This is a genomic window from Cellulomonas sp. SLBN-39 (assembly GCF_006715865.1).
Lineage (GTDB): Bacteria > Actinomycetota > Actinomycetes > Actinomycetales > Cellulomonadaceae > Cellulomonas.
Genome location: NZ_VFOA01000001.1, coordinates 2,974,054 through 3,089,396 on the forward strand (window position 1 = coordinate 2,974,054; position 115,343 = coordinate 3,089,396).

A 115,343-nucleotide genomic window follows, 5' to 3' on the forward strand; every position below is an offset into this window, starting at 1 on the left:
ACGACTACGTCACCAAGCCCTTCCGGCTCGCCGAGCTCCTGGCCCGCGTCCGGGCGCTGCTGCGGCGCACGGTCGGCGAGCCCGCCGACGAGGACGAGCTGCACGCGCAGAACGTGCGCGTCGACGTCGCCGCGCACCGCGCGTTCCAGGGTGACCGCGAGCTGCACCTGACCGCCAAGGAGTTCGAGCTGCTGCGCGTGCTCGTCGCCGCGGCCGGCACCGTCGTCTCGCGCGACACGCTCATGCGCGAGGTGTGGGGCTCGGACCCGACCGGCTCGACGAAGACCCTGGACATGCACGTGTCGTGGCTGCGCCGCAAGCTCGGCGACGACGCCAACGCCCCGCGCTACGTCACGACCGTGCGCGGCATGGGGTTCCGGTTCGAGACCGGTGCGAGCGGCGCCGACCGGACCTGACCGGTGCGTCGTCGCGTCCTGCAGGCGACGATCGCGGCGGTCACCGTCGCGGTCGTCCTCCTCGGCTTCCCCCTGGCCTTCCTCGGTGCGCAGCTCGTGCGCGAGAACGAGGTCGGCGGGCTGCAGACCCGTGCGGACAACCTCTCGCGCTCGGTCGACTTCCGCCTCGACCAGGGCATCGACCTGACCGACCGGATGCTCGAGACGAGCATCGGTGGCGAGGACGACATCCAGGCCCTCGTCATCGTCACGACCGCCGAGGGCGAGATCTTCCGCGCCGGGCCGACCATCGAGGGGCGCACGGTCTCGGTGGAGCGGCTGTCGTCCTCGACGGGGGCGACCGTCATGCTCTACGCGTCGTGGTGGGACGTCTTCTGGGTCTCCGCCCAGGTGATCCTCCTCGTCGTCGTCGCCGCCGTGGTCGCGTTCGCCGCCGGCATCGCCATGGCGATCTGGCAGGCCAACCGGCTCGCCGCGCCCCTGGTCTACCTCGCCGCGTCCGCGGAGCAGCTCGGCTCCGGGCAGGTGCGCCCGCAGCTCGAGCCGTCGGGGGTCGAGGAGATCGACCTCGTCGCCGCCGAGCTCGCGCGGTCCGCCGACCGGATGGCGGGCCGGCTCGCGGCCGAGCGGCAGTTCGCCTCCGACGCCTCCCACCAGCTCCGGACGCCCCTGACGGCGCTGACCATGCGACTGGAGGAGATCATGCTCGCGTCCGGGGAGCCCGAGGTCCGGGAGGAGGCGCGCATCTCCCTGGAGCAGGTCGAGCGGCTCGTGCTCGTCGTCGACGACCTGCTGACCCGGTCCCGGCGTGCGCAGGGCGGCACCACCGAGGCCCTCCGGCTGCTCGAGGTGGTCCGCCAGCAGGAGGAGGAGTGGGGGCCGACCTTCCAGGCCGCGGGCCGCCGTCTCGTCGTCGAGGTCGACGGCGCGACGCAGGTGCTCGCGACCCCCGGTGCGCTCGCCCAGGTGCTGGCCACGCTCATCGAGAACTCCCTCAAGCACGGTGACGGCACCACGACGGTCCGGGCCCGCAGCGGCGGGCCGTCGGGCGCCGTGGTCGTCGAGGTCGGCGACGAGGGCGCGGGCGTCCCGGACGACCTCGCGCCCCGGATCTTCGAGCGCGAGGTGACGTCCGGCGCGGGCACCGGCCTCGGTCTCGCGCTCGCCCGCGACCTGGCGAACGCCGACGGCGGTCGCCTCGAGCTCGCGCAGCGGCGGCCGGCGGTGTTCGCGCTCTTCCTGTCCGGTGTGCCCGCGTCGCTGCGACCGGACGTGGTGCTGCCGCGCGGTGCCGTGGTCTCGGTGCGCCGGGACCGGCGGCGCTGACGCGGACGCACCGGGACATTTCGCCCGCGGGGCGGCCATGGAGCGACCGGGCCGGACCGTAGGGTGTGGGGACTCGTCGACAGGAGGGACCACGTGCAGCGACTGCACCCGGCCTTGCAGCACTACGCGTGGGGCTCGCCGACCGCCATCCCGCAGATCCTGTGCGCCGCGCCCGACGGGCGGCCGGTCGCGGAGGCGTGGTTCGGCGCCCACCCGTCCGCGCCCTCGGGCCTGGGGGATGACGGGACGCCCCTGGACGTCGCGCTCGCCGCCGACCCCGACGGTGCCCTCGGCCCCGACGTCGTCTCGCGGTTCGGCGCGCAGCTGCCCTTCCTGCTCAAGCTCATCGCCGCGGCCCAGCCGCTGTCGCTGCAGGTCCACCCCAGCGTCGACCTCGCCCACGAGGGCTACGCCGCCGAGGACGCCCGCGGCGTCGCGCTCGACGACCCGGCCCGCAGCTACCGCGACCGCAACCACAAGCCCGAGCTGGTGTACGCCCTGACCCGGTTCGAGGCGCTCGTGGGCTTCCGGGCCCCGCGCCGGGCGGCGGAGATCCTCGCCGGCCTCGACCACCCCGTGGCCAGGCGCCTGCACAAGACCATCCTCGAGGACCCGACGTCCGAGGGCATGCGGGCCGCGTTCACGGAGCTGGTCTCGCGCGAGACGCGCCCGACGCCCGAGGAGGTCGCGGACCTCGCGGCGCTGTTCCGCCGCCGCCGGTTCGAGGGGTCGCCCTCGCCGCGCACCGACCACGCGGTCGAGCTGCTGGCCGCCGCCCACCCCGGGGACCCGGGCGCCATCACCGCCGTCCTGCTCAACCCCGTCACGCTCCAGCCGGGGGAGGCGTTCTTCGTCCCCGCGGGGGCCGTGCACGCGTACCTGTCGGGGCTGGCCGTCGAGCTCATGGCCAACTCCGACAACGTGCTGCGCGCCGGGCTGACCGTCAAGCACGTCGACGTGCCCGAGCTGCTGCGCGCGGTGGACTGCGTCGCCGCGCCGCCGATCCGGATCGCCCCCGAGCACGCCTTCGACGCGACCGACGTCTTCTACGCCCCGGTCGACGACTTCGAGCTGTCGGTGACCCGCGCCGAGGACGCCCGGCCGGCGCGCGTGCCCGGCGGCGGTCCCCGCGTCGTGCTGTGCCTCGACGGGGACGTGCGCCTGCAGACCGCGACGGGTGACGAGATCGCGCTCCTCGGCGGGCAGGCGGCCTTCGTGACGGCGGACGACGGCGCGCTGCACGTGCAGGGCAGCGGGCGCGTCGTCCAGGCGGCCGTGCCCTGACCCGACCGCCGGCCCGGTGCGTCGCGGGCCCGTCGTCCCGGCGGACCGTCGCCGGGACGCGCGCGCGGCTCGGCTACGCTCGACGCCCGTGACCGTTCCCCGTGTCGCCGTCGTCGGCGGCGGACAGCTCGCCCGCATGATGGCCGGACCCGCGACCGCGCTGGGCGTGCACCTGCGGGTGCTCGTCGAGGCCGCCGGGTCGTCGGCCGCCCAGGCCGTCGCCGACGCCCCCGTCGGGGCCGCGGCCGACACCGACGCGGTCGGTGCGCTCGTCGAGGGTGCCGACGTGCTCACGTTCGAGCACGAGCACGTGCCCGGACCCGTCCTCGACGGCGTCCTCGCCGCCGGGGTGCCCGTGCGCCCGGCCCCGCACGCCCTGCTGCACGCGCAGGACAAGATCGTCATGCGCACGCGGCTGACCGCGCTCGGCGTGCCGTGCCCGCGGTGGGCCCCCGTCGCCGACGCCGCCGCGCTCGCCGCGTTCCTCGCGGACGTCGGCGGGCGGGCGGTCGTGAAGACCGCCCGCGGCGGGTACGACGGCAAGGGCGTGCGCGTCGTCTCCGACCCCGCCGACGTGGCCGACTGGCTGGCGGCCGCGCAGGCCGGCACCGGACCCGCGCTGCTGGCGGAGGAGCTCGTCCCGTTCCGCCGGGAGCTGGCCGCGCTCGTCGCCCGGCGCCCGTCCGGCGAGGTCGCGCTGTGGCCCGTCGTGGAGTCCGTGCAGACCGACGGGGTGTGCGACGAGGTCGTCGCCCCCGCCCCCGACCTGCACGAGGGCACCGCCCGGCAGGCGCTCGACGTCGCCCGCCGCGTCGTCGAGGGGCTCGACGTCACCGGCGTCCTCGCCGTCGAGCTCTTCGAGGTCGACGACCCCGACGGCGGCGCCCCGCGCGTGCTCGTCAACGAGCTCGCGATGCGCCCCCACAACTCCGGGCACTGGACCATCGACGGGTCGGTGACCAGCCAGTTCGAGCAGCACCTGCGCGCCGTGCTCGACCTGCCCCTCGGCGCGACCGCCGCGCGGGCCCCGTGGACGGTCATGGCGAACGTGCTCGGCAGCACGCTCGACGCCCCGACCGACGCACTGGCCGACGTCCTGGCCACCGACCCCGCCGCCAAGGTGCACCTGTACGGCAAGGACGTGCGGCCGGGCCGCAAGCTCGGCCACGTGACCGTCGCCGGCGACGACCTGGCCGACGTGCGCGCCCGCGCGCGGGCGGCCGCAGCCCTGCTGCGCGGCGAGCACCGCGCGGCCCACGCACCCACGGAGGACGCATGAGCACCCCGCCCACCCCCGCGCCGCTCGTCGGCATCGTCATGGGCTCGGACTCCGACTGGCCCGTCATGGAGGCCGCCGCGCAGGCGCTCGCCGAGTTCGACGTGCCGGTCGAGGTCGACGTCGTCTCCGCGCACCGGCAGCCCGACAAGATGGTCGCCTACGGCCGCACGGCCGCCGAGCGGGGCCTGCGCGTCGTCGTCGCCGGGGCCGGCGGCGCCGCCCACCTGCCGGGCATGCTCGCCGCCGTCACGCCCCTGCCCGTCGTCGGGGTGCCCGTCCCGCTCGCCCACCTCGACGGCATGGACTCCCTGCTCTCGATCGTGCAGATGCCCGCCGGCGTCCCCGTCGCGACCGTGTCCGTGGGCGGGGCCCGCAACGCCGGGCTCCTGGCCGTGCGGATCCTCGCGGCCGGCACGGACGCCGAGGCCGAGCGCCTGCGCACCGCGATGCTCGCGTTCCAGGACGACCTGCGCGCGCAGGCGGACGCGAAGGGCGCGCGCCTGCGGGCCCGTGCCTCGGGCCGCCCCACGACCGGGTTCGGCGCCTGACCGGCCGCCGGGACGACCCCGCGGCGGGCGTCCTGGACGACCTGCGGGTCGGCCGCCCAGGGCCTAGCCTCGGCACGGTGACCGCTGCACCGCCCGCCCCGCACGGGACGCCGACGACGTCGGGACCCGCCGACGCCGCCCGCCCGCGTGCTCCTCGGCTGGTGTCGCTCGACGCGCTGCGGCTCGTCGCCGCGGTGGCCGTCGTCGTCTACCACTTCACGGGGCGGACGGCCTCGTCGTGGGGTCCCGAGCAGACCGAGCTGCTGCGCGGCGCCGGCGCGTGGACGTCCTACGGCTCCCTGGGGCCGGAGCTGTTCTTCGTGATCTCCGGGTTCGTCATCCTCATGACCGCGTGGGACCGCACGACGGTGTCGGTCGTGGCGTCACGCATCGGCCGGCTGTACCCCTCGTACTGGGTGGCCGTGCTCCTCACGGGGGCGCTGCTGCTGTGGATCTGGCCCGCCGGCAAGGACGTCACGGCCGGGCAGGTCGCCGTGAACCTCACGATGCTCCAGTCGGCGTTCGGCGTGCCCCACGTCGACGGCGTGTACTGGACGCTGTGGACCGAGCTGCGGTTCTACCTGCTCATCGGCGTGCTCGTGCTGGTCGGCGTGACCCGGCGCCGGGTGCTGGCGTTCGCGCTCCTGTGGCCGCCCGCCGCGCTGCTCGCGGAGAAGCTCGGCTCGGCCGAGCTCGCCGAGCTGCTGATCTCGCACTACGCCCCGCTCTTCGCGGCCGGGATGGCGCTGTACCTGGTGTACCGCGACGGTCACGCGCTGGTCCCGTGGCTCGTCGTCGGCGCCAACACCGCCCTGGCGGCCTACCTCATCGCCCCGTCGCGCACGGCCGTGCTCTCCCGCGTCACCGAGTACGTGCCGTCGGCCGCAGGCCTGGCCGTGGGGGTCGCCGCCTGCGTCGCCCTGGTGGCACTGGTGGCCCTGACGCCGCTCGCCCGGATCGACCGGCCCTGGCTCGCCACCGCGGGCGCCCTGACCTACCCGCTGTACCTCGTGCACCAGTACTGGGGCCTGTACGTCATCGACCTGCTGGTCGACCGCGACGCCCCCGCGTGGGCGGCCCTCGCCGCCGCGATGCTCGTCTCGCTGCTGCTCGCCTGGGCCGTGCAGCGGTTGGTCGAGGCGCCCTGGGCGCCGCGCCTGCGCCGCGGGAGCGAGCGCTGCCTGACGTCGCTGCGCGACCGGTTGCTCTTCCGGCTCAACCACGGCCCCCGCGCCCTCGAGACGGCCGAGCAGCTGAACATCGTGGACGCCGACCGGCCGGCGGGCCCACGGGCACCGGTCGCGCACGGGTCGCACCCGTCCGGGTCGCGGCAGGGCGACCAGCCCGGCGGCGGTGGCCGCACGTCGTGACCGTACCGGCGGAGGAAGCCGTCGCGGACGGCAGCGGCGGCAGCCGTCAGGACCCGGGGATGCCGCCGACCTCACCCGCGGGGAGGGCGCCGTCACGGATGTCCGCGAAGAACGCGGGCGTCAGGTCCGGGTCCAGCAGGACCGTGGAGCCGATGCCGCCCGGCCGGTAGTCCATGCTCGAGATCGGCGGGGTGCCGGTGATCCCGTCCGCGCCGTTGGCGGCCTTGAACGCCAGCGCGAGCCGGCCGAGGTCGACGATGCTCGCGTCCTCGTCCGTCGTGAGGGCTGCGGTGCCCGCGTCCACGAGGGACACCTGCTGGCCCGGGCGCACCGCCAGCGCGCCGGGGGAGACCTTGCCCATGACGGCGCCGATGAGCTGGCGCTGACGTAGGGCACGGCCGACGTCGCCCTGCGGGTCGGACTTGCGCATGCGGGCGAACGCCAGGGCCTGGGTGCCGTCGACGTCGTGGCAGCCGGCCGTCCAGACCATGCCCGAGTCGGGGTCGTCCACGTCCGCGTCGTAGCAGAGGTTCACGCCGTCGACGGCGTCGACGATCTGCGAGACACCGCCCATGCCGATCTCGGCGTAGTGGTCGACGGTCAGGCCGGTGAGTCCCTCGACGGTCTGCACGAGCAGAGGCGCGCCGCCCCACGCGTACGCCGCGTTGAGCTTGGCCGGTCCGTTGCCCGGGACCTCGACATAGGTGTCACGGGGCAGCGAGATCAGCGCCGTCGGGCCGGACGCGGGCACGTGCAGCACGAGGATCGTGTCGGTGCGCTGGCCCGTGGTGCCGTCCTCGGCGACGCCGCCGTCGCCCCGGGCGTCGGAGCCGGCGAGCAGGTACGTGGTCCCGTCGGTGCCGCTCGCGCCAGACAGGGCGTCGGTGCGCTGGATCTTGCCGTTCGCCCAGACGAGCAGCCCCACCGGCCAGGCGAGGAGCGCGACGAGCAGCAGCACGACGACCGTGCGCGCCAGGCGTCGGCGACGGCGCGGGTCGCGGACGGTCGCCGCGCCGCCCGCCGGCGGTGGCCCGGCCGGGGGACCGGGGCGTGCGGGCGCGGGACGGCCCTGCGGACGCACCGGTGCCCCGGTGGCGCGGCCCGTGGCCCGGCCGGTCGCCGACCGTGCCGGGGGCTGGAGCCCGGCGGGTGGGCCGACGCGGGTGGCAGGGCCGGGGTCGGTGCCCGCGGCGGGCTGAGCGCTGCGGGCGCGCGGGTTCGGCGCGGGCGGCGGGACGGTCCCCGGGCGGCGCTCCCCGGTGGGGATCGGCCGCGCCGCGGGCCGTGCCGGGGCTCCCGTCGTGCGGCGCGGGGCCGGTGGGCGGGACGGGGAGACGGGAGCGCCGTCGCCCACCGTGCGGGCGTCCGACGCATCCGGGCGCCGCCTGCCGCTCTCGGGGCGGAACGCCGGCGGCTGGTCGTCGGACGGGCGTGCGGGGGGCATCGGTCAGCCTCGGGTCGTGGTCGGGATCAGCACGAGGTGCTGATGTCGGCTGCCGAGAACGCGTCCTTGCCCGGCGTCTTGGTGGCCGACGGGGACGGGGCGGCCGGCGTCTCCACGTCCGTGCCGGTCCCGGCGCCGGGGTCGGGCTGGGCACCCGCGTCACCGCCGGGTGCCGACGTCTGCGTGGGCGCGGGCTCCGGCTGCGCGACGATCGGCACGTCGGCGGCCATGTTCGCCCAGATCGCGTCCGCCTCGCTCGTCCAGATGACGCGGTTCTTGTTCTCCGACCACGCGGCGAACGGGATGGTCATGAACGTCATGTTCTCGGTGCGCACCCCGCGCAGGCTGTAGGCGATCCCCGCCATCGTGTCGAGCGAGGCAAGATCGGGGGACAGCGTGAGCGTCGACGTCGCGGCCTGGGCGAAGGTCATCAGCTGGCCCAGGTCGGTGAGCATGTTCTTGGAGAGCACCGACTGCATGATCGAGGCGATGAGCTGCTGCTGCCGGCCGAGGCGGTTGGTGTCCGACCCGTCGCCGAGGCCGGTGCCCGTGCGCGCCCGGGCGTACTGCAGCGCGGTGTACCCGTCGAGGGTCTGGGTGCCCGCCGAGAGCGTCAGGTTGTCGGCCTTCTCGGAGTAGATGTCCTGCGGGATGCACATCTGCACGCCGCCGAGGGCGTCGATCATCTGCACGAAGCCGGAGAAGTCCACGACCACGAACTCGTCGATGCTCACCCCGGTGTTGTTCTGGACCGTCTGGATCGTGCAGGCCGCCGCGTACTCGATGCTGCCACCGAGGTCGGCCCCGTACGCGAAGGCGGCGTTGAACTGACCGAACTCGGCACCGGTGGTCGCGCCGTCCGGGGAGACGATGCACGCCGGGATGTCGACCATCGAGTCCCGGGGGATCGACACCATCTCGACGCGGGTGCGGTCCGCCGAGATGTGCATGACGATCGTCGTGTCCGAGCGCATGCCCGCCACGTCGCCACCGAGAGCGGCGTTCTCGCCGTCGCGCTGGTCGGAGCCCATCACGAGGATGTTGAGGTCGTTGCCGGCGTTCGGGTCGTCCGGGTCGTTGCTCTCCTCCTCGCCGATCGGGGTCACCAGACCGGAGACGTCGACCGTCGTCACACCGGAGTAGAGCTTGACCCACACCGCAGCCGCGGAGGTGGCGCCGAACGCCAGGACTGCGACGACCGTGAGCGCGAGTCCGCGCAGCACGGTGCGCGAGCGCAGGGTGCGGGCGTGGCGGGGGCCGTCCGGGCGCGCGGGAGCGGCATGGCGATCGGGCACGACGACGATCGTAGAGAACGTCCGACCGTCCTGGGCGTCACCGACGCGCGGACGTGGTAACGGACTTGTGCAGATCAGACAGCGCCGGGGACGGCGACCTGCTCAGACCGCCGCAGACCGGACCAGCCGGGGGGCGAGCACGTTGTCGACCGCCGTCAGCGCCGACCCGATCGCCATGTGCATGTCGAGGTACTGGTACGTGCCGAGCCGTCCGCCGAACAGCACGCCCCGCTCCTCGCGGGCCAGGGCGCGGTAGGCCAGCAGCCGCTCCCGGTCGCTCGTGCCGTTGACCGGGTAGTACGGCTCGTCGTCCCGGCCCGCCCAGCGCGAGCGCTCCCGGACGACCACCGTCGCGTCGTCGGGGTAGAGGCGCTCGGGGTGGAAGTGGCGGAACTCGAGCACCCGGGTCCACGGCACGTCGAGGTCGACGTGGTTGACGACCGACGTCCCCTGGTGGTCGCCCACGGGGAGCACCTCCTGCTCGAGGTCCAGCGTCCGCCACGACAGCGGCCCGTGGACGTCGTCGAAGTACCGGTCCAGCGGGCCCGTGAAGACGACCGGGACCTGCCCGACGGCGGACGCCCGCGACACCGGCTGGGCCGGGTCGAGGAAGTCCGTGCCGAGCCGGACCTCGATGCGCGGGTGGTCCACCATCCGCGCGAACCACGCCCCGTACCCGTCGACCGGCAGGCCCTGGTAGCGGTCGTCGAAGTACCGCGTGTCGTAGGTCCACCGCACCGGCAGGCGGGTGATCACCTCCGGCGGCAGCTCGCGCGGGTCCGTCTGCCACTGCTTGGCCGTGTACCCGCGCACGAACGCCTCGTACAGCGGGCGGCCGATCAGCGAGACGGCCTTGTCCTCGAGGTTGGCGGGCACCCCCTGCACCTCGGCGGACTGCTCCGCCACGAGGGCGCGCGCCTGCGCCGGCCCCAGCGCGGTGCGGAAGAACTGGTTGAGCGTCGCCAGGCTGAAGGGCAGCGGGAACATCTCGCCGCGGTGCCGGGCCCAGACCCGGTGCTCGTAGCGGGTGAACGCCGTGAACCGGTTGACGTACTCCCAGACCCGCTCGTTCGAGGTGTGGAACAGGTGCGCGCCGTACCGGTGCACCTCGATGCCCGTGCTCGGCTCGTGCGCGGAGTACGCGTTGCCGCCCACGTGGTCGCGCCGGTCGACGACGAGCACCCGCAGGCCCAGGTCCTCTGCGCACCGCCGGGCGACCGTCAGCCCGAACAGCCCGGCGCCGACGACCACGAGGTCCGGTCCGCTCACGACGGATCCTCGATGCGTGCGTGCGGACCCTGGTGCGGGCGCTCGTCCTGCATGACGTGCACGAGCTGCGGGTCCGGTGCGACGCCGAGCGCGGCGGCGCCGGAGCTGACGGCACGCGTGACCGCCCCGCGCCAGGCCATGGCCCGTCTGACCTGTCGACCGATCCGACGCACAGCGGGCTGCGGCAGGCTGGTGCGCACCACTTCTCGAGCGATGCGACGGTTTCCGCCGACAGGGGCGCCCGTCGGTCGTCGCGGCACCCGCGCCGCCCGGAGAGCGTCCAGCACGCCGACGAGCTCGTCGGGAGCGGTGTGGAAGTAGTTGTCCGCCAGCCAGGCGTGCGACGCGTGGGCGAAGCGTGCGGCGGCGAGGTCGTCGAGCGTGCCGAGCAGGCCGCTGCCCCGGTACGCGGTGGTCAGGTTGTGGTCGCCGACACCGAAGTCGGCGAGCACGAGCGCGGGCAGGCCCAGGTCGACGGCCTCGAGCACGGCTGTCGACGAGACCGTCACGAGCGCGGTGCCGGGCACCAGGACGTCGCGCATCGGCCCCGTGAGGAACCGGACCGCGCCGACGCCGGGCGCGTCCACGACCTCGTCGCGGAGCAGGTCGTACGGGTGCTCCTCCCGGTGGGTCTGCTCCTGCCCGGCCAGCGCCCGGAGCTTGACGACGACATCGAGCGCGGGGCGCGCGGCGGCGAGCCGGCCGAGGGCGAGGAGCACGGCGCGGCGTTCCTCGGCGGCCTCGGGGAACTTCGCCTGCGGGGCGAACACGACACGGCTGACCGGCCGGGGGTCGTGGACGGGCTCGGAGCCGCCGGGCGTCACGAGGAACGGCAGCCGGTGCACGAGCAGGTGGACCGGCGTGCCGATCTGCTCGGCGAGCGCCGCGAACTCGCGTCGTTCGCGCTGCGAGTGCACGACGAAGGCGTCGGCGCCCTGCCGGTACCTCAGCGCGAGCTCGGTGGCGGGCACGGACATGCCGGGCAGGCCCGTCACGACGACGCTCCGGGGCGACAGGCGCCGCACGGCGCGGATCACCACCTGGGCGATCGGCCCGGTCGCGGCGACGAGGAGCACGTCGGGCCGGGTGCGACGCACGAGGTCGAGCAGGCCGGGCAGCGCCAGCACCGGCACCGCGTGGGCCACCGACGTGGTCCCTGCCACGGCGTGCCCGAGCTGGTCGGTGCCGGGCGTCAGGTGGCTGCGCACCACGACGAGCCGGCCGTCGAACGCTCCGGCGAGCCGGTCGACGGTCGCCGCCGCCCACTTCACGTACGAGTCCGAGTCCGCGACCGCCAGCAGCCGGGCCGTCATCGCCAGTCCTCGCGCACACGTGCCAGGTGGGCGCGGAAGCCCTCCGAGCCAGGCATCCACCACTCCTCGGGGATCAGGTCCACCTCCACCGACACCCCCCGCGCGGGCAGCAGCCCGCCGAGGGTGAGGGCCGGGGTGGACGGCAGGCAGCGCACACGGGTTCCCGGTGCGAGGGCGAGCAGGGCGACCTCGACGGGCAGGTCGGCGTGGTGCACCCGGACGCCGGGGAGGGAGCCCAGGGCGGCGAGCGTCGCGGGGTCCTGCCGTCGGTGCGGCAGGTACGCGAGCGGTCCGTGCTCCTGCGCCAGGTCGGCGATGCGGGCGCGGTAGGCGTCGGGCCTCACCAGGCCGTCGGCGGCGAGTGCCGCCCCGACCACCACGAGCTGTTCCGGCGGTGCGTCGCCCTGCGCCAGGGTCGAGGCCCAGGCGTAGTCGTGCTGGTGGACGAGGAACCCCGAGGCCTCCGCTGCCGCTCGCGTCCCGGGTGGCACGGGCAGCGCCGTCACCACCTCGAGCGACCGGGCCGCGGCCAACGCCCGGTGCACGCGGCGTGCCAGCGCGCGGCGCACCGGGTGCGGTGTCGCGCGTGCACGGACCAGGGGCGCGTCCGTTCCCTGCGCGAGGAGGTCCAGCAGGTGCAGCGTGGCCAGCCCGTCGTCGGTCACGACCACCCGGGGGAGCATCCCGGCCGCCGCGCGGGCCTGCACCCGGCCGGAGAAGGCGTCGCCCACGACCCAGGTGCCACGACCGGTCCAGGGGCACGCGGACGGGCGGAGCGTGACCAGCGACGGGTCGACCCGCGGTGCGAGCGCCTCGACCAGGGCGGTCAGCGCCGGGACGTCGGTACGGTGCTGCACCAGGGTCGGACCGCCCCAGCGGCCGCAGTGCGCACCGTCGAGCACGCTCAGCAGCTGCAGGGGCGACTCGACCCAGGCGCGCGTGAGCGCCCGGGTCGAGTCGCGGTCCACGGTCCTGCGGTCGTACCGGTCAGGCGCCGACGCGGCGCAGGCGCGACAGCGGTGCGAGCTCGCCGGGGAAGACCTTCTTGACGCCGTCGCCCATGGCCTGCCCGATGATGCGGATGTCGCGCACGAGGTGCCCGAACCCGGTGGGCTCCAGCGAGGACGCCTGGTCCGAGCCCCACATCGTGCGGTCGAGCGTGATGTGCCGCTCCACGGTGACGGCGCCGAGCGCGACCGCCGCGAGGGAGATCTGCAGGCCCTTCTCGTGGCCGGAGTAGCCCACAGGGACCTGGTAGCGCTCCTTGAGCGTGGTGATCATGCGCAGGTTGGCCTCCTCCGGGGGGAGGGGGTACGTCGACGTCGCGTGCATCATGATCAGCTTGTCGGTGCCGAGGGTCTCCACCGCGGCGTCGATCTGCTCGAGCGTCGACATGCCGGTCGACAGGATGACCGGCTTGCCGGTCGCCGCGAGGCGGGCGAGCAGCTCGAGGTCGGTGACGGACGCCGAGGCGACCTTGTGCACCGGCACGTCGAGCTCCTCGAGGAAGTCCACGGAGGGCACGTCCCACGGGGAGGCGAACCACTGCAGGCCCTTGCTCGCGGCGTAGGCGCCGATCTCCTCGTACTGCTCGCGGCTGAACTCCACGCGGTAGCGGTACTCGAGGTACGTCATCTCACCCCAGGGCGTCTGACGGATCTGGTCGCGCTGGGCCATCGGCGTGGAGATGTCGGGCGTGCGCTTCTGGAACTTCACGGCCTGCGCGCCGACCTCGGCGGACACGTCGATCAGCTGCTTCGCGATCTCGACGTCACCGTTGTGGTTGAGGCCGATCTCGCCGATGACGTAGACGGGCTGGCCGTCGCCGACGAGGTGCTCGCCGACCGCGACCGGGGCGATGCCGTTGCTCATGCGTGTTCCTTCGTTGCGTGGTGAGGACCGGGTGACGCTACCGCGCCCGGGCACCGTGTGGGGTCGCGCCGCGTCGGGCTGGGGCTACGACCTGCTGCCACGGGCGCGGAGCACGCGGTCCGCGACCTCCCGCACGGCACCGTGGCCGCCGCTCGAGGCGAGCACGACCCGGGCGGCCGCGAGGACCTCCGGACGGGCGTCCGCGACGGCGACCGGCCACCCGACCAGCTCCATGGCAGGCAGGTCGTTGATGTCGTTGCCCACGTAGGCTACGCGCCTCGGGTCCAGCCGGTTCTGCCGGAGCCACACCCGCAGCGCGGACGCCTTGTCGTCGACTCCTTGCTGCACCTCGACGCCCAGCTTGTGCGCGCGCGCCCCGACCGCCGCGTCGCGCTCCTTGGAGAGGATGAGCAGGGGGATCCCCGCGTCCCGCAGGTGTCCGACGCCGAGCCCGTCGCCGCGATGCACGCGGACGAACTCGCGTCCTGAGCCGTCCACGAGGGCGTGGTCGTCGGTGTGCACGCCGTCGAAGTCCGTGACCACGGCATCGACGTCCAGCGTGCCGGCGGCGTCGACGTGTGCGGCGAGCGCCTGGGCCACGGCGAGGTCGAGCAGCGAGTCGATCTCGACGGCTGCCTCCTCCGCGACGATCTCCAGGGCGGTGCGGCCGAAGAACCGGTGCCCCGCCTCGCGCAGCCCGGCGGTGCGCATGACGTAGAAGTCGCCGGTCTCCCGGTACAGCGGCTCGCGGTCCTGGCGCCGCGGACGGTGCGACGCGTCGTGCCCGACCGCGACCGCCCGGCCGGCGTCGTCACGCCACGTGAAGGCGTGGGTCGGCGCAGCGGCGAGGACTGCGTCGTCGTGGCCGTCCAGCACCCTGCGCACGGCTCGCTCGAGCGCGGCCGGGTCGATGAACGGGCTCGTGGCCTGCACCAGCACGGTGACCTCGGGGACGATGCCGTCCGCGGCGAGCGCGTCGAGAGCGTGCAGCACCGCCGACTCCGACGTCGCCGTGTCGCCGGCGAGGTCCGCGGGGCGGTGGACGACCCGGGCACCGGACAGCCGCGCCTCCTCGGCGATCTGCGCATGGTCCGTGCTGACGACGACGAGGTCGACCGACGGCGCCGCGAGCGAGGTCGTGACCGCCCGGGCCAGCAGCGAGCGACCTCCCACCCGTCGGAGGTTCTTCAGGGGCACCCCCTGGGAACCGCCGCGTGCCGGTACGACCACGACCGTCCTCGGGGCGGAGCGTCCTGACTCGTGCATGCCGTCCTCCCAACGCGTCCTTCCGGGCCCCGAGCATCCTAGGCTGTGCCCGCCCGACGCCCGTCGGGCGGGCGAGGGGAGCGGCATGCACCTGGTGGACGTCGTGGTCCCGGTACGCGACGCGGCCCGGCACCTGCCCACGTTCCTCGACACCGTCAGGGCGAACACCCTCGACGGTGCACGGTTCGTAGTCGTCGACGACCACTCGACCGACGAGACCCCCCACCTGCTCGACGCCGCCGCGCGCGACCTGTCCGTGCTCCACGTCGTCCGTGCCGACAGGCAGGTTGGCGCGGCGCACGCGCGGAACCTGGCGCTCGAGGTCCTGGACGCGAGGTACCTGACCTTCCTCGACGTCGACGACTGGACAGCACCAGGCCGCCTGGCGGCCCTCGTGGCGGCGGCCGAGCGCACCGGCGCCAGCGTGGTCCGGACGGACCACGTCCGTGTCGACGGCTACCGGAGGACCCTCGAGCGGGCGCCGTGGCACGTGCGTGGTGCGGTCGCCGACGCCCGGGAGGGGATCGGCGACAGCGGCGGCCGTGCCCTGGTCGACTACCCCTACCTCTGGGCGGGCATCTACGACGTCACCCGCCTCGACCCCGCGCTCCTGCCGTTCGACGTCACGCTGCGCACGGCGTCCGACCGACCGTGGTTCTGGCGCCTGCACCTCGGTGCGCCCGACGTGACCGTCGTGGACGCACCCGCCTACTTCTACCGGCGGACTGCCGGGTCCGGATCTCTCACGCAGGCGGGGGAGGAGCGGTTGCTGGACTTCCTGCCCGCCTACCACCAGGTCCTCGACCTCGCTGCGCGGGCGGGGGTGGCCGCGTACGGCCGACGGGCCGCCTACGGAGCCTGCCGGATCGTGGCGTTCCACGTGGAGAAGCGCGGCAGGCTCAGCCGCGCCCTGCAGTCCCGGCTTCTCGAGGGCTCCTGCCACCTCCTCGCCCGGCCCGACGACGACACGTTCGCCGCAGCCGTCCGGGAGTTCGCGCCGCCCGAGCGGCAGCTCCTGCAGGCGTTGCGTCACGCGGGACGAGGGGGTCGCCCGTGACCGCGGTGGTCGTGGTGACCAGCGCGGTCTCGATCCTCGCCGCGGCTGCCGCGACGCGCGCCGGCGCCTGGGACGACGACGTCGTGCTCCTGGTGGCGAGCCGCGACGTCGCCGCCGAGGTGCGCCCACGCCCGCACGAGGACCCGCGGCTCGCCGGGGCGCTCGCCGCGTTCGCGCGGGTCGTCGACCTGCACGGCATCGATCCGCCGCACCACCCCGTGGGCTGGCGGAAGCGCGACCTCGAGGGTCGTGGCCTGGGGAGCGCGATCCACGCAGCCCTCGGCGTCGACCGCGTCACCACGCTGGTCGTCGAGACACCTCCCGCGCCTCCCGCGACCGTCCTGCACCTCCTGCACCCCGACGCCCACGTCGTCGGGCTCGTCACGGCACCGGCAGGTGTGGTGTGGGCCGCGGGGCCGGCGCGCACCGGGCTGGCCGGCCGCATCGAGCGGCTGGTCGCGCTCGACGTCGTCGACGACGTCCACCGCGTGCTCCCGGGGCGCCGCGTCGAGGTCGTGGACCCCTCGGGACTCGTCCCACGGGCTCCGTGGGCAGAGCCCGGGAGCGTGCTGACGATCGGTCCGGCGGCGGCCCGGTCGGCTGCGGCACGCCTGCGATCGAGCACGCGCCTGGCCGCGGGGGGCGAGCCGGTCCTCGACGCCCTGGAGCTGGTCCCCGACCATGTCGTCGGCGAGCCGGGGGGCGACCTCCTCCTCTGCGCCCGCCTCACGGGTGCTCGCGGTCTCGTCGTCCCGCAGGTCACGGCGGACGTCCCCGACCCCCTGGCGCGTGCGGTCGTCGAGACCTCCTGCGCGCCCCTCGACGGAGGGGGTCCCCTGCCCTCCGTGGGGGACCTGCGCGACGACGTCGTCACGCTCCACGGACTTCTCCACGCGGGCGCGCACGGCGCTCCGCGGCGGACGGCGGTGCGCCGCCTGCGCGTCGCCGCTCGGGCTGCCGGCGCCGGGTGGCTCGACCAGCTCGTGAGGAGGGCGGCGCGCGAGGGCCGCAGGCGCCGTCGACGTGCCGCGCTGCGGCGCCTGCGCCTCACGGGACCGTGGGAGCACGCGCGCGGCAGGACCGGTGCGGGGCTCCGTGCGCTGGCGGACCGTCGCGTGCTTGCCCGTGTCGCGCGCGAGGTGCGGGACCGGAGGTAGGAGGCGGGACCGCAGCCGCGGGGGACCCGTATCCTTCCACCGCACATCACGCCGCACAGACGACCCGACGGAGGGGACGATCTCTTGCTGACGCCTGAACGAGTTCACCGCGCGCTCCGCCGCCGCTGGCGCCGCACGCGGCGTGCTCTCGTCCCCCGGCGGAGGCCCGTCATCGGTCTCGCCGGCTTCTTCGGTGCCGGCAACTACGGTGACGAGCTCTTCCTCGAGGTCTTCGAGCAGTACCTGGGAGCGGACTTCGAGCTGCGGGTGCTCGCGTCGAGCATGAAGCGTCCCTACTTCGACGGACCCGTGCGCGACATCGTCGACGACGTCGATGCGATCGTCGTCGGCGGGGGGGACATCGTGCAGCCCTGGGCGCACGACTCGCGGTACTTCCACCCGGCGTTCCTCGAGAAGCCCGTGTTCGTCGTGGGCATCGGCGTCCCCCAGTACACCGGGGCCAACGCGCGGCGGCCCAAGGCCCAGGCCATCCGGCGGCACCGAGCCTTCCTCACGCACCCCAGCGTGCGGTTCCTGGGCGTCAGGGACGACCAGGCCGCAGCCTGGCTGCGGGCCAACGTGTCCCCCGAGATCGACGTGCGCGTCGCGCCGGACATCGTGTGCAGCCTCTCCCTTCCAGCCGTCGATCCGCCGGAAGGCCCTCCGGTCCTCGGTGTCGTGACACGGTTCCGTCCGCGACGTGACGTCCCGGACGACTACTCCCGGTTGCGTGAGCTCGCCGCGCACGCCCAGTCCGAGGGGTGGCGCGTCCGGCACATCGTCCTCGGCACGGGCGAGGTGGGGCAGCGCGACCTGGAGGACAGCCACCGCCTCGAGGTCCCGGGCAAGGAGCTCGTGCACAGCGAAGACCTCTCCGTCCTCACGCGGGCGATCGGGGGCTGCACCGCTCTCGCGAGCATGAAGTTCCACGGCAGCGTCGTCGCGACGATGTACGGCATCCCTTCCCTCGTCCTCGTCGGGACGAACAAGAACCGCAACTTCATGGAGCGGCTGGGGCTCGGCGCGCTGCTCACCAACTTCGCCGCGCCGGACCTGGTCGAGCGCTTCGAGGCGCGTCCGCAGGTGCCGGCGGACGGCCTCGAGCGCGTGCGCGCTGCGACGGACGCACACATGCGCGAGCTCGTCGAGAGCATCAAGAAGGAGCTGGGACGTGGGTGAGGAGCAGGTGTGGCCGGGCGGTGAGCCCGACGTGAGCGTCGTCGTCCCGACCCATGACGTCGGCGAGTGGGTCGACGAGTGCTTGTCGAGCCTGCTCGACGACCAGGGCGTCGCCCTCGAGGTCGTGGTGGTGGACGACCGGTCGACGGACGACACGTGGGAGCGGGTCACGAGCCGCGCGCTCACGGACCCACGGCTGCGCGTCGTGCGGTCGACGGGGTCGGGCGGGGGGCAGGCACGCAACTACGGCGCCGCTCTCGCCCGGGGGAAGTTCCTGGTGTTCTGCGACGGAGACGACCTCGTCCCGGCCGGCGCGCTCGAGGCGATGCTCTCGTCGTTGTCCAGCTCCGGCTCGGACATGGTGGTCGGCGACTTCCTGAAGTTCTCGCCGATGCGCACGTGGAGCCCGACGGCGCGGTGGAACGTGTTCACCGAGCGGCGTGCCGGGATCACCATCGCCGAGCTCCCGGCACTCCTGCGCAACCGGGCATGCTGGAACCGCATGTTCCGACGGGACTTCTGGGTCGAGAACGCCATCGCCTTCCCGAGCGTCCCGCGATCGAACGACATCGTCCCGATGACGACCGCACTCCTCGCTGCCCGGACGATCGACGTCGTCCCCGACGTGGTGTACCTGTACCGCGAGCGCCCGGGGGCGTCGTCGATGACCTCGCGCGCAGGGTCGTCGACGAGCGCGGCCAGCTACCTGTCGCAGGAGCTCGTCTGCGCACAGCTCGTGGCCGGTGCGGGGGACGAGGGGCTCGCGGCGGTCTACTGGTCGCTGTTCCTCGGTTCGGACGGCTGGGTCCATGTGCGCAGGTTCGTGCGGGAGCCCGAGGGGGCCGGGGCCGTGGAGCCGGACGTCTGCGCACTGCTCGACCAGCACCTGCACGGCGTGCGGGCCCGGCAGTGGGACCGGACCGAGGTCGAGCGCCAGGCCGTCTACACCCTGGTCCGGGGCGGTCGTGTCGACCTGGCCCGCGCGGTCCTCCTCACGACGGGAGAGGAGGACGTCGCCCCCGTGCCGCTGGGCGCGGTGCGTGCGGCGGAGGTCCTCGCCGAGCTGCACCGCAGCGGTCACATGTCCTCCGCGTCGCTCCGGGCCTTCGCCGACCGGCACCTCGTGGCTGCGCTCCTGGCAACGCCCGCCCCGCTCGACGCCGCCGTCGCCGCCCGCCTCCTCGACCTCGTGCGGCCCCTCGCCGACGTCCTGCGCCCACCGGCGACGGACGACGAGTCGGCGCCGGCCCGCCGCCTCCGGGAGTCGCTCGCCGCCGGGGACCTCTCGCTGCTGGTCGGCGAGCGGCCCACGATCCCGGCGCCGGTGACGGTGAGCTCGTACCGCGTGGCGTCGGCATCGGCGGAGATCGTGGTCGACCTGCCGGGGCCGGTTCCGGCAGGAGCGACGTTCACCGTGGTCAAGCCGGGTCGCCCGTCGACGCGCCGCCCGCTCGACGTCGTGGAGGCGGAGAAGGGGAGCCGGACGCGTCGGGTCGTCGTGACCCGGTCGGACCTCGCCAGCGAAGGCACCTGGGCCGTGGAGCTCGAGGTGAGCACGTGGCTCGGCACCGTCTACGTCCCGCTGCTGGTCGATGCTCCGTCGGTCGTCCGGGACGTGACGCGGTGGGGGCCGCTCACCGTGCGGCGCAAGAAGCGCGGCCTCGTGCCGGTGACGGTCGTCAGGCGCCCGCCGCTGCCTCGTCGCGCACTGCGTCGGCTGGAGCGTGGTCTGCACCGCTGACCACGCCGCGCAGGATGGTCAGGTAGTCGCGGCTCATGTCGTACGGCGTGTAGGAGCGGGCGAAGCGCTCGGCGTCGAACCGGGTGCTCCGCGCTCGCCCGAGGGCCTTGGCGACCGACGCGGCCAGCGCCGGGGCGCCGTCCCGGGCGTGGAAGAAGTTGACCCAGTCCTGGTTCCCGAACTCCCCGACGAGGTGCGGCTCGTTGGGGAGCAGGCAGGGCCGGGCGAAGGTCGCCGAGAGCAGGACGCTTCCCGAGTTCAGGACGCGTTGGTAGGGGAAGACCATGAGGTCGGACGCGCGGAACCAGGTCTGCAGGTCGCGGTCGTCGACGAACTCGTAGCGGCGCACGACCCGCACCCCCAGCGGGATCTGCTCCTCGAGGGCGGCAGCCACGTCCGGCTGGGCCTTCCCGGCGAGCACGACTGTCAGGTCCGGCACCTCCTCGGCGACGGTGCCGGCAGCCGCGAGCAGCGTCTCGATCCCCTTGTACGGCCTGATCTGGCCGACGAAACCGATGGTCGGTGACGAACGAGGGATCCCGAGGCGATCGCGGGCCTCGTGCTGCGTCACCTGGGACGGGTACACGCCCGCGTAGGACGAGTGCGCGAGGGTGGCGACCTTGGCCGACGGGAGGGTGTACTCGTCGGCCACGGCGTCGACGGTCTGCCGGTTGAGCTGGATCACCCGGTCGGCGAGCCTGCCGAGCGTCTCGCTCAGCCGGATCTCCAGATCCCGGTACGGCGTCTCGTGGGGGAGCGTGTTGTGGACGGTCCAGATCAGGTGGACACCCCGGCTGCGCAGGGAGGTGAGCATCGCGGTGAACCGGGCGAGGTTCTCCTCGGCCTCGTCGCGCGACTGCGCACGCTGGCAGACCGGCGAGGTCCAGTGGACGTGCAGCACGTCGCCGTCACGGTAGTCGGACGTGCTGCGCACGAGGGTGTCCAGCGTCGTCCCACCCTCGACGACCCATCCCGCACCGCGGGCGGCCAGGTACAGCATGTTCAGGTAGGGGTTGTCGCGCCACGACGGAAAGGCGAAAAGGCGGGGCATCTCAGTCCTCGGTCGACGTCGTTGCAAGGGCGTTCTCGGCGAGGACCCAGGGGCGGGGCTCGTCGGTCCCGCGCGGCCCGGGTGCGACACCGAGGCGACGCGCCCCGGGGTGCTCGAGCGGTGCGCGAAGGTCCCCGAGGGTCTCGTGGCGCGCGACGACGTGGACGTCCCACGCCTCCGGCTGGTCGGTGGGCGGGACGACGAGGACGTCCAGGTCCAGGTGCCACTGGCGACGATGCATGGGGAACAGGTGGACCGGGAACGACGAGCGGCGTCCGGACGTGCGACCCACCAGATCCAGCGCCAGCGACGTCAGGCCGCCGTGCAGCTGGTTGACCTCGACGGCCACGGACAGCACGGACCCCGTGCCCGCACGGCGATGTGCCCGGAGCTCCGCCGACAGCGGGTCGCGACCCGCGAGCGTGCGAGCTACGCGCACCTGCTCGAGGTCCCCGCGGTCGACGGCGGCGAGCAGGTCGGCCAGCGGGCCGTCGATGCCGGGGTGGTCCGTGCCGGGCGCGAGGAGCGCGTGCTCCTGGGCGATGGCGCGGACGTCCTCCTCGTGCACGTCCCCTGGCCCCGCCAGAAGGTCCTCCAGGCGCATCCTGAGGACGTCCGACGGGGTCGGCCCCGGCGCGGGCGCCTGCATCCAGCGGGTCAGGAGCGCCGCGTCGAACCGCGCGGTACCGATGTCGCGGTCACGGTGGCGGGTCACACGCGATCCTGCCTGCCACAGGTCCCTCGGGAACGTCGCGGCCAGGAGGTCGAGGTCGACCTGGGGAGGCTCGTGCGGGCCCATCGCGATCGCGGCCTCGACCGAGGGGGCGATCGTGGTGTGCGGGCGCCCTGTTCCCGCGAGGTAGTCGCGGTACTTGAACAGGTGCTCCGTGGGTGAGCTGACGAGGCGTGCGGGGATGCCCAGGGCATCGGCGACGACGACGGCGTGCAGCGAGGACCCGACGACGAACGACGCACCGGCGATGGCGCGCAGGACGGTGCGCAACGGCTCGGTGGGCAGCTGGGTCGTCCAGTCGCCCGACGGCGTCGAGCCGACGTCGTTGAGGTTGGGCACCACGAGGACCTCTGCGCCGCGGACCCGTCGCCACGTCTCGAGCTCGGGCATGAGGCGGGGCAGCAGAAGGGCCGGGTCCCCGTACACCTCGGGGACCTCGATGCCGCGGGCCGTCATGAACGCCGCCGTCCACGGGCCACGGACGGCGCGCACGTCGAGGCGCTGGTCGCCGTGGATGCTCCCGTTCGACGCCTTGCCGTTCACCCCGGTGCCCCAGACGACGTCGCCCTTGCGGGCGAAGTGCATCACGGAGCCCACCGAGAACAGGCGTCTCGTCGCCGCCGGTGCGACGTGGCCCGGTGCGATGTCGTCGCGCATGAGCTCGACGACCAGCGGGCCGAGCAGGTCGCCGAAGTTGTTGACGAGGCGGGGCTCGTGGCCCTCGTCCACGGCGCGCAACGGGTTCCAGCAGAACGTGTCGACGCCCCCGACGGAACGCACGTAGTCACCTTCTGGATGCACGGCGTGCAGCCTAGCGGAGGCGTTCAGCGCCGATCGCCGCCCGACGGACCGGATCGCGCATGGGCCGAGCGGGTGACGGTTCGGTCACAGTATCGTCACGGAGCGCTCCCCGACGCCGGTGGCCGTGCCCGGGCATGGTCCCGTGGTGCGGTCGTCGGGCAGCACCCGACACCGGCGTCGCAGGTGCCGAGCGGCTCGTGGTCCGGGGGGACTGGTTGATGATCGTCTGCTTCTCGCGTGGCGCCCGTGCGGTGCGGGCGGGTGCCGGTGCCGTCCTGGGTCTCGCGGTCCTCGCCGCGCTGCTCGCCGTTCCCCTGCCCGCCGTGGCGGCGTCGTCGGTCACGGTCACGATCGCGCTCCCCGCACCCGTGGTGGCCCTCGGCAGGCCCGCCGAGGTCACCGGGCGGGTGACCCATGGCGGGCGCGCCGCACCGGGCGTCGAGGTCGTCCTCGAGGGGCGCGCCGTCACGGGGGGCGACTGGCGCGAGCTCGCCGAGGTGTCCACGGGCGCGGACGGTCGGTACAGCACCGCGGTGCGGGTCGTGACCGGGTTCGACCTGCGCGCGTCCACCACCACCGGTGGCACGCGCCGCGTGAGCGGGACGACGAGGCTCTCCGTGCAGCCGCAGGTCTACGACCTCGCGCCCGCCGGACAGCCCGTCGCGGTCTCCGGCCTGGAGCAGACGGTGACAGGAGCCGTCTACCAGCAGCTCGGCGGGCGTCGGGTGAAGCTGGAGCACCTCCAGGGAACGACGTGGTCGACCGTCGCCGAGACGCGGTTCGACGCGGCCGGGCGGTTCACGCTCAGATACGTCCCGTCGGTCGCAGGAACGCTCAGGTACCGCGTCGTGGTCCCCTCCGGGGGCGGACTCGTGATGAAGGTGGTCCCGTTCTCCGTCCGCTCGTACGCCTCGCCCGCTGCGCTCGTCGCCGCCGGGGTGCCGTGCGTGGGCGCGCTCACCCCTCCGGCCGGTGGCTGCGACAACCCGGATCTCGGCTCGCTCGTCCTGCCGACCCAGGACCCCGCCGCGCTGCGTCTCGACACCGGGGGGTCGTACAACCCCGCGTGCTGGACCTCGGACGTGCTCAAGGCCGTCGTGGCGAGCTGCCGGTTCGGATCTGCACGGCCTGACGCCCTCAAGGTCGCCCTGGTCGGTGACTCGCACGCCGCGGGCTACCTGGCGGCTCTCCGTCCGAAGCTCGAGTGGCGCGGGTGGCGTCTCGACACGTACCTCTCGGTCGGCTGCCGGTGGATGGACGTCCCGCCCGAGGACCCCTGCGCGCCGCGGGCGCAGCACGTGCACGAGGCGCTGATCGCCGGGGACTACGACCTCGTCGTCATCAGCGGGCTGCGGCAGCCGGCCGGAAGCTCCGCGGAGCAGGCCGCGGAGGTCAGCAGGCGGTACTCGCGCGCGTGGTCCGAGATCGTCGACGGCGGAGCGGCCGTGGTGGCGATCGCCGACTTCGGCTACTTCACGGACACCGCCGTCGCCTGCACCACGTCGACACCCTGGCCCGACGTCGTGGCACGGTGCACGACCCCGCGCAGCGACGCGATGCGCGGCATCGACCCGCTCGTCGCCGCGGTGCAGAGCACGCCGGGCAGCGCCCTCGTCACGCTCGACGACAAGCTGTGCACGGCCGTCGACTGCCCCCTCGTCATCGGCCGCACCCTCGTCTACCGCGACCGGCACCATCTGACCGGCACCTACTCCGCTAGCCTCGCCGGTGTGTTGTCCTCGCGGATCGCTGCCGCCTACGCCAGGGTGCAGCCATGACCGGCCGCGCACACCGCAGGATCCCGGCAGTCCTCGTCGCCTGCCTCGTCCTCGCCGCTCTCCCGCACCTCGGCACGGGCGCCGCTGCTGCACAGGCCGTGACGTCGTTGTGGTCCGTGGTCGCCCAGCCCGCCGTCGCGTACGGCAGGCCCGTCGTCGTCACCGGCGTGCTGCGACACGCGGGGGTCGGGGTGGGCGAGGCGTCCGTCGAGATCGTCGACGTGTCCGGCGCCACCGGACGCGCCGTCCTGGCGAGGGCCACCACCCGGGCCGACGGTCGCTTCACCGCCACCTACACGGCGCTGCGTGGCGGACTCGTCCGGGCCGAGGTCCGGAGCACCGCCGAGCACGGGGCGGCGACGAGCCGCGACGCCCGCGTCACCGTCCAGCCCCAGGTCTACGACGTGAGGGTCGACGGTGACCCGACGACGGCGCGGGCCGGCGCCACCCGAGTCGTGACAGGTCGCCTCCACGCCGGGCTCGCGGGCCAGCGTGTCAAGGTGGAGCGCTTCGACGGTGCCGCCTGGGTCCCCGCCGCGCACTCCTACGCGCGCGCCGACGGCACCTTCGCGATCGCCACGCCGACCGTGGGGTTCGGGACGCGTGCCTACCGTGTGGTCGTTCCTGCCACCGACGGTCGCGTCGTCAAGGTCGTCGCGACCTCGATCGGCACCTACGGCGGGCTGGTGGACAGGTACACGTCCGCCGCCCGGTGCACGGGGGCTGCGGCGCTCGACCGCACCGGCTGCGTCCCGCCCCCCTCGTTCGTCGCGGGGTGGGCGGGGGACACCCAGGGCGCCTACGCGTGCTATACGACGGCTGTCGAGGCACCGGTCAGGTCGTGCAGGTCGGGCTCGACCCGTCCGGACGCCCTCCGGGTCGCGGTGACGGGCGACTCGCACGCCGCCATGCTCCTGCCCGGCCTCGCACCGCTGCTCACCGACCTCAACTGGTCCCTGGACTCGTACGTCGCACGGGGGTGCGTCCTGTCGGCCCCGGCGAGTCCCGCAGACCCGTGCCGCTCGCGGCTCGAGGACCTGTCGGAGCGGCTCGAGAACGGGCGCTACGACGTCGTCGTCGTCACCGCCTACCGGGGTGACCGGGCGCCCGCCGCGCCGGACCCGCGCGTCGCCGCGTACGCCCGGGCATGGGAGCGGCTCAGCGACACCGGCACCACGGTCGTCGCGCTGGCCGACAACCCCGCGATCGACGCCGCCACCCTGGCCTGCGTCGACGGCGCCGTCACCGACGGCCGAGGCTCGACAGCCGCGGCCGAGGCCTGCGGCGTCGACCGCGCCGACGCCTTCGAGCGCACCGACCCCGTCCCCGCGGCGGCCGCCGCGGCGCACGTCGCGCTCGTCGACCTGGCACGTCTGCAGTGCGTCGAGGAGCGCTGCCCGGCGGTCGTCGGTGGTGTCATGGCCTACCGGGACACCCACCACCTCTCCGCGACGTACACCCGCACGTTGGCGCCCTACCTCCTGGAGTCTGTCCTTGAGCATCTCTGAGGCGCGCGAGAGCGCCGCGCCCCCCGCCGGGCGGCGTGCCGCGCGGACGACCTCGTCAGGGGTGCGCCCCGAGATCCAGGCCCTGCGAGCGATCGCCGTGCTCGCGGTCGTCCTCTTCCACCTCTGGCCCGGCGCGGTCCCGGGCGGTTACGTCGGCGTCGACGTCTTCTTCGTCATCTCCGGCTTCCTCATCACCGGGCACCTTGCCCGAGAGCTCGCGAGGACCGGACGGCTCGACCTCCCGCAGTTCTGGGCCCGGCGCGCGCGGCGACTCCTCCCCGCCTCGCTGCTGGTCATGCTCGTCACCGCATCGGTGACGTACGTGGCCGTGCCCGCCGCGTACTGGGGACAGTTCTTCCGTGAGATCACAGCGAGCGTCCTCTACGTCGAGAACTGGCTCCTGGCCTCGGACGCCGTCGACTACCTGGGTGCGGAGAACCTGGCATCGCCCGCGCAGCACTACTGGTCGCTCAGCGTCGAGGAACAGTTCTACCTCGTGTGGCCGCTGCTCCTCGCGGCCTGCATCCGCGCGGGACGCCTCTCGCGGCGGGTGTCGCCCCTGCAGGCGCTGCGGGGCCTGCTGGCCCTTCTCCTCGTGACGTCGTTCGCCTACTCCCTCTGGATGACCTGGACGCAGCCGGCCGCGGCGTACTTCGTGACGCCGGCGCGGGTCTGGCAGTTCGCCGCCGGCGGGCTCCTGGCGCTCGTCGTGCCCGAGCCGCCGGGAGGGCTCCACAGGCTCCGCGGGGTCGTGCAGTGGGCAGGCTGGGCCGCGATCGGGAGCGCCGTCATGCTCCTCGGGCCCACCACCCCGTTCCCCGGCTACGCCGCGCTCCTCCCCGTCCTCGGCGCGCTCGCCGTCGTCTGGTCGGGCTCTCCGGCGACCGCGCTGGCGCCCACGGCACTGGTCGACGCCCGCCCCGTCCAGCGGCTCGGCGACGTCTCGTACTCGCTGTACCTGTGGCACTGGCCGCCGATCGTCATCATCCCGCTCGTGGTCGGCCAGGACCTCGACCATGTCACGAAGGTCCTCATCCTGGCCGGCACGCTCGTGGCTGCGTTCGCGACCAAACGCTGGGTCGAGGACCCCGTCAGGCTCCGCGGCCCTCTGGTGCGCTCCCGCCCCCGCGTCACCCTCGCGGCCACGCTCGCGGCGATGGCGCTGGTCGCACTCGTCTCAGGCTCGGGCCAGGTGGTGGCCAACCAGCGGACGGCCGCCAGCGTCGAGGCCGCGGGGAACCTCGTCGAGCGAGGCACGCCCTGCCTCGGCGCGGACGCCGTCCTGGGCGACGACCATCCGTGCGAGAACCCGGAGCTGGAGGGCGTCCTGCTGCCCGACCTCGCGGCTCTCGCCGAGGACACGGGTGGCGCGTACGCCTGCTACGACCAGGAGCCCGGGGCCGAGCTGACGTCGTGCACGTACGGGGTCACGACCGATCCGGCCGTGACGGTGGCACTCGTCGGCGACTCGCACGCCGCCATGCTCGTCCCCGGGCTGCTGCCCCACCTCGACGGGCTCGGCTGGCGCCTCGACACCTACGTGGGCCGGGGATGCGTGTGGGCCGAGCCCTCGGGGCCCGACGACCAGTGCGCCCCTCGGCTCGACGCCATGCAGGAACGCCTGGAGCACGGTGAGCGGTACGACCTGGTGCTGGTGACGACGCGGCGCTCCATCGATCGACCCCAGGGTTCCGCCGACCCTCGCGCCGAGGCCTTCGCTCAGGCGTGGCGTCCCGTCGTGGACCGCGGCACACGCGTGGTCGCACTCGCGGACAACCCGCTCGTGACGGAGGACGCGCTCCAGTGCGTCGCACGCGCCGGCGCCCCCGGCGCCGCCGGCTGCGAGCTCGGCGTCGACGAGGCGCTCGGCACGAACGACCCGCTTCCCCGTGCGGTCGAGCTGGTCGGTGACGGTGCGCACCTCGTGGACCTCACCGACGCCTACTGCCAGGACGGCACCTGCCCGATGGTCGTCGGGAACGTCGTCGTCTACCGCGACGTGCACCACATCACGGCGACGTTCAGCAAGACCCTCGTGCCGTTCTTCCTCGAGGACGTGGCGCGTTGGTTGGCGGCTGACACGGCCGGGGCCGTCCCGTGAGGCGTCGCCGTTCGCCCGCGCTCGTCGCACTCGTGCTGGTGCTGAGCGCCTGCGGCGCGGGCACCGGGGGTGCCACCCAGGTCGATCCCGCCGACGAGGTGCGGGCACTCCCGCGCCTCGGTGCGGCCGAGGTGGTCGTCGAACCGGACGGGCTCGACTACTCGCCGACGGGCGAAGTGGTGTTCCCGAGCCTCTTCCACGCGGGAGAGCACCTCGCCGAACCGCTCGGCGAGTGGTACCTGTACACGGCGCCCCACGAGGTGCCCGGCGGGGTCGTGCTCCTCGTCGCCGACACCCTCGACGGGCCCTGGGTCGAGCATCCTGGCGGTCCTGTGGTCTCGGCGTCCTCGCCGCCCCACTTCGACGTGTCCCACGTGTCCAGCCCCGACGTCGTGTGGCACGACGAGACGTCCGAGCTGTTCCTCTACTTCCACGGCGAGAACTCGACCACCCGGTACGCCACGAGCCGCGACGGAGTGTCCTTCACGTACGGGGGCGAGGCCGTCTGGAACTCGCTCGGCGGGGAGGAGGTCACCGAGTCGAGCTACGCCCGCGTCTTCGAGCACCCCGACCCGAGCAGCGGGTTCCGCTGGGCGATGTTCTACATGACGAACAGCCGCGACGACGTCCGCCGGATCCGGCTGGCGGAGTCGATCGACGGGCGGAGCTGGGTCGTGGACGAGGAGCCCGTGATCGAACCAGGGCCGGGCGACGGCGGCAACGTGTCGGGCGCCAACCTGTGGACCTGGCGGGGGCAGCACTTCGTCGTCTACCACACGGCGAACGGTCGCATCATGGCCCGACCGGTGGGCGTCGACCTCCGTCCGACGTCGGGAGCGGTCGTCCTGCTCGATCCGGACCAGGCCGTCGACGTCGACAGGGTCGCCGCACCCGAACCGGTCGAGGACGGCGGTGTGCTCTACCTCTTCTTCGAGGCCGGTGACCGGCTCGACGCCCAGATCCAGTCCGTGCGTACCGCACCGTGAGGACGTGACCCGGCTCCCCGGTCAGGGGGCGCCGTCCTCCGGCTCGGTGTCGTCCGCCGCGGGCTGGGGCCCTCGTCTCTTCCTGCCGCGGTACTCGGCGAGATACCGGTTCTCGTAGGCGGCGACCACGTCCCGCGCGGGACCGTCGGCGACGAGGACGCCCTTGTCCATCCAGAGCGCGCGGTCACACGTGTCCCGCACGGTGGTCCGGGAGTGGCTCACCACGAAGACCGTCCCCGCCGCCGCTCGGATCTCGTCGATCCGGGCGGCGGACTTCTCGCGGAACTCGGCGTCGCCCGTGGAGAGCGCCTCGTCGATGACGAGGATGTCCGGCTGCGCCGCGGTCGCGATGGCGAAGCGGAGACGGGACCCCATGCCTGACGAGTACGTCTGCATGGGCAGGTCGACGAACTCCCCGATACCCGCGAACGACACGATCCCGGGCATCGCTGCCATCACCTGACGTCGGCTCAGCCCCTGCGCGAGGCCGCCGAGCAGGATGTTCCGCGTACCCGTCAGCTTCGGTTGCAGGGCAGCGGAGACACCGAGGAGCGAGACGTCTCCGTCGGCGTAGACCGCGCCGGAGGAGAGGGGGACGAGGCCGGCCAGAGCGCGCAGCAGGGTGCTCTTGCCCGACCCGTTCTTGCCGAGAATCCCGATGGACTCTCCGCGGTACGCCGTGAACGACACCCCACGGACGGCATGGATCTCCTCGACACCGCCCATGTGACGGCTCGTGCGTCGCAGCAGGTCCGTCCAGGGGACATCCGTCGTCTCCGAGGCGTCCGCTCGCCGCACGCCGTACGTGCGGTAGGTGACGTGCACGTCCTCCGCGACGACCGCGGGCACCCGTGCGCTCGTCATCGTGCCCTCAGCCTCGTCCATACCGTCCCTCGCCCCGCCAGAAGTACACGAACCCGACAACCGGAGTCACGACCGCGTACCCCGCCGCCGCGGCCCAGTGGAGCGGCTCGATGGGTACCTCCACCATGAGGCACGACCGGACGAGGTCGAGGAAGAGTGCGATGGGCTGGTATTGGAGCACCGCGCCGACCAGGCCGTCCCCCCCGTAGTGGCCCACGCTGAAGAAGACCCCCGACACGTAGCGGGCGATCCTCATGATGACGGGGACCAGGTTGGCCAGGTCCCGTGACGTCGACACCACCCGGGCCATCACCAGCGCGAGCCCGGAGCAGAACGCGAGGAGCAGGACCATCGCAGGGACGATCAGCAACCAGGTCCAGCGCAGGGGTTCACCGGTCAGCAGCAGGATGACGAGGAGCACGGCCATCGCGGGAAGGAGCAGCAGGAGCTCGGTCAGGGTCGCCGACAGGGGGAGTGCGGCCCGGGGGAAGCGGAGCGCGCGAATCATGCCCTGGTTGCGCAGGATCGATCGCGATCCGACCGTGATCGTGTCGGAGACGAAGGCAAAGATGAACACGCCGACCGTCAGGAACGCCACGTAGTTGTCGATCCCGCGGTCGGTCTGCAGCAGCAGCCCGAACACCAGGAAGTAGGCGCCCACCGACAGCAGCGGATTGATGACGAGCCACAGCTGTCCCAGCCTGTTGTCCTGGTTGCGCGTGTACGCCACGCCGCGCGCGAGCTCCCACACGAACGACCTGCTCCGCAGGAGGTCCGTCACGTAGGTCCGCAGCCGTGGGCGCCCACCCATCACCCGCAGGCCGTGCGTGAGCGCGAACGCCCGGGCCGCGTCGTCACCCCGGGGACCTTCGGGGACCAGGGCCGGGTCGAGACCCTCCGAGGCCTCAGCTCGGTGCATCGCTGCACCCCACCGCGCTGCGTGACGGCTCAGGGACGGGCACGGGCGACCTCCGGGGACGTGCGGGTGGGCGGGCCGAGCGGTCCGCGGGTGGGCGCCCGGACGTGCCGTGCCAGGCGAGCGGGAGCGGCGCGGGCCGCGCAGCGGGAGCCAGCGTAGCCGCCCTGTGTCCCGCGCGAGGCGGCTCCGTGGATGCCGTCCTGCCGCGGTGCGCCACGGCCTGCCGCCGCTCGCGGGCTGCGCTTTGTCGGAAATGTCCCGGTCGGCGCGGGCGTGGCATCTGCTGCATTTGATGCGGATGCGGGCGCCGGCGCGGGAACGATTGCAGCCGCGTGTTCGCTAGCATCTTCCCGTGTCCTCCGCCCCCTCCGCCGATGTGGTGACCCCTCCCGTGGCCTGGCCCGACGTCGACGTCATCGTCCCCGTCATCAACGAGGAGCAGCACCTCCGGGAGGCCGTCGAGCACATCATGGGCTCGGACTACCCGGGCACGATGAGGATCGTCCTGGCCCTCGGTCCGTCGACGGACGGCACGGACGTGATCGCCGCCGAGCTCGCGTCCGAGCACGCGTCGCTCACCTGCGTGGAGAACCCGTCGGGCGCCACGCCCGCGGCCCTCAACCGGGCGCTGGCCGTGTCGAGCAGTCCCGTGGTCGTCCGCGTCGACGCCCACGGCTTCGTCCCCCGGAGCTACATCACGGACGCCGTACGCATCCTCGTCGAGACGGGTGCCGCCAACGTGGGCGGCGTCATGGCGGCGCAGGGTCGGACGGCGTTCGAGCAGGCCGTCGCGCGAGCCATGAACAGCCGCCTGGGGATCGGCAACGCCCCCTTCCACGTGGGAGGCGAGGCCGGTCCGGCCGAGAGCGTCTACCTCGGCGTGTTCCGACGTGACGCCCTCGCCCGGGTCGGCGGTTTCGACGAGTCCTTCAGCCGCGCGCAGGACTGGGAGCTCAACCACAGGCTCCGCGAGGCCGGCGAGGTCGTCTGGTTCGACCCTCGCCTGCAGGTCGGCTACCGGCCGCGGCGGGACATGCGGGCGCTCGCGCGCCAGTTCCACGGCTCGGGCCGGTGGCGCCGCGAGGTCGCCGGCCAGCACTCCGGGACGGTCTCCCTGCGCTACCTCGCGCCGCCGGTCACGACGCTGCTGGTCGTCGTGGGCCTCGTCGTGAGCGTCGTCGGCCTCGTCCTGCGCTCGCCTCTCGCCTGGGCGGGGGCTCTCCCGGCGTCCTACCTCGTCGGGGTCTGCGTCGCATCCGTCGCCGTGGGGCGTGGACTCCCTCTGCGGTCACGGCTCTGGCTGCCGCTCGTGGTGATCTGCATGCATCTGAGCTGGGGGCTGGGGTTCATCCGCGGGGCGGCGACCCGGCGCTCCTGAGCGCTGTGACGAGACTCTGCTCGGGATGTCGTCGGCGACGTCCGGAGCCCGAACGACGGCGTGCGGGCAAGACGCGGGTGCGCCCCCTCGGCGAGGGGGCGCACCCGCACCGTCAGCGGCCCAGCTGGGCGTACTTCGCCTCGGTCGCGTCCTTCTGCGGGCGCCACCACGACTCGTGGGTGCGGTACCAGTCGATCGTCGCGGCCAGGCCGTCGTCGAACGTCGTGTACCGGGGCTCCCAGCCCAGCTCGGTGCGCAGCTTGGTGGCGTCGATGGCGTAGCGCAGGTCGTGGCCCGGGCGGTCGTTGACGTGGTCGTACGCGTCCGCGGGCTGGCCCATGAGCGTGAGGATCTGCTCGATGACGGTCTTGTTGTCCTTCTCGCCGTCGGCGCCGATGAGGTAGGTCTCACCGATGCGGCCGTCCTCGACGATGCGCCACACCGCGGAGTTGTGGTCCTCCACGTGGATCCAGTCCCGCACGTTCTCGCCCGTGCCGTAGAGCTTGGGGCGGACGCCGTCGATCACGTTGGTGATCTGCCGCGGGATGAACTTCTCCACGTGCTGGAAGGGCCCGTAGTTGTTCGAGCAGTTCGAGATCGTGGCCTGCACGCCGAAGCTGCGGACCCAGGCACGGACCAGGAGGTCCGAGGACGCCTTCGTCGAGGAGTACGGGCTCGACGGGTTGTACGGCGTCTCGGGCGTGAACTTCGCCGGGTCGTCGAGCTCGAGGTCGCCGTAGACCTCGTCCGTCGAGACGTGGTGGTAGCGCACGCCGTGGCGCCGGACCGCCTCGAGGAGCTGGTAGGTGCCGAGGATGTTGGTGCGCACGAACGGCCAGGGGTCGTGCAGGGAGTTGTCGTTGTGCGACTCGGCCGCGAAGTGCACGACCAGGTCGACGTCCTTGACCAGGGAGTCGACGATGTCGGGGTCCGCGATGTCGCCCTTGGCGAGCACCACCTTCCCGTCGACGGGGTCGAGGCTGCGCTCGTCGCCGGCGTAGGTGAGCGCGTCGAGCACCGTGACGTGCACGTCGGGCCGCTCGCGGACCGTCTGGTGGACGAAGTTCGAACCGATGAAGCCTGCTCCGCCGGTGACCAGGACGCGCATGTGCTCTCTCTCGCTGAGGACGACGAACCGTGCCGGTCGACGATATCCGAGGCGCGCCCGCCGACCCAGCCCGAGGGGCATATCGGGAGGAATGTGACAGCGGGCGCGGCGTTCCTTGACCACGGGGGAGTACTCACCTTCACTGCTGTGGACCGACCGTCGTCGCCCCTGGGAGTTCCTCGTGCTGCTCAAGCTCAGCCTCGTCGTCGCGCTCGCCGTCGGCGGCGCGCTCCCCGAGGCTGCCGCCGACCCGGCACCCGCCCCGTCTGTCGCAGATGCGGCCTTTGTCACCCTTTCGGGTGACGATCAGCCGGAGGCAGTCACAGACGAGGCGCCCGTGGACGAGACCGGCGTCCCCGCGGACGAGGCCGGGGAGGTGACGCAGGTGCCTCTCGACGACGTGCTCGTCGAGGTGCCCGACGTGGCGGAGCTGGCCGCACCCACGCCCGCGCCGTCCGCCGGCACGCCTTCCCCCACCCCTGCGCCCACCGCCGCGGCGGCCCCCGGCGCCGTCGTCTCGGACGTCGTCGAGACCGACGGCTTCCAGATGCTCGGCGTGACGTGGCCCGACGACCAGCCGGTGGAGGCGCTCGAGGTCCAGGTGCGCACGCGGCAGGACGAGCGGTGGAGCGACTGGCAGCCGCTCGAGGTCGGTGACGAGGCCCCGGACGCGGGGACCCCGGACGCCGACGAGGCCCGACGCTCCGGCACGGACCCCCTGTGGGTCGGCGAGTCCGACGCGGTGCAGGTCTCCCTCCGTTCCACCGGCGACGCGGTGCCCTCCGACCTCGAGCTGGCGCTCGTCGACGTGCCCGAGGTCGACACGCCCGCACCGGACGCGCAGGTCCGGGGGGCGGCCACGAGCGGGGACGTCCTCGTCCAGCAGGCCGCCTACTCGACGCCGACCGCACTGACCTCGCAGCCCGCGGTGATCACCCGGGCCCAGTGGGGCGCGCGGGCGCAGCGCTGCACGCCCGACGTCGCGACCTCGCTCGTCGGCGCCGTGGTCCACCACACCGCCGGCCCCAACGGGTACTCCTCCGTGGCCGACGCCATGCGCCAGATCCGCGGCGACCAGGCCTACCACATGGACGCGCGCGGCTGGTGCGACCTCGGCTACAACGTCGTCGTCGACAAGTGGGGCAACACGTACGAGGGGCGTGCCGGGAGCCTGAGCAAGGCCGTCATCGGCGTGCACGCCGGCGGGTTCAACACCGGGACCCTCGGCGTGGCGATGCTCGGCTCCTACGAGGCCACGCCGTCCGCCGCGACCCGTGCGTCCGTCGCCCGGATCATCGCCTGGCGCCTGCAGGCCTCCTACCTCGACCCGGGCGGCTCCATGCGGTACACCACCAACGGCGGCGAGAACTCCAGGTTCTCCGGGACCACCACGGTCACGCTGCCCCGCATCTTCGGGCACCGCGACGTGTCCTACACCGCCTGCCCGGGCACCGGCGGGTACGGCGCGCTGCCCGACATCCGCAACAGGGCGCGCGCCTACGTCAGCCCGTCGTTCGTCAGCCCGTCGCGCTCCGCGTCCTCCGTGGCCCGCGCCGGGTCCGTGCGGGTCACCGCCGGCGCCGTCGGGTCCGTCGCCTGGACGCTGACCGTCACCGACGCGCGCACCGGGGTCCGCGTGGCCACGCGGAGCGGGACCACGGCCAGCAGCGTCAGCGCCACCTGGGACACCCGCAACGGCTCGGGCCAGGTCGTCGGCGCCGGGCCGTACCGGCTCACGCTCACCGGTCGGGCCACCTCGGGCGGCGGGACCGCACGCTCGTGGAGCACCACCGTCCAGGTGACCGGCAGCACGAACCCCGCCACGGTCGCGTCCGTGCCGCTGGCCGGGGACCTGCAGTACGTCCCGGTGACGCCGGTGCGCGTGCTCGACACCCGGCCGGGTGCCCAGTCCCTCGGCTCGCGCTCCCGGGTCGACGTCAAGGTGGCCGGCGTGTCGGGGGTGCCCACGGGGGCCCGGGCCGTCGCGGTCACCGTCACCGCGGTCCACCCCACCGCCACCACCTACGTGACCGCCTGGCCCGCCGGTGCGGTGCGCCCCGCGACCTCGACCGTCAACGTCGACCCGAGCCGGGCCGCCGCCGCGGGCGCCGTGGTCGGGGTCGGGGGGGACGGCCGGATCAGCCTCTACAACAACGCCGGCTCCACGCACCTGGTCGCCGACGTGACGGGCTACTTCGTCCCCTCGTCGGGGACCCGCTACTCGCAGCTCGCGTCCGCGGCACGCCTCATGGACACCCGGGACGTCGGTGGCACCATGCGGTCCGGCCAGCGGCGGACCATCACCGTCGCAGGGCGCAGCGGCATCCCGGCCGGCGCGACCGCCGTGATCGCCAACGTCACGTCCGTCGGCGCCGCCGGGGACGGGTACGTGTCGGTGGTCCCCGCCGGGACCGCCCTCGGGTCGACCTCGAGCGTCAACCACCTGCGGGGCACCGACGTGTCCAACCGGGTGGTCGTGCCCCTGTCGGGCGGCAAGGCCGACGTGTACCTCGCCGGGGGGGCCGCGGACGTCCTCGTCGACGTCGTGGGGTGGTTCGGACCCGGCGGCACCCTGACGTTCACCCCGATGCAGCCCGTGCGGGCGTTCGACACGCGCGCGGCCGGCGGGGCGCTGGGCTCGGGGTCGGTCCGCTCCTTCGCTGTCGGCAGGGTCAGCGGTGTCCCGTCCGACGCGCAGGCCGCGCTCGTCAACGTCACCGCCGCCGGGCAGACGGCGCGCACGACCTTCGTCACCGCGTGGCCGGCCGACGACGCCCGACCCGGGACGTCCGACCTCAACACCGGAGCGGGCCGCGACCAGGCCAACGTCACGGTCGTCGGCTGGGACGCCCAGGGACGGTCCTCCCTGTTCAACAACGCCGGCAGGACGCACCTGATCGGTGACGTCTACGGCTACTTCGCACCCTGACCGGGCCCGGACGGCCACCGGCGGGGCGTCGTCCGGGTTAGGCTCCCGTCCCGGCTGATCCTCACCCGTCGGGAGACCCACGCACCCATGCCCACCTACGACGCCACGGTCGATCCTGGCGCGACCAACACCAGCCACGCGCTGATGCTCGAGCTGATCGGGGTCGACAAGACCGTGCTCGACATCGGGTGTGCCACCGGATATCTCGCGCAGGCGCTCACCGCCCGCGGCTGCACCGTCAGCGGTGTCGAGATGGACCCGACCGCGGCCGAGGCGGCCCGGCCGCACCTGGCGCAGCTCGTGGTCGGCGACCTCACCCAGCTCGACCTCGCGGCCGAGCTGGCCCCGCACACGTACGACGTGATCGTGCTCGGGGACGTCCTCGAGCACCTCCCCGAGCCCGTCCCCGTGCTGCGCTCGGTCACGTCGTTGCTCGCGCCCGGTGGCTCGGTCGTGATCTCGGTGCCCAACGTCGCGCACGGCTCCGTGCGTCTCGCCCTGCTCCAGGGCCGCTGGGAGTACCGCGACCGGGGCCTGCTCGACAGCACCCACCTGCGGTTCCTCACCCGCACCAGCCTGCGGGCCCTCGTGCGCGACGCCGGCCTGACGGTCGTCGACCTGCGGACCACGACCCTCGACCCGCTCGCGGGCGAGGTTCTCGTCGACGCCGGCGCGCTCCCCGACGGCGTCGTGGACTGGGTCCGCACGCAGCCCGACGCGCTCACCTACCAGTTCGTCCTGCGAGCCATGCGTGACGACGCCGACGGTGTCCTCACGGCCGTCACGGCCGACCGGGAGCGCATCGAGGAGCGTGCCGCGGACCTGGGCGCCGAGCTCGAGCGCACGCGCGCCGAGCGCGACGCCGCGATCGCCGACCGCGCTCGGATCGAGGAGACCCTCGGGTGGCGGCTGCTGCGCGCCCCCCGCCGCGCGTACGGCGAGCTGCGGAGGCGGGTGCGTCCGTGAACGTCGTCACCGAGCTGCGCGGATCGCGCGAGCTGCTCGCCAACCTGACCCGTCGCGAGGTCAAGGGCAAGTACAAGAGGACGCTCCTGGGCCAGCTGTGGTCCCTGGTCAACCCCCTCGCCCAGATGGTGATCTTCACCGTCGTCTTCGCCTTCATCATCCGGATGGAGCCCGAGCCGGGCGACCCGTCCGGTCTCGACGTGTTCGCCGTCTGGCTCATGTGCGGGCTGCTGCCGTGGTCGTTCTTCGCGAACGTCGTCAACGGTGGCATGTCCTCCCTGGTCGCCAACGAGAACCTCATCAAGAAGGTGTGGTTCCCGCGGATCACGCTGCCCCTGTCGTCGACCTTCTCGCTGGTCTTCACATGGGGGATCGAGATGGCGGTCCTGCTCGTCGCGCTCCTCGTCGTCGGCGGGCAGCCGCTCCTGTTCGTCCCCGCGACGCTCCTCGCGATGGCGGTGCTCGCGCTGTTCGCCCTCGGGGTCGCCCTCACCCTGTCGATCGCGAACGTCTACTTCCGCGACACGCAGCACTTCGTCGGCATCATCATGCAGGCCTGGTTCTACGCCACCCCGATCGTCTACCCCGTCTCCCTCGTCACGGAGGCCTCCGGACGGCTCGGCCCCGTGGTCGGCTCGGTCACCGTCGCCGACATCTACCGGCTCAACCCGATGGAGCGGTTCGCCGAGGTGTTCCGCAACCTGCTCTACGACAACCGCTGGCCCGACCTCGACAGCATCGCGATGTGCCTCGGCTGGACCGCCGTGGCGCTCGCCGTGGGTCTGTGGGTTTTCGGCCGGCACGAGGCACGACTGGCGGAGGCGCTGTGAGCGCGGCGGTGACGGTGGACCAGGTCTCCAAGGTCTTCCGGATCTACAGGGAGCGCAACCAGACGCTCAAGGCGGCGATCATGCGCGGCCGGCGGGCCGTGTACGAGGACTTCAGCGCGCTGAAGGACGTCTCCTTCGAGATCCCCGAGGGCACCACGTTCGGTCTGATCGGGGACAACGGGTCGGGCAAGTCGACGCTGCTCAAGTGCATGGCGCGCATCCTCACCCCGGACACCGGTGCGATCCGGGCGAACGGCCGGGTCGCCGCGCTGCTCGAGGTCGGGTCGGGGTTCCACCCCGAGCTGTCCGGGCGCGACAACGTCTACCTCAACGGCTCGATCCTCGGGATGACCCGCGAGGAGATCGACCGCAAGTTCGACGACATCGTCGGCTTCTCCGGCGTCGAGGAGTTCATCGACCAGCCGGTCAAGAACTACTCCTCGGGCATGTACGTGCGTCTCGGCTTCTCGGTCGCCATCAACGTCGACCCCGAGATCCTCCTGGTCGACGAGGTCCTGGCGGTCGGTGACGCGGCGTTCCAGGAGCGGTGCGCGGAGAAGTTCGCCGAGTTCCGCCGCGAGGGTCGGACGGTCGTCGTGGTCTCGCACTCCATGGCCTCGCTGCGCGCCATGTGCGACGGGGCCGCGTGGCTCTCGCACGGCCGGCTCGTCGAGACCGGGGACGCCCGTCCGGTGCTCGAGCGCTACGCCGACTCGGCCCGCCAGGAGGTCCGGCTCGACGAGGAAGGACGGGTGCGCTGGGGGAGCGGGGAGGTGACCGTCGAGAAGGTCGAGCTCGTCCACGACGGCGTCCCGGTCGAGCAGGTGCCCAGCGGCGCCGACGTCTCCGTGCGCGTCCACTACCGCGCGCGCCGTCCGGTCGACCGTCCCGTCTTCGGCCTGGCGCTGGAGTCCCACGACGGCGTCTACCTGTGGGCCTCCAACACGCGTGACGCCGAGCTCGAGGTGGCGCGCGCCGACGGTTCGGGGGTGGTCGAGTGCCGGGTGCCCCGCCTCGCCCTGCAGCCCGGCCTGTTCGCGCTGATGGCGTCCGCGGTGGACACCTCGACGACGCACGTCTACGACTACCGGCGTGACGCCGTGCGCTTCCAGGTCACGCACGCCGGCACCACCGAGTCGGGTGGCTACCTCCATCTCGACGCGCGGTGGGGCGTCCGCGAGGGGGAGCGGTGAGCGGCGTGGCACCGCCCCCGGCCGCTGCCGGCCGGCGCACCGTGCTCGTCGTCACGCTCGACACGCTCGCGCCCCAGATGGCGGGGCCGGCGATCCGGGCGTGGGAGATCTCCCGGCACCTGGCCGCAGCCGGTGCGGACGTCCGCCTCGTGACGTTCGGCGCGTGCTCGGTCGACGGCGACGGCTTCGCCGCACGCCACATCGAGGTCGGCAGCTTCCGCGCGGAGGTCGAGGCCGTCGACGTCGTCGTCCTCCAGGGCTTCGTCGTGCGGACCTTCCCCTGGCTGCAGTCCTGCCCCCAGCGGATCGTGGTCGACCTCTACGACCCCTTCCAGCTGGAGACGCTCGAGGTCGACCGGTACGAGACGCCCGAGGTCCGCGCGCAGGCCCTGGACCGGGCGCGCGCGGAGCTGGACGCCCAGATCGCGCGCGGGGACCTCTTCCTGTGCGCCTCGCGGCGCCAGCGTGACCTGTGGCTCGGCCACCTGGCCGCGGCAGGGCGCGTCAACCCCGCGACCTACGACGACGACCCGGGCCTCGACCGCCTCGTGCGGGTCGTGCCCTTCGGGCTCGCCGACGACGCGCCCGTCCAGCAGGAGCACGCCGTGCGGGGGGTCGTCGACGGGATCGGTCCCGACGACAAGGTCGTCCTCTGGGGCGGCGGCGTCTACAACTGGTTCGACCCGGTCACGCTCGTCCGGGCGATCGGTCGGCTGCACGCCGAGGACCCCGCGGTCAGGCTCTACTTCCTCGGCATGAAGCACCCCAACCCCGACGTCCCGCAGATGCGGGTGGCGGTCGAGGCGCGCCGGGTGGCCGACGAGCTCGGCCTGACCGGTACCGTCGTGCACTTCAACGAGGAGTGGGTCCCGTACGCGCGACGGGCCGACCACCTGCTCGACGCCGACGTGGGTGTCAGCACGCACTTCGCCCACGTCGAGACCGAGTTCTCGTTCCGGACCAGGATCCTCGACTACCTCTGGGCCGGTCTGCCCATCGTGACGACGCGGGGTGACGCGTTCGCCGAGCTCGTGGACGAGCACGGGCTCGGCGTGTCGGTGCCCGACCGGGACGTCGACGCGCTCGTCGCGGCGCTGCGCACCGCGCTCGCCGACGAGGGCGGGCGCATGCGACGTCAGGTGCGGCAGGTGGCGCCGCGGTTCCGGTGGTCGCAGGTGCTCGCGCCGCTCGTGGAGTACTGCCTCGACCCCTGGTACGCGGCGGACCGCCCGCACGAGCGGCCGGTGGACGCGCCTGCCCCGGTCCGCGCGCCCGCTGGCCGCGGCGTCAGGGCGGACCTCGGGGCCGTGCGCAGGCACCTGCGCTCGGGCGGGGTGCGCGCGGTGCTGTCCAAGGTGCGCTGGCGCTGGCAGACCTGGAGGGCGTCGCGCTGACCGGTGCGCCGACGGGGCCGCAGCGGTCGCGGCCCCGTCAGCGCACCGTCCGCAGGTTGCGGTACGGGTCGGCCAGCGCCATGAGATCCCACTGCTCACGAACCATCTCGAGGTCGGCCGCCGTGACGGCCGTGCTCCGGCTCGACGACTCGTAGTGGGCGAGGCGGGCCAGCGGGGTGCACACGACCCGCTGCCCGGAGGTCACGACCTTGTAGCAGAAGTCCACGTCGTTGAAGCTCAGAGGCAGGTCCTCGCAGAAGCCGCCGACCTCGACGAACGTGTCCCGTGCGACGAGCAGGCACGCCCCGGTGACGACGAGGAAGTCGGCGTCGAGGACACCGACGTCGCCGTCGCTCAGGTCGTCCGGCTCGCCGCGGCGTGCGTGCACCGGCAGCCAGTCGTCCCCGTTGACCACGCCCACGTGCTGGACCGTGCCGTCCTCGAAGAGCAGCTTGGCGCCCACGACGCCCACCCCGGGTTCCTGCAGCACGGACACCATCCGCGTGAGCCACCCGTCGTCGAGCGCCTCGACGTCGTCGTTGAGCAGGAGCACGATCTCGCCACGGGCCACCCGCACCCCCTCGTTGACGGAGCGGGAGAAGTTGAACGGGCCGGTCGGGCGGACCACCCGGGCACGCTCGCCGGCCAGGGCGGCGACCCTGTCGACGACGGTCGGGTCCTCGTCACCGTTGGCGACCAGGACCAGCTCCCAGCTCGGGTACGCCGTGCGCTCCAGGAGGGTGCGCACGCACTGCTCGACCAGCAGGACGTCCCGGTCGTGCACCCGACGCGACCGGGACGCGGTCGGAACCACGACGGACACGAGCGGTGCCGGGTCGGGGACGTGCCGGTGCACGACCACCGAGCCGGGCACGGGGCCGTCCTCGACCGTCGCCCGTGCGCCGGTGCGCTCGAGGTGCGCGGCGACCGCCGCCCGACGAGCGGCGCGCTCGCGCTCGTCCGGCACCCGGACCGGCCCCGGGCGCAGCAGGCCGACGACCGGCAGGTGGTCGACCCGTGGCGAGCGCTCGGCGCACCGCAGGTGCAGGTCCCACTCCTCGGCGCCGTCCCGGTCGTCGACGAAGCCGCCGACCTCGTCGAGCAGGGTGCGCCGCACCGCGCACAGCCTGCCCAGGTAGTCCCAGCCGCGGAGGTAGGCGAGGTTCCAGGCCGGCTTGCGCACCACCGGGGTGCGCCCCGTGTCGTCCCGGAGCTCGTCGGTGTACGCCACGTCCACCTCCGGCCGCGCGCGCAGGTGGTTCTCCAGGGCTGTCGGACCTCCCGCGTCGAGCCGGTCGCCCGGACCGACGACGGCGACGTGCCCGCCGCGGGCGACGGCGAGCGCGGCACGCAGCAGGGCGGCCCGGCTCCCGGGCCCGGTCTCGACCCAGCGGAGCCACGGCTGCTCGAAGGCTCGTGCCGGGCGCAGCGCGTCGGCAGTGCCGGCCACGACCAGCTCCCACGTCGCGTCGTCCGCCCGCACCAGGGCCGCCGACCCGACGGAGGAGAGGACCTCGTCGGGGTCGGAGCCCGCCGGCAGGAGGATGCTCAGCACGGGTGGGGCGTCGGTGCGGTCCGCGCCGGGCCCGGGTGCGTGCGCGGTCACGACGTGCGGCCGTCGCGGACGATCGCGACCGCCCGACGCTTGGCCGCGCCCGCCGTCCGCCGGGCGAGCGTGCCGAGCGGCGGGTCGAGAGCTGCGTCACGTTCGCGCAGCGCCTCCTCCAGGGCCCGGGTCCGCTCGCGCAGCGCGACGTCCTGCTCGCGCAGCAACCTCTCCCGCAGGGTGACGGCTGCGCGCAGCGCCGTGACCTCGGCGTTCAGCTCGTCGACACGTCGTTCGAAGGTGCGCACCTCGTCACGGTCACGGGTGGCGTCCCGGCGGGCCCTGATGCGCGCGTCGGCGTCGCGCAGCAGGTCGCGCCAGCTCTCGGGGTCCTCGACCTCGCTGGTCATGCGGAGAGGTTAGAGCATCGGACGTCTAGGATTCTGCGGTGCGTATCGTGCAGGTCACCGCCCACTACCCGCCCGACGTGGTCAGCGGGGGGACGTTGGTGCCCCAGCGTCTCGCGCACCGGATGCGGCGGCTCGGGCACGACGTGCGTGTCTACGCGGGCAACGTCCGCGGCGGACGTGCCCCCCTGACCTCGTGGGACGACGTCGACGAGCACGGCACGCCGGTCCGCTGGGTCTCCACGACACCGTTCACCGCGTGGTCGGACCCGAAGAACTCGATCAACCCGGGCGTGACGGAGGACTTCCGTGCCTGGCTCGCCGCGGAGCCGGCCGACGTGGTGCACCTGCACTCCCTGCAGACGCTGGGCGCGGAGCTCGTCACCGTGGCCGCGCGCAGCGGCGCCCGCGTCGTGGTGACCATGCACGACTTCTGGTGGTCCTGCGCCAGGCAGTTCCTCGTCGCTCCCGACATGCGACCGTGCAGCCTCGCCGTCGAGGCCGGCGGCTGCCCGTGCGCGGTGGACCACGGCTGGCTCGTGGAGCGCAACCGTGCCCTGGGCCGTCACCTCGCCGACGCCGACCTGGTGCTGGTCCCCTCGGCCAGCGCGGCGCGGGTCATGGTCGCCAACGGCGTCGACGAGACGCGTGTGATGGTCGACGAGAACGGGCTGCCCGCCCTGCCCGAGGCCGCACCCCGCGAGGAGGCCGAGGGCGACGTGAGGCTGCTGTTCGCCGGCGGCGCCGACCCCATGAAGGGCCTCGGCGTCCTGCTGCCCGCGCTGCGCGGTCTGCGTGGCACGCCCGGGTGGACCGCCGACCTCTACGGCGTCGACCCAGCCTCGCTGGGCGACCTGCGGGGCGACGCCCGCGTCCGTGCCCGTCCGGGGTACCGGCCTGCCGAGCTCGCCACGGTCCTGGCGTCGCACGACGTGCTCGTCCTGGCCTCCGTGATGCGTGAGTCCCACTCCATCCTCACCCGCGAGGCGCTCGGTGCCGGCCTCGCGGTCGTCTGCACGGACACGCTGGGGCCGGAGGAGGTCGTCGAGGACGGGCGCAACGGTCTGGTCGTGCCCGCTGCGGACCCTGAGGCGCTCGGTGCCGCCCTGCGCCGCCTGGTGCTCGACCCCGCGCTGGTGCGCCGCATGCAGGCCGAGGCCCCCGCGGTCCGCGTGCGTGGGCTCGACGACCAGGTCGCCGGTCTCGTCGGCACGTACGAGCGCCTGGTCGAGGGTCCGACCCTGCCCGACCGGACGGTCGACGCCGCGCAGGACACCCTGCTGCGTCGCGTCCTGTTCGTCGTCGGGATCCAGGGTGCCCCGCTGCGGTACCGGGTCCACCTGCCCGCCGAGGGGCTGCGCTCCGCCGGCGTGCACACCGACGTCCGCCACTACCGGGACCCCGAGGTGCTCGAGCTCGCGCAGCAGGCCGACGCGGTGGTCGTGTACCGGGTGCCCGCCACCGTGCAGGTGCTGCAGATGATCGACGCGGTGCACGCACGTGACCGCGTCGTGCCCGTGCTGTACGACATCGACGACCTCATCGTCGACCCGGGTCTGCGGGGTCAGGTGCACGGTCTCGACGGCATGGACGACGCCGAGGTCGACCTCTGGTGGCGCGGCGTGGCCCGGTACCGCACGACGCTGGAGGCCTGCGACGGGTACGTGGGGAGCACCGCGATCCTCTGCGAACGGGTCGGGGCCCTCACGGGGCTGCCCACGTTCCGGTTCGCGAACGGCGTCGGCAGCGCCCTCGGCGCGCTGAGCGAGCGGGCGCTCGCCCTGCCCCGGGACCCGGGACCGCTGAGGATCGGCTACTTCTCCGGGACGACGACCCACGACGCCGACTGGGCGGCCGTGGAGCCCGCGGTGCTCGAGGTGATGCGCGACCGCCCCGACGTGGAGCTGTGGCTCGGCGGGCACCTGGGCACCGGACCCGCGCTGGACGAGGTCGCGGACCGGGTCCGGCGGCTGCCGATGCTGCCGTGGACGGAGCTGCCGGCACGGCTGCGACAGGTCGACGTGAACCTGGCGCCGCTCGTGGGCGACAGCGTGTTCAACGAGTCCAAGTCGGCGATCAAGTGGCTCGAGGCCGCGCTCGTCGAGACCCCGACGGTCGCCTCGCCGACCGAGCCGTTCCGCGAGGCCGTCGAGCACGGCAGGACGGGCCGGCTGGCCGCCGACCACGCCTCGTGGGTCGAGGCGCTGGCCGAGCTCCTCGACGACGCCGAGGTCAGGGCGCGGACCGGTCGCCTGGCCCGGCGTGAGGCCCTGCTGCGCTGGTCGCCGGCCCGGCAGGGGCAGGAGTACCGGCGTCTGCTGCTCGAGGCGCACGCCGGGCTCCTCCTGCGCGACGCGCCGAGGACGACCACGTGGCAGCCCGTCGCCGACGACGAGCCCTGGAGCGCCGCCGACGCGTGGGTGGAGAGCTACCCCCCGGACGACGGGACGCGGCCCGCCGGGCCGTGGCGCCTGCGCTGGGAGGCCGCACGTCGTGTGCACGAGGCCGAAGGTGTCGGTGGCGTCGCCCGCAGGGTCGCGGGCAAGGTGGGGCGCCGCGTGCGCGGCTGACACGCCGCGGGGGCGCGCGGGACGGACCGGGGTGATCCGGGCGGCCTGCGTGCCGCGACCGGTCCGCCCGCTCCGGGCCGACCTACAGTGGACGCAGCCCCCACCGAGAGGTCCGTCCCATGCGTGCCGTCCGCCGTGCCGTCGCCGGCCTGACCGCTGTGGTGCTCGCCGCCACGGGTCTGGCCCTCACCGCCGCACCGGCGTCCGCCGCGGAGTCCTACTCCGTCCCGTCGTCCGGGACGTGGACGGTCGACGGGCGCGGCTACGGTCACGGCCGGGGGCTGTCGCAGTGGGGCGCCCAGGGAGCCGCGGCGCAGGGTGTCGGGTACCGGGACATCCTCGCCTTCTACTACCCCGGGACGACCGCGACGACGCAGGCGGCGACGAGCCTGCGCGTCGGGCTCGCCGCACACACCCCCGCTGCCACCGTCACGCTGTGGAACCCGCCCGGCCGGACCTTCACGGTCAGCGGCGTGCGCACCGACGACGGCACGAACGCGCAGGTCTCGCTGGTGCAGGCCGCCCGCCGCTTCACGGTCACGGTGTCGGGGAGCACGGTCACGGTGCGCCGGCAGAAGACCCTCAACGGGCCGTGGGAGTCGCCGTTGGTCTTCCGCGGGACGACGACGTTCGCCACCGCCGACGGTGTCGTCGTCGCGCCGTCGACCGGCAGCACCTCCGGCACGTGGTACCGCGGCGCGGTCGAGGTCCGCCCCACCACAGGCTCGGCGTTCGACGTCACCAACGTCGTGCCGACCGAGGCCTACCTGCGCGGCGTCGTGCCCCGGGAGGTCCCGGCGTCCTGGGACGTCGACGCCCTGCGAGCGCAAGCCGTCGCCGCTCGGTCCTACGCCCTGTGGAAGAAGGCGCACCGGGGCTCCTCGGCCATCGACATCTGCGACACCACCGCGTGCCAGGTCTACGGCGGCGCCGGCACGATCACCGCTGCCGGCGCGGTCACGAGCCGCGAGCACAGCCGTACGGACGGTGCGATCGCGGACACCGCGCGGGAGGTGCGTACCTTCGCCGGCGCCGTCGCCTTCACCGAGTTCTCGTCGTCGAACGGCGGGTGGACGCGTGCCGGTTCGGTGCCCTACCAGGTCGCGAAGGCCGACCCCTGGACGGGGACCGCCCCGGGTGACCCGGTGACCACGTGGACGGCCCAGCTGGCCGTCTCCACGGTCCAGGCGTCGTGCCCGGGAAGCGGAGGGCGCCTGCAGCGGCTCGAGGTGCTCGGACGGGACGGCCGCGGGGCGCTGGGCGGACGCGTCACGCAGGTCCGCCTGGTCTGCTCGACCGGGACCGCCGACATCACGAACCCCGCCTTCGGTCTGCGCTCCACGTGGTGGCTGCCCCGCACCGCCGCCCCCACCCTGACGGGGCTGCGCCAGTCGACGACGTCGGTCGCGAGCGGCGGTTCCGTCTCCGTCTCGGCGGTGCCGAACGTCTCCATGAGCTGGGTCCTGACGGTCGTCGACGCGCGCACCGGGCGGATCGCTGCCACCCGCACCGGAACCGCTGCGGCCGGTTCACGGTTCACGGCCGCGTGGAACGCCCGCACCGACGCGGGGGCGGTCGTCGGCGCCGGACCGTACCGGATGAGCTTGCGCGGCACCGACGCGGCAGGTCGCCGCACGTCGACGCTCAGCGCGACGGTCGAGGTCGGGCGGGCGGCGGACCCGCCGACGGTCGCCCCCGTGCCTCTGGTCCCTGACGCGGGCCTGGTCCCCGTGGCGCCGACGCGTCTGCTGGACACGCGCACCACGTTCGGGTCCCTCGGCGCCGGTCAGCGCGTCGACGTGGCCGTCACCGGCCGTGCGGGCGTGCCGTCCAGCGGCGTGACCGCGGTGGTCCTCAACATCACTGCGGTCCACGCCAGCCGGGACACCCACCTGCGCGTGTGGCCCGCCGGTGCGCCCATGCCCGACGCGTCGGTGCTCAACACGGGCGCCGGGCGGACGCAGGCGGCGACGGTGACGGTCGCGGTCGGCGGGTCGGGTCGGGTCAGCACGTACAACGCCGCGGGAACCGTGCACCAGATCGTCGACGTCCTCGGCTACTACACGACGTCCGGCGCCTCGGCCGCGCTGCACAGCTCCGCGCCGGTCCGGGCGTACGACTCGCGGACGGCGAGGACCACCCCGGTCCCCGCCGGCGGTACCGTCTCCGTCGACGTCGCGTCCGCCCTCGGCGTCCCTGCAGCCGGCCTCTCCGCCGTGGCGGTCAACGTCACGACGACCCGGGCGTCCGGGCAGGGGTACGTCGTGGCCTACGGCTCGGGGACCCGCCCCGCCGTCTCCACGGTCAACCTCGACCCGGGCCGGGACGTCGCCAACCGCACGGTCGTCCCCGTGGTCGGCGGCAAGATCACCGTCGCGGTCGTCGGCGCTCCCACGCACGTCGTGGTCGACATCTCGGCGTGGTTCGGGGCACCAGGTGCTGCGGGTGGGGCCCGGTTCACGCCCGTCCAGCCCGTCCGCCTCCTCGACACGCGCACCGCCACGCCCGTCGGCGCGGGCCGACGCGTCGACGTCGCGACGTCCTCCGCCGTGCCGAGCAGTGCGGTCGCTGTCGTCGGGTCGCTCGTGGCCGTCTCGCAGACGGCCTCGACGACGCACCTGCGGGCCTACGCGACAGGTTCTGCGCTGCCGCCCACGTCGGACCTCAACGCGGCGCGTGGGCGCACGCAGGCGAACGGCGTGGTCGTCACCACGGGAACGGGCGGCAGGGTTGCCGTGTACAACCACTCCGGCAGCACGCACGTCATCCTCGACGTGACCGGCTACTTCGACTGACCCTCCGCCGCGCGCACCGGCCGGGGTGCGTCGTGGCCGTCGCCCGCAGCCGCGGTGCGTGCGGCCACGACCACCGGTCCGACCAGCGCGGCCCCCAGCGTGAGCGTCCCGACGAGCCCGAGGCCCAGGACGACCGCCTGGCTGACGGGGGGGATCCAGCCGACGTCGTCGATGCGCAGCGGCAGGGCCGCGAACCGTGCGTAGACCGACTCGACGCCGTACATGTACCGCCAGAGGAACCACGACAGCGCGCCGAGCTGCACGGTGAGGAACCAGGCCGACGAGACGACGACCGTGCGCCGCAGGGTCGTGGCCGACAGGCTCGCCCCCTGCATCGACGGGACCGCGAGCACCAGGCCGGCGGCGACGGCCGGCAGCAGGTAGCGGCCCTGCCAGCCGAAGGCGGTCAGCATCGAGTACGCGGCGACCACGGCTGCGGACAGCCCCAGGAAGCCCCAGGCGTCGCGCAGCCGCGTCGATGCCCTGGCCGACCCCGTCACCAGGAGCGTGACCGCGACGACGGTGACGCCGACCCACCCCACCACCGCCAGGTCCGGCAGCGTGGTGTCCCACCCGATCCAGCCGACCATCTGCCGCACCAGGTCGCCGAACTTCAGCAGGACGAGGAGGGTGCGCACGTCGACGGGGATGGTGCCCCAGTCGACCGAGTCGTCCTCCTCGCCGATGACGCGCGTCTGCGTCGCCCACCCGAGCCATGCCACGGCGGCCACGAGGGACGCACCGGCCGCGACGACCGCCCAGCGGTGCCGCTGCCACAGCCCGCCGAGCGGTCCGCCGGGGAGCAGCAGCACCCCGACGAGCAGGAACGCCCACACGAGGCTCAGCGGGCGGGTCCACGTGAGTGCGACCAGCGCGAGGAGCAGCGCGGTCACGGTGGGCGTGCGCACGGCCGCCGCCCCCGCGTGGTCGTGCCGCACCGCCACCACGAGGGCCGCGCCCAGCACCGCAGCGCCGACCTCGAACCCGTTGGGGTTGACCGACGAGGCGAGGGACAGCATCACGGGCGTGAGCCCGGCGAGGACGGCGACGGCCGCACCCGCGTGCCAGCCCCGGCGAGCCAGCACCAGCGCGGCGCCCGCGACCATGCCGAGGCTCAGGACGCCCGAGACGAACCGGGCGAGCAGCAGCGTGTGGTGGCCCGACAGGCCGACCTCCAGACCGACGCGCAGCACCGTCCCGACGACGCCGTAGTACAGCGGGGGGTAACGGGTCATGTAGGTCGGACGATCGACCTCGTCCTGCGGGTGCAGCGACGACTCCCACCCGCATCCCGGAGACGCGCTCGGGTCACCCTGGTAGCACGTCCGGTTCTCGTACTCGAGGAGGCTGGTCGGCATGCGCACGTGCACGACCGACGCACCGTTCTCGTCGACGACGACACGCTCGTTGCCCGGCAGCACCTGCCCGGTCGCCACCCCCCAGGCGTACTCGACGTGCGCGGGTTCGTCGGGGGTGCCGCCGACCGGTGACGCCATCGCCCACGCGGCGGCCAGGCCGACCACGGCCAGGGCGAGACCGAGCGGGGCGAGCCGGCCACGGACGCGGCGGCTGAGAGAAGGCATCGAGGGCTCCAAGGAGGGTCGGGCACGCGCGAGGGCCGCGTGGCCCTCGCGCATGCTAGTCGCCGGCGACCTGCGGGACAGCGGGCCGCCCGCCGACGCGGCACAGCCGCGCGTGCAGGGCCACCGTCACCGTGAGCGCGACGATCGCGGCCGACGCGGCGACCAGGGCGACGCCGGGATGGACCAGCGGGTCCGAGGGCGGGGAGAGCAGGGCACGGCGCACCCGGACGACGTTCTCGACGGAGGCCGCGGCCGCCCAGGCGCCCAGCAGCCACGGCGCGGCCCGCCGCGACCAGGTCAGCCCGGCACCCACCGCGAGGCCGACCGGCAGGAGCAGCGGCATCAGGTACCGGGCGTTGAGACCTCCGCCGCCCGCGGCGTAGAGCACCTGCATCCCCAGGACCGCCACCACGGGGCCGCCCAGCGCCACGAGGACGGCCAGGTGCTCCCGCGCCCGCGGCACCTCCCGGCGTGCGACGACCGCCAGGCCGACGAGCGCCAGCGCCACCGGCACCACGAGCAGCACGGTCGTGGTCGTCCCGCGGGGCAGCACGTCGTGGCTGTGCAGCGACCAGAGCGCGCGCCACGAGCCGACGTCGGTGAGCACGTCCGTCCAGGGACGGCTCACCCGGTCGAGGTGCTCGGCAGCCCACTCGGGGTGCCCGCCGAGGACGTCGCCGGTGAGCCGGACGTTGCGCCACCAGAACCACGACGACGGCAGCACCGCCACGACGAGCGTCGCGGCAGCGGCGGCGGACGTGGTCAGCACGGCACGCCAGCCGCGCGACCGCACGACGGCGTCGATGACGAGGGCGGCCAGGCACGCGGCGATCACCACGACGAGCGCAGCGCGGGTCAGCAGGGCCGCGGCGCAGGCGGCAGCGAGGAGGGCCCAGCGGGCGCGTGACCCGCCGTGGCGCAGCAGGGCGACCGTCGCACCCATGACGAGGGTCGCGGTCGCCGCGGCCAGCAGGTCGTTGTAGACGGCGCCGCCGACCCGGGCCACCCAGGCGCTCGCCGCCACGACGACGGCCGCCGCGACCCGTAGGCGCGGGGTCCGCGGCGCGACCTGGGCCGCGGCCCAGGCGACGACGAGCACGAGCGCGGCGGCGAGCAGCGCGTTCAGGGCACGGCCGGCGTACGCGGCGAGGACCGGGCGGCCGAGGTCGACGAGCGGTCCGACGACGGGTGCCTGCAGGAGGTAGTACAGGGGCGGGTGCTGCGCGACCCACTGCACAGGGGGCGCGTACCCCACGGGGGGCTGGACGACCAGGCCCTCTTCGAACACCGGCAGCCCGCCGGTCCACACCTGGTACGCGTAGTCGAGGTGCGCTGCCTCGTCGCCGGAGGAGAACGCGGGCGACAGCGCGGCGTGCGTGGCGGCCGACGCCGTTGCCGCGGCGGCCGCGGCGGCGACCGCGAGGCGCGTGAGCCGGACGGGGTCCCGGTACCACCGCACGGGCGCGCCGGTCACGGCGCCACCGGTCCCGTCCGGCCGCGCAGGCCGTCGCGGAGGCCTCGCAGGGCGAGCTGCAGACGGTTGCGTCGTCCCGGCACCAGGAGCGTGTTGAACGCGACGTACTTGCCCAGCCACACGACGTACCCGACGTCCCACCGCCAGCCCATGAGTCGCGACCGCACGAGGAGCAGCGTGTTGCGGGTCAGGTAGTAGACGCGCACCGGCGGGTGGACGTGGATCTCCTGCCGCCGCCCCGGCAGCCGCACGACGGCGTCGCCGAGCTGGTGGGCGAGGTGGGCGTCGGCGACCGCGTGCAGGGTCCGCCCGGCGGCTCGGGCCCGCAGCCCCCACTCCAGGTCGACGTGGTCGATGAACCACTCCGACCGCATCGCGCCGACCTCGTCGAGGGCCTCCACGGGGATCAGGGTCCCGGACGCGAGGAGGAACGCCACCGGCAGCAGCCCGTCCTCGTCCGGGAGGCCGCGCGTGCGCCGTGGGCCCCAGGTGCGGGCCTCGTACACCATGACGTCCCCGTCGCCGCGGTCCTCGGCGACCATCGGGCCGACGGCGCCGACGCGCTCGCCGCGCGCCGCGGCCCGGGCGGCGCCCGCCAGCAGGCGCTCGACCATGTCGGGCGCGGGGTCGCTGTCCTGGTCGGAGAGGAGCACGTGCGTCGCCCCGCAGCCCCGCGCCCGGCCGATGCCGACGTTCTGGGCCTCGGCGATCCCTGCGTTGCGCCCGAGCGGCACGAGCTCGGCGCCGACCTCGTCGCACGTCGCACGCAGCGCCTGCGCGTTCTGCCCCTCGGTGCCGTTGTCGACGACGACGCACCGGTCCACCTGCGCGGCGAGCGCGGCGAGGAGGCGGCCGGTGCGGGCGACGTCGGGGTGGTACGTCACCACGACCGCGACGACGCAGGTCCCGGCGGTCACCGCGCGAGCGAGGCGACGTGGGCGCGGGCCGCGTCCCACGTCGGCAGGAGACCGGTCTGCGCAGCCTCGGCGAGCGACGGGGCCTGCGCGTCCTTGTCCGAGAGCAGCGGGGCCAGCGGGCGACCGTCGCGGCCGGAGGTCGGCCAGGCGACGGCGACCTGCGGGTCGAGCGGGTGCACGCCGTGCTCGCGACCGGGGGCGTACGGCGTCGAGCACAGGTACATGACCGTCGAGTCGTCCTCGAGCGACATGAACGCGTGCCCCAGGCCCTCCTCCAGGTAGATCGCCCGCCGGTCGACGTCGTCGAGGAGCACGCTGTCCCAGCGGCCGAAGGTCGGCGACCCGACGCGGATGTCGACGACGACGTCGAGCACGGCGCCGCGGGTGCAGGTGACGTACTTCGCCTGGCCGGGCGGGACGTCGGCGAAGTGGATGCCGCGCACGACACCGGCGGCCGAGACCGAGCAGTTGGCCTGGGCGACCGTCAGTGCGTGCCCCACCGCCGCCGCGAACGGCGCTCCCTGGAACGCCTCGAGGAAGACGCCGCGCTCGTCGACGAACTGCCGGGGGGTGATCTCCCAGGCGCCGGGGACGCTGAGCTCGCGGAACGTCATGGGGGTCCTCTCCGTGGTGGGGTCGCGCACGGTCCGGGCCGCAGCGGGCCGACCGTGGCGGAGCGGGGTCGCGCCGACGGTCAGCGTAGCGGCCGCCGCGCGTGTCCTAGGGTGGGCACCCGACCGTCCGGCGGGGACGGGTTGGCGGGAGGAGCGCGGTGCGCTGGGTTGTGGTCGGCAGCAACGGGATGCTGGGGACGGACGTCATGGCGGCGCTCGCGCACGCCGGGCACGAGGCGGTCGGCCTCGACCGTGCCCAGGTCGACGTGACGGACGCGCGCGCCGTCGACGCGGCCCTGCCCGACGCGGACGTGGTCGTCAACTGCGCTGCGTGGACGGCCGTCGACGCCGCGGAGGAGCAGGAGGCGGCGGCCTTCGCCGTCAACGCGGCCGCGCCGTCCTACCTGGCCCGTGCGGCGCGGGAACGTGGTGCGCGCCTGGTCCAGGTGTCGACCGACTACGTGTTCGCCGGCGACGCCACGGACCCGTACGGGGAGGACCATCCGGTCGCTCCCCGTTCGGCGTACGGGCGGACCAAGGCCGCGGGGGAGTGGGCCGTGCGTGCCGAGCACCCGGACGCTCTCGTCGTGCGGACCGCGTGGCTCTACGGCGCCGCCGGCTCCTGCTTCCCGCGGACGATCGCGCGGGTCGCCGTCGAGCGCGGCTCCCTGGGTGTCGTCGACGACCAGGTGGGACAGCCGACGTGGACCGTCGACCTCGCCGACCTGATCCTGCGTCTGGTGGCTGCCGGCGCCCCGGGCGGCACCTACCACGGCACCTCCTCGGGCAGCACCTCGTGGTTCGGGTTCGCCCAGGCGGTGGTCGCCTCGGCGGGGATGGACCCGGCGATCGTCGCGCCCACCGCGACCGACGCGTCCGAGCGCCCGGCCCCGCGGCCGTCGTACTCCGTGCTGGGGCACGGTGCGCTGCACGCCGCAGGCGTGACCCCCATCGGCGGATGGCGTGAGCGGTGGGCCGCGGCCGGCGCCGTCGTGCTCGGCCACGGCGCACCCTCCGCCAGGTAGCATCCCCCCATCCTCCGGCGCTCGACGCCCCCGATGCCACGACAGGGCTCCCATGAAGGTCTTCATCCAGATCCCGTGCCTCAACGAGGAGGAGACGCTCCCTGCGGTCCTCGCCTCGATCCCCGACCGCATCGACGGCGTCGACGAGCTCGAGGTGCTGGTCGTCGACGACGGCTCGACCGACCGCACGGTGGAGGTCGCCCGTGCCCTGGGCGTCCGCCACATCGTGCGGCACACCCGCAACATGGGTCTCGCGCGCTCGTTCCGTGACGGCATCCACTACGCCCTCGCGCAGGGGGCGGACGTCGTGGTCAACACCGACGGTGACAACCAGTACCCGCAGGACCGGATCCCGGACCTCGTGGCCCCCGTCATCGCCGGCGAGGCCGACATCGTGATCGCCGACCGGCAGACGGCGACGATCGCGCACTTCTCGCCGTTCAAGAAGATGATGCAGCGCATCGGCAGCAAGGTCGTCAACGGCGCGGCCGACACGGACCTGCCCGACGCGGCCAGCGGCTTCCGTGCCTACTCGCGGGCCTCGCTGATCCGGCTGAACATCGTCACCGAGTTCAGCTACTGCATGGAGACGATCATCCAGGCCGGGCACAAGCGCCTGCGGATCGTCTCGGTCCCCGTGACCACGAACCCCAAGACGCGTGAGTCACGGCTGTTCAAGAACATCTTCCAGCACATGCGCAAGTCCGCCTCGGCGATCGTGCGCTCGTACCTGATGTTCAAGCCGCAGGTCGTCTTCATCACGCTCGCCACCGTGCTGGGCGTGATCTCGCTGGTCCCCATGGTGCGCTTCGTCGCGCTCTGGCTGGTGCGCGACGGCGCCGCCGCCGGCAACGTCCAGTCCCTCATCTTCGGCGCGATCATGGCCGTGGCGTCCTTGCTCTCGCTCGCGCTCGGGGTGCTCTCGGACCTGCAGCGGACCAACCGTGTGCTGCTCGAGGACCAGCTCGAACGCATCAAGGAGCTGCAGTACCGGCGTCCGGCCGACGTGGGGCACGCGTGGGAGGGCTGGTCCACCGAGGCGCTCGACCACGGGGCCGTGCCCGCCCGCGACGGTTCCGCCGCCGCGGGCGGTGGCGCAGGCTACGGCCGCGCCTCCTCCAGCAACCCCAGCAAGTAGCTCCCGTACCCCGACTTGACCAGTCGCTCGGCCCGCTCCCGGAGCTCGGCGTCGGAGAGGAACCCCCGACGCCACGCGACCTCCTCGGGCGACCCGATCTTGAGGCCCTGACGGCTCTCGATGGTGCGGACGTAGTCCGACGCCTCCAGGAGGGAGTCGAAGGTGCCCGTGTCGAGCCACGCCGTGCCTCGGGGGAGCACCTCGACCTGGAGCCGCCCTGCCTCGAGGTACGCCCGGTTCACGTCCGTGATCTCGTACTCGCCGCGCGCCGACGGGGCGAGGTCGCGGGCGATCGCCACGACGTCGTTGTCGTAGAAGTACAGCCCGGGCACCGCGTAGGAGCTCTTCGGGTGCGCGGGCTTCTCCTCCAGCGAGAGCGCACGGCCGTCGGCGTCGAACTCGACGACGCCGTAGGCCGTCGGGTCGGCCACCCGGTAGGCGAAGACGGCGCCGCCGTCCACGTCGTGGAAGCGGGCCAGCCGTGAGCCGAGACCAGGCCCGTAGAAGATGTTGTCGCCCAGGACCAGGGCGGCGGCCTCGCCGCCGATGAAGTCGGCCCCGAGGACGAAGGCCTGCGCCAGACCGTTGGGCTCCGCCTGCACGGTATAGCTGATGGAGATGCCGAACTGCGAGCCGTCGCCGAGGAGCCGCTGGAACTGCTCCGCGTCGTGCGGGGTCGTGATGACCAGGACGTCCCGGATGCCTGCCAGGATCAGCGTCGACAACGGGTAGTAGATCATCGGCTTGTCGTAGACCGGGACGAGCTGCTTGCTCACGCCCAGCGTGATCGGGTGCAGCCGGGTGCCGGAGCCGCCGGCCAGGATGATTCCGCGCATGGGCACATAGTCTGGCGCACGTCGGGGGTGACCGGGCACCGGCGCCGCGGGCGTCCTGCTCGGCGTATCATCGCCGCTCGGCCCCGCCGCCCAGCGGGCGCCCCGCAGCGACAGGACGGACCCCACGTGCCGGCGCAGGCCCACGAACACCGACCCGTGCCCGCAGGGCACCCAGGACCCTCGGTGCACGACGTGCCCGCCGGCTCCGCCCCCCTCGGCACGCTCCTCGCGGCCGGCACGTTCGACGAGGGGGCCCACCCCCGGGTCCGCGTGCTGCTCGAGGGTCTCGCCGCGCGGGGCTGGGACGTCGAGCGCGTGGTCGAGCCCCTCCGGTTCGACACCCGCCGTCGGGTCGAGGTCCTCCGCAACCCGTTGCACCTGCCGGGCTTCGCGGTCGCACTCCTGCGCGCCTGGTCGCGCCTCGGGCCGCGCCTGGCCGCGCGGCGGCGGCGCGGACCGCGCCCGCGCGCCGTGGTCGTCGGTCACCTGGGCCACTTCGACGTCGGGCTCGTGCGGCTCCTGCTGCGTCCGGCCCCCGTCGTCCTCGACTACCTGATCTCCGGCGCCGGCACCGCGGTCGACCGTGGGGAGCGGGGTGCGCTCAAGCAGCGCGCGCTCGTAGCCCTCGACCGGTTCGCGCTCGCACGCGCCGACGTCGTCGTCGTCGACACCGCCGAGCACCTGGAGCTCCTCGGGCCGGACGTGGCCGCGCGCGCGGTCGTCGTCCCCGTCGGTGCCGACGCGCGGTGGTTCGCGGCGCGCGCTTCGGCGCAGGGGCCCGTCCGTGGCCGCCCCCTGCGCGTGATCTTCTTCGGGATGCTCACGCCCCTGCAGGGTGCACCGGTGATCGCCCGTGCGCTGCGCGACCTCGGCGGTGCGGTGCACGCCACCTTCGTCGGGACCGGGCAGGACGAGGTGGCCGTCGACGAGCTCCTCGACGGTGTGCCGCACGTCGAGCGGATGCCCTGGGTCACGCCCGACGACCTGCCTGCCCTGGTGGCCGCGCACGACGTGTGCCTGGGGATCTTCGGCACGGGCGAGAAGGCGGCGAGGGTCGTGCCGAACAAGGCGTACCAGGGTGCGGCGGCCGGGTGTCTCGTCGTGACGAGCGACACCGCACCCCAGCGCAGGGCCTTCGGCGAGGCGGCGGTGCTCGTCCCCCCAGGGGACGCGGACGCGCTCGCCGACGTGCTGCGCGGGCTCGCCGACGACGCCGACGCCTTCGAGACCCGACGTGCGGCGGCGCGGGCGTGGGCGGACGCGCGGTTCACCGCTCCCGCCGTGGTGGGCGACCTCGACGTCGTCCTGCGGGGTCGCGCGTGAGCCGGCTGGTGGCGGTCCTGCGCTCGCGCTGGGTCCGCGCAGGGTTCGTCCTCGTGGCCGTGAGCGCCGCCGTGGTCGCCGTCGTCCAGCAGCGCGCCGAGATCGCCGATGCCGTGACGCAGGTCCCGCCGGCCGCGGTCGGAGCGGCACTCGTCGTGAGCGTGGCCTACGTCGTGTGCACGATGCTCTCGTGGCGCGCGGTGCTCGCCGATCTCGGCTCACGCCTGCCCGTGACGCAGGCCTTCGGCCTGTTCGGCGTCTCCCAGCTCGGCAAGTACGTCCCCGGCGGGGTGTGGAACATCGTCGCGGCGGGCGAGCTCGGCGCAGACCTGGCGATCCCGCGCAGACGCTCGATGTCGGCCATGGCCGTGGCGGTCCTGGTGTCGGTGGTCAGCGGCCTCGCCCTCGGCCTGCCCGCCCTCGCGGTCGCCGACACGCACGCCCTGGACCTGTGGTGGCTGTGGCTCGTCGCACCGCTGTGCGTCGCCGCGCTCGTGCCCCCGGTGCTCAACCGCCTGCTCGCCGCCGCGATGCGCCTCGCGCGACGTGAGCCCCTCGAGCATCCCCTGACGACGCGCGGCACGCTCGTCGCGACCGCGTGGGCCCTCCTCGGCTGGGTCGTGGTGGGCGCCCAGGTGTGGCTGCTCGCCGCTGCCCTCGGCGTGCCGGCGACGCCGTCCTCGTTCCTGCTGGCCGTCGGCGCGTACGCGCTCGCCTGGGTCGTCGGCTTCCTCGTCGTGGTCACCCCCGCCGGGCTCGGGGCCCGCGAGCTCGTCCTGGGCGCGCTGATGGCCCCCGTCCTCGGCGGTGGCGGTGGCGGTGTGGTGGTGCTCGTCCTGATGAGCCGGATCGTCCAGACTGCCGGTGACCTGGTCGTCGCCGGCGTCGGCGCGCTCGGCGCCCGACGTGCCCGGACCCTGCAGGCACCTGCGCCCCCGGGGGAGCGCTCCGCGCGCTGACCTGCCGCCCGGCCGACGCCCGTGGGGTCGCAGGCCCCACCCGTCGTCCACCCCACCGAGGAGCAGCCGATGGCCGCGAGCGACGCCGTCCCCCCGCACGTCCGCAGGCGCCGGGCGCTCGGCGCCGGGGCGTCCGCGGTCGCCGGGTCCGTCCCTCTCCTCGGGCAGCGGGCGGCGTACCGACCCGGGAGGGGTCTCGTCGTCCGGGGTCGACCCGCGTGAGCCGCGTGCGGCCACCGGCGCCCGGTCCCGCCCGGCCCTGGTCCGCGCGGGCTGCCGACGGCCTGGTGCACCTGCCCGACGCCCTCGTCGTCCTGTTCGCCGTGCTGGCCCTGGTGTCGCTCGTCGCGACCCTGCTCGGGGCGCTGCACGCGGCGCTCGTGCTGCCCGTCGCCGGTGCCCTCGCCGTCCTCGTGGTGCGGTCCGTCCCGCACCACGCGCCCCGACGCGGTGCGGCCCCTGCGGCGGGCGTCGCCCTTCTCGCGGCGGCGGCGTGGGCCTGCTGGGGCGTCACCCACGTGGGCCAGTACGTGGTGGTGGCCCGCGACCCGGGGTTCCTCACGCTCGAAGGGCTCTGGCTCGCGGGGCACCCGGACGCGTCGGTGCCGGTCGGCGGTGCGGCCGCCGTGGCCTCCGCCGTCCCGGGCGTGCTCGCCGACGCCGAGGCGTTCACGCAGGTCGGCGGAGCGCTGCACGCGCAGGGCAACAAGACGGTTCCGGCGCTCCTCGGCCTCGCGGGTCAGGTCGCGGGCACGCACGCGGTGCTCGCCGCGGGTGTCGTGATCGGGGCGGTCGCGCTGCTTGCCGTGTACGTGCTGGGCCGTGAGCTCGTCGGCCCGGTGTGGGCCCTGCTGCCACCGACGACCCTCGCCCTGAGCCTGCCGTTCCTCACCTTCACGCGCTCGGCCTACACCGAGCCGACGACGACGGCCCTGGTCGCCCTGGGGGTGGCGCTCCTCGTGCGAGCCGTGCGGTCGGGCCGTGCGACGCACGCGGCGTGGGCCGGCTGCGCCGTCGGCCTCGCCGGCGCAGCCCGGATCGACGGTGCCATCGTCGTCGGTGCTCTCGTGGTCGCGCTCGCGGCGGTGGCCCTCGTCACCCGTGACACGTCCGTCCGCAGCCGTCGACGGTCGCAGCTCGACGCCGCCGCTGCCCCCGCGCTCGCACTGACGGCGCTGGGCTACGTCGACCTCGCGCTCGAGAGCCCCGCGTACCTCGTCCAGCACCTGCCGTTCGCCGGGCCGCTCGCGGCCGGGCTCGTCCTGACGACCGTCGTGGGGCGCTCGCTCGTGGCCGAGCCCGTCGCGCGTCGGCTCGTCGGGTGGCGCCCGGACCCGGCCGGTCGCGCCGCCGACGTCCTCGGGGGGTGCGTCGCGGTGGTGGCCCTCGTGCTGGTCAGCAGGCCGTGGTGGCTGGTGTCCCGGTCCGTCGACGACGCCGGCGTCGCCGGGGCCGTCGGACGGCAGCAGCTCGCCGAGGGGCTTCCGCTCGACCCCACGCGTGGCTACGACGAGATGACCCTGACCTGGCTCGCCTGGTACGTGGGCTGGCCGCTGCTCGTCCTGGGGCTGACGGGGGCGGCGCTCGTGGTCCGCCGGGCGGTGCGACGCGCGGACGCGGCGCTCCTGGCCGCGGTCGTGACCCTCCTCCTGGGTGCCCTGCCCTACGTGGTCCGTGTGTCGATCACGCCCGACCAGCTCTGGGCGGTCCGCAGGCTCGTGCCGGTCGCCGTGCCCGCGCTGCTCGTCCTGGGGGTCTGGGCCCTGCGCGAGGGGTGCAGGGCGGTCGTGCGACGCCAGCCCTCCTCGCGCGTGCCGGCCGTACGGGTCGTGCTCGGTGCGGCCGCGGTGCTGGTCGCCCTGTGGCCGTTGTCGGTCTGGAGCCAGGTGCACGACGTCGCCGAGCAGGACGGTCGTCTCGACGAGGCCAGGGCGGCCTGTGCCCGGCTCGAGGACGTCGGCGTCTCCCGCGTGCTGTGGGTGCACTCCTCGCCGTTCCAGTACGCGGCGACCCTGCGCATCGTGTGCGACGTCGAGGTCGTCCAGACGTTCGATGTGCCGACCCCCGGGCTGGTCGAGGACGTGACCGCGGCCTGGGGGGGCGCCGTCGCGGTGATGTCCTTCGACCCGGGGGACCTGGCGCTCGTGGGCCCCGCGCAGGAGGTCGTCACGACGACCGTCCCGACCGCCGCGCGCAGGATCGCCGGGCGGCCGTTCGCTGTCGAGACGACGACCAGCTCGCTCTGGCTCGCCCTGCCGGGGACGTGAGCAGGCGCACGCCTTCGCGCAGCCCTGCTCAGCCGTCGTCCAGCACGCCGCACGGGACGCGCACGGTCCAGTGCGCGTCCGGGGCGGCCTCGAGCTCGACGACGACGTCGGGCGTCGAGCACGCCCGTCGCGCGTCCGCCACCTCGCGCTGCCACGACGGACCGGCCTGCCGCTGGGTGCCGGGCACCTGCCACGCGTGCACCGAGGCCGCGGTGAGCGTCAGCGCCACGAGGACCGCCGGCACCTGGGCCCACCGGCGGCGCGGCACGTGCCGGGCGGCCAGCACGATCCCGCTCACGAGCAGCATCGATGCGACCACCGCGTAGCGGATCACCTCGACCGCGGGGTCGCCGGGGTCGGGGCGCGACCAGTCGAACGCCGCACGGTTGAGCAGCACGGGGATCGCCCAGGTGACGACCGAGAAGACCGGGAGCACGAGCCCCGCCGTGCGCTCGGTACCGGTCGCGCGCCGTGCGACCAGGACCGCGGCGAGGCACGTCGGCACGAGTGCGAGCACCGCGGCGCCCCATCCGACGCCCGCCAGGACGACCGTCACCGTCTCCGGCGTCCCCAGCCAGACGGGAAGGACGACGTCCACGAGGTACCCGGCGGCGACGACGTCGACCCCGGGTACCAGCCCGACGGCTTCTCCTCGCGGCACCGTGAGCACCGCCACGGCCTGCGCACCGAGGCCGATCAGCAGGCCTGCGCGCACCGGGAGGCACCTGCGCTCGCGCAGGCCGAGCACCGCGAGCGGGAGGAAGTACGCCACCTGGACCTCGGTGAGGGCTGCCGCGAGGCCGAGCAGGCCGAGTGCGGCGGCGCCCGTCCGGGTCCGGGGACGGTGCAGCAGGAGCCACGGGGTGGCCCACAGGAAGAACCAGTGCAGGTTGGCCAGGTTCCCGAGGACCTCCACACCGGCCGCGGGAACCACGACCGTCAGTGCAGCGAGCGCGAGCCGTCCGCCGCGGGAGGGGGTGACCGAGGCCGCGCAGGCGTGCACCACCCCGGCGACCGCCCCGGCGACGGCACAGCTGAGCGCGGTCACCGCCACGGCGACGTCCTCGGTGGGCACGACGGTGACGGCCAGCTCGGCGAGCACGCGCGGGACGAGGTGCAGGTATCCGCCGTACGGCTCGAGCAGGACGCGCCACCAGGCCTCGCCCCAGGCGTCCAGGACGAAGACCCTGCCGTCCTCAGCCCACAGGGTGCCTCGCGTGGTGGCGTCGAGCCGCGACCACGCGGCTGCGGCGGCGAGGACGGCGACCGTCACCGAGACCAGCACGTCACGCCCGGGGCGCGACCGGCGCGCGGGAGAGTCGTCGGTGCTCACCGGTCGAGCGGGGCCGTCGACGAGCGTGCCGGGCCGGCGGGGTCCCCGTCCAGCGCGTCCTCGGTGACGATCTCGGAGGTGACGAGGCGCGCTCGTCGGGCCTCGTCGGTGCGCAGGGCCTGCGCGGTTGCCGCATCCACGAGCACGAGCGAGCCACCGCCGCTCAGCAGTCCCAGCACGCCCAGCAGCGCGGTCGCCGTGACGGGGTCCGTGCCGGCGGCCTCCAGGCGCCGCACGCCGGTCGCCGTGGTGGTCCCGTGCGCGCGTGCGAGCAGGTCCCCGTGCGTGACGCCGTCGAGCGCCGGCGCCCCCGGGTCCGGCCGTGGCACGGGGCCCAGCTGGTCCGGGTAGGTCATGACGGCCGCCGCGCCGTCGGTGGCGCCCGCCGGCAGGGGGCTGTCGACCCGGCGCGCCAGCGCGGGCAGCGCGACCGCCACGAGGGCCGGTGCGTCGACGTGGCGTGCCACGTCGGCCGTGACGACGACGTCGGCGCTCCGTCGGCTGCCGCCGGCGTCGGGGGCCAGGACGCAGGCCCCGGCCCGCCACGTGGCCAGCGCCCACAGCACGGTGCGCCAGTGCAGGGGAAGGTCGAGCAGCACCTCGCTGCCCGGTCCGACGTCGTACTCCTCGACGAGGAGGTTCGTCGTCTTCGTGACCCAGTTCACGACGACGGCGCCGGAGAGCTCGACGCGCTCCCCGTCGTGCCCGTACCAGGTGAGCCGAGGTCGCCCCGGCTCCTTCTGCAACGTCGCGAGCACGTGTGCGAGGTCCCGATCGCCGGGGTGGCCGGGAGGCGGTGGGCTCGGGTGCGGGGGTGGCGTCATGAGCCCAAGGCTAGACAGAACGGACACGTCACCCGGCCGGGTGAGTTTTCACCCGGACAAGCCGGGCATCTAGCACGCCTCGGGTTGACGGCCTCGAACGACACGCGTGTAATTCCTGAGAACTGATTCATCGAACGGGCACCACGTCGCGGCCTTCCGCGCCGCACCGGCAGCTTCGAGCGAGCCAGCCAGCCAGCATCACGAGCAGCACGAGCACCAACCCGCGGAGGCACGCATGTGGCACCTGCTCGACGACGAGACCTTCCCGACAGACGTCGAGGCACCGGCACAGGCGCCGGCGTCCAACGTCCTGTCGCTGTTCGGCACGCCCGACGACGACGGACCCATGGGGTGGCAGGAGCGCGCCCTGTGCGCCCAGACCGACCCCGAGGCGTTCTTCCCCGAGAAGGGCGGCTCGACCCGCGAGGCCAAGAAGGTGTGCACGTCTTGCGACGTGCGTTCCGAGTGCCTCGAGTACGCGCTGGAGAACGACGAGCGGTTCGGCATCTGGGGCGGCCTGTCCGAGCGCGAGCGCCGCAAGCTCAAGCGGCGCGTCGTCTGACCGCAGCACCCGCAGGTCCGCACCGCCGAGCCGGCGCGGACCGCGGCGGGCCCGCGCGCGACGGTGCGTGCCGGGTGGGCCGGGAGCGACGCGCCGCGTGCGCTCGCCGCCCGGACGCCGCCGCCGGGGCATGATGACGCGAGCATGACTGACACGCTGTCCCCCGTGGACCTCCCGACGACCGCCTCGGTGCCGGTGACGACGCCCGTCACGGCCGTGGTGGTGACCCGCGGACGCACCGGGTACCTCGCCACGACGTTGCGGGCCCTCGCGGCGCAGGTCCGCCGCCCCACCCGCGTCCTCGTCGTCGATGTCGGGGCGTCCGACGGCCGTGCCGTCGGGCCGGTGCTGGACGCCGCGTTCGCCCAGCTCTCCGCGCCCGTGCCCCGCCTGACGAGCGTCGGCGTGCCCCGGGCCGCGACCTTCGGCGAGGCCGTGACCGCCGGTCTCGACGTCCTCGAGCGCACGCTCGGCGGCGCACCGTCGCCGTGGCTGTGGCTCCTGCACGACGACAGCGCACCCGCCCCCGACGCCCTCGCGCACCTCGTGCGCACCGTCGGCCACGCCCCGTCCGTCGCCGTCGCCGGCTGCAAGCAGCGCACCTGGACCTCGCCCGAACGGTTGCTCGAGGTCGGGCTGCGCACCACCCGCTCCGGACGGCGCAGCACCGACGTCGAGCCCGGCGAGCTCGACCAGGGTCAGCACGACGGCCGGTCCGACGTGCTGGGCGTCGGCCTCGCCGGCGCCCTGGTCCGCCGCGACGTCTGGGACGCCCTCGGCGGCACCGACCCCGCCCTCGGCCCCTTCGGCGACGGCCTCGACCTCTCCCGCCGTGCCCGCCTGGCCGGGCACCGCGTCGTCGTCGTGCCCGCGGCCGTCGTCCGGCACGCGCAGGCGGCGTACCACGGCCTGCGGCCCGCCCGCGGGGACGGTGGCGAGCTCGCAGCCCGCGAGGTCGACCTCGACGGCGACGGCGAGCCCGACGGCGCCGACCCCACCCGCTCCTTCCTGCCGCGCCGCACCTCGCTCCTGCACCAGCGTCTCGTGCACGCCGCCCCCGCGCTGCTTCCGCTCGTCGTCCTGCTCGTGCCGACGGTCGCGGTGGTGCGTGCGCTCGGGCAGGTCGCCGCCAAGCGTCCCGGCCTGGCCGTCGCCGAGCTGCGGGCCGCCCTCACCGTGCTGCTGCGCCCCGGCGCGGTCGTGCGCGCCCGCGGCCGGGCCCGGACGACCCGCGTGCTCGCCCGGCGCACCCTGCACCCGCTGCAGGCGACGTGGCGCGACGTGTGGGTGCAGGCCCGCGACCGGCGGCTGGCACGCCTCGAGGCGCGCCGCGTCGTCCGTGCCCTCAGCGAGCTCGAGCTGCGCGAGCTCGCCGCCCTCGCCACCCGCCGTCGCGCCACCCTCGGCCTCGTGCTCATCGTGCTGGTCGTCGTCACGGTCGTCGCCCTCGGGCGCCTGCTCGGCCCTCTCCTGGCCGGCGGGGCCCTCACCGGACCCGCCCTCGCCCGGGCCACCACGCCGCTCGCGGACGTGTGGGCCGCCGCGACGTCGGGCTGGGTCGCCGCCGGGCTGGGCGACCGCGGCCCCGCCGACCCCCTCGCCCTGCTCCTCGTCCCCCTCGCCGCCCTCTCCGAGAGCGGCGCCGGCACCGCCCTCGGGCTCCTCGTCCTCGCCGCCGTGCCGCTCGCCGGGTACTCCGCGTGGACGGCGTCCGGCGCCGCGACGCGCTCGACCGTGCTGCGGGCGTGGGCCGCCGTCGCATGGGCCGCCGCGCCGGCCCTGCTCCTCGCCGTGGGGCAGACCCGCGTCGGCGCCGTGCTCGTGCACGTCGCCCTGCCCTGGGTCGCGCTGGGCCTGGCCCGTGCCGTCGGCGTGCAGCGCGTCGACCGGGTGCTGTCCGGTGTGGCCACGGCGGTACGGGCCGGCCCCCGCGCCGCCGAGGACGACGGACGCACCCCCGTGGTCGGCACGACGCCCGCCCGCGGCACCCCGTCCGTCCCGCACCCGCGCACGGCAGCCCCTGCCGAGGAGGACGGAGCGGCCGACGACCGCTTCGTCGGCGCCGCCGCCCCGACGGGGTCCGTCGCCGCCGCTGCGGGCGCCGCTCTCGCGCTCGCGGTCGTCCTCGCCGGCGCACCCGCGCTGCTGCCCGCCGTGCTCACGGTCGTCCTCGCGGTCGCGGCGACCGCGCCGCGCGGCCGCCTGCGGGTGCTGCTCGTGCCGGTGCCGTCGCTCGTGCTGCTCGCCCCGCTCCTGGCCGAGGTCGCGCGCCGCGGCACCGACGGGCTCGCCCTGCTGCTCGCCGACCCCGGAGCGCCCGCCCTGGCCGCGCCGGCGGCCGGCTGGCAGCGGGTCCTGGGCCTGCCCGCGGACGCGACGGGCCTGGTGCCGCAGCTGCCCGGCACCGCCGCCCTCGTGGTCGTCGCGGCGCCGGGCGCGGTGCTGGTCCTGCTCGCGGTCCTCGCGCTGCTGCGGGGCGCGCCCGTGTCCCGCGCCGTCCGCCTCTGCTGGTGGGCCGCCGCCGCGGGCCTGGCCACGGCCGCCGTCGTCGCCGCCGTGACCGCGGTGCCGACGGCCGAGGGCACCGGCCCCGCCTGGACGGGCGCCGCGCTCTCGCTCGCCACCCTCGGGCTGCTCGCCGCCGGCCTGCTCGGCGCCGACCGCCTGCGCGAGCGCCTCGCCGCGCAGACGTTCGGCTGGCGGCAGCCGGCGGCCGTGCTCGTCGCGGTGCTCGCCGCCGTCGTCGTGCTCACGCCGCTGGTCGGCTGGACGGCTGGAGTGCGCGGCGGGGGGTCGCCGGGCGTCGTCTCGGGCCCGGTGGTCCCCGCCGTCGGGCAGCAGGGCGCTCAGTCGGCGGCCGCGTCGCGGGTGCTCGCCCTGACGGTACGGACCGACGGCACGCTCGCCTGGCAGCTGCTGCGCGCCGACGGCACGCAGATGGTCGACCAGTCCGCGGCGGTGCGGACCCGCCAGCTCGTCGAGGACGACGCCGCGGACCCCGCGACCGCCGAGGTGCACACCCTCGTGGCGCGGCTCTCCACCAGCACCGCGCCGGACGCGGCCGCTGGGCTCGCGGCCCTCGCCGTCGGCGACGTGCTCGTGCCCGCGGCGACCGACCCGGCCGCGGACGCCGCGCGCACCCGCCTCGTCGCTGTGCTCGACGCCACGCCGGGGCTCGAGCGTGTCACCCACGACGCCGCGGGCACCCTGTGGCGCGTCGCGGGGGCGGACGGCGACGTCGTCACCTCCTGGGCCCGTACGGTGCCCGAGGACGCGTCCGACGCCGCCGCGGACGACCCCGCCCTGCTGGCGGGCGAGGCCGCCCCGGTCGACGCCGACCGACGGACCGTGCGCACCACCGTCGAGGACGGCGACGGACGCCGCGTCCTCGTCCTCGCGGAGCGGTCCGGCGACGGCTGGCACGCGTGGCTGGACGGGCGCCCCCTCGCCCCGACCACGGTCGGCTGGCGGCAGGCGTTCGTCCTCGGCGCCGACGGCGGACGGCTCGTGGTCCGCCACGACGCCCCCGGCCGCACGCCGTGGCTGAGCGCCCTCGGCGCCACCGTCGTCCTGACGGGGCTGCTCGCCGTACCGCTGCGCCGCCGGCGGGGGGTGCGCACATGAGCTCGCGCCGCGCACGCAGGGCCCGCGAGCGCGCCCTGCAGACCGTCTCGGGCGTCGCCCTGCTCGCCGCCGTCGCGGCGTCGCTCGCCGTCGGCGGACGGCTCGGGGTCGCCCCCGTGCGGGCGGGCGAGCCGGCGCAGGTCGCGGTCCCGCCCTCGGCGTCGACGCTGGTCTGCCCGGGCCCGCTGGTGCTGCCGGGCGGCTCCGGCCGCGGCGACGCGGGCTTCGACCCGGTGCCCGTCCCGCCGCAGGCCCGCGTCGAGGTGCTGTCCGTGGCGGGCCCCGGCGCCGGCGACGTCGCGGTGACCGGTCTGGACGCGGCCTCGGTCGTGACCTCCCTGCCCGCCGGCGGCGGGTCCACCGGGCTCGACGCGGCCGACACCACCACCGCCGTGCGCGCGGCCCCGGCGCAGGACGCGCCTCTCGTGGCGGCGGCCGCCGCGGTCCGCGTCACGGACGGCGACCTGCGCGGCAGCGCGGCCGTGTCGTGCACGGCTCCCGGCGTCGAGCAGTGGCTCGTCGGGGGGTCGACCACGCCGGGGGCGACGACGTCGCTGCTGCTGGTGAACGCCGGGCTGACGGCGGCCCAGGTCGAGGTCCGCGTGCTCGGTGCGGCCGGTCCCGTGGACCTGGCCTCCGACCTGGTCGTCGTGGCGCCCGGCGACCGGTCCGTGGTCGACCTCACGGGTGCGGCGCCCGGTCAGCCGGCGCTCGTCGTGCACGTCGCCTCCACCGGCGGCCAGGTCGCGGCGTACCTGCAGGACGCCCGCCTCGACGGCTTCACCCCCGCCGGGGTCGAGCTCGTCGGCGCCTCGGCGGCGCCCGCGACGCGGCAACGGGTGCCGGGCGTCTCGGCCGGGCCCGACGAGGCGGACTCCGCCGTGCTGCGGCTGCTCGCGACCGAGCGCAGCACGACCGCCACGGTCACCGTCCTCGGCGAGGAAGGTCCCGTGGACGTCCCCGGTCTCGACCGGGTGCCCCTCACGGCCGGCACGGTCGTCGACGTGCCCCTCACCGGGCTGCCGGAGGGCGAGCGCACGGTCGTGGTCGACGCGGGTGCCCCCGTCGTCGCGGCGGCCGAGTCGGCGCGCACGGGCGAGCCCGGCGAGCTCGACGACGCCCCCCGGGTCGAGCGGGCGTGGTCCCCGTCGACGCCCGGCGCCGACGGGGTCGTGGCGCTGCCGGCGGGGATGCGGGCGCGGCTCGTCGTCGGGGCGGTCGCCGCCGGCGACGCGGCCGGCGAGGGGGTGGGCACCGCGCTGCTGCGGGTGCTCGACGCCCAGGGCGAGGCGCTCCTCGAGAGCACCGTCAGCGTGGACGCCGGGACCACGGGCGCGTGGGACCTGTCGGCGCTGTCCGACGAGGACCTGTCCGACCTCGCGGCGGGGGTGCAGCTCGTCGACGCCGTCGGGGCCGAGCTCGCGTGGTCGGTCCTCGTGCAGCGCGAGCAGGCCGACGGGACGCTGGTCTCCGTGCTGGTGCCGGTGCCGGCGCCCGCGCAGGAGCCGACGGTCGCGGTCGTCGAGGACCCGCGGGTGGCGCTGCGGGGCTGAGCCGACTGCCTCGGCGGCGGTCGACCGGGTCCCGGTCGGGTCAGGCGCGCTCGGTCGCGCGCATCTGCACGCGCTCGCGCACCCGCAGCCCGAGGTTCACCGCGAGCCGCACGGGTGCCTGGTACCAGCGCCCGTACCGCCGGCCCAGGTACTGGCGGGCCGACGCGTGGTGCGCGCGGATCATCGGCGCCGGTCGCTGACGCCACGACGTGCCGCCCACGTGGGTCACGTGCACGTCGGGCACGTAGACGTTCTCCCAGCCGGCGCGGCCGAGGCGCTCGCCGAGGTCCACGTCCTCGAAGAACATGAAGTAGCTCTCGTCGAAGCCGCCGATCTGCTCGAACGCGGTCCGGCGCAGCACCAGGCAGGCGCCCGAGAGCCAGCCGGCGGCGCGCAGGTAGCCGCCCATCGTCTCGTGCCGGGCCTGGTAGGTGCGCGTCCACGGGTTGTTGGGCCACGGCTTGGCGAAGATCGCGTGGCCCGCGCCGGCCGCGAGCGACGGCAGGGCCCGCGCCGAGGGGTACACGCTGCCGTCGGTGTTCAGCAGCATCGGACCGAGCGCACCGGCCGTCGGCTGCTCGTCGCCCGCCGCGAGCAGGCGGTCCAGCGAGCCCGGGGTCCACTCGATGTCGGAGTTGGCGACCACGAGGTAGGGGGTGCTCGCGCCCTGGCAGCCGAGGTTCGCGGCGGCGCCGTAGCCCAGGTTGCGCCCCGGGACGACGAGGGAGGCGCCCGCCGCGTCCGCGACGCGGGAGGCGACGGTCTGGTCGGTCCCGTTGTCGACGATCACGAGCTCGACCGGGTCGGCGGTCGCGGTGGCGAGGGTCCGCACGAAGCGGTCGAGCTCGCTGCCCGGGTGGAAGACGACGCACACGACACGCACGCGCGTCGCCGCAGATCGGGACGCCGCCCGGGCGGTGGCGTCGGCAGGGACCGCCTCCGGCGCGGGGGCGGGGGAGGAGGGGCTCGGCGCCGGGCTCGTCGCACTCATCGTCGGCACACCCTAGTGGTCCTCGCCGTAGCCCGGGTCCACGTCGTCGGGGGATCTTCCGAGCAGGTGCGCGACCTGCTCGACGACGACGTCGCGGACGAGGTCGGCGAGGTCCGCCGGGTCCGCGGCCCGCTGCTCCACCGGGCGGCGGTAGACCACGACCCGGTGCGGCAGCCCGGCGTCGGCGGGGAAGCAGCGGCCGAGCGGGACGCCGCCGCGCTCCCACGGCGCCGGGTTCGACGGCGGGACGTCCTCGACGGCGAACTCGGTGCCGGCCAGCTGGTCGGACCACCGCTGCTCGAGCTCCTCGACGGCGTCGAGCACGAGGTCGTCGAACCGCTCGGCGCGCGTGCGGTAGCCCGGCGTCGACATCGGCAGCAGCGGGCCCCGGGGGCCCCGCCCACGACGGTCACGACGCCGGACGGCGTGCCCGCCCGCGAGCGCCGCACCGGGCGGCGGGGACGCGCGGCGCGCGACGGACCCGCGGTCCGACGGGCCGGGGCGGCGGGGCGTTGAGCTCACCGGCCCACTGTAGCCAGCGCACCGTCGCCGGCAGGGCCGTCCGGGTCGTCCGGCCGGCGTCCGGGGTACGTGGTCCGCGTGTACACGCGGGCGTGGCGCCCGGACGGGGGTACGGTCTGCACGTGAGATCCGTCCGCCAGTGCTCGCGCACCGCGTGCCCGCACGCCGCGGTGGCCACGCTCACCTACGTGTACGCGGACTCCACGGCGGTGCTCGGGCCCCTGGCGCAGCTGGCCGAGCCCCACTCGTACGACCTGTGCGTCGCGCACGCCGAGCGGCTGACGGCCCCGCGGGGCTGGGAGATCGTCCGGCTGACGCCGGACCTGCAGGCCCCCGAGCCGAGCCGTGACGACCTGCTGGCCCTGGCCGACGCGGTCCGTGAGGCGGGCCGGCGTCGTGCTCCGGAGCCGGTCGGGCCGCTGGAGTCCGTGCCCCCGCCCGCGGCTCCCGAGGACGGTCGCCGTCGCGGGCACCTGCGCGTGGTGCACGGGGACGGCGCGCCGTGAGCAGCCGTCGTCGGGGTCGTCCCGACGACGAGCCGCTGCCCCTGGGCTCGTTCAGCCGCCCGTCGTTCGGCGGTGCGCCGGGCTCGCAGGCGTGCCCGCGCTGCGGCCGCACCGACCTCACCCGGATCGAGATGGGCCTGCCGGACGGCCGCCCGGGGACGTTCGTGTCCTGCACCGGGTGCGAGACGACCGCCTGGTTCGCGGCCGACGGCGACGGCAGCCCGCTGCGGCTCGACGGCACGCCGCTCGACCTGCCGGACCGGGGCTGACCCCGCGACCCCGGGCGGCCCGTCGCGGCCCGCGGCACGGGCGCAGCCGCACCGACCCGCGTCGCTAGAGTGGGCGCAGCCAGTTCGAACCCGAGGCGAAAGAGCTCCCGTGCCCGCACCTGTCGACCTGTCCGCGCTCATCAAGGCCTACGACGTGCGTGGCACGTACCCCGACCAGCTCGACGCCCGGGTGGCGCGCGCCATCGGCGCGGCCTTCGCCGACGTCGTGGTGCTGCCGGAGGCCGCGGGCACCCCGACCGTGGTGGTCGGCAACGACATGCGCCCCTCCGGGCCCGAGCTCGTCGGCGCCTTCGCCGAGGGCCTGACCGCCCGCGGCGTCGACGTCGTCCTCATCGGGCTGTGCTCGACGGACGGTCTCTACCACGCGTCGGGCGCCCGCGGGGTCCCGGGGGCGATGTTCACGGCCAGCCACAACCCGGCGCAGTACAACGGCATCAAGCTCTGCCGCGCCGGCGCCCGGCCCGTGGGGCAGGACAGCGGCCTCACGCAGGTCCGCGAGCTCGCGGGCCGCTACCTCGCGGAGGAGGTGCCGGTCGTCGACGTGCCGGGCACGGTCCGCGAGGAGGAGATGCTGACGGAGTACGCGACGTTCCTGCGCTCGCTGGTCGACCTGTCCGGGGGGCGGCCGCTGAAGGTCGTCGTCGACGCGGGCAACGGCATGGGCGGGCACACGGTCCCGGCGGTGCTGGGCACCGGCGCCGGCCTGCCGGAGCTGCCGCTGGACGTCGTGCCGCTGTACTTCGAGCTGGACGGGACCTTCCCCAACCACGAGGCGAACCCGCTGGAGCCCGCCAACCTGGTGGACCTGCAGGCCGCCGTCGTCGAGCACGGCGCGGACCTGGGCCTGGCCTTCGACGGCGACGCGGACCGCTGCTTCGTCGTCGACGAGAACGGCGACGCGGTGAGCCCGTCCGCGATCACCGCGCTGGTCGGTCTGCGCGAGGTCGCCCGCGAGGTCGCCGCGGGACGCACCCCGACGGTGATCCACAACCTCATCACGTCCCAGGTGGTGCCCGACCTGCTGGGCGCCGCGGGCGCGCGCACGGTGCGCACGCGCGTGGGGCACTCGTTCATCAAGGCGCAGATGGCCGAGCACGACGCCGTCTTCGGCGGCGAGCACAGCGCGCACTACTACTTCCGCGACTTCTTCTTCGCCGACACCGGCATGCTCGCGGCCATGCACGTGCTGGCCGCGCTCGGGTCGCAGCCGCACCCGCTGTCGGCGCTGGCCGACCAGTACCAGCCGTACGCGGCGAGCGGCGAGATCAACTCCCGGGTCGTGGACGTGGCCGCGGCGCGGGCCCGCGTCGTCGAGGCCTACGTGACGCAGCAGGGCGCCGGCCCGGTCGAGGTCGACGAGCTCGACGGCCTGACGGTCTCGCACTGGTCGGGCCACCCGCAGTGGTGGTTCAACCTGCGCGCGTCGAACACCGAGCCGCTGCTGCGCCTGAACGTGGAGGCGGCCGACGAGGACATCATGGAGAAGGTCCGCGACGACGTCCTGGGCCTGGTGCGGCAGGAGGAGGGCGCATGAGCGACGAGGCGACGGCCGTGCGGCTCGACCCGTGGGCGCGGGCGCTGCTGCGCTGCCCGGTCACGGGCTCGGAGCTGGTGGACGGCACGGACGCGGACGGGGCACCGGTGCTGATCGGCACCGACGGCACGCGCCGGCTGGCGTACCCGGTGCGCGACGGCATCCCGGTGCTGCTCGTCGACGAGGCGCGCGCGCTCTGACACGACGAGGGACGGGCCCCCGCACGGTGTGCGGGGGCCCGTCCCTCGTCGTGGGGGCGTCGGTCACCTGCCGGCGGCCTGCTCCAGCTCGTCGACGACCTCCGGGTTCTCCTCGAGCCAGGCCCGCGCGGACGCGCCCGGGTCGGTGCCGCCGTCCTCGTTGAACATGAGGTTCTCGAGGGAGAAGAGCTGCTCGTCGGTCAGCGTGAAGGCCGCGACCATCGCGGACAGCGACGGGTAGTCCTCCGTGAAGCCGGTGCGCCCGACCGAGTGGATCTCCTCCGCGTCACCCATGACGCCCGCGGGGTCCTCGAGGTCGCGGATCGGGTACGCGTCGTAGGCCCAGTGCGGGCGCCACAGCGTCACCACGACGTCCTCGCCGGCCGAGGTGGCGGCGTCGAGCTCGGCCAGCATGGCGGGCGTGGACGAGACCACGAGCTCCATGTCCTCCAGCCCGTACTCCGGCACGGCCTCCTCCTGGACGATGCGCGTCAGGCCGGCACCCGCCTCGATGCCGATGATCCGACCGCCGAACGCGTCCGCGTTCTCGGCGAGCTCGTCCAGCGACGTGATCGGTGCGTCCTCGTTCACCGCGACGGTCAGCGTGGCGTCGTCGTACCAGACGCCGAGCTGCTCGAGGTCGTCGCCGTACTCCTCGAGGTAGTCCGCGTGCGTCGCGGGCAGCCACATGTCGAAGTTCACGTCGTAGTCGCCCGAGGCCAGACCGGTGTAGACGATGCCCGGGTCGGCCTCCTGGGTCTCGACCTCGTAGCCGGCGTCCTCGAGGACCGCGGCGAACAGGTGCGAGACGGCGATGCCCTCGTCCCAGCCGGAGTGGATGCCGATCGAGACGGTCGGCAGGTCGCCGTTCTCGAGGCGTTCGGCCTCGGCGTCGCCGCCGGAGCAGGCGGCCAGCCCGAGGGTGAGGGCCGTCGCGGTGGCGAGGGTGGTGCGCAGGCGTTCGCGGGTCATCGTGTCCTTCCGTGAGGGACGGGCCTGGTGCCCGTCCCGGGGGTGGGGAGCCGGCGCCGGGGCGCCGGACGTGTGTCAGGCCGCGGACGCGGCGAGGGCGCGCGAGACGGGTGCGCGGGCGGCCAGCGCGGACGTCACGCGGTCGAGGAACATGGCGAGGATGACGACCGACAGGCCGGCCTCGACGCCGAGGGAGATGTTCACCCGGGTCAGGGCGCTGACGACCTCGCCCCCCAGGCCGCCGGCCCCGACGAGGCCGGCCATGACGACCATCGACAGGGCGAGCATGATCACCTGGTTCACCCCGGCCATGATCGTGGGCAGTGCGAGGGGCAGCTGGATGTCGCGCAGGATGCGGCCCTCGGTGGCGCCGAAGGCGTGCCCGGCCTCGACGACCTCGCGGTCGACCTGCCGGATGCCGAGCTCGGTGAAGCGCACCCCGGGCACCATCGCGAAGATCACGGTCCCCACGATGCCCGGCACGATGCCCACGCGGAAGATGAAGACCATCGGGATGAGGTAGACGAGCGCGGGCATCGTCTGCATGAGGTCCAGCACGGGGCGGAGAAGGCCGGAGACGCGGTCGCTGCGGGCCGCCCAGATCCCCAGCGGCACGGCGAGCGCGAGCGCGAGGACGCTCGCCAGCAGCACGAGGGCGAGGCTGTCCATGGCGTTGTCCCACTGGCCGACCGCGATGACGAGCGCGAAGCCCAGCCCCGCCCCGGCGGCGAGGCGCCAGCCCCGCACGAGCAGGGCGACCACGACGAGGGCGAGCGCCGTGGCCCACGCGGGCGGGCCGGCGAGGACGGCCACGAGGACGTCGTAGGTCCCCTCGCCGAGGTCGCGCAGGGTGCGGAAGACGGCCCTGAACGTCACGGTGACCCAGTCGACCGCGGACTCGACGGCGTCACCCAGGGGAAGACGGGGCAGGGGGATCGTGGCGCTCACGCGAGCACCTCCGCATCGGTGGGCCGGTCGGTGGGGGTCGTGGCGGGCGGGGCGTCGCCGGGCAGGGGCGACCCCTGCGGCGGGGTGTGCGGCAGCTCGTCCTCGACGGTCACGTCCAGCGGGGTCATCGCCTCGAGCAGCGTCGCGCGCGGGACGACGCCCACGAGCCGCCCGCCGTCGTCGACGACGGGCACCGGCAGCGCGGACTGGGCCGCCGGGGCGAACACGTCGGCCAGCGCGGTGCCGGGGCCGACGGTCGCGACGTCGCGCTCGACCGCGTCGGTCAGTGCGGCCGCGCCCTGGCGCAGGGACTCCACGACGCCGGCGTCGCGCACGAGGCCCTGCAGGACCCGGCGGCGGTCCACGACGTACGCGGCGGGCACCTGGTGCTCGCGCAGGGTGCGGAGCACCTGCCGGGGTCCCGCGGTCACCTGCACGGTCACCGCGGGGTTGCGCATGACGGACGACGCGGTCAGGACGCGGGACCGGTCGACGTCCGCGACGAACTGGGCGACGTAGTCGTCGGCGGGTGCGGACAGCACCTCCTCGCCGGTGCCGACCTGCACGATGCGGCCGTCGCGCATGACCGCGATCCGGTCGCCGAGGTACATGGCCTCGTTGAGGTCGTGCGTGATGAACACGACCGTCTTGCCGAGGGTCTGCTGCAGCTCGAGCAGCTGGTCCTGCATCTCGCGGCGGATCAGGGGGTCGAGGGCGGAGAACGCCTCGTCCATGAGCAGCACGTCGGTGCCGGCGGCCAGGGCGCGGGCCAGGCCCACGCGCTGGCGCATGCCGCCCGACAGCTGGGAGGGCAGGGAGTCCGCCCAGCCGGACAGCCCGACCATCTCCAGGGCCTCGCCGGCGCGCTGGCGCCGCTCGTCGCGGGCCACGCCCTGGACCTGCAGGGGGTAGGCGGCGTTGTCGAGCACCGTGCGGTGGGGGAGCAGGGCGAAGTGCTGGAAGACCATGCTCACGCGGCTGCGGCGCAGCTCGCGCAGGCGCCGGGCGTCGACCTGGGCCAGGTCGTCGTCGCCGAGCACGATGCGCCCCTCGGTGGGGCGCCACAGGCCGTTGAGCATCCGGATCAGCGTCGACTTGCCCGACCCCGACAGCCCCATCACGACGAACGTCTCGCCGGCCGCGACCTCGAAGCTCGCGTCGATGACGGCCGCGGTGCCCCAGGTTCGGACCTCGTCGCGGGTCGCGCCCTGGCGCAGCCGCCGGACGGCCTCGCCGGGTCGTCGTCCGAACACCTTGGACACGCCCTCGGCGCGCAGCAGTGCGGTCACGTCCACCTCTGTGTCTCCTCGAGCCCGGCCGCCGGGCATGCGGCAGCCACGGTGGCGCGCAGGTGCGTGCCACCGTCGTCGGGCTCCATCACGGCGGGCCCCGGACCGCTCGCGGGGGCGGTCCCAGCCGGTCGGTGCGGTGCGCACCGGGTGGCGAGGCGCGCGTCACGCACACCTCGGGGCCCGTCCCGACCAGCGGCCGGGACGCGTCCACCCTGCACCGGGTCGGGAAGCCGTCGCAACCGCGGCCCGCCCGCGAACCGGGGTGATCGCGTGCGTGTCGGTGGTGCCGAGGAGCAGAAACGCCGCGCTGACCTGCGACGACGCGACCGGAACAGATCGTGACCACACCGTGACCTTGACATGGTGGATGCATGGCCAGAATGTGGCGCAGGTCACCCGTGGGTCGGGGGTCGTGCACGTCCGGCAGTACGGTCCCCGGGGCGCTCGGCCCGCGCCGGCGGCGCCGAGGTCAGGCCTGCGGCTCGGGCACGCCGTGCGGCAGCCGGTGCAGCAGGGCGCCCTCGGCCTGCTCGCGCTCCACGCGCTCCCGCTCGACGAGCGTCTCGCGCCGCCGCCGCTCGGCGAGCACCGCCGCCAGGAACGCCTCCGGGTGGGTGCCCGCCGGCGGGTCCGGGCTGACGAACGGGCGCACCTGCGCCACCAGGCGCGTCCCGAGGTCCACCCGGGACGCCACGTGCAGCCGCGTGGCCCGCCCGAGGAACTGCCGCACGGCCAGCGCGAGGCCGTCGGGCAGCCGGGCGACGTCCGCGTGGGTCGCCCAGCCGGCCAGCTCCGGGGGCATCTGCGCCCGCTCGGTCACGATCCGGGCGCCGCGCACCCGCACCCCGTAGGTGCCCGCGAGGATGTCGCCCACCCGCTTGCCGCGCGGGTGCACCACGGAGCAGATCACCGCCACGCAGCCGACCGTCATCCACAGCTCGACGACGCCGGTCAGGGCTCGGACGAACGCGTGCCGGAACAGCACCGGACCGCCGTCGTCGCGCACCACCCGCACCCCGGCCACCAGCTTGCCGAGGGACCGGCCGCGCGTGAGCGTCTCGACCGTCGTCGGGAGCACGACCATGACGACGACCACGGAGACGATGCCGACGATGCGCGTGGTCTGCTCGTCGAGCACCACCTGCGCGTTGCCGAGCACGACGATCACGACCAGCAGGAGCACGCCGAGGACCACCAGGTCGAGCAGGGCGGCGAGCAGGCGGGACGCGAAGCCCGCCGGCCGCGTCTCGAGCAGCACGCCCTCGCCGGTGACGATCCCCTGGTCGACGTCGCTGCTCACCCCGGCAGGCTACCTGCCGGCCCGGCGCCCGGGCAGCGGCGCACGGGTGGTCCGCGGACCGGCGCACCCGCCGACGCGTGACGAGGTGGCAGGCTGGGGCCGTGGACCTCGACGCCTACTCCGACGCGCGCCGCCCCGCCTGGGAGCGCCTCGACCGCCTCGTGCGCACCCGCAGGCTGTCCGGCGCGCAGGCCGACGAGCTGGTCCGCCTCTACCAGTCCACCGCGACCGACCTGTCGTCCGTGCGGTCCGCCGCCCCGGACCCGGAGAGCGTCGCCCGGCTGTCCCAGCTCCTCGCCCGTGCCCGCGCCCGGCTGGCCGGCACCCACGCGCTCTCGTGGCGCGACGTCGTCGAGTTCGTCATGGTGACGGTGCCGGCGGCCCTGTACCGGGTGCGGTGGTGGACCGTCGCCGTGATGACCGCGTTCCTCGTGGTCGCCGTCGCGGTCGGGGTGCTCGTGGCCACGCAGCCCGAGGCGCTCGCCCTCATGGGCACGCCGGCCGAGCAGCGCGACTACGTCGAGCGCGCCTTCGTCGAGTACTACGACCCCGGCGCGGGGTTCGCGGCGATGGTCTGGACGAACAACGCCTGGATCGCCGCGGTCTGCATCGGGACGGGCATCACGGGCCTGCTGCCCGCCTACATGATGCTGACGAACGCCGTGAACGTCGGGGCGGCCGGTGGCCTGATGGCCGCCCACGGCCGGCTCGACGTGTTCCTCCAGCTCATCGCCCCGCACGGACTGCTCGAGCTGACGGCGATCTTCGTGGCCGGTGCCGCGGGCCTGCGGCTGTTCTGGACGTGGGTCGACCCCGGGCCGCGCCCGCGGGGCCGGGCTCTGGCCCAGGAGGGCAGGGCCCTGTTCACCGTCGCGCTCGGCCTCGTGCTCGTCCTGGGCGTGTCGGGCCTCGTCGAGGGGTTCGTCACCGGCTCGGCGCTGCCCTGGCCGGTCAAGGTCGCGATCGGCGCGGTCGTGCTCGCCGCGTTCTGGGCCTGGACGATCGTGCTCGGCGGGCGCGCGGTGCGGGCGGGGCGAACGGGCGACCTCGAGGACGACCGCGCCGGGTACTCGGTCGCGACCGCGGGCTGACCGGAGCCGTGCGGCCCACCGGTCCTGCCGGTGGTCGGTCCTACAGGCGCCCCGCCGCCTTGAGCGCGAGGTAGGTGTCCGCCAGCCGCGGCGCCAGGTCCTCGGGCAGCGCCTCGACCACCTCGACGCCCCGCTGCCGCAGCCGCGTCGTGACCGCGACCCGCTCGAGCGCCGCGCGCTCGGCCGCTGCCGCGTCGAACACCGCCTCGGCCGAGCCGCGCGCCGTGCGCAGCGCCTCCAGCTCGGGGTCCGCCACCGACGCGAGCACGACCTGGTGCCGGCGCGTGAGCTGGCCGACCACACCCAGCAGGCCCTGCTCGACGGCCGACGGGTCGAGCGACGTGAGCAGCACCACGAGCGCGCGGCGGCTCAGCCGAGACCGGACCTGGCCCACGACGCCCGGCCAGTCCGCCTCGACGAGCGCGGGCTGCACGCCGGCCAGCGCCTGGGCCATCGCGGGCAGCACCCGCGTGGTGTCCGTGACCCGTGCCCGCACCCGCCGGTCGTAGGCGACCATCTCGACGCGGTCGCCCGCGTGCCCCGCCAGCGCGGACAGCAGCAGCGCCGCCTCGACCGACGCCTCCAGGCGCGGTGCGTCCAGCACGCGCGCCGCCGACGTGCGGGACGTGTCGAGCACGATCAGCACCCGCCGGTCCCGCTCGGGCCGCCACGTGCGGACCACGACGTCGCCCCGCCGGGCGGTGGCCCGCCAGTCGATCGATCGGACGTCGTCGCCGACGACGTACTCCCGCAGCGAGTCGAACTCGGTGCCCTGGCCGCGCACCAGGACCGCGGCGCGGCCGTCCATCTCCCGCAGACGCGCCAGGCGCGAGGGCAGGTGGCGGCGCGACGCGAACTCCGGCAGCACCCGCAGCCGGCCCGGCACGGGCAGCGACGCCTGCCGCCCGGCCAGCCCCAGCGGCCCGACGGTCCGCACCGTGACCCGGTCGGCCCGCAGGTCGCCGCGGCGCGTCGGCAGCAGGTCCGTGCGCACGCGCGCGGCCTCGCCCGCCGGCAGGTGCACGCGGTGCCGCGGCGTCCGCACGCCCGTCGGCGACGCCGCGTCGGGCAGCGCCGACGGCGGCCACGCGTCGCGCACCTGCGCGTGCAGACGGCGCGTGCCCACGTTGCGCAGCGTCAGCTCGGACGTCGCCGGCTCGGTCAGCCGCACCTGCGCGGGCACGGACCGGGTGATCGCGACGCGCCGCGGAGACGCCGACAGCGCCACGTCCACGCCGCACAGCACGACGACGACCACCGCCCACAGCAGCACGGTCGCGGGCACGGGCAGCAGCACCACCGGGACGAGCCCGAGCAGCGCGAGCAGGACGGCCCGCCGGGTCAGCGCCACGGGCTCAGCGGGGGACCGGCACGGCGGCCAGCACGGTGTCGAGCACGGTCTCGGCGGTGACGCCCTCGATCTCGGCCTCCGGCCGCAGCTGCACGCGGTGCCGCAGCGTCGGGTGCGCGAGCGCCTTGACGTCGTCGGGGGTCACGTACGCCCGGCCCGACAGCCACGCCCAGGCCCGGGACGTCGCCAGCAGCGCCGTCGCACCACGGGGCGAGACGCCCAGGCTCAGGGACGGCGACGTCCGCGTGGCCCGGCACACGTCGACGACGTAGCCGAGCACCTCGGGGGAGACCTGCACCTGCGCGACCTGGGCGCGGGCGGCCGCGAGCGCGTCCGCGCCGGCGACGGCCCGCAGCCCCGCCGCGACGAGGTCGCGCGGGTCGAACCCGGCGGCGTGCCGGCTGAGGACCTCGACCTCGTCGGCGCGCTCGGGCAGGGGGAGCGTGAGCTTGAGCAGGAACCGGTCCAGCTGGGCCTCGGGCAGCGGGTACGTGCCCTCGTACTCCACGGGGTTCTGCGTCGCGACGACGACGAACGGGTCGGGCAGGGGCCGCGCCTCGCCGTCCACCGTGACCTGCCGCTCCTCCATCGCCTCCAGCAGCGAGGCCTGGGTCTTGGGAGGGGTGCGGTTGATCTCGTCGGCCAGGAGGAGGTTGGTGAAGGCGGGCCCCTCGCGGAACGAGAACTGCGCGGACCGGGCGTCGTACACGAGCGACCCGGTGACGTCGCCGGGCATGAGGTCGGGGGTGAACTGCACGCGCTTGGTCCCCAGCTGCAGCGCGCCCGACAGCGAGCGCACCAGGAGGGTCTTGGCCACGCCGGGCACCCCCTCGAGCAGCACGTGCCCGCGGCACAGCAGCGCGATGATCAGGCCGGTGACGGCGGCGTCCTGCCCGACGACGGCCTTGGCGACCTCCGTGCGGACGTCGGCCAGCGCCGCGCGCAGGTCCGCCGGGGGTGCGGCCTGCGGGGCGGGGGTCGTCGCGCCCCAGGTCGGGGCGGCGGGGGGCGTCGTCTCGTCGGTCACGGTCGGTGAACCTCGCTCTCGAGCTGGTCAAGGTCGGCGGCGAGCCGCTGCAGGGCGGCGTCGTCGGTCGGGGGTGGTCCGTACAGGAGGGCGTCGACGTCGCGGGCCGGCCGCCCGGACGCGCGGTGCACGGCGTCGACGAGCGCGGGCCCGGAGGCCGAGCGGGGCAGCCCGAGACGGTGCGCGAGCCGTGCGGCCGTGCCCGCCCGCAGCGAGGCGCCCGCGTGGCCGTGGGCCCGGGCCCGCCGGTACAGGCGCCCGCGCCCGCGGGTGGCCTCGGCGGAGCGCACCACCACGGGCAGCGTCTCGGCGACCACCGGGCCGAACCGCCGGGCGCGCTGGACGACCGTGACGGCGAGCACGAGGAGCAGCCAGAGCACGACGGTGCGCACCCACGGCACGAGGTCGGTCAGCGACGTGGTGTCCTCGGCGACGACGCCACTGGCGTCGTCCAGCGCGGGCAGGTACCACACGAGGGTGTCGTGCCGGCCCAGCAGCCGCAGCGCCAGGGCCGCGTTGCCCTCGTCGGCCAGCGCGGCGTTGGTCAGCGGGGCCAGGTCGCTGAGCGCGGTGACCCGTCGCCCGTCCTGCTCGAGCGCGAGGTAGGCGCCGGCGCCGGGCACGTCGGGCGTCGGGAAGCACACGGTCCCGCCGCTGTCGCCCGGCAGGAGGCCCCCGCCCGCGGTGATGGTGCCGGCCGCCACCGCGTCGGGGTCGTCGCAGGCGGCTTCGCGCGTCGACGTCGCGGCACCCGAGCCGGCGGTGCCGGCGGACGGGTCGACGGTCGACAGCGTCCACGCCGCGTTCACGAGGACCAGGTCGTTGTCGAGCGCCACGAGCGCCTCGGCCTGCTCGGGCATGAGCCACGTGTCGCCGACGACGAGCACGGTCCCGCCGTCCTGCGCCGCGGCCAGGGCGGCGGCGGACGTGCGCACGTAGGTGACCTCCACGCCCTGCCGCTGCAGGATCTGCGCGAGGGCCCGGGACCCGGCCGCGCCGGGGTTGTCCGGGGCGCCGGGCGTCGTCGAGGCCGGCGGGGCGGGCAGCGCGAGGATGCCGATCGCGGGGAGCGCGAGCGCGAGGACCAGCACCCAGCCGCGGGCCCGCCGCCACCGGCTGCGCGCCCTGCTGCGGGCGGTCGTGCCGTCGCCGACGACGGTCGGGGCGGACCCGTCCGGGGTGGTGGAGGGCCCGGTGCCCGAGGCCGGGGCGGCGGCCGGCGAGGGGCCGGGGCCGGTGGTGCCGACGGGGGCGCTCATGCGACCGGCACCGGTCGGCGTCGTGCGGCGCGGACGGCGTCGTCGAGGGCCCGCAGCCGGGCGTCGTCCTGCGCGTCGGCGCGGCGACCGCCGTAGACGACGGCGTCGAACACGTCCCCGCCGTCGCGCATGGGCCCTGCCACGTCGGGCAGCTCCCGCCCGGCGTCCTGGGCCGCCTCGTGGGCGGTGCGGCCGGGGCGCTCGTCGAGCACGGCACGCTCCTCGAGCCCGCGCACGACCGCGCGGTACCGCTCGGTCACGGCGAGCGCGTGGTCGCCGCGGGCGGACGCCTCGTCGGCGGCGGTGCGCAGCTGCGCCGACGTGCGCCGGTCGTCGCCGGTGAGCACGGCGCCTGCCCGCGCGGCACGTGCCCGGCCGACCCGGACGGGCCCGGCGACCCACAGGGCCACGGCGACGACCACGACCACGACGCCGACCACGACCAGCGCGGCCGTGCCCGACGGCAGCGCGGGGCCCTGCAGCGACTGCAGCATCTCGCTCAGCCAGGCCAGCACCCGGTCCAGCAGCGACTCCTGCGCGCGGTACACGGGGTCGGCGAGCTCCTCGAGCGCCCAGCGGCGCGCGGTCGCCGCGTCGGGCTCCACCGGCACGTGCAGCACGAGGGCCCTCACGCGGTGGTGGCCGCGCGGGCCAGCTCGACGTCGAGGCCCTCGGACCGCATCCGCACGTCGACGTAGAGCAGCGCGACGACGGCCGCGAGGAACGACGTCGAGACGGTCAGGCCCACGACGTTGCCGACCGCGCTCACCACGAGCGTCAGGTCGTAGGAGCCGGTGGCGCCGACGACGAAGGACCCGATGAGGCTCGCGGGCACGATGAACAGCTGCGCGAGGACCGACACGAGGACGGACGAGAGCAGGTAGATGCCGAGCAGGCGCCAGAAGCTACCCCGCGTCAGGCGCCAGGCCCGGGCGACGGTGGCCCAGAACGGCTTGCCCTCGAGCATGAGCGCGGCGGGCACGAGCAGCGTGCGGACCATCACCCACACGCCGGCGACGAGCACGGCGAGCAGCCCGACGACCAGGACGACCCAGGCCAGCGCGTCCTGCCCCTGCACGAAGGCGAGGGCGACCACGCCGCCCAGCGCGCCCAGCACGACGAGCTGGGCGAGGCCGACCAGCACGGAGAACCCGAAGACCCACCACACGCGCGGCGACCGCAGCACCTCGCGGATGCTCACGGTGCGGCCGATCACGGAGCGGCTGACCGAGACGATGAGCAGGCCGGTGAGCATGGTGACGGCCGGCACCAGCAGCGGCGCCGTCACGGTCTGGGCGCCCGAGAGCGCGAGCACGTCGGTCATCTCCGCGCCGCCGTCGGCGGCCAGGCCGCTGCTGAGCATCGCGTCCGAGAGGCTGGCGGCGAGGATCCGGCTCAGGTACAGCTGCACGAGCGTCTGCAGGACGACGGTGACGGTCACGACGAGGGCCGTCAGGCCGAACATGACGGTCGGGTTGGCCCGGATCGCGCGGACCGACCCGTCGAGGACCTCCCCGAGGCCCAGCGGGCGCAGCGGCACGATCCCGGGCTGCACGGGCGCGGGGACCCACCCCCCGGCGCCGCCGTAGGCGGGCGGGGCGTCCTGCCCACCGCCCCACCCCGCGGGCGCCTGCCAGCCGGGTGCGGGCGCGGCGGTGTCGGTCTGCGGGCCGGCGGCCGGCGTGCCCCACGCGGCGGGCGACGCGGGCTCGCCCCATCCGCCGGGCCCGGCCGGCGGCGGGGGCGGCGTCCCGCCCGGTGCGGACCACGCCGCCGGTGCAGGTGCGGCCGGCGCGGCCGCCGGGTCGGGCGACCCGGGCGCCGACCCCGTCGGCGGGCGCAGGTCGTCGTGCGGGGCGGTCATCGGCGTGCTGCTCCTCGGCGGTGCTCGTGGGCCCGTGCCCCGCTGGCCGGACCGTGCCGGGCCGCGCCGGTCGGCGGGCCGGCGCGCAGGTCCGGCGCGCAGGTCCGGGGCGTGCGGCCCCGGGGCCCTCATCGTGCCACGCGTGCGCCCGCCGCGGCCCGCCCGCCGCGACACGCCCCGCGGTCTCACCCGCCCGCGCGGCGGCGCCCGCGGCGGGCGGTGAGAGGATGCCGCCATGAAGGGACGCGTCCTGGTGGTCGACGACGACACGGCACTGGCCGAGATGATCGGCATCGTGCTGCGCTCGGAGGGATTCGACCCGGTGTTCTGCGAGGACGGCGACGAGGCCCTCGGGGCGTTCCGGGCGTCCGCCCCCGACCTGGTCCTGCTCGACCTGATGCTGCCCGGCCGGGACGGCAACGAGGTTTGCCGGCAGATCCGCGCGGAGTCCGGCGTCCCGATCGTGATGCTCACGGCCAAGTCCGACACGGTCGACGTCGTCCTGGGCCTGGAGTCGGGCGCCGACGACTACATCTCCAAGCCCTTCAAGCCCAAGGAGCTCGTCGCCCGCGTGCGCGCCCGCCTGCGGCGCACCGACGAGCCGTCCCCGGAGCACCTGGCCATCGGCGACCTCTCGATCGACGTGCCCGGCCACCGCGTCGAGCGGGCGGGCCGGCCGATCTCGCTGACGCCCCTGGAGTTCGACCTGCTCGTGGCGCTCGCGCGCAAGCCGTGGCAGGTGTTCACCCGCGAGGTCCTGCTGGAGAAGGTGTGGGGGTACCGCCACGCGGCCGACACGCGCCTGGTGAACGTCCACGTGCAGCGGCTGCGCTCCAAGATCGAGAACGACCCCGAGCGCCCCGAGATCGTCGTGACCGTGCGCGGCGTCGGCTACAAGGCGGGCGTCGCGGGGCCGTGACCCGACCGGCCGGCAGCCGCGCCCGCACCGACGCCGTGCGCGCGCTCGCCCTGCGGTGGCGTCTGCTGCGGGTCCGTGCCGCGCGGCGGGCCCGCTCGGCGTCCCGCCACTGGCGCTCGTCGCTGCAGGTGCGGGTCCTCACCTCGACCCTGACGATCGGTCTCGTCGCCCTCGCGATGCTCGGGCTGTACGTGGGCGACCGGGTGCGGGACGGGCTGTTCGACGCCCGGCGCGACCAGGTGCTGCGCGAGAGCGCACGCAGCACGCAGCAGGCGCAGGGGCTGCTCGACGCGGCCACGGCCACCACGGGCCGGCAGGTGCAGATCCTCCTGCAGGACGTCACCGACCAGGTGTACGCGAGCGGCTCGGGGGAGCGGGACGTGTTCATGCTGCGCGCACCGGGGCAGACGTCGACCGTCGGCGCCATCGCCACGGCGAGCGACCGCGCCCTGGTCGACCTCGTCAGCCGCGAGCTCAAGGAGGCGACGGCCGGCGGCGGGCAGCACTGGCAGTCCGTGGGCGTCGTCCAGGACGACGGGCGGGTCTCGCCGGCGGTCGTCGTCGGCCAGGACGTCACGGTGCCGGTCGTCGGGACCTACCAGATCTTCTTCCTCTACAGCCTCCAGGCCGAGCAGGACCGGCTCGACTTCCTCCTGCGGACCCTCGCGCTGGCGGGTGCGGCCCTGGTGGTGCTGCTGGGCGCGACGACGTGGTCGGTCACCCGGCGGACCGTGCACCCCGTCCGTCGTGCCGCCCAGGTCGCCGAGCGCCTCGCCGACGGCCACCTGTCCGAGCGCATGCCCGTGCGCGGCGAGGACGAGATGGCCACGCTCGCCCGCTCGTTCAACGAGATGGCCGAGAGCCTGCAGGACCAGATCCGCCGCATGGAGGAGCTGTCCACGCTCCAGCGCCGGTTCGTCTCCGACGTCTCGCACGAGCTGCGCACGCCGCTGACGACGATCCGGATGGCCGGGGAGGTGATCCACGCCTCCCGCGAGGACTTCGAGCCCGCGGTCAAGCGGTCCGCCGAGCTGCTGCAGACCCAGCTGGACCGGTTCGAGGACCTGCTGGCCGACCTGCTCGAGATCAGCCGGTTCGACGCCGGTGCGGCCGTCCTCGACGCCGAGGGGCGCGACGTGCGCGACGTCGTGCTGCGCGCGGTCGACAACGCCGCACCCCTGGCCCAGCGGCGCGGCTCGTGGGTGCACGTGGACCTGCCCGGCACGCCCGCGACCGCCGACATCGACCCGCGGCGCGTCGAGCGCGTGCTGCGCAACCTGCTCGTCAACGCCGTCGAGCACGCCGACGGATCGGCGGTCGAGGTCACCGTCGGCGCCGACCAGCACGCCGTCGCCGTCACGGTCCGCGACCACGGCGTCGGGATGACCGCCCAGGAGGCCGCCCACGTGTTCGACCGCTTCTGGCGCGCCGACCCGGCGCGCGCCCGCACGACCGGCGGCACGGGTCTCGGTCTGGCGATCTCCCTGGAGGACGCCCACCTGCACGGCGGCTGGCTGCAGGCGTGGGGCCGGCCCGGGCGCGGGGCGAGCTTCCGGCTGACGCTGCCGCGCCGGGCGGGCATCGTGCTCACCGGCTCGCCGCTGCCGCTGGAGCCCGACGAGCACCCCGTGGCCCACGTCCAGCCCGCCCGCCCGGTGCACGACCCGGCGGCGCTGCCCGAGCTGCCTCCCATGACCGGCGAGATCACCGTGGTGGGCGGCGGACCGGGCGGGGCTGCCGGGTCGGGCCGTCACCCGCGGGCCGAGGCGGAGCGGTGAGCGCCGCCCGGACGTCCCCGCACCCCCGGCCCCGCCCGCGCACCGGCGTGCGCGCGCTCGTCGGCCTGCTCGCCGCCGCGCTCGCCGGGTGCGCCGCGATCCCGACCTCGGGGCCGGTCGTCGAGGGCGACGGCGAGGTCGGGGAGCGGGACCGCGTCGTGGTCCTCGCGCAGGGACCGCAGGCCGACGCGGCGCCCGAGGAGATCGTCGAGGGCTTCCTGCTGGCCGGCGCCGCCGAGGTCACCGCCGACTTCGCGGTCACGCGCGAGTACCTCGTCCCGCAGGCCCGCTCGGAGTGGGACCCGCTGGCCGGCGCCGTCGTCGCGGAGGACGTCACCTACGAGCAGACCGGCGAGGCGCGCATCACGGCCGAGGCGACCGTGCTGGGCACGGTCGACGCCGAGGGCCGCTACGCCCAGGCCCCCGACGGCGCGCGCGAGTCCCTCGTGTTCGAGCTCCAGCAGGACGGCGACGGCAGCTGGCGCATCGCCCGGGCCCCCGACGGCCTCGTCGTGACCGCCCGCGACCTCGAGCGGCAGTTCCGGGCCACGTCCGTGTACTTCCTCACCCCCGACCACCGGCACCTGGTGCCCGAGCTGCGATGGTTCCCCGACCGCGACCTCGCCCTCGCCACCGCGGTGGTCCGGGCGCTGCTCGCCGGGCCGTCGCCCTGGCTGCGCGACGCCGTGACCAGCGAGATCCCTGCCGGTGCGGAGCTGCGGCCCGAGGCGGTGACCGTCGAGGACGGCGTCGCCGAGCTCTCGCTGCAGCCGGCCCAGGCCGTCCAGGAGGCCGACCGCGGCCTCCTGCTCGCCCAGGTCGAGGCGTCGCTGCGCCCGCTCGGCGTGACGGGCGTCGAGGTCAGCGCGGGCGGGGTGCTGCTCGAGGGCGCGTCCGCGCTGGAGGCGTGGGAGGGCGGCGACGCCGAGGTCGTGGCCGAGGGTGCGCTGCTGCGGCTCGCGGGCGGCACCGCGACGCCCGTCGAGGGCGTCGAGCCCGGACCCGTCACGGGGCTGGCCCGCAGCGAGGACGGCGCGACCCGCGTGGCCGTCAGGCCCCCCGGCGAGCTCGTGCAGATCGGCGCCGACGGTGTCGTCCCCCTGCTGACGCGGACCGCGCTCGTCCCGCCCTCGGTCGACCCCGAGGGGTACGTGTGGTCCGCGTCCGGCGTCGCCGGTCGCCCCCTGCTGGCCCTGGCCCCCACGGCGGAGGAGGTCGAGGTCGACGCGGACTGGCTCGCGGACCGGGCCGTGCGCGGGCTGCGGGTCTCCCGCGACGGCACCCGGGTCGCCGTGGTGTCCACGGGCGCGGACGGCACCACCCTGGACGTCGCCGGGGTGGTCCGCGACGAGACCGGCGCACCCGTGCGGCTCGGCCCCCCGGTGCGCGCGGGTGCCCCGCTCGACCCGTCGGGGCCCGTGGTCTGGGTGGACGACGTCACGCTGGCGGTCCTGACGCAGGGCGACGTGGGGGCGCCGTCCCTCGTGACGGTCGGCGGCCCGAGCACCGCGCTGCCGGTCGTGGCGGACGCGGTCGCGCTGGCCGCGGGCCGTGGCGAGCGGTCGCTGCTGGTGCTCACGGCGGACGGCGACCTGCTGCGCTACGACGGCCGGACGTGGGTGCGCGTGCCGGGCGTCGGGCCCGTGACGGCCGCCGCCTACCCGGGCTGAGGTCGTCCGGGCGGGACTCCCGACGCCGGCATCGCGTCCGGTACCGCGGCACGGCGCCGGGTGCGGCCGAGCCGTCCCCAGCCCGGCCCGCACGTCGCTCCCGCCCCGGGTGCCCGCCGCTGGCCGGCGGACGCCCTCTGCCGGGGCAGCCTGGCAGGGTGCGGACGGGTCGGGCAGGGGGCAGGACGGCGCCTGCGGTCCTGCGGCGGCTGGCCCGGCTCGTGCTGCCCGTCGCGTGCGCGGGCTGCGGGCTCGAGGACGTGCCCTGGTGCGACACGTGCGACGGCACGCTCGCCGGGCCGCTCGTGCGCAGCGAGCGCGGGGCGGCCCGCCTCGACCTCGCCGACGGCCGGGTGCTGCTGCCCGTCGGCGCGCTGACCGCCTACGCGGGACCGGTGCGCGCGGCGGTCGGGGCCTGGAAGGACGGCGGCCGTGCCGACCTGGACCGCGTGCTCGCGGACCACCTCGCGGACGCCACGACGGCGCTCGCCCCCGACCTGCTCGCGCGCACCGGTGGACCCGTGGTGGTGGTGCCCGCGCCGTCCACCGCGTCCGCCCGTCGCCGCCGCGGCCGTGAGCCGGTCGCCGCGCTCGCCGCCGGTGCCGCTGCGGGGCTGCGGGACGGCGGGGTGCCGGCACGGGTGGAGGCGCTGCTGCGCCGGGCCGGCGGGCCGGACCTGGCCGGGCTCGGCGCCCGGGCCCGCCAGGAGGCGCTCGCGGGCCGGGTGCGCACGCGACGCGGCGTCGCGGGCGGCGACCCGGTGCTCCTCGTCGACGACGTGCTGACCACCGGGGCGACCCTCGCGGCGTGCGTCCGTGCGCTCGACGGCGTGCCGGTCCTCGGGGCGGTGGTGCTCGCGGCGACGCCGCCGCCCCGGCCCCCGGCCACGCCGCCGCCGGGACGACCTGGCGACGACGGCGTCGGCCTGGCGCGGGCGGCGCACGGATCCGTGCAGGTCCACCCGCCGCGCCGCGTGCGCGGTGCGCCCGGACCGGGTTAGCGTGGAGCACTGGAACGACGACGCACCGCCCCTGGCGGCGCGCGGCGCCCCGAGGAGGTGATGCCACCCCTGCTCCCCGTTCGGGGCAGCAGACGTCCCTCGTCCGGGCGGGGTCGTCCCCGTCCCTCACCTCCTGAGGAGGCACACATGGAGATCGTGGTTGCAGGCCGGCACACCGAGGTCACCGCGCGGTACCGCGCGCACCTGGAGACGAAGCTCGCCAAGATCGAGCAGCTGGCCCCCCGCGCGCAGCGCGTCGACGTCCTCGTCTCGCACGAGGCCAACCCCCGGCAGTCCGGCAGCAGCGAGAAGGTGGAGATCACCGTCCTCGACAAGGGCCCGGTGATCCGCGCCGAGGCCTGCGCGGACGACGCCTACGCGGCCCTCGACCTCGCGCTCGGACGGCTGCTGGAGCGGCTGCGACGGCACCGCGACCGGCGCAAGGACCACCGCAACCACACCCCGGTGCCCCCGGTGGACGTGCGGCCGCCCGAGCAGGTGCCCGCGCCGGAGCCGGCGCCGGAGCCCCAGGACGGCGACGTGCACGAGACGACGCTCGGGGACTCGCCCGTCGTCATCCGCGAGAAGCTGCACCACGCGCAGCCGATGACCGTCGACGACGCCCTCTACGAGATGGAGCTCGTCGGCCACGACTTCTTCCTGTTCGTCGACGCCGAGACGGCGCAGCCGGCGGTCGCGTACCGCCGTCGGGGCTGGAGCTACGGCGTCATCAAGCTCGACCAGCCGGTCGTGCGGGCCGAGGCGCCCGTCGGCTGACCGGTCGGGCACCGCGCGACGACGGGCCCGGGCACCACGCCCGGGCCCGTCGTCGCGCCGGCGGGAGGTCCGTCCCGGACGGAGCCCGCGGCGGCGCCGGGCCCGGGGGCGCCTCCGACGCGGCGGGTGCGGGCGCGGTGTCGGTGGTGACCGGCACGATGCGCGGGTGCCCCGTCACCCGCCCCTCGACCGACTGACCCTCGCGCAGGCCCGGCGCCTGGCTCTGCGGTCCGCCGGGCTGGACCGCCGCCGCCCGGAGCCGAGCGCGTCGGCCCGCTCCGGCGCCGCAGCTCTGCGGCGGACCGTCGACCGGCTCGGCGTCCTGCAGATCGACTCCGTCAACGTCCTCGCCCGCGCCCACCTCATGCCGGTCTACTCGCGCTCCGGGCCGTGGGACGTCGAGGCCCTGGACCGGGCGACGTCCCGCGCCCCGCGGACCCTCGTCGAGGCGTGGAGCCACGAGGCCACGTTCGTCCCGCCCGCCACGCACCGGCTGCTCGGGTTCCGGCGCCGCGGGTACGCGCAACGCCACCCGCTCGCGCCCGACGGCGTGCCCGCCGGGTCCTCGCCGCTGCTCGCCGAGGTCCGCGCGCTCGTCGACGCGCACGGGCCGGTCACGGCGCGCGAGGCGCAGGTGCTGCTCGCCGGCGAGCACCCGCGCCCCGACCCGGCCTGGGGCTGGACCTGGTCGGTGGCGAAGCACGCTCTGGAGCACCTTTTCGGCACGGGCGAGCTGACGTCGGCCGGACGCAACGCGGCGTTCGAGCGACGGTACGACCGCACCGACCGGGTGCTCGGCCCGGCGCTCGCGGCCGCACCCGAGCCCGCCGAGGCCGACGCGCGCCGGGCGCTGCTCGCCGTCGCGGCCCGCGCGCACGGCGTGGGCACGCTGCGGTGCCTCGCGGACTACTGGCGGATGCGTCAGGACGCCGCCGCGGCAGCCGTCGACGACCTCGTCGAGGAGGGCGTCCTGGTGCCGGTGCACGTCGAGGGCTGGGGCGACGCGTACCGGCACGTCGAGGCGACCGTCCCGCGACGGGTCGACGCCCGCACCCTGCTGAGCCCGTTCGACCCGCTCGTGTGGGAACGGACGCGGACCGAGCAGGTCTTCGGCCTGCGGTACCGCATCGAGATCTACACCCCGGCGGCCCGGCGCACGTGGGGCTACTACGTGCTTCCCCTCCTGCTCGGCGACCGGCTCGCGGCCCTGGTCGACCTCAAGGCCGACCGGCGGGCCGGGGTGCTGCGGGTGCTGGCCGCCCACCGTGCACCGGGTCCCGCGGGCGCGGTCGAGGCCGGCGCGCCGGCCGACGGCGAGCTGGCCCACGAGCTCGTCGCCGAGCTGGCCGTGCTGGCGGGCTGGCTGGCGCTCGACCGCGTCGAGGCCGGTCCGGACGCCCGCGGCGGCCTGGTCGCGGCCGTCACGGCGGCCCTGCGCACCTGACGGGGCCGCGGGCCGCGTCACCCATCCCGCGGGGTGCTCGCCTACGATGGTCGGGCCCGGTCGCGTGACCGGGCGACCACGGGCCGCCCCGACGTCGTGCGGGGCGCGAACACGTCGGGAGAGATGCGTGACGGCGATCCTCGAGAAGATGCTCCGGCTGGGCGAGGGGCGGGTGCTCAAGAGGCTGTCCGGGATCGCGGCGCAGGTCAACGCGCTCGAGGACGGGTTCCTCGACCTCACGGACGCCGAGCTGCGCGAGGAGACCGACCGCTTCAAGGCCCGGCTCGCCGACGGCGAGTCGCTCGACGACATCCTCCCCGAGGCGTTCGCGACGGTCCGCGAGGCGGCGCGCCGCACGCTCGGCCAGCGTCACTTCGACGTCCAGCTGATGGGCGGGGCGGCGCTGCACCTGGGCAACATCGCCGAGATGAAGACCGGTGAGGGCAAGACGCTCGTCGCGACGGCCCCCGCGTACCTCAACGCCCTGACGGGCAAGGGCGTCCACGTCATCACGGTCAACGACTACCTCGCCGGCTACCAGGCCGACCTCATGGGACGCGTCTACCGGTTCCTCGGCCTGACGACCGGCACGATCATGGCGCAGATGACGCCCGCCCAGCGGCGCGAGCAGTACGCGGCGGACATCACGTACGGCACGAACAACGAGTTCGGCTTCGACTACCTGCGCGACAACATGGCGTGGAGCGTCGACGAGCTCGTGCAGCGCGGCCACCACTTCGCGATCGTCGACGAGGTCGACTCCATCCTCATCGACGAGGCGCGCACGCCGCTGATCATCTCGGGCCCGGCGTCGGGGGACGCGAACCGCTGGTACGGCGAGTTCGCGAAGGTCGTGCGGCGTCTGCAGGCGGAGCGCGACTACGAGGTGGACGAGAAGAAGCGCACGGTCGGCGTGCTCGAGCCCGGCATCGAGCGGGTCGAGGACTACCTCGGCATCGACAACCTGTACGAGTCGCTGAACACCCCGCTGATCGGGTTCCTCAACAACGCGATCAAGGCCAAGGAGCTGTTCAAGCGCGACAAGGACTACGTCGTCATGAACGGCGAGGTGCTCATCGTCGACGAGCACACCGGGCGCATCCTGCCGGGCCGTCGCTACAACGAGGGCATGCACCAGGCCATCGAGGCCAAGGAGGGCGTGGCGATCAAGGCGGAGAACCAGACGCTCGCCACGATCACGCTGCAGAACTACTTCCGGCTCTACGACAAGCTCGCGGGGATGACCGGGACCGCCGAGACCGAGGCCGCCGAGTTCCAGGGCACCTACAAGCTCGGCGTGGTGCCGATCCCGACGAACCGCGGGATGCAGCGCATCGACCAGCGCGACCTCGTCTACAAGAGCGAGGAGGGCAAGTTCGACGCGGTCGTCGCCGACATCGTCGAGCGCCACGCGCACGGCCAGCCCGTCCTCGTCGGCACGACGAGCGTCGAGAAGAGCGAGCTGCTGTCGTCCAAGCTGAAGAAGCAGGGCGTGCCGCACGAGGTCCTCAACGCCAAGCAGCACGCGCGCGAGGCCTCGATCGTCGCGCAGGCGGGCCGCAAGGGCGCCGTCACGGTCGCGACGAACATGGCCGGCCGCGGCACCGACATCATGCTCGGCGGAAACGCCGAGTTCATGGCGGTGGCCGACCTGGCCGCGGTCGGGCTCGACCCCAAGGAGAGCCCGGAGGAGTACGAGGCCGCCTGGCCGGCGGCGCTCGAGCGGGCGAAGGCCGCGGTCGCGACCGAGCACGACGAGGTCGTCGAGCTCGGCGGCCTGTACGTGCTGGGCACCGAGCGCCACGAGTCCCGGCGCATCGACAACCAGCTGCGCGGGCGGTCGGGCCGGCAGGGCGACCCGGGGGAGTCCCGGTTCTACCTGTCGATGCAGGACGACCTGATGCGCCTGTTCAACTCCGGGCTCGCCGAGTCCATGATGTCGCGGGCCGGGTTCCCCGAGGACATGCCGCTGGAGTCGAAGATCGTCACGCGCGGCATCCAGTCCGCGCAGGCGCAGGTCGAGGCCCGCAACTTCGAGATCCGCAAGAACGTCCTCAAGTACGACGACGTGATGTCCCGTCAGCGCGAGGTCATCTACGAGCAGCGCCGCCGGGTCCTCGAGGGCGAGGACCTGCAGGCCCAGCTCGGTCACTTCCGCGACGACGTGCTGCGCGAGTACGTGGCGGCCGCGACCGCCGAGGGGCGCCCCGAGGACTGGGACCTCGAGGCGCTGTGGACGGCGCTGCGCGGCGTGTACCCGGTGACGATCACCGTCGACGACGTGGTCGAGGAGGCGGGTGGCCCGACCCGACTGACCGCCGAGATGATCACCCGGGAGGTCCTCTCCGACGCCGAGCACGCGTACGCCGAGCGCGAGAAGCAGCTGGGCGAGGAGAACATGCGCCAGCTGGAGCGGCGCGTCGTGCTGTCGGTGCTGGACCGCAAGTGGCGCGAGCACCTCTACGAGATGGACTACCTCAAGGAGGGCATCGGCCTGCGCGCGATGGCCCAGCGTGACCCGCTCGTGGAGTACCAGCGTGAGGGCTTCCAGCTGTTCAACGCCATGACGGAGGCGATCAAGGAGGAGTCGGTCGCGTACCTGTTCCAGCTCGAGGTGCAGGTCCAGCCGGCCGACGGCACGCCGGGTCCCGGGCAGGACGTCGCGGTCGACGCGTCGTCGGCGGCGCAGGCGGCGCTCGGCCCGGGCGCGGCCCTCGGCGGCACACCGGCTCCCGCCGGTGCCGATGCCCCGACGGCGGGGCGCCTCGTCGCCAAGGGGCTCGACGGGCCCGCCCGCCGGACCCCCCTGCAGTACTCGGCGCCCTCGGTGGACGGTGACGGTGCGGTCGTCACGCGCGGCGACGCCGGTGCGCCGTCCGCGGGCCAGGGTGCGGGCGACGCCGGCTCGGTCAACCGTGCCGACCGCCGCAAGGCGGCGAAGCGGCGCCGCTGACCCGCGAGGTCGCGCGTGCGCGAGGGCCGGGACCGTGCAGGTCCCGGCCCTCGCGCGTGCGTCCGGTCGCCCGGCGCGTCAGCCGATCTCGAGGGTCGTGACCTGCCAGGAGCCGCGGTGGGACTCCAGGCGGAGCGCGACCGCCCTGACCCGGGTGCCGTCGTCGACGACCAGGCACGCCTCGACGGTGTGCTCGTCCACCGCGCACGCCCGGACCCGCCTGGCCCGCGGTGCGTGCGTCGCGGGCCGTGCGCCGGCCCGGGCCGCGAGGGCCGCCCTCACCCGCACCTGCTCGAGCACGCCGGGGGCCAACCACCGGGCCAGCTGGGCGACGGGGCGCCGGCCGAGGGCGACCTCGACGCAGGCGAGCCCGACCCGTCGGGTCAGCAGCGCGGGGTCCGCCGTCGGCACGGGGCCGCGCTCCTCGTCGGCGGCGTCGACGACGACGGTGCGGTCGGCGGCGCGCAGCACCTGCACGCGCCGGCCCAGCGTGGTCGGTGCGACGGGAGGGGACGCCACCGGTACGGCCGCGGGCGCGAGGTCGGGGACCATCCGCACCCGTGCGCGCCGTCCGGGGGACTCCTCCAGGGCTGCGGTCGGTGCGGTGCCCGGACCCGCTGAGGGGGTGCCCGGACCTGCTGGGGGGACGGAGCGCAGCGCGCTGCTGCGGGCGGTGGCCGTGCGCGGTGCCCGTGCAGGGCGCGGTGCGCCGGTGCGCGCGAGCGACCCGAAGGCGTGCTCGAGCCCGGTGGGGACGACGTCGTCGGCGGCGAGGAGGGTCATCGGGTGCTCCCGTCGGTCGTGGCAGGCACGACGAGCACCTGTCCGGGGTGGAGGAGGTCGGGGTCGGGGCCGATCACGGCGGCGTTCGCCTCGTACCACCGGGGCCACGCCGCGGCGATCTCGGCGTCGCTCGCGTCCTGGCCCAGGTGCCGGGCCGTCAGCGACCAGAGCGTGTCGCCGGCGCGCACCACCACGGTGCCGCCCGGCGTCGTGCCGGACGGTGCGGCGGGTGCCTCGGTGGCGGTGACCGTGCTGGTCGTGCCGCCCTCCGCGGTGGCGGCCGTGCGGGCGGTGTCGGTCGTCGTGGCCGCGGCGGGCGACGACGGGGCCTGTGATGATGTGACCTGCGACGACGTGGTCTGGGACGACGTGGTCCGAGACGCCGTGGCCGAGGACTCCGGGCCGTGGCCCACGGCCCGGGCGGGTGCCGGCGCGTCGGGCGTGACCGAGGCCTGCTGCGGCGGTGCAGCGATCCGGGCGCCGGTGCTGCCGGAGCGTGTGGCGGGCGCCGCAGGGTCGCTCTCGGCCGGTGCCCCCGTCACGCCGTCGCCCGGTGCGCCCGTGGTGGTGGCCGTCGTCGCTGCGGCGGCGTCGGCCGTGGTGCCGCCACCCGTCCCCTCTGCGCCCTGCGTCGTCGGTGCCCAGCCGAGGTCGGCGACGACCGGGGAGGGTGCCGGGTCCGCCGATGCCTGCGCGCCCGTCGCGGCACCGAGCCCGACCCCCGCGGCGACGAGGACGGTGAGGGCGCGTCGGACGATCCCCGGCCCCCACCGCTCGACCGCGTGCTCACCGGCCCGCCACGTGCGTCCCGCGGCGCGGGCGAGGACGCAGAGGGAGGCCACGGCGGCACTGAGGCCGACCCAGAGCGCCGCCAGCGCGCCGAGCACGACGACCGCGACGGCGACGACGTCGTCGACGCGCCAGACCGCGGTCGTCCCGACGAGCGTGGTGACCCGCAGCGCGAGTGCGGCCGCCGCGCCGAGGGCCAGCAGCCCGGGCGTCAGGACGAGCAGCGCGCGGTGCGCCGGAGGTGAATCGTTCTGCTGGTGCATGGTCCCCGATGATGTCGTTTGATGCAGTTTGATGTCGGAAGCATGGCCCAGAGTGGCCGAACGCGGCCGAGATGTCCACAGATGTCCGGTTCTGGGCGCATGCTTCCCCCGCACGGGTGACCCGCTACGGTCGGTCCGTGCGCTGGGAGCTGCTGTTCGCCGACCTCGAGGCGCAGCTGGCGGCGGGCGCGCAGGCCGAGCAGCGCTGGCAGGTGGCCGAGCTCACCCGGGCCGAGCGCGCCGGCGTGCACCTGGCCGACCGCCTGCGCGCCGCGGTGGGCCGGCGCGTCCAGCTCGACGTCGGGGACGGCGAGCCCGACCGGTTCGAGGGCGCGCTGCTCGACGCGACGCCGACGTGGGTGCTGCTGGACGTGGGCGGTGCCCGGCGCGCGCTCGTCCCGCTGGACGCCGTCCGCGCGGTCACGGGGCTACCGGTCCAGGTCGCCCCTCCTGCGGGCACCGCCGAGCGCCGGCTCGGCCTCGGTCACGCCCTCCGGGCGCTCGCGCGCGACCGGGTCACGGTGGCCGTCCGCACCGGCGCCGGCGAGGTCGTCGGACGCCTCGAGCGCGTCGGGGCCGACCACGTCGACCTCACGACCGTCGCGCCGGCGGGCCGCTGGGTCGCCGTCCCGCTCGCTGCGCTGCGCGCGGTCGTCTCCCGCTGACGACTCCGGCCGGTGTGCGGCGTCCCCGGGCGCCCCGGCTCGTCGCGAGCCACCGGCGGCGAGCCCTCGCGGTGCTTCCGCACCGCCCCGGTGCCGCGCCGGGTCCCCTCAGTGCTGGTCGGCGTCCTGGGCTACCGTCCGTGCGCGGGTCTCGGCGTACATGCGCTCGATGTACCGCTCGAGCTCGGTGGCCTCGACGCGCCACTGCAGGCGCCCGCCGATCTGGATCGCGGGCAGGTCGCCCGAGCGGACGAGCGAGTACGCCTGCGCCCCCGAGACGTTGAGGATCTCGGACACGTCGGCGAGCGTCAGGAACCTCGTGGCCATGGTCGAAGTCTGGCACGTGCGACCCGCCCGGACCGGTCGTCCACAGGCCGCGACGCACGGCCCGCGTGTCGTCCACAACCCCCGGTCCGGGTGATCGCGCCCGGCGCCCTCGTGCGCGAGGATCTCCAGGCCCGACCCGCACCCTGCAAGGAGAACCGCCCAGTGGACAGCACCGTCCTCGACCTGCCGGCACCCGCCGCGACCCGTCTGCGCCGCCCCGGCTGGCGCGACCCGCGGCTGCTGACGGGCCTGGTGCTCATCGCCGTCTCGGTGGCGCTGGGCAGCTGGGTCGTCACCGCGGCCCAGCAGACGGTCGCGGTGTACGTGGCCGCCCAGACCCTCACGCCCGGCGACGCGGTCGCACCCGCTCAGCTCGCCGTGGCCGAGGTCCGGCTGGCCGGTGCCGCGGACGGCTACCTGCTCGCCGACGAGCCGCTCCCGGCCGACGCCGTGGTGCTGCGGGTGGTGGGTGAGGGCGAGCTCGTGCCGGTCGCCGCGCTCGGCGCGGCCGCGGACCTCGACGTGCGTGCCGTCGCCGTGCCGCTCGGCGGCGAACCGCCGCGGGGCATGGTCCAGGGGGCCGCCGTGGACCTGTGGTGGACCCCGGCCGCCGACCTGGCCGCCTCCGAGGCCCCGCCCGCGCCGGAGCAGCTCGCCGCGGCGCTGACCGTCGCGGAGATCAGCTCGGCCGACGGGGCCTTCGCCGCCGGCGGCACGCGGACCGTTCACGTGCTGGTCCCGGTCGACGACCTGCCGGCCGTCCTCGCGGCCCTCGGCGGCGACGGCACCGTCGACGTGGTGCCCGTGCCCGGGACGGGGGGCTGAGGTGGCTGTCGGGGTGCTGTGCGCCGTCCAGGGCGAGACCGAGGCCGCGGTCGTCGAGGCGGTCGCCGCCAGCGGCGGGCGCCTGGCCGTCACGCGCCGCTGCGCGGACGTCGGTGAGCTGCTGGCGGCCGCCGAGGCCGGCCTCGGCGCGCTCGCGGTCGTCTCGGCCGACCTGGACCTCCTGGACCGTCAGGCGGTGGACGTGCTGCACCGGTGCGGCGTGCGGGTCGTCGGCCTCGCGGACCCGACGCGTCCGTGGCTGGCGGAGCGTCTCACGGCGCACGGGGCCGACCTCGTGGTCGACGTCGACCGGGTCGACGACGTCGGCTCGGTCGTGCGCGAGGCGCTCGCCGGCCTCGGTGACGGACCGCCCACGCCGCCGCCGGTGGCCGACCCGCTGCCTGTGACGACCGCCGCGCCGGGCTCCACGGTGGCCGTGTGGGGCCCCACGGGCGCACCCGGCCGGACCTGGGTCGCGGTGAACCTCGCCGCCGAGCTCGCGGGTCTGGCGTGCAGCACGCTGCTCGTGGACGCGGACACCTACGGCGGCGCCGTCGCCCAGGTGCTCGGGGTGCTGGACGAGGCACCCGGGCTGGCCGCGGCCGCGCGTGCCGCCGGTCAGGGCACGCTCGACCTGCGGGCGCTGGCGAGGCTCTCGCCGGTCGTGATGCCGGAGCTGCGCCTGCTGTCGGGCGTGTCCCGGCCGGACCGGTGGCCGGAGCTGCCGGCCTCGTCGCTCGAGGTGGTGCTGGCGCAGGCGCGGCGGCTCGCGCAGGTGGTCGTGGCCGACACCGGCTTCTGCCTCGAGCAGGACGAGATGCTCACGTACGACACGCGGGCCCCGCAGCGCAACGCCGCCACGCTCACCACGCTGGAGCACGCCGATCTCGTCGTCGTGGTCGGGTCGGCGGACCCGGTCGGCGTCCAGCGGCTCGTGCGGGGGCTCTCCGAGCTCGACGACCGGGGCCTGGCCGCACGTCGACGTGTCGTCGTCAACCGCGTCCGCCCGACCGTGGCCGGCGCTCGGCCCGGGGAGGCGGTGGTCGAGGCCCTCGCCCGGTACGCGGGGGTGGAGGAGGTCACGCTGGTGCCGGACGACCGGCCCGCCGCCGACGCCGCGCTGCTCGAGGGGAGGGCGCTGCGCGAGGTCGCGCCCGGCTCACCCGCGCGGCGGATGCTCGCCCGCCTGGCCGCCGAGGTGGTGGCCGCCCTGTCGCCGCAGGTCGGCGCCGCCGGTGCCGTGGGGGAGACCCGGGCGCGCTAGCGCACGGACCGAGCGCCCCGCAGGGCAGACTGGCCCGGTGCGCGTCTACCTGTCGACCACGCTCGACGAGCTGCAGACCACTCCTCCCCGGCTCGCAGGGCCGCGTGCGGCCCACGCGGTGACGGCCCCGCTGCGGGCGCTGTGGCCCGAGGAGGACGAGGAGGGCTGGGAGTACGCCGCGCAGGCGAGCGCGGCGGACGACAGCCTCGTCCTGCTGGCCGGGCGCCCGGGTGCGCCGCGGCTGCGCCTGGTGGTCGCCGCGGACGTCCCCGAGTCCTGCGTCCAGACGCCGGCCGAGCCGTCCGTGCCCTCTGCCGTCACCGTGACGTGCGACGTCGACCTGCGGGCGATGGCGGCGGTCCACGTCGACGACGTCGGGGCGGCGGCGGACGTCGCGGCGGCGGCCGAGGGCGACGAGGCGGCGATCGGCCGTCTCGACGAGCACGACCTGCTCTGGTACGACCTGGCCGAGCTCGCCGAGATCCCGGTGCCGTGACGTCGATCACTCGGGCCCGGCGGTCGGGCCCTCTGGGACCGCGCCGTGGTGCGGGGCGCCCGGTGCTCGGCGGGCTGCGGGCGGCTGCTCGGCGCAGGGGCGCGGGATCCGGTTGGACCGGGGGGCCCGGGCTCGGGTAATGTTCACGGCCGGTGAGGCGCCCGGGTGGCTCGCTCGCGGAGACGCGAGACGAGGCAGCCAGGAGTCACGCACCTTGGGGTATGGTGTAATTGGCAGCACGACTGATTCTGGTTCAGTTAGTCTAGGTTCGAGTCCTGGTACCCCAGCGCTGACCGCTTCGGTCGGCGCAGCGTCACGGTCCGACCCTCACCTCCGGGTGGGTGGTCGGGAGTCGGACGAGCGTCGGGTAGAGTAGTCACTCGGCACACGGCCTCCGGGTCGTGGCTGGCAGGCCCCCGTTGTGTAGCGGCCTAGCACGCCGCCCTCTCACGGCGGTAGCGCCGGTTCGAATCCGGTCGGGGGTACGACAGGCCCGGTCACCGCAAGGTGACCGGGCCTTCTGCATGTCCGGCGCCTGCTGCGTGCGCCGCTTCCTCCGCGATCGGACGCGCCGAGCGGAGAGGGTCAAGAATGCGCGAGGGGCGCCCGCCGCACGGCGGGCGCCCCTCGCAGGACTCGTCCGCGGATCTCACTCGGACGTGCGGCGCAGCACCTCGGTGAGCCGGTTCGCGGCCGAGACGACGGCCGAGGCGTGCAGGCGACCGGGCTGGCGCGAGAGGCGCTCGAGCGGGCCGGACACCGACACGGCGGCCACGACGCGACCCGAGGGGCCGCGCACCGGTGCGGAGACCGACGCGACGCCGACCTCGCGCTCGGACACGGACTGCGCCCAGCCCCGGCGGCGCACGCCCGACAGGATCGTCGCGGTGAACTTCGAGCCCTGCAGGCCGCGGTGGAGGCGGTCCGGCTCCTCCCACGCGAGCAGCACCTGGGCGGCCGACCCGGCCTGCATGGTCAGCGTGGCGCCGACCGGGATGGAGTCCCGCAGGCCGATGGGCCGCTCGGCCGCGGCGACGCAGATGCGCTGGTCGCCCTGGCGCCGGTAGAGCTGCGCGCTCTCGCCCGTGTGGTCGCGCAGCAGCGCGAGCACCGGGCCGGCGGCGGCCAGCAGGCGGTCCTCGCCGGCGGCCGTCGAGAGCTCCGACAGGCGCGGGCCGAGGACGAACCGGCCCTGCAGGTCGCGGGCCACGAGGCGGTGGTGCTCGAGCGCGACCGCCAGGCGGTGGGCGGTGGGGCGGGCAAGATGGGTGGCAGCGACGAGCTGCGCGAGGGTCGCCGGCCCCGCCTCCAGGGCACTGAGCACCGAGGCGGCCTTGTCCAGCACGCCGACTCCGCTAGAGTTGTCCATAGGTCGATATTGGCGTCTCGCTCACTGAGATGCAAGACGGAGCCGCGACCGCGGCCCGTCGACGAGGTGGAAACCGGGCGCCCCCACCCGGAGGAGAGGACGGACGACATGGGCCGCACGCTGGCGGAGAAGGTCTGGGACGCGCACGTCGTGCGACGCGGCACGGACGGGGCACCGGACCTGCTGTACATCGACCTCCACCTCGTCCACGAGGTCACGAGCCCGCAGGCGTTCGAGGGGCTGCGGCTGGCGGGGCGCCCGGTGCGGCGGCCCGACCTGACGATCGCCACCGAGGACCACAACACGCCGACGCTCGACATCGACCGCCCGATCGCGGACCTCACGAGCCGCACGCAGATCGACACCCTGCGCAGCAACGCCGCGGAGTTCGGCGTCCGGCTGCACTCCCTGGGCGACGCCGACCAGGGGATCGTGCACCAGGTCGGCCCTCAGCTCGGGCTGACCATGCCGGGCCTGACGGTCGTGTGCGGCGACTCGCACACCTCGACGCACGGCGCGTTCGGCGGCCTGGCGTTCGGCATCGGCACGTCCGAGGTCGAGCACGTGCTCGCGACCCAGACGCTGCCCCTGGCGCCGTTCCGCACCATGGCGGTCAACGTCGAGGGCGCGCTGCCGCCCGGCACGACGTCGAAGGACATCATCCTGGCGATCATCGCCAAGATCGGCACCGGCGGCGGGCAGGGCTACGTGCTCGAGTACCGCGGCGAGGCGATCCGTGCGCTGTCGATGGAGGCGCGCATGACGATCTGCAACATGTCGATCGAGGCCGGGGCGCGCGCCGGCATGATCGCACCCGACGAGACCACGTTCGCGTACCTCAAGGGCCGCCCCCACGCGCCCGAGGGTGCCGACTGGGACGCCGCGGTGGAGTACTGGCGCACGCTGCGCACCGACGACGACGCGCAGTTCGACACCGAGGTCACGCTGCGGGCGTCCGATCTCGAGCCCTTCGTCACCTGGGGCACCAACCCCGGTCAGGGCCTGCCGCTGTCGGCCTCGGTGCCCGTGCCTGAGGAGATCGCCGACGAGAACGAGCGCGTCGCCGCCGAGCGCGCCATCGAGTACATGGGGCTCACCCCGGGCAGGCCGCTGCGCGAGCTCGCGGTCGACACCGTGTTCATCGGCTCGTGCACCAACGGCCGCATCGAGGACCTGCGCTCCGTCGCCAAGGTGCTGCGCGGTCGCACCAAGGCCGACGACGTCCGCGTGCTCGTCGTCCCGGCCTCCGCACGCGTGCGTCTGCAGGCCGAGGCGGAGGGGCTCGACGTGATCTTCAAGGAGTTCGGCGCCGAGTGGCGCAACGCCGGCTGCTCGATGTGCCTCGGCATGAACCCGGACCAGCTGACGCCCGGCGAACGGTCCGCCTCGACGTCGAACCGCAACTTCGAGGGCCGCCAGGGCAAGGGTGGGCGCACGCACCTCGTGTCGCCGCTCGTGGCCGCCGCCACGGCGATCCGGGGGACGCTCTCGTCGCTGGCCGACCTGGACCTCGGCGAGGTCGACCCCGCGGACTTCGACGGCTCGCCGCTGGCCCCCCTCGACCCGGCCGTCCCGCTCCAGGTCTGAGCCTGGACCCCGCCCCGCCCACGCCCTCGGACCAGGAGCCCCCGCCATGGAGAAGTTCACCACCCACACCGGCGTCGGCGTGCCGCTGCGCCGCGGCAACGTCGACACCGACCAGATCATCCCGGCCGTGTACCTCAAGCGCGTCACCCGCACGGGCTTCGAGGACGCCCTGTTCGCCGCCTGGCGCGGCGACCCGACGTTCGTGCTCAACCAGGACGCCTACCGCGCCGGCTCCGTGCTGGTCGCCGGACCCGACTTCGGCACCGGCTCCTCGCGCGAGCACGCGGTGTGGGCGCTGAAGGACTACGGCTTCCGCGTCGTGGTCTCCTCGCGCTTCGCCGACATCTTCCGCGGCAACTCCGGCAAGCAGGGCCTGCTCGCCGCGCAGGTCGCCCAGGAGGACGTCGAGCTGCTCTGGAAGGTGCTCGAGACCCGGCCCGGCACGGAGGTGACCGTGGACCTCGGGTCCCGCACCATCACCTGCGACGACGTCGTCGTCCCGTTCGGCGTCGACGACTACACCCGTTGGCGCCTCATGGAGGGGCTGGACGACATCGGGCTGACCCTCCAGCACGCGGACGAGATCACCGCGTTCGAGGCGACCCGCGAGGCCTGGCGTCCCCGCACGCTGCCGGCCAAGCACCTGCCGTCCGTCGAGATCCGGTCCGCCCGGCCCGCGGTCGAGGTCGAGCTGGGCGCGACGCGCACCGTCTGACCCGCGTGCGTCGCCCGCCGCCCGCGCCCCGTGCGCGGCGCGGCGGGCCCGGCTCGCCGCGCACGGAGCGCTAACGTGCCCTCAGCGGCGGACGAGAGGGGCACACCGTGGTAGGCAGAGCAGATCTCGTCGACAGGGTCGTGGCCCGCACCGACGGGGCGGCCCGTGAGCCCGTCGCGCGCGCCCTCGACGCGCTGCTGGCGGAGGTGACGGCCGCGCTCGCGGCCGGTGAGCGCGTCACCCTGACCGGCTTCGGCACGTTCGAGCCCGTGCCCCGTCCCGCCCGGCGGGCACGGCACCCCCGCACGGGTGCCGTGATCGACGTCGCCGCGTCCACCGCGGCCCGCTTCCGGCCCGGTGCCGGGCTGCGTTCCGCGCTGGCGCCCGGGGCCGCTCCGGGCACAGGCACGGTGTCGACGCGCCACGAGGTCGAGGTGCCCGTGGCGGCGCCGGCTCAGGCCGACGCGGTGACGACCGGCGCGGCGCCCCCCACGGCGAAGGCGAAGCCGGCGAAGGCCAAGCCGGCGAAGGCCAAGCCGGCGAAGGCCGAGGGTGCGAAGGGCAAGGTGGCCAAGGGCAAGGGTGCGAAGGGCAAGGCGGCCAAGGGCGAGGGTGCGAAGGGCAAGGCGGCCAAGGGCAGGGCGACGAAGGTCGAGCCGACGAAGGGCAAGCCGGCCACGGGTGCGTCGTCAGGCTCCGCCGGACGGGTGAAGAAGTCGAGGGCGACGCGCTGACCCGTCGGCGAGCACGGACGGGCGGGCCGGGCGGCGCCGCTGCCCGTCCCGGGGCTGCGGGCCAGGTCACGGGAAGAAACCGGGCGTTCCGGACGGTTCACCCCACGGTGCCAGGGGTCGCAGGCGCGGGACGCACGTCCCTGCGTCACCTGGGTGCCACATGTGAGAGTTGTGCGAGAACCGACCGCCGGACGGGCGTCGTGGCGTCCGGGACCGGCCACGTAGGGGAGCATGTGAGCATGAGCGACCTGCTGTACGTCGACGGTGGCAACCCGCTGCGCGGCGAGATCACCGTGCGCGGTGCCAAGAACTTCGTCTCCAAGGCGATGGTGGCCGCGCTGCTGGGCGAGACCCCGAGCGAGCTGCGGAACGTCCCGCAGATCCGCGACGTCGGTGTCGTCACCGGCCTGCTGGAGCTGCACGGCGTGCGCGTCGACGCGGACGCCGCGGCCGGCACGCTGCGGCTGGACCCGACCGACGTGGAGTCCGCGCACGTGGCCGACATCGACGCCCACGCCGGGTCGAGCCGCATCCCGATCCTGTTCTGCGGTCCGCTGCTGCACCGGCTCGGCGAGGCGTTCATCCCGGACCTGGGCGGCTGCCGGATCGGCGACCGGCCGATCAACTACCACCTCGACATCCTGCGCCAGTTCGGTGCCGTCGTGGACAAGACGCACAACGGCATCCACATCCGCGCGCCGCACCGCCTCCAGGGCACCAAGATCGCGCTGCCCTACCCCAGCGTCGGGGCCACGGAGCAGCTCCTGCTCACGGCCGTGCGCGCCGAGGGCATCACCGAGCTGGCGAACGCGGCCATCGAGCCCGAGATCATGGACCTGATCAACGTCCTGCAGAAGATGGGCGCGATCATCTCGGTCGACACGGACCGGGTCATCCGGATCGAGGGCGTCGAGCGGCTCGTCGGGTTCCAGCACACCGCGCTCGCGGACCGGATCGAGGCGGCGTCGTGGGCCTCCGCGGCCCTGGCCACGGGCGGCGACATCTTCGTCCGCGGCGCGACGCAGCCCGAGATGACGACGTTCCTCAACACGTTCCGCAAGGTCGGCGGCGAGTTCGCGATCAGCGACGAGGGCATCCGGTTCTACCACCCGGGCGGCGACCTGCGCTCGATCCAGCTCGAGACCGACGTGCACCCCGGGTTCATGACCGACTGGCAGCAGCCGCTGGTCGTGGCGCTCACCCAGGCGCGCGGCCTGTCGATCGTGCACGAGACGGTGTACGAGAACCGGTTCGGCTTCGTCGACGCGCTCGTCGGCATGGGTGCGACCATCCAGGTCTACAAGGAGTGCCTGGGCGGACGGCCCTGCCGGTTCGGGCAGCGCAACTTCTACCACTCGGCCGTCATCTCCGGCCCCACCCCGCTGTCCGCGGCGGAGATCGAGGTGCCCGACCTGCGCGGCGGGTTCAGCCACCTCATCGCGGCCCTCGCGGCCAAGGGCACGTCGGCCGTGCGGGGCATCAGCCTCATCGACCGCGGCTACGAGCACTTCACGGAGAAGCTCGACGCGCTCGGCGCGCAGTTCAGCCGCGAGCACACCGACCAGCGCTGAGCCCCCGCGCGGGCGGCGGCGCGCACCCGGCTACCATCGGGTCCCGTGCCGTCGCCCTCGCGCTCCAACCGTGCCTACCGGAACGTCGCACGGATCATCCGTCCGTTCCTGCGGGCGACCACCCGTCAGCACTGGCGTGGCGGGGAGCACCTGCCGTCCGACCGCGGGTTCCTCGCCGCGTCGAACCACATGACCGAGGTCGACCCCCTCACCCTCGCGCACTACCTGTGGGACCACGGCCACGTGCCACGCATCCTGGCCAAGGCCTCGCTCTTCCGGGTGCCGGTGGTCGGCCCCGTGCTGCGGGCGACCGGGCAGATCCCCGTCCACCGCGAGTCCTCCGCGGCGGGGGAGTCGTTGCGCTCGGCCGTCACGGCCCTCGAGGCGGGTGAGTGCGTCGCGGTCTTCCCGGAGGGCACGCTCACGCGTGACCCCGACCTGTGGCCGATGGTGGGACGCACCGGCGTCGCGCGCCTCGCCCTGACGACCCGGGCACCGGTCGTGCCGATCGCGCAGTGGGGCCCGCAGGACCTCCTCGCCCGCTACGGCAAGGTGCTCAAGCCCTTCCCCCGCAAGCGGGTGACAGTTGTCGCCGGGCCGCCCGTGGACCTGGACGACCTCTACGACCGCCCGCAGGACGCCGCGACCCTGCGCGAGGCCACCGAGCGCGTCATGGCCGCGATCACGACCCTGCTCGAGGAGGTCCGCGCCGAGCGGGCCCCCGCCCAGCGCTTCGACATGCGTCGCCGTCCGCCGCAGACCCCCGGGCCCGACGCGCCCGCCGCCGGCACCGACGGCCAGGTCGCCCCGTGAGCGGGGCGGAGCGCCCCCTGCGGGCCGCCGTCCTCGGGGCGGGCAGCTGGGGCACCACGTTCGCCGCGGTCATGGCCGACGCCGGCTGCTCCGTCACCGTGTGGGGGCGCGACGCCGCGACGGTGGCCGAGATCGCCGCCGACAGGCGCAACAGCGCCTACCTGCCGGGCGTCCGGCTGCCCGCCGGCGTCACCGCCACCACGGATCCACGAGCCGCGCTCGCGGGCGCCGACGTGGTGGCCGTGGCCGTGCCGTCCCAGCGGGCGCGGGCCGTGCTGGAACCGCTGGCGGACGCCCTCGAGCCGCACGCCGTCGTCGTGTCCCTCATGAAGGGCGTCGAGCTCGACACCGACCAGCGGATGAGCGAGGTCGTCGCCCAGTCCTTGCGGATCGGCGCCGACCGCGTCGCCGTGCTGTCCGGGCCGAACCTGGCCCGCGAGATCGCCGAACGCCAGCCCACCGCGACGGTCGTCGCGTCCACCAGCGACGCGACCGCCCGGGTCGTCGCCCGGGCCTGCGCGTCGGCGTACTTCCGGCCGTACACCAACCCCGACGTCGTCGGTGTCGAGCTGTGCGGCGCCGTGAAGAACGTCATCGCGCTCGCGGTCGGGATCTCGCAGGGGCGCGGCATGGGGTTCAACACGATGGCGACGGTCATCACGCGGGGCCTGGTCGAGATCACGCGGCTGGGCCTGGCGCTGGGCGCCGACGCGGCGACGTTCCCCGGCCTCGCGGGCATGGGCGACCTCATGGCCACCTGCGCGTCCCCGGACTCGCGCAACCACACCCTCGGCGTGCACGTCGGCCGGGGGATGTCCCTCGACGAGGCCCTCGCCGCGACCGGGGGGACCGCGGAGGGCGTCAAGTCGAGCCGCTCGGTCCTCGAGCTCGCGACGTCGCTCGGCGTGGACATGCCCATCACGTCGGCAGTGGTGCGCGTGCTGCACGAAGGGCTGCCCGTGGACGCGATGGCGGGCCTGCTGCTCGCCCGGCCACACAAGGCGGAGGGCGTGCTCCCCGTCGAGGCGTGACGTCCGACCGGGCCCCGCGGAGCCCGGCGGGCACGTGCGGCCGCCCGCGGGCGCGGGGGTCAGGCCGCGGCCGCCCGCAGCGCCTGGTCGAGGTCGTCCCACAGGTCCTCGACGTCCTCCACGCCCACGGACAGGCGGAGCAGGTCCTCCGGCACGCCGGGGGACTCGGTCGCGAAGCGGCGGCGCCGCTCGAGCGAGGACTCGACGCCGCCCAGGCTCGTGGCGGGCAGCCACAGGCGCACGGCGGCGACGACCGCGTCGGCCGCCGGGACGCCGCCGCGCGGGCGCACGCCGATGATCGACCCGTACCCGTCCATGAGGGCGGACGCCCGCGCGTGCCCCGGGTCGTCGGGCAGGCTCGGGTGCCGCACCTGGGCGACCGCGGGGTGCTCGGCCAGGCGCCGTGCGAGCTCGGCGGCGGTGGCCTGCGAGCGCTCGACGCGCAGCGCCAGGGTGCGCAGCCCGCGCAGCGCGAGCCAGACCTCCCACGGGCCGGCGACGGCTCCGTGCGTCGTGCGGTGACCGACGACGCGGGCGTGCAGGGTCGCGTCGTCGGTCACCACGACGCCGAGCACGACGTCGGAGTGCCCCGCGAGGTACTTGGTCGCCGAGTGCACGACGACGTCGGCACCTGCGGCGAGCGGGCGCTGGCCGAGCGGGGTGGCGAAGGTGCTGTCCACGACGGCGAGCGCCCCGACCTCGTGCGCGGCGTGCACGAGCGCGGGCACGTCCGCGACCTCCAGCATGGGGTTGGTCGGCGACTCGACCCACAGCATCGCCGCGGCGGGCGTGCCGGGGCCGCCCTGCAGCGCCGCGCGCACGGCGGCGGTGTCGGCGATGTCGACGCGGTCCACGGCCAGGCGACCCTGGGCGGAGAGCTCGTCGAGGAGCACGAGCGTGACCTGGTACGCGAACTGCGGGACGACGACGCGCCCGCCGACGGGGACGAGCGCGAGCACCGCGTCGATCGCGGCCATCCCGGAGGCGAGGACGACGGCCGGCGGCCCGTCCGTCGGCCGGCCTGCCGCCGCGTGGCCGGCGCGCTCCAGCGCGGCGACGGCGGCCTCGAAGGGCTCCCACGTCTCGGTGCCGGACCGGGCGTACAGCAGCTCGCCCGGGGTCGGGGTGCCCTGCGACACGTACGTCGAGGACAGCACCACCGGCGGGTTCACGGGCCCGCCGGGCGCGCGCGGCGGTCGGCCGGCGGTCACCGCGAGGGTGGCCGGGGACGTGGGGTGCGGGTGGTCGGCTGCGCTCACGACCACCGAGGCTAGTCGCGGTCGCCCACGGTCCGTGCACAGGGTCCGGCGACAGCGCCCGGACGGTCCGGCGGCGGGGTAGGGTCCCATCCCGATGGACGCCACCCGGACCCCCCTGACCGACCCGAGCGATGCGAGCGGGGGCGGTGGACGCCGACCTCGCGTGATGGTGCTGTTCGGCGGACGGTCCGGCGAGCACGCGATCAGCTGCGCCACCGCGGGCGGGGTGCTGGCCGCCGTCGACCGCACCCGGTACGACGTCGTGGCCGTCGGGATCACGCGCGAGGGGCAGTGGGTCCTGGCCGACGACGACCCGGCGCGGTGGGCCATCACGGACGGCCGGCTGCCCGAGGTGCTCGACACCGCCGCGCGGGTCGTGCTGCCGCAGGGCACCGTCGACCGCGACGTGCAGGTGGTCGAGCACGGCCAGGTGGCCCGCACGCTGGGCGCGGTCGACGTGGTCCTGCCGCTGCTGCACGGGCCCTTCGGCGAGGACGGCACCCTGCAGGGCCTGCTCGAGCTCGCCGACGTGCGGTACGTGGGCTCGGGGGTGCTCGCGTCGGCGGTCGGCATGGACAAGCACGTCATGAAGACGGTCCTGGTCGGCGCCGGCCTGCCGGTCGGCCCCTACCGGGTGCTGCTGCCGTCCGCGCCCGCGGACGCCGCATCGCTGGAGGCGCTCGTCGACGGGCTCGGGCTGCCGTTGTTCGTCAAGCCCGCGCGCGCGGGGTCCTCGCTGGGGATCACGCGGGTGACGGACCTCGCGCAGCTGCCGGAGGCGGTCGCCGAGGCCCGCCGGCACGACCCGAAGGTCGTCGTCGAGGCGGGGATCGTGGGGCGTGAGGTCGAGTGCGGGGTGCTCGGCGGACGCCGGGGCGCCCCGCCGCGCGCGTCCGTGCCGGGCGAGATCGTCGTGACCGACCCGCGGCACGCGTTCTACGACTTCGAGGCCAAGTACCTCGACGAGTCGGGCGTGACGCTGTCGTGCCCGGCGGACCTGCCGGCGGGCGTCGTGGCGTCCGTGCAGGACGTTGCCGTGCGCTCCTTCGAGGCGCTCGGGTGCGAGGGGCTGGCCCGCGTCGACGTGTTCGTCACCGCGGAGGACAAGGTCGTCGTCAACGAGGTCAACACGATGCCCGGGTTCACCCCCTACTCGATGTACCCGCGCATGTGGCAGGCGTCGGGCGTGGACTACGCGACGCTGGTCGACGAGCTCCTGCAGCTCGCGCTCGAGCGGCCCACCGGGCTGCGCTGAGCGGCGCCGGCGTCACAGGCAGCGGCGCTCCTCCTCGGTCAGGGCGACGGCCGGCCCGAGAAGGTCGACGAACGACGTCGACCGCTCCTGCGTGACCTCCTGCGGGACGAGCAGCTCGACGGCGGGCACCCGCCCGTAGGTCGTGAAGCGCCAGTCGCCGTCGTCCTCCTCGACGACCACCCAGTCGATCGTCGGCCCGGACGGTGTCGTCACCGACTCGCACCGGTCCGTCGTCGGGCCCAGCGGCTCGACGCCGCACCGCAGGACGACGGCGGCGCGAGGTTCGCCCCAGGCGGTCGTCGCCTGCGCGTCGGTGCCGACCCGCTCGAGCCCGTCGCCGAGCTCCTCGGGGGTCGCGAGCACCACGGACGCGCACGTCGGGTCCGTGGCCTCCGGCCCTGCCTCGACCGGCACGACGGTGGCGCAGCCCGCCAGGGTCGCGACGAGGACGGTGCCGACGAGCAGGCCGGTCCCCGGGCGCGCGGACGACGGTGCTGGTGCGCGGGAGGGCATGGCGCCACGCTACCGCCGGGCACGACTCCGCCCGGAACCGTCTAGCGTGTGCGGGTGCCCGCTGAGCCGACCGTCGCCGACCTCGACGAGCAGGAGCTGCTCGCGCGGATCTTCCCGCACCTGCCCGTCGGCGACGCGACCCTCGTGCCGCCGGGCGACGACGCGGCCGTGGTCGCGACCCCCGACGGGCGCACGGTCGTGACGTGCGACGTGCTGGTCGAGGACGTGCACTTCCGTCGCGCGTGGTCGTCCGGGCACCAGGTGGGCCTGCGGGCGGCTGCGCAGAACCTCGCGGACGTCGCGGCCATGGGCGCACGTCCCACCGCGCTGGTCGTCGGGCTCGTGATGCCCCCGACGACGCCGGTCGCGTGGGTGGAGGCGCTCGCCGCCGGCCTGGGCGACGGGTGCCGTCCGCACGGCGCGGGCGTGGTGGGCGGCGACCTGTCGTCGGGCCCCGCGCTCGTGGTCGCGGTGACCGCGTTCGGCGATCTCGGGGGCCGGGCCCCCGTGCTGCGCTCGGGGGCGCGGGCGGGCGACGTCGTCGCGCACGCGGGCCGACGGGGATGGTCCGCCGCCGGCCTGGCCCTGCTCCTGGCGGAGCAGGGTGGCGCCGACGACGCGCTGGTCGACGCGTTCCGGGTGCCCCGGCCCCCGCTCGACGCCGGGGTCGGCGCGGCGCGCGCCGGAGCGACCGCCATGATGGACGTCTCCGACGGGCTGCTGCGCGACGCGGGGCGGCTGGCCCGGGCCAGCGGCGTCACCGTGGACCTCACCGACCCGTGCACGGCGTTCGCCGACGACGCCGGGCGCCTGACCGCCGCGGCCGACCTGCTGGGCGTCGACGTGCAGGAGTGGCTGCTCGCCGGCGGCGAGGACCACGGTCTGCTCGCGACGTTCCCGGCCGGGACCGTCCTGCCCGCGCCGTTCGCACCGGTCGGGCGTGTGCTGCCCCGAGCGGGTGCCGACGTGCTCGTCGCGGGTGCGCCCCCGGCGGTCGGCACGTCGGGGTGGGACCACTTCCGGACCTGACCCGGCACCTGCGACGCGGGTCAGCCGCGGCGGTAGCGGACCTCCAGCAGGTCCGTGCCGCCCACCTGCTCGAGCCGCTCGACGCCGTCGGGCTGGAAGCCGTGGCGCCGGTAGAAGTGCCGCGCCCGCTCGTTGGCGGCGAGCACCCACAGCGTCAGCGGGGCACGGGTCTCGTCGATCACGGAGCGCATGAGGTCACGGGCGACGCCACGGCCCCAGGTGCCGGGGTCGAGGTAGATGGAGTAGATCTCCCGGTCGCCGCGGCGGGCGTCCTCGTCGCGCGGCGGCCCGTAGGACGCGAACCCCACGACCACGGGTCCGCGCTGCGCGACCAGCGTGCGCACGTGGTCGTCGGGTCCGCTGCGCAGCCTGTCCTCCCACTGTGGCGTGCGGGCGTGGGCGTCGAGGCCGGACAGGTGCTCGGCGGGGACGATGCCCGCGTACGCCTCCTGCCACGAGCGCACGTGCACCTGCGCGATCGCCGCGGCGTCGTCGACGGTGGCGGGGCGGATCGTGACGTCCTCGTGCTCGACCATGCGATCACCCTGCCACAGGTCGCGGGCAGCACGAAGGCCCGCGAGACGTCGGCTCGCGGGCCTTCGGACGGTGCGTGGTGCGCCTCGCGGCGCGTCACGGGTCAGACGGCGCGGGTGACCTTGCCGGCCTTGAGGCACGACGTGCACACGTTCAGACGCTTCGGCGTCCCGGCGACGACGACGCGCACGCGCTGGATGTTGGGGTTCCAGCGGCGCTTCGTCCGCACGTGCGAGTGCGAGATGCTGTGCCCGAAGCTCGGGCGCTTGGCGCAGACGTCGCAGTTGGCAGCCACGGTCTTCTCCTGTGTTCTGGTCTGGCGCGGGCCTGTCGGCCCGGGTCGTTCGCGTTCACCTGGCGCGCCGGCGGACGCGGTCGACGCCCGGCCGGGGCCGGGGCAGGCGCGTCCACGACGGGCGTCGGAGTGCGACGACACTGAGTCGGGGGAAGCCCGAGGCGTTCCGGGCAACCGGGCAAGACTAGCCCATCGTCGCAGCGCGCCCCAACTCTGCGCCCCGGACCGCCGCGACGCGGCCACCGCCCGCCGCGCGGGCGGCACCCACGGCCGCGCGGGACCAGGCACCATGGTCCCCGCCCCGCGTCCCGCCGCGACGCGGCCGGGGTCGACCGACGAGAGGGGACGGCGTGCACGAGTGGCCGTGGGACGCCGCCGGCGCACGGGCCTGGGTCGACGGGTCCCTCGCCGCCGCCCGGGCCGCGCGCGAGCGGATCGACGCCGTGAACGTGTTCCCCGTCCCCGACGCCGACACCGGCACGAACGTGGCTCTCACGCTGGCCGGCGGGGCCGCGGCCGTGCACCTGCTGGACCCGGCCGCGTCCGTCCCCGGCGTGTGCGGCGCTCTCGCGGACGGCGCCGCACGGGCGGCGCGCGGCAACTCCGGCATCATCCTCGGGCAGTGGCTGCGGGGCTTCGCGGCCGGACTCGACGGGGACGGGGCCGACGGGGACGGGGCCGACGGACGCACCGCCCCGCAGCGGCTCGGTGCCGTGCTGGGGCGGGCTGCCGACTCCGCACGTCGGGCGGTGCCCGACCCGCGTGACGGCACGGTCCTGACGGTGGCCCGCGAGGTCGCGGACCGGGTCGCGCGGTCCGACGGCCCCGACGCCGCGCGGGCGCTGACCCGCGCGCTGGCCGACGCGCGCGAGGGCCTGCCGCGCACGTCGGCCGCCCTCGACGTGCTGCGCGACGCCCGGGTCGTCGACGCCGGTGCGTGCGCGCTGCTCGTCGTCCTCGACGTGCTCGCCCACGTGCTGCGGTCGGGTCGCGCACCCCGCCCGGACGAGCTCGACCTGGCGTGGCTGCCCGCGCCGGCCACGGCCGTCGTGCCGGGCCCCGCCGGGGTCACCGGTGGCGCGTTCGAGGTGATGCTGCTCGTCCGCCCGGACGGTGGGCGGGCCGAGCAGCAGGCCGACCACCGCCCCGGGGGCCGGGAGGGCGACCACGGCGTCGAGGACGACCTGGCGGTCGCGCTCGCGCACGTCGGCGACTCCGTCGCGGTCGCCGACGCCGGCCTGCTCCGGCACGGCCACGTGCACACCGACGACCCCGCCGCCGCGCTGGCCGTCGTCCCCGCCCGCCAGGTGGCGCAGGCCGTCGTGCGGCGCCTGGACCTGCCGCCCGCCGACCCCGGGCTGGTGATCGTCACGCCCTCGCCCGGCATGGCCGCGTGGTTCGCGACCGCCGGAGCCGTGACGGTGGTCCGCGGGCCCGGGGCCGTCGTCGACGGGCTCGAGGAGCAGGTGGCGCGAGCCGCGGCGGACACGCACGCCGCGTCCGTCGTGGTGGTCGGCGTGGGTGTGCCCGCTGGTCTCGGCCCCGTCACGGCGGACGGCGTGCGGCTGGACGTGCTGCCCGTGCCGGACGACGGGACGGCCGCGGTCGCGTGCCTCGCGCTGCTCGCGGGCGGTCGTGACCGCGCCGGCGCTGCCGCCCGGGAGGTGCTCGCGCGCCTGCGCACCGCCTCGTCGGGCTCCGTCCAGGGCCCGGAGCCGGGCGCGAGGCAGAGCGCGCGCCCGGACCCGGGGGCCGACGCGTGCCCCGTCCCGGCGTCCGCTGCCGTGGTCGCGGCCGTCCGGCGCCTGCGGGCGGCGCACCCTGACGGCCAGGCTGTCACGCTGCTGCACGGCACGGCGTGGACGGCCACGGACGCGGCCGTCGCGGCGCGCGAGCTCGAGCGCGACGGCCTCGACGTCGTGCTCGCCGGGCCCGCTGTGGGTGTGACGTGGTGGGCTGGGCTGGACTGACGCCGCCCCGACGGCACGACGCAGGTGGACGACGCAGGGCGACGCAGGTGGAGAGGGCTCGCGCGGCCCGGACGGAGGACCGATGCTGAGCACCGACGCGCTGGGGGTGCGCCTCGACCGCGCGACGGGCGCGCGCACCGGCAAGGCGCTGGCGAAGCTGGGCCTGCACACGGTCGGCGACCTGCTGCGCCACTACCCGCGGCGCTACGCCGAGGCCGCCACCCTGACCGACATGTCCGCGCTCGGCGTCGGCGAGCACGTCACGGTCGTGGCCGAGGTCGTGCGCACGTCCTTGCGCACCACGGGCAACGGCAAGGGTCTGCTGCAGTCGACGATCACCGACGGCACGAGCCGCCTCGAGCTGACGTTCTTCGCCGCGAGCCGGCGCCGCCTGGAGTGGCGCGAGGAGCAGCTGCGGGCCGGTCGGCGCGGGCTGTTCACCGGCGTGGTGTCGCTGTACCGCGGCACCACGCAGCTCATGCACCCCGAGTGCCGGCTGTTCACCACCGACGACGACCCGCACGAGGAGGACGTCGCGCTCGACGAGGCCGAGAGGCCGATCCCGGTGTACCCGGCGTTCGCGGGGTTCGAGTCGTGGAAGGTCGCCAAGGCGGTCCGTCAGGTGCTCGACCCGCTCACCGAGGCTGACGTGCCCGACCCGGTGCCGGCGGACCTGCAGGCCCGCGACGGCCTGCCGACCCTGCTGGAGGCGCTGCGCCTCGTGCACGTGCCGCCCGACGAGGCCGCCTGGCGGCGCGGCCGCGAGCGCCTGCGCTACGAGGAGGCGCTGGTCCTGCAGGCCGAGCTCGCGCGCCGACGTGCCCGCGTCGAGCAGGAGGAGGCCGTGGCCCGCCCGCACCGGCCGGGCGGGCTGCTCGACGCCTTCGACGCGCGCCTGCCGTTCACCCTGACCCCGGGGCAGCGCAGGGTCGGCGAGGAGGTCGCGGCCGAGCTGGCCGCGCCCCGGCCGATGCAGCGGCTGCTGCAGGGCGACGTCGGGTCGGGCAAGACCGTCGTGGCGCTGCGCGCGATGCTCCAGGTCGTCGACGCGGGCGGGCAGGCGGCGCTGCTCGCGCCGACGGAGGTCCTGGCCGCGCAGCACGCCCGCACCCTGCGAGGGCTCCTGGGCGACCTGGCCGAGGCGGGCACGCTCGACGGCGCGGAGCACGCCACCCGGGTCGCGCTGCTCACGGGGTCGCTGCCGGCCGCGGCCCGCCGCGCGAGCCTGCTCGACGCCGCGGGCGGGCGCGCCGGCATCGTCGTGGGCACGCACGCGCTGCTCGCCGAGCACGTGCAGTTCGCGGACCTCGGGCTCGTGGTGGTCGACGAGCAGCACCGGTTCGGTGTCGAGCAGCGTGACGCGCTGCGCGCCAAGGCCGGGCGCACGCCGCACACCCTCGTCATGACGGCCACCCCGATCCCGCGCACCGTCGCCATGACGGTGTTCGGCGATCTCGAGACGTCCGTGCTCGACGAGCTGCCGGCCGGGCGCGCAGGCATCACCACCCACCACGTGCCGGCCGGCAACGCCCGCTGGACGGACCGCACGTGGCAGCGCGTGCGGGAGGAGGTCGACGGGGGCGGGCGCGCGTACGTCGTGTGCCCGCGCATCGAGCCGGACGACGCCCCCGGCGGGTCCGCCGGGGCCGACGACGACGAGGACGGCGCCGACCTGCTGGCCGCGGCCACCGGGACCGTCGGCTCGCCGGACGCCGCCGGCACCCGCCCACCGCTGCGTGCGGTGCTGGAGGTCGTGGACGAGCTGCGCGCCCGCCCCGAGCTCGCGGGCCTCGGCATCGGCGTCCTGCACGGCCGCATGCCGCCCGAGGAGAAGGACGCCGCGTTCGCCGCGTTCGCGTCCG

96 protein-coding genes and 2 tRNA genes (2 of these 98 only partly in view) are annotated in these 115,343 nt (G+C 75.3%); 58 read left to right on the forward strand and 40 right to left on the reverse strand.

What is annotated here, in order from left to right:
* The 6 genes from FBY24_RS13610 to FBY24_RS13635 form a co-directional block, all read left to right on the forward strand.
* A protein-coding gene (locus tag FBY24_RS13610; RefSeq protein WP_140458530.1) for a response regulator transcription factor crosses the window boundary here: on the forward strand, window positions 1-416 show its 3' portion. The gene continues 283 nt to the left of window position 1, outside the view; 416 of the gene's 699 nt are visible here — the last part of the coding sequence; its start codon lies off the left edge, out of view; the stop codon is at window positions 414-416.
* A 3-nt stretch (window positions 417-419) separates the two neighbouring features.
* Complete coding sequence (locus tag FBY24_RS13615; protein WP_142161371.1) at window positions 420-1,742, forward strand: ATP-binding protein; 1,323 nt, start codon at window positions 420-422, stop codon at window positions 1,740-1,742.
* 93 nt (window positions 1,743-1,835) lie between these two features.
* Window positions 1,836-3,026 carry a mannose-6-phosphate isomerase, class I gene (gene manA, locus FBY24_RS13620; RefSeq protein ID WP_142161373.1) on the forward strand — a complete coding sequence of 397 codons (1,191 nt, stop codon included), beginning with the start codon at window positions 1,836-1,838 and terminating at the stop codon, window positions 3,024-3,026.
* Between the two features lie 88 nt (window positions 3,027-3,114).
* Window positions 3,115-4,305, forward strand: a complete 1,191-nt coding sequence (locus FBY24_RS13625; RefSeq protein ID WP_370510992.1) for a 5-(carboxyamino)imidazole ribonucleotide synthase — start codon at window positions 3,115-3,117, stop codon at window positions 4,303-4,305.
* Window positions 4,302-4,853 carry a 5-(carboxyamino)imidazole ribonucleotide mutase gene (gene purE / locus FBY24_RS13630; RefSeq protein WP_142161377.1) on the forward strand — a complete coding sequence of 184 codons (552 nt, stop codon included), beginning with the start codon at window positions 4,302-4,304 and terminating at the stop codon, window positions 4,851-4,853. The genes FBY24_RS13625 and purE overlap by 4 nt, the downstream gene beginning before the upstream one ends.
* A 77-nt stretch (window positions 4,854-4,930) precedes the next feature.
* Window positions 4,931-6,223, forward strand: a complete 1,293-nt coding sequence (locus tag FBY24_RS13635) for an acyltransferase (RefSeq protein ID WP_160158514.1) — start codon at window positions 4,931-4,933, stop codon at window positions 6,221-6,223.
* Between the two features lie 46 nt (window positions 6,224-6,269).
* On the opposite strand, the gene FBY24_RS13640 is transcribed toward FBY24_RS13635, so the two are convergent.
* The 7 genes from FBY24_RS13640 to FBY24_RS19280 all read right to left on the reverse strand — a co-directional run bounded on the left by FBY24_RS13640 (window position 6,270) and on the right by FBY24_RS19280 (window position 14,682).
* Window positions 6,270-7,181 (reverse strand): LCP family protein, encoded by a 912-nt coding sequence (locus tag FBY24_RS13640; RefSeq protein ID WP_255432395.1) that lies wholly within the window; start codon window positions 7,179-7,181, stop codon window positions 6,270-6,272.
* 512 nt (window positions 7,182-7,693) lie between these two features.
* Window positions 7,694-8,962: an LCP family protein gene (locus FBY24_RS13645; protein WP_142161381.1), complete on the reverse strand. Its 1,269-nt coding sequence runs from the start codon at window positions 8,960-8,962 to the stop codon at window positions 7,694-7,696.
* Between the two features lie 102 nt (window positions 8,963-9,064).
* Window positions 9,065-10,231, reverse strand: coding sequence for a UDP-galactopyranose mutase (gene glf / locus FBY24_RS13650; RefSeq protein ID WP_142161382.1), 1,167 nt, complete (start codon window positions 10,229-10,231; stop codon window positions 9,065-9,067).
* A complete protein-coding gene (locus tag FBY24_RS13655) occupies window positions 10,228-11,544 on the reverse strand; it encodes a DUF6716 putative glycosyltransferase (protein ID WP_142161384.1) in 1,317 nt (438 codons plus the stop codon). The genes glf and FBY24_RS13655 overlap by 4 nt, the downstream gene beginning before the upstream one ends.
* Complete coding sequence (locus tag FBY24_RS13660; RefSeq protein WP_142161386.1) at window positions 11,541-12,512, reverse strand: hypothetical protein; 972 nt, start codon at window positions 12,510-12,512, stop codon at window positions 11,541-11,543. The genes FBY24_RS13655 and FBY24_RS13660 overlap by 4 nt, the downstream gene beginning before the upstream one ends.
* Before the next feature lie 19 nt (window positions 12,513-12,531).
* Window positions 12,532-13,416 (reverse strand): N-acetylneuraminate synthase family protein, encoded by an 885-nt coding sequence (locus tag FBY24_RS19275; RefSeq protein ID WP_142161388.1) that lies wholly within the window; start codon window positions 13,414-13,416, stop codon window positions 12,532-12,534.
* 84 nt (window positions 13,417-13,500) lie between these two features.
* The gene (locus tag FBY24_RS19280; protein ID WP_142161390.1) at window positions 13,501-14,682 is read right to left on the reverse strand and encodes an acylneuraminate cytidylyltransferase; all 1,182 of its coding nucleotides are present in this window, start codon (window positions 14,680-14,682) and stop codon (window positions 13,501-13,503) included.
* An 85-nt stretch (window positions 14,683-14,767) separates the two neighbouring features.
* Here FBY24_RS19280 and FBY24_RS13675 point away from each other — a divergent pair, with 85 nt between their 5' ends.
* The 4 genes from FBY24_RS13675 (at window position 14,768) to FBY24_RS13690 (ending at window position 19,816) form a co-directional block, all read left to right on the forward strand.
* Window positions 14,768-15,739 (forward strand): glycosyltransferase family A protein, encoded by a 972-nt coding sequence (locus tag FBY24_RS13675; RefSeq protein WP_160158515.1) that lies wholly within the window; start codon window positions 14,768-14,770, stop codon window positions 15,737-15,739.
* On the forward strand, window positions 15,736-16,896 hold the full coding sequence (locus tag FBY24_RS13680) for a hypothetical protein (protein ID WP_142161394.1): 1,161 nt from the start codon (window positions 15,736-15,738) through the stop codon (window positions 16,894-16,896). Before FBY24_RS13675 ends, FBY24_RS13680 begins: the two co-directional genes overlap by 4 nt.
* An 84-nt stretch (window positions 16,897-16,980) precedes the next feature.
* The gene (locus FBY24_RS13685; protein ID WP_160158516.1) at window positions 16,981-18,075 is read left to right on the forward strand and encodes a polysaccharide pyruvyl transferase family protein; all 1,095 of its coding nucleotides are present in this window, start codon (window positions 16,981-16,983) and stop codon (window positions 18,073-18,075) included.
* Window positions 18,068-19,816 carry a glycosyltransferase family 2 protein gene (locus tag FBY24_RS13690; protein ID WP_142161398.1) on the forward strand — a complete coding sequence of 583 codons (1,749 nt, stop codon included), beginning with the start codon at window positions 18,068-18,070 and terminating at the stop codon, window positions 19,814-19,816. Before FBY24_RS13685 ends, FBY24_RS13690 begins: the two co-directional genes overlap by 8 nt.
* On the opposite strand, the gene FBY24_RS13695 is transcribed toward FBY24_RS13690, so the two are convergent.
* Entirely contained in the window at window positions 19,755-20,867 is a 1,113-nt protein-coding gene (locus FBY24_RS13695; protein WP_142161400.1) for a glycosyltransferase family 4 protein, read from the reverse strand. The genes FBY24_RS13690 and FBY24_RS13695 overlap by 62 nt on opposite strands.
* Window position 20,868: 1 nt before the next feature.
* Entirely contained in the window at window positions 20,869-22,380 is a 1,512-nt protein-coding gene (locus FBY24_RS13700; protein WP_142161402.1) for a polysaccharide pyruvyl transferase family protein, read from the reverse strand.
* Window positions 22,381-22,619: 239 nt separating this feature from the next.
* Here FBY24_RS13700 and FBY24_RS13705 point away from each other — a divergent pair, with 239 nt between their 5' ends.
* Genes FBY24_RS13705 through FBY24_RS13720 form a run of 4 tightly spaced genes read left to right on the forward strand, consistent with a single transcriptional unit; the run spans window position 22,620 to window position 28,774 of the window.
* Complete coding sequence (locus FBY24_RS13705) at window positions 22,620-24,179, forward strand: SGNH hydrolase domain-containing protein (protein WP_142161404.1); 1,560 nt, start codon at window positions 22,620-22,622, stop codon at window positions 24,177-24,179.
* Window positions 24,176-25,687, forward strand: a complete 1,512-nt coding sequence (locus FBY24_RS19035) for an SGNH hydrolase domain-containing protein (protein ID WP_160158517.1) — start codon at window positions 24,176-24,178, stop codon at window positions 25,685-25,687. The genes FBY24_RS13705 and FBY24_RS19035 overlap by 4 nt, the downstream gene beginning before the upstream one ends.
* Window positions 25,674-27,788 carry an acyltransferase family protein gene (locus FBY24_RS13715; protein WP_160158518.1) on the forward strand — a complete coding sequence of 705 codons (2,115 nt, stop codon included), beginning with the start codon at window positions 25,674-25,676 and terminating at the stop codon, window positions 27,786-27,788. The genes FBY24_RS19035 and FBY24_RS13715 overlap by 14 nt, the downstream gene beginning before the upstream one ends.
* Window positions 27,785-28,774: a hypothetical protein gene (locus tag FBY24_RS13720; protein WP_142161408.1), complete on the forward strand. Its 990-nt coding sequence runs from the start codon at window positions 27,785-27,787 to the stop codon at window positions 28,772-28,774. The genes FBY24_RS13715 and FBY24_RS13720 overlap by 4 nt, the downstream gene beginning before the upstream one ends.
* A 21-nt stretch (window positions 28,775-28,795) precedes the next feature.
* Here FBY24_RS13720 and FBY24_RS13725 read toward each other — a convergent pair whose 3' ends face one another.
* Together FBY24_RS13725 and FBY24_RS13730 are read right to left on the reverse strand one after the other, a co-directional pair.
* Window positions 28,796-29,638 carry an ABC transporter ATP-binding protein gene (locus tag FBY24_RS13725; protein WP_222117251.1) on the reverse strand — a complete coding sequence of 281 codons (843 nt, stop codon included), beginning with the start codon at window positions 29,636-29,638 and terminating at the stop codon, window positions 28,796-28,798.
* A gap of 7 nt (window positions 29,639-29,645) precedes the next feature.
* Window positions 29,646-30,557, reverse strand: a complete 912-nt coding sequence (locus tag FBY24_RS13730) for an ABC transporter permease (RefSeq protein ID WP_142161412.1) — start codon at window positions 30,555-30,557, stop codon at window positions 29,646-29,648.
* A gap of 352 nt (window positions 30,558-30,909) precedes the next feature.
* On the opposite strand from FBY24_RS13730, the gene FBY24_RS13735 reads away from it, so the two are divergent.
* Entirely contained in the window at window positions 30,910-31,935 is a 1,026-nt protein-coding gene (locus FBY24_RS13735; RefSeq protein ID WP_142161414.1) for a glycosyltransferase family 2 protein, read from the forward strand.
* A gap of 112 nt (window positions 31,936-32,047) precedes the next feature.
* Here FBY24_RS13735 and rfbB read toward each other — a convergent pair whose 3' ends face one another.
* A complete protein-coding gene (gene rfbB, locus FBY24_RS13740) occupies window positions 32,048-33,043 on the reverse strand; it encodes a dTDP-glucose 4,6-dehydratase (protein ID WP_142161416.1) in 996 nt (331 codons plus the stop codon).
* A 337-nt stretch (window positions 33,044-33,380) separates the two neighbouring features.
* Between rfbB and FBY24_RS13745 the strand changes: the two genes are divergently transcribed.
* From FBY24_RS13745 to FBY24_RS13765, 5 genes are all read left to right on the forward strand, one after another.
* On the forward strand, window positions 33,381-35,972 hold the full coding sequence (locus FBY24_RS13745) for an N-acetylmuramoyl-L-alanine amidase (protein ID WP_142161418.1): 2,592 nt from the start codon (window positions 33,381-33,383) through the stop codon (window positions 35,970-35,972).
* An 87-nt stretch (window positions 35,973-36,059) separates the two neighbouring features.
* Window positions 36,060-36,938, forward strand: a complete 879-nt coding sequence (locus FBY24_RS13750; protein WP_142161420.1) for a methyltransferase domain-containing protein — start codon at window positions 36,060-36,062, stop codon at window positions 36,936-36,938.
* Window positions 36,935-37,768 carry an ABC transporter permease gene (locus FBY24_RS13755; protein WP_142161422.1) on the forward strand — a complete coding sequence of 278 codons (834 nt, stop codon included), beginning with the start codon at window positions 36,935-36,937 and terminating at the stop codon, window positions 37,766-37,768. The genes FBY24_RS13750 and FBY24_RS13755 overlap by 4 nt, the downstream gene beginning before the upstream one ends.
* Entirely contained in the window at window positions 37,765-38,961 is a 1,197-nt protein-coding gene (locus FBY24_RS13760) for an ABC transporter ATP-binding protein (protein WP_222117252.1), read from the forward strand. The genes FBY24_RS13755 and FBY24_RS13760 overlap by 4 nt, the downstream gene beginning before the upstream one ends.
* Before the next feature lie 5 nt (window positions 38,962-38,966).
* Window positions 38,967-40,355 carry a glycosyltransferase family 4 protein gene (locus tag FBY24_RS13765; protein ID WP_255432396.1) on the forward strand — a complete coding sequence of 463 codons (1,389 nt, stop codon included), beginning with the start codon at window positions 38,967-38,969 and terminating at the stop codon, window positions 40,353-40,355.
* 37 nt (window positions 40,356-40,392) lie between these two features.
* On the opposite strand, the gene FBY24_RS13770 is transcribed toward FBY24_RS13765, so the two are convergent.
* The gene (locus FBY24_RS13770) at window positions 40,393-41,961 is read right to left on the reverse strand and encodes a glycosyltransferase (protein WP_142161424.1); all 1,569 of its coding nucleotides are present in this window, start codon (window positions 41,959-41,961) and stop codon (window positions 40,393-40,395) included.
* Window positions 41,958-42,311 carry a hypothetical protein gene (locus FBY24_RS13775; RefSeq protein ID WP_142161426.1) on the reverse strand — a complete coding sequence of 118 codons (354 nt, stop codon included), beginning with the start codon at window positions 42,309-42,311 and terminating at the stop codon, window positions 41,958-41,960. Before FBY24_RS13775 ends, FBY24_RS13770 begins: the two co-directional genes overlap by 4 nt.
* A 38-nt stretch (window positions 42,312-42,349) precedes the next feature.
* On the opposite strand from FBY24_RS13775, the gene FBY24_RS13780 reads away from it, so the two are divergent.
* Window positions 42,350-44,878, forward strand: a complete 2,529-nt coding sequence (locus FBY24_RS13780; RefSeq protein WP_142161428.1) for a glycosyltransferase — start codon at window positions 42,350-42,352, stop codon at window positions 44,876-44,878.
* A 119-nt stretch (window positions 44,879-44,997) separates the two neighbouring features.
* Window positions 44,998-47,673 (forward strand): SpoIID/LytB domain-containing protein, encoded by a 2,676-nt coding sequence (locus FBY24_RS13785; RefSeq protein ID WP_142161430.1) that lies wholly within the window; start codon window positions 44,998-45,000, stop codon window positions 47,671-47,673.
* On the opposite strand, the gene FBY24_RS13790 is transcribed toward FBY24_RS13785, so the two are convergent.
* From FBY24_RS13790 to FBY24_RS13805, 4 genes are read right to left on the reverse strand one after another with little or no spacing between them, the layout of a single operon-like run.
* Window positions 47,661-49,256, reverse strand: a complete 1,596-nt coding sequence (locus tag FBY24_RS13790; RefSeq protein WP_160158519.1) for a DUF2142 domain-containing protein — start codon at window positions 49,254-49,256, stop codon at window positions 47,661-47,663. The genes FBY24_RS13785 and FBY24_RS13790 overlap by 13 nt on opposite strands.
* A gap of 55 nt (window positions 49,257-49,311) precedes the next feature.
* The gene (locus tag FBY24_RS13795; RefSeq protein WP_142161434.1) at window positions 49,312-50,730 is read right to left on the reverse strand and encodes a hypothetical protein; all 1,419 of its coding nucleotides are present in this window, start codon (window positions 50,728-50,730) and stop codon (window positions 49,312-49,314) included.
* Entirely contained in the window at window positions 50,727-51,647 is a 921-nt protein-coding gene (locus FBY24_RS13800) for a glycosyltransferase family 2 protein (RefSeq protein WP_142161436.1), read from the reverse strand. The genes FBY24_RS13795 and FBY24_RS13800 overlap by 4 nt, the downstream gene beginning before the upstream one ends.
* The gene (locus FBY24_RS13805) at window positions 51,644-52,261 is read right to left on the reverse strand and encodes a dTDP-4-dehydrorhamnose 3,5-epimerase family protein (protein WP_142161438.1); all 618 of its coding nucleotides are present in this window, start codon (window positions 52,259-52,261) and stop codon (window positions 51,644-51,646) included. Before FBY24_RS13805 ends, FBY24_RS13800 begins: the two co-directional genes overlap by 4 nt.
* Window positions 52,262-52,419: 158 nt before the next feature.
* Between FBY24_RS13805 and rfbD the strand changes: the two genes are divergently transcribed.
* Together rfbD and FBY24_RS13815 are read left to right on the forward strand one after the other, a co-directional pair.
* Window positions 52,420-53,286: a dTDP-4-dehydrorhamnose reductase gene (gene rfbD / locus FBY24_RS13810; RefSeq protein ID WP_142161440.1), complete on the forward strand. Its 867-nt coding sequence runs from the start codon at window positions 52,420-52,422 to the stop codon at window positions 53,284-53,286.
* A gap of 52 nt (window positions 53,287-53,338) precedes the next feature.
* Window positions 53,339-54,424, forward strand: coding sequence for a glycosyltransferase family 2 protein (locus FBY24_RS13815; RefSeq protein ID WP_142161443.1), 1,086 nt, complete (start codon window positions 53,339-53,341; stop codon window positions 54,422-54,424).
* On the opposite strand, the gene rfbA is transcribed toward FBY24_RS13815, so the two are convergent.
* A complete protein-coding gene (gene rfbA, locus FBY24_RS13820) occupies window positions 54,388-55,260 on the reverse strand; it encodes a glucose-1-phosphate thymidylyltransferase RfbA (protein WP_142161445.1) in 873 nt (290 codons plus the stop codon). The genes FBY24_RS13815 and rfbA overlap by 37 nt on opposite strands.
* A gap of 183 nt (window positions 55,261-55,443) precedes the next feature.
* Here rfbA and FBY24_RS13825 point away from each other — a divergent pair, with 183 nt between their 5' ends.
* From FBY24_RS13825 to FBY24_RS19695, 3 genes are all read left to right on the forward strand, one after another.
* Complete coding sequence (locus FBY24_RS13825) at window positions 55,444-56,583, forward strand: glycosyltransferase family 4 protein (protein WP_160158520.1); 1,140 nt, start codon at window positions 55,444-55,446, stop codon at window positions 56,581-56,583.
* Window positions 56,580-57,542 (forward strand): lysylphosphatidylglycerol synthase domain-containing protein, encoded by a 963-nt coding sequence (locus FBY24_RS13830; protein ID WP_142161449.1) that lies wholly within the window; start codon window positions 56,580-56,582, stop codon window positions 57,540-57,542. Before FBY24_RS13825 ends, FBY24_RS13830 begins: the two co-directional genes overlap by 4 nt.
* A 218-nt stretch (window positions 57,543-57,760) precedes the next feature.
* A complete protein-coding gene (locus tag FBY24_RS19695) occupies window positions 57,761-59,809 on the forward strand; it encodes a glycosyltransferase family 39 protein (protein WP_142161451.1) in 2,049 nt (682 codons plus the stop codon).
* A 28-nt stretch (window positions 59,810-59,837) separates the two neighbouring features.
* On the opposite strand, the gene FBY24_RS13840 is transcribed toward FBY24_RS19695, so the two are convergent.
* Both FBY24_RS13840 and FBY24_RS13845 read right to left on the reverse strand, forming a co-directional pair.
* Window positions 59,838-61,142, reverse strand: a complete 1,305-nt coding sequence (locus FBY24_RS13840) for a hypothetical protein (protein ID WP_142161453.1) — start codon at window positions 61,140-61,142, stop codon at window positions 59,838-59,840.
* Window positions 61,139-61,900: a TIGR03089 family protein gene (locus FBY24_RS13845; RefSeq protein ID WP_255432397.1), complete on the reverse strand. Its 762-nt coding sequence runs from the start codon at window positions 61,898-61,900 to the stop codon at window positions 61,139-61,141. The genes FBY24_RS13840 and FBY24_RS13845 overlap by 4 nt, the downstream gene beginning before the upstream one ends.
* A 301-nt stretch (window positions 61,901-62,201) precedes the next feature.
* Between FBY24_RS13845 and FBY24_RS13850 the strand changes: the two genes are divergently transcribed.
* The 3 genes from FBY24_RS13850 (at window position 62,202) to FBY24_RS13860 (ending at window position 67,705) form a co-directional block, all read left to right on the forward strand.
* Window positions 62,202-62,528: a WhiB family transcriptional regulator gene (locus FBY24_RS13850; RefSeq protein WP_142161457.1), complete on the forward strand. Its 327-nt coding sequence runs from the start codon at window positions 62,202-62,204 to the stop codon at window positions 62,526-62,528.
* A 144-nt stretch (window positions 62,529-62,672) separates the two neighbouring features.
* The gene (locus tag FBY24_RS13855) at window positions 62,673-66,152 is read left to right on the forward strand and encodes a glycosyltransferase (RefSeq protein ID WP_142161459.1); all 3,480 of its coding nucleotides are present in this window, start codon (window positions 62,673-62,675) and stop codon (window positions 66,150-66,152) included.
* Window positions 66,149-67,705 (forward strand): DUF5719 family protein, encoded by a 1,557-nt coding sequence (locus FBY24_RS13860; RefSeq protein ID WP_142161461.1) that lies wholly within the window; start codon window positions 66,149-66,151, stop codon window positions 67,703-67,705. Before FBY24_RS13855 ends, FBY24_RS13860 begins: the two co-directional genes overlap by 4 nt.
* Before the next feature lie 40 nt (window positions 67,706-67,745).
* On the opposite strand, the gene FBY24_RS13865 is transcribed toward FBY24_RS13860, so the two are convergent.
* Together FBY24_RS13865 and FBY24_RS13870 are read right to left on the reverse strand one after the other, a co-directional pair.
* Window positions 67,746-68,696, reverse strand: coding sequence for a glycosyltransferase family 2 protein (locus FBY24_RS13865; protein WP_142161463.1), 951 nt, complete (start codon window positions 68,694-68,696; stop codon window positions 67,746-67,748).
* Window positions 68,697-68,708: 12 nt separating this feature from the next.
* A complete protein-coding gene (locus FBY24_RS13870) occupies window positions 68,709-69,218 on the reverse strand; it encodes a metallopeptidase family protein (protein ID WP_370510993.1) in 510 nt (169 codons plus the stop codon).
* Between the two features lie 122 nt (window positions 69,219-69,340).
* Between FBY24_RS13870 and FBY24_RS13875 the strand changes: the two genes are divergently transcribed.
* The 4 genes from FBY24_RS13875 to FBY24_RS13890 all read left to right on the forward strand — a co-directional run bounded on the left by FBY24_RS13875 (window position 69,341) and on the right by FBY24_RS13890 (window position 71,748).
* The gene (locus tag FBY24_RS13875) at window positions 69,341-69,724 is read left to right on the forward strand and encodes a DUF3499 domain-containing protein (RefSeq protein WP_142161465.1); all 384 of its coding nucleotides are present in this window, start codon (window positions 69,341-69,343) and stop codon (window positions 69,722-69,724) included.
* Entirely contained in the window at window positions 69,721-69,993 is a 273-nt protein-coding gene (locus FBY24_RS13880; protein ID WP_142161467.1) for a hypothetical protein, read from the forward strand. Before FBY24_RS13875 ends, FBY24_RS13880 begins: the two co-directional genes overlap by 4 nt.
* A gap of 109 nt (window positions 69,994-70,102) precedes the next feature.
* Entirely contained in the window at window positions 70,103-71,548 is a 1,446-nt protein-coding gene (locus tag FBY24_RS13885; protein WP_142161469.1) for a phosphomannomutase/phosphoglucomutase, read from the forward strand.
* The gene (locus FBY24_RS13890) at window positions 71,545-71,748 is read left to right on the forward strand and encodes a Trm112 family protein (RefSeq protein ID WP_142161471.1); all 204 of its coding nucleotides are present in this window, start codon (window positions 71,545-71,547) and stop codon (window positions 71,746-71,748) included. The genes FBY24_RS13885 and FBY24_RS13890 overlap by 4 nt, the downstream gene beginning before the upstream one ends.
* A gap of 63 nt (window positions 71,749-71,811) precedes the next feature.
* Here the strand turns inward: FBY24_RS13890 and FBY24_RS13895 are convergent, their stop codons facing one another.
* The 4 genes from FBY24_RS13895 to FBY24_RS13910 all read right to left on the reverse strand — a co-directional run bounded on the left by FBY24_RS13895 (window position 71,812) and on the right by FBY24_RS13910 (window position 76,260).
* Window positions 71,812-72,720: a glycine betaine ABC transporter substrate-binding protein gene (locus FBY24_RS13895; RefSeq protein WP_142161473.1), complete on the reverse strand. Its 909-nt coding sequence runs from the start codon at window positions 72,718-72,720 to the stop codon at window positions 71,812-71,814.
* A 75-nt stretch (window positions 72,721-72,795) separates the two neighbouring features.
* Complete coding sequence (locus tag FBY24_RS13900; protein WP_142161476.1) at window positions 72,796-73,668, reverse strand: proline/glycine betaine ABC transporter permease; 873 nt, start codon at window positions 73,666-73,668, stop codon at window positions 72,796-72,798.
* Window positions 73,665-74,996, reverse strand: coding sequence for a glycine betaine/L-proline ABC transporter ATP-binding protein (locus FBY24_RS13905; RefSeq protein ID WP_142161478.1), 1,332 nt, complete (start codon window positions 74,994-74,996; stop codon window positions 73,665-73,667). The genes FBY24_RS13900 and FBY24_RS13905 overlap by 4 nt, the downstream gene beginning before the upstream one ends.
* A gap of 433 nt (window positions 74,997-75,429) precedes the next feature.
* A complete protein-coding gene (locus tag FBY24_RS13910) occupies window positions 75,430-76,260 on the reverse strand; it encodes an RDD family protein (RefSeq protein ID WP_142161480.1) in 831 nt (276 codons plus the stop codon).
* 101 nt (window positions 76,261-76,361) lie between these two features.
* Here FBY24_RS13910 and FBY24_RS13915 point away from each other — a divergent pair, with 101 nt between their 5' ends.
* Window positions 76,362-77,351: a stage II sporulation protein M gene (locus tag FBY24_RS13915; protein WP_140458572.1), complete on the forward strand. Its 990-nt coding sequence runs from the start codon at window positions 76,362-76,364 to the stop codon at window positions 77,349-77,351.
* A gap of 40 nt (window positions 77,352-77,391) precedes the next feature.
* Here FBY24_RS13915 and FBY24_RS13920 read toward each other — a convergent pair whose 3' ends face one another.
* From FBY24_RS13920 to FBY24_RS13940, 5 genes are read right to left on the reverse strand one after another with little or no spacing between them, the layout of a single operon-like run.
* Window positions 77,392-78,702, reverse strand: a complete 1,311-nt coding sequence (locus tag FBY24_RS13920) for a DUF58 domain-containing protein (protein ID WP_142161482.1) — start codon at window positions 78,700-78,702, stop codon at window positions 77,392-77,394.
* 4 nt (window positions 78,703-78,706) lie between these two features.
* Complete coding sequence (locus tag FBY24_RS13925) at window positions 78,707-79,729, reverse strand: MoxR family ATPase (RefSeq protein ID WP_174243495.1); 1,023 nt, start codon at window positions 79,727-79,729, stop codon at window positions 78,707-78,709.
* Complete coding sequence (locus FBY24_RS13930) at window positions 79,726-80,988, reverse strand: DUF4350 domain-containing protein (RefSeq protein WP_142161484.1); 1,263 nt, start codon at window positions 80,986-80,988, stop codon at window positions 79,726-79,728. Before FBY24_RS13930 ends, FBY24_RS13925 begins: the two co-directional genes overlap by 4 nt.
* The gene (locus FBY24_RS13935; RefSeq protein ID WP_142161486.1) at window positions 80,985-81,620 is read right to left on the reverse strand and encodes a DUF4129 domain-containing protein; all 636 of its coding nucleotides are present in this window, start codon (window positions 81,618-81,620) and stop codon (window positions 80,985-80,987) included. The genes FBY24_RS13930 and FBY24_RS13935 overlap by 4 nt, the downstream gene beginning before the upstream one ends.
* Window positions 81,617-82,852, reverse strand: a complete 1,236-nt coding sequence (locus tag FBY24_RS13940; RefSeq protein ID WP_142161488.1) for a hypothetical protein — start codon at window positions 82,850-82,852, stop codon at window positions 81,617-81,619. Before FBY24_RS13940 ends, FBY24_RS13935 begins: the two co-directional genes overlap by 4 nt.
* A 235-nt stretch (window positions 82,853-83,087) precedes the next feature.
* Here FBY24_RS13940 and mtrA point away from each other — a divergent pair, with 235 nt between their 5' ends.
* From mtrA to secA, 7 genes are all read left to right on the forward strand, one after another.
* A complete protein-coding gene (gene mtrA / locus FBY24_RS13945) occupies window positions 83,088-83,771 on the forward strand; it encodes an MtrAB system response regulator MtrA (protein WP_142161490.1) in 684 nt (227 codons plus the stop codon).
* Window positions 83,768-85,549 (forward strand): MtrAB system histidine kinase MtrB, encoded by a 1,782-nt coding sequence (mtrB, locus tag FBY24_RS13950; RefSeq protein ID WP_255432400.1) that lies wholly within the window; start codon window positions 83,768-83,770, stop codon window positions 85,547-85,549. Before mtrA ends, mtrB begins: the two co-directional genes overlap by 4 nt.
* Window positions 85,546-87,219: an LpqB family beta-propeller domain-containing protein gene (locus FBY24_RS13955; RefSeq protein WP_142161492.1), complete on the forward strand. Its 1,674-nt coding sequence runs from the start codon at window positions 85,546-85,548 to the stop codon at window positions 87,217-87,219. The genes mtrB and FBY24_RS13955 overlap by 4 nt, the downstream gene beginning before the upstream one ends.
* Window positions 87,220-87,377: 158 nt before the next feature.
* Window positions 87,378-88,220 (forward strand): ComF family protein, encoded by an 843-nt coding sequence (locus tag FBY24_RS13960; protein WP_186343263.1) that lies wholly within the window; start codon window positions 87,378-87,380, stop codon window positions 88,218-88,220.
* Between the two features lie 147 nt (window positions 88,221-88,367).
* Window positions 88,368-88,997 (forward strand): ribosome hibernation-promoting factor, HPF/YfiA family, encoded by a 630-nt coding sequence (hpf, locus tag FBY24_RS13965; protein ID WP_140458579.1) that lies wholly within the window; start codon window positions 88,368-88,370, stop codon window positions 88,995-88,997.
* Window positions 88,998-89,163: 166 nt separating this feature from the next.
* Window positions 89,164-90,441, forward strand: a complete 1,278-nt coding sequence (locus tag FBY24_RS13970; RefSeq protein ID WP_142161494.1) for a winged helix-turn-helix domain-containing protein — start codon at window positions 89,164-89,166, stop codon at window positions 90,439-90,441.
* A 127-nt stretch (window positions 90,442-90,568) separates the two neighbouring features.
* On the forward strand, window positions 90,569-93,394 hold the full coding sequence (gene secA / locus FBY24_RS13975) for a preprotein translocase subunit SecA (protein ID WP_142161497.1): 2,826 nt from the start codon (window positions 90,569-90,571) through the stop codon (window positions 93,392-93,394).
* Window positions 93,395-93,472: 78 nt separating this feature from the next.
* On the opposite strand, the gene FBY24_RS13980 is transcribed toward secA, so the two are convergent.
* Window positions 93,473-94,177, reverse strand: coding sequence for an Rv3235 family protein (locus FBY24_RS13980; RefSeq protein ID WP_142161499.1), 705 nt, complete (start codon window positions 94,175-94,177; stop codon window positions 93,473-93,475).
* Window positions 94,174-95,229, reverse strand: a complete 1,056-nt coding sequence (locus FBY24_RS19285) for a LysM peptidoglycan-binding domain-containing protein (RefSeq protein WP_142161501.1) — start codon at window positions 95,227-95,229, stop codon at window positions 94,174-94,176. The genes FBY24_RS13980 and FBY24_RS19285 overlap by 4 nt, the downstream gene beginning before the upstream one ends.
* 137 nt (window positions 95,230-95,366) lie before the next feature.
* Between FBY24_RS19285 and FBY24_RS13990 the strand changes: the two genes are divergently transcribed.
* Entirely contained in the window at window positions 95,367-95,894 is a 528-nt protein-coding gene (locus FBY24_RS13990; protein WP_142161503.1) for a hypothetical protein, read from the forward strand.
* Between the two features lie 108 nt (window positions 95,895-96,002).
* Here FBY24_RS13990 and FBY24_RS13995 read toward each other — a convergent pair whose 3' ends face one another.
* Window positions 96,003-96,221, reverse strand: a complete 219-nt coding sequence (locus tag FBY24_RS13995; RefSeq protein ID WP_142161505.1) for a helix-turn-helix domain-containing protein — start codon at window positions 96,219-96,221, stop codon at window positions 96,003-96,005.
* Between the two features lie 162 nt (window positions 96,222-96,383).
* Between FBY24_RS13995 and FBY24_RS14000 the strand changes: the two genes are divergently transcribed.
* The 5 genes from FBY24_RS14000 to FBY24_RS14020 all read left to right on the forward strand — a co-directional run bounded on the left by FBY24_RS14000 (window position 96,384) and on the right by FBY24_RS14020 (window position 99,291).
* On the forward strand, window positions 96,384-97,046 hold the full coding sequence (locus FBY24_RS14000; protein ID WP_142161507.1) for a hypothetical protein: 663 nt from the start codon (window positions 96,384-96,386) through the stop codon (window positions 97,044-97,046).
* Window position 97,047: 1 nt separating this feature from the next.
* Window positions 97,048-98,310 carry a hypothetical protein gene (locus FBY24_RS14005; protein ID WP_174243496.1) on the forward strand — a complete coding sequence of 421 codons (1,263 nt, stop codon included), beginning with the start codon at window positions 97,048-97,050 and terminating at the stop codon, window positions 98,308-98,310.
* Between the two features lie 37 nt (window positions 98,311-98,347).
* On the forward strand, window positions 98,348-98,806 hold the full coding sequence (locus FBY24_RS14010; protein WP_142161509.1) for a hypothetical protein: 459 nt from the start codon (window positions 98,348-98,350) through the stop codon (window positions 98,804-98,806).
* 215 nt (window positions 98,807-99,021) lie between these two features.
* Window positions 99,022-99,093 (forward strand) — tRNA-Gln (locus tag FBY24_RS14015).
* Window positions 99,094-99,218: 125 nt separating this feature from the next.
* Window positions 99,219-99,291: transfer RNA gene (locus FBY24_RS14020), tRNA-Glu, on the forward strand.
* 164 nt (window positions 99,292-99,455) lie between these two features.
* Here the strand turns inward: FBY24_RS14020 and FBY24_RS14025 are convergent.
* Window positions 99,456-100,175, reverse strand: a complete 720-nt coding sequence (locus FBY24_RS14025) for an IclR family transcriptional regulator (RefSeq protein ID WP_140458587.1) — start codon at window positions 100,173-100,175, stop codon at window positions 99,456-99,458.
* A 108-nt stretch (window positions 100,176-100,283) separates the two neighbouring features.
* On the opposite strand from FBY24_RS14025, the gene leuC reads away from it, so the two are divergent.
* The 6 genes from leuC (at window position 100,284) to FBY24_RS14055 (ending at window position 106,626) form a co-directional block, all read left to right on the forward strand.
* Window positions 100,284-101,762, forward strand: coding sequence for a 3-isopropylmalate dehydratase large subunit (leuC, locus tag FBY24_RS14030; RefSeq protein ID WP_142161511.1), 1,479 nt, complete (start codon window positions 100,284-100,286; stop codon window positions 101,760-101,762).
* A gap of 46 nt (window positions 101,763-101,808) precedes the next feature.
* Window positions 101,809-102,477, forward strand: coding sequence for a 3-isopropylmalate dehydratase small subunit (gene leuD / locus FBY24_RS14035; RefSeq protein ID WP_142161513.1), 669 nt, complete (start codon window positions 101,809-101,811; stop codon window positions 102,475-102,477).
* A 107-nt stretch (window positions 102,478-102,584) separates the two neighbouring features.
* The gene (locus FBY24_RS14040; protein ID WP_142161515.1) at window positions 102,585-103,211 is read left to right on the forward strand and encodes an HU family DNA-binding protein; all 627 of its coding nucleotides are present in this window, start codon (window positions 102,585-102,587) and stop codon (window positions 103,209-103,211) included.
* A gap of 239 nt (window positions 103,212-103,450) precedes the next feature.
* Window positions 103,451-104,782: a UDP-N-acetylglucosamine 1-carboxyvinyltransferase gene (gene murA / locus FBY24_RS14045; protein WP_142161517.1), complete on the forward strand. Its 1,332-nt coding sequence runs from the start codon at window positions 103,451-103,453 to the stop codon at window positions 104,780-104,782.
* Between the two features lie 45 nt (window positions 104,783-104,827).
* Window positions 104,828-105,595 (forward strand): 1-acyl-sn-glycerol-3-phosphate acyltransferase, encoded by a 768-nt coding sequence (locus FBY24_RS14050; protein ID WP_142161519.1) that lies wholly within the window; start codon window positions 104,828-104,830, stop codon window positions 105,593-105,595.
* 71 nt (window positions 105,596-105,666) lie between these two features.
* A complete protein-coding gene (locus tag FBY24_RS14055; RefSeq protein ID WP_370511032.1) occupies window positions 105,667-106,626 on the forward strand; it encodes an NAD(P)H-dependent glycerol-3-phosphate dehydrogenase in 960 nt (319 codons plus the stop codon).
* 59 nt (window positions 106,627-106,685) lie between these two features.
* Here FBY24_RS14055 and FBY24_RS14060 read toward each other — a convergent pair whose 3' ends face one another.
* On the reverse strand, window positions 106,686-107,885 hold the full coding sequence (locus tag FBY24_RS14060) for a PLP-dependent aspartate aminotransferase family protein (RefSeq protein ID WP_255432402.1): 1,200 nt from the start codon (window positions 107,883-107,885) through the stop codon (window positions 106,686-106,688).
* Window positions 107,886-107,979: 94 nt separating this feature from the next.
* On the opposite strand from FBY24_RS14060, the gene FBY24_RS14065 reads away from it, so the two are divergent.
* The gene (locus tag FBY24_RS14065) at window positions 107,980-109,140 is read left to right on the forward strand and encodes a D-alanine--D-alanine ligase family protein (protein WP_142161523.1); all 1,161 of its coding nucleotides are present in this window, start codon (window positions 107,980-107,982) and stop codon (window positions 109,138-109,140) included.
* Window positions 109,141-109,152: 12 nt separating this feature from the next.
* On the opposite strand, the gene FBY24_RS14070 is transcribed toward FBY24_RS14065, so the two are convergent.
* Window positions 109,153-109,653 carry a DUF3515 family protein gene (locus tag FBY24_RS14070; RefSeq protein ID WP_142161525.1) on the reverse strand — a complete coding sequence of 167 codons (501 nt, stop codon included), beginning with the start codon at window positions 109,651-109,653 and terminating at the stop codon, window positions 109,153-109,155.
* 54 nt (window positions 109,654-109,707) lie between these two features.
* Between FBY24_RS14070 and FBY24_RS14075 the strand changes: the two genes are divergently transcribed.
* On the forward strand, window positions 109,708-110,682 hold the full coding sequence (locus FBY24_RS14075; RefSeq protein ID WP_142161527.1) for a thiamine-phosphate kinase: 975 nt from the start codon (window positions 109,708-109,710) through the stop codon (window positions 110,680-110,682).
* 20 nt (window positions 110,683-110,702) lie between these two features.
* Here the strand turns inward: FBY24_RS14075 and FBY24_RS14080 are convergent, their stop codons facing one another.
* Both FBY24_RS14080 and rpmB read right to left on the reverse strand, forming a co-directional pair.
* On the reverse strand, window positions 110,703-111,218 hold the full coding sequence (locus FBY24_RS14080) for a GNAT family N-acetyltransferase (protein ID WP_142161529.1): 516 nt from the start codon (window positions 111,216-111,218) through the stop codon (window positions 110,703-110,705).
* A gap of 101 nt (window positions 111,219-111,319) precedes the next feature.
* Window positions 111,320-111,511 (reverse strand): 50S ribosomal protein L28, encoded by a 192-nt coding sequence (rpmB, locus tag FBY24_RS14085; RefSeq protein ID WP_140458598.1) that lies wholly within the window; start codon window positions 111,509-111,511, stop codon window positions 111,320-111,322.
* 350 nt (window positions 111,512-111,861) lie between these two features.
* Between rpmB and FBY24_RS14090 the strand changes: the two genes are divergently transcribed.
* Together FBY24_RS14090 and FBY24_RS14095 are read left to right on the forward strand one after the other, a co-directional pair.
* A complete protein-coding gene (locus FBY24_RS14090; RefSeq protein WP_142161531.1) occupies window positions 111,862-113,481 on the forward strand; it encodes a DAK2 domain-containing protein in 1,620 nt (539 codons plus the stop codon).
* Window positions 113,482-113,563: 82 nt separating this feature from the next.
* A protein-coding gene (locus FBY24_RS14095) for an ATP-dependent DNA helicase RecG (RefSeq protein ID WP_142161533.1) crosses the window boundary here: on the forward strand, window positions 113,564-115,343 show its 5' portion. It continues 482 nt past the right edge of the window; the window shows 1,780 of its 2,262 coding nt (coding positions 1-1,780); the start codon lies at window positions 113,564-113,566; its stop codon lies off the right edge, out of view.

Coding starts and splice junctions, on each gene's coding strand:
- purE (WP_142161377.1), top strand. CDS start 4,302: ATGAGCACCCCGCCCACCCCCGCGCCGCTCGTCGGCATCGTCATGGGC.
- FBY24_RS13655 (WP_142161384.1), bottom strand. CDS start 11,544: ATGACGGCCCGGCTGCTGGCGGTCGCGGACTCGGACTCGTACGTGAAG.
- FBY24_RS19275 (WP_142161388.1), bottom strand. CDS start 13,416: ATGAGCAACGGCATCGCCCCGGTCGCGGTCGGCGAGCACCTCGTCGGC.
- FBY24_RS19280 (WP_142161390.1), bottom strand. CDS start 14,682: ATGCACGAGTCAGGACGCTCCGCCCCGAGGACGGTCGTGGTCGTACCG.
- FBY24_RS13675 (WP_160158515.1), top strand. CDS start 14,768: ATGCACCTGGTGGACGTCGTGGTCCCGGTACGCGACGCGGCCCGGCAC.
- FBY24_RS13695 (WP_142161400.1), bottom strand. CDS start 20,867: ATGCCCCGCCTTTTCGCCTTTCCGTCGTGGCGCGACAACCCCTACCTG.
- FBY24_RS13705 (WP_142161404.1), top strand. CDS start 22,620: ATGATCGTCTGCTTCTCGCGTGGCGCCCGTGCGGTGCGGGCGGGTGCC.
- FBY24_RS19035 (WP_160158517.1), top strand. CDS start 24,176: ATGACCGGCCGCGCACACCGCAGGATCCCGGCAGTCCTCGTCGCCTGC.
- FBY24_RS13725 (WP_222117251.1), bottom strand. CDS start 29,638: ATGACGAGCGCACGGGTGCCCGCGGTCGTCGCGGAGGACGTGCACGTC.
- FBY24_RS13730 (WP_142161412.1), bottom strand. CDS start 30,557: ATGCACCGAGCTGAGGCCTCGGAGGGTCTCGACCCGGCCCTGGTCCCC.
- rfbB (WP_142161416.1), bottom strand. CDS start 33,043: ATGCGCGTCCTGGTCACCGGCGGAGCAGGCTTCATCGGTTCGAACTTC.
- FBY24_RS13750 (WP_142161420.1), top strand. CDS start 36,060: ATGCCCACCTACGACGCCACGGTCGATCCTGGCGCGACCAACACCAGC.
- FBY24_RS13775 (WP_142161426.1), bottom strand. CDS start 42,311: ATGACCAGCGAGGTCGAGGACCCCGAGAGCTGGCGCGACCTGCTGCGC.
- FBY24_RS13785 (WP_142161430.1), top strand. CDS start 44,998: ATGCGTGCCGTCCGCCGTGCCGTCGCCGGCCTGACCGCTGTGGTGCTC.
- FBY24_RS13790 (WP_160158519.1), bottom strand. CDS start 49,256: ATGCCTTCTCTCAGCCGCCGCGTCCGTGGCCGGCTCGCCCCGCTCGGT.
- FBY24_RS13805 (WP_142161438.1), bottom strand. CDS start 52,261: ATGACGTTCCGCGAGCTCAGCGTCCCCGGCGCCTGGGAGATCACCCCC.
- FBY24_RS13815 (WP_142161443.1), top strand. CDS start 53,339: ATGAAGGTCTTCATCCAGATCCCGTGCCTCAACGAGGAGGAGACGCTC.
- rfbA (WP_142161445.1), bottom strand. CDS start 55,260: ATGCGCGGAATCATCCTGGCCGGCGGCTCCGGCACCCGGCTGCACCCG.
- FBY24_RS13850 (WP_142161457.1), top strand. CDS start 62,202: ATGTGGCACCTGCTCGACGACGAGACCTTCCCGACAGACGTCGAGGCA.
- FBY24_RS13855 (WP_142161459.1), top strand. CDS start 62,673: ATGACTGACACGCTGTCCCCCGTGGACCTCCCGACGACCGCCTCGGTG.
- FBY24_RS13860 (WP_142161461.1), top strand. CDS start 66,149: ATGAGCTCGCGCCGCGCACGCAGGGCCCGCGAGCGCGCCCTGCAGACC.
- FBY24_RS13865 (WP_142161463.1), bottom strand. CDS start 68,696: ATGAGTGCGACGAGCCCGGCGCCGAGCCCCTCCTCCCCCGCCCCCGCG.
- FBY24_RS13890 (WP_142161471.1), top strand. CDS start 71,545: ATGAGCGACGAGGCGACGGCCGTGCGGCTCGACCCGTGGGCGCGGGCG.
- FBY24_RS13895 (WP_142161473.1), bottom strand. CDS start 72,720: ATGACCCGCGAACGCCTGCGCACCACCCTCGCCACCGCGACGGCCCTC.
- FBY24_RS13905 (WP_142161478.1), bottom strand. CDS start 74,996: ATGCCCGGCGGCCGGGCTCGAGGAGACACAGAGGTGGACGTGACCGCA.
- FBY24_RS13930 (WP_142161484.1), bottom strand. CDS start 80,988: ATGAGCGCCCCCGTCGGCACCACCGGCCCCGGCCCCTCGCCGGCCGCC.
- FBY24_RS13940 (WP_142161488.1), bottom strand. CDS start 82,852: ATGACCGCCCCGCACGACGACCTGCGCCCGCCGACGGGGTCGGCGCCC.
- mtrA (WP_142161490.1), top strand. CDS start 83,088: ATGAAGGGACGCGTCCTGGTGGTCGACGACGACACGGCACTGGCCGAG.
- hpf (WP_140458579.1), top strand. CDS start 88,368: ATGGAGATCGTGGTTGCAGGCCGGCACACCGAGGTCACCGCGCGGTAC.
- FBY24_RS13980 (WP_142161499.1), bottom strand. CDS start 94,177: ATGACCCTCCTCGCCGCCGACGACGTCGTCCCCACCGGGCTCGAGCAC.
- FBY24_RS19285 (WP_142161501.1), bottom strand. CDS start 95,229: ATGCACCAGCAGAACGATTCACCTCCGGCGCACCGCGCGCTGCTCGTC.
- FBY24_RS13995 (WP_142161505.1), bottom strand. CDS start 96,221: ATGGCCACGAGGTTCCTGACGCTCGCCGACGTGTCCGAGATCCTCAAC.
- FBY24_RS14025 (WP_140458587.1), bottom strand. CDS start 100,175: ATGGACAACTCTAGCGGAGTCGGCGTGCTGGACAAGGCCGCCTCGGTG.
- leuC (WP_142161511.1), top strand. CDS start 100,284: ATGGGCCGCACGCTGGCGGAGAAGGTCTGGGACGCGCACGTCGTGCGA.
- leuD (WP_142161513.1), top strand. CDS start 101,809: ATGGAGAAGTTCACCACCCACACCGGCGTCGGCGTGCCGCTGCGCCGC.
- murA (WP_142161517.1), top strand. CDS start 103,451: ATGAGCGACCTGCTGTACGTCGACGGTGGCAACCCGCTGCGCGGCGAG.
- FBY24_RS14055 (WP_370511032.1), top strand. CDS start 105,667: ATGGCCGACGCCGGCTGCTCCGTCACCGTGTGGGGGCGCGACGCCGCG.
- FBY24_RS14065 (WP_142161523.1), top strand. CDS start 107,980: ATGGACGCCACCCGGACCCCCCTGACCGACCCGAGCGATGCGAGCGGG.
- FBY24_RS14070 (WP_142161525.1), bottom strand. CDS start 109,653: ATGCCCTCCCGCGCACCAGCACCGTCGTCCGCGCGCCCGGGGACCGGC.
- FBY24_RS14080 (WP_142161529.1), bottom strand. CDS start 111,218: ATGGTCGAGCACGAGGACGTCACGATCCGCCCCGCCACCGTCGACGAC.